This is a genomic window from Streptomyces sp. NPDC058371 (assembly GCF_042723265.1).
In the GTDB taxonomy this organism is placed as follows: domain Bacteria; phylum Actinomycetota; class Actinomycetes; order Streptomycetales; family Streptomycetaceae; genus Streptomyces.
This window is the reverse complement of the sequence record NZ_JBHXJC010000007.1, coordinates 174,106-285,837: the sequence shown is the minus strand read 5'-3', so window position 1 is coordinate 285,837 and position 111,732 is coordinate 174,106. Positions and strand designations below refer to the sequence as shown.

Sequence of the window (111,732 nt, the reverse complement as noted above, 5' to 3'; positions counted from 1 at the left end):
CGGCAGTCGCTCGCCGACTGCTTGCCGTCCACCGTCAGCTTCAGCCACCGTTCGACCTGCCGCTGGTGCGGCCCGGTCCGCTGGGTGCAGGCCACGGCCTTGCCTGCGGCCGCGTCGCCGAGCGGTACGTACTCGACGAGGACGGCGGCCCCGGGCGCCACGTCCCTGGGCTCGACCGCGTCCTCCTCGGCGGTGGGCGTGTAGACCTTCGGCGCGAGCATCTGATCGGGTGTGTCCACCTGCCACGGCTGCTGCGGCCCCGGCGCGACGCCCGGAACCAGCTCACTACCGGGTCCGGGCGCGGGCGGTCCCGGCTCGGCCAGGGCACTTCCCACGGGCAGTACGACCACCAACGCGAGCAGCAGCGCACCGCCCCGGACCGTCATACGTGTGCTGATCATGTGACCAGCGATACGCACCGCGGGCGCGGGACGGCGGGTGCCGCGCGGAAGGACCGCGCCTTTTAGCCCGTCCGGCGTGGGGAGAGGCCCCCCGCCGCCTCAGTCCCGCACGTCCCGCCAGGCGTCCGGAATGGCGTCGGCGACATCGTGGGCCCCCATCGGCGCCCCGTCCGCGGCGAACCGGCCCGCGAGCCCGTGGAGATACGCCCCCACGCTTCCCGCGTCCAGCGCCGAAAGGCCCGCCGCGAGGAGCGATCCGGTGAGCCCGGACAGCACGTCCCCGCTCCCGGCGGTGGCCAGCCAGGACGTGCCCGTCGAGTTCACCCGTACCGCCCCGCCCCCGGGGTCGGCGACCACCGTCGTCGACCCCTTGAGCAGCACCGTCGCTCCGTAGAGCGCCGCGAGTTCGCGCACCGACGTCAACCGGGCCCGCTCGACCTCCTCGCGGGCGACGCCGAGCAGGGCGGCGGCCTCGCCGGCGTGCGGGGTCATCAGCGTCGGCGCCGTACGCCGTCGTACGAGATCCCGGTCCGCGAAGCGCAGTCCGTCCGCATCCACCAGGACGGGGACGTCCGCTTCGAGGACCTCGGCGACCATGGCCGCGTCCTCCCCGGCGCCGGGTCCGACGACCCATGCCTGGACGCGGCCCGCCTGCCGGGGTCCCTTGTCCGACACGAGCGTCTCGGGGAACCGGGCGATCACCGCGTTCCCCGCGGGCCCGACGTACCGCACCGCACCCGCGCCGCCTCGCAGCGCACCGGACACGGCGAGCACGGCGGCGCCCGGATAGCGCGCCGACCCGGCCGCGATGCCCACCACGCCCCGCCGGTACTTGTCGCTCTCCGCCCCCGGCACGGGCAGGCGTGCCGCGACGTCAGCGTGCTGCAGCGCCTCCAGCGCGGCCTCCTCCGGCAGATCGAGCCCGATGTCGACGAGGCGTACGGAACCGGCGTACTCGCGCGCCGGATCGATCAGCAGGCCCGGCTTGTGCGTCCCGAAGGTCACCGTCAGATCGGCGCGGACGGCCGCGCCCGTGACCTCGCCGGTGTCGGCCTCGACACCGCTCGGCAGGTCCACGGCGACGACCGCGGCCCGTGACTCCTCGGCCAGGGCGGCCAGCCGTGCGGCATCCGGCCGCAGTCCGCCCTTGCCGCCGATGCCGACGATGCCGTCGACGATCAGGCCGGCCCGCCGGATCAGGGGTTCGGCGGCGTCGGGTGCGGCCTGGGTGCCGCCCGCGCGCAGCAGGGCGGTGAGGCCCCCGGCATGGGTCCGTTCGGGGGCCAGCAGCACCGCGGTGACACCGGCACCGCGCCGGGCCAGCCGCGCCCCCGCGTACAGGGCGTCCCCGCCGTTGTCCCCGCTGCCGACCAGCAGCACGACCCGGCTGGCGTACACCCGCCCCAGCAACTGCGCGCAGGCCGCGGCCAGTCCGGCAGCCGCGCGCTGCATCAAAGCTCCCTCCGGGAGCCGCGCCATCAGCTCCCGCTCAGCCGTCCTTACGGTCTCCACGCTGTACGCAGTTCGCATGCCGTCGAGTCTCCCCCGGAAGCCCTCGTGGCCGCACGCGGGCCGGTCGTTCCGCTGTCATCCCTCCGCGACCACCACCGCCGAGGCCACCCCCGCGTCATGGCTCAGGGAGACATGCCAGGAGCGGACGCCCAGCTCGGCCGCCCGGGCGGCCACCGTCCCCTTCACCCGCAGCCGCGGCTGCCCGCTGTCCTCGACGAAGACCTCCGCGTCGGTCCAGTGCAGCCCCGCCGGGGCGCCCAACGCCTTGGCCAGCGCCTCCTTCGCGGCGAACCGCGCGGCCAACGACGCGACGCCCCGGCGCTCACCGCTCGGCAGCAGCAACTCGCTCTCCACGAACAGCCGTTGGGCCATCCCGGGCGTGCGCTCCAAGGAGGCCGCGAACCGATCGATCTCGGCCACGTCGATACCAACCCCGATGATGCTCATGCGGAGCACCTTAGGGGCATGTGGGTACGGCCTACTGGTGCGTCGACCCCGCGGCCGGCCGGGAGGTGCAGTCGAACGGATAACCGCTGTCCGTAGACTTGTTGGAACAGTAAGTGACGTGAGATGCCGATGTGACGGGGTGCCGCCTGATGTCCACACCTTCGCCGTCGCCTTCCGCGACACCGTCGGCCCCGACGGGCGGAGGAACCCTGCCGGCCCCGCCGTCCGGTTCGCCGTCGTCCGGCTCAACCCCGGCCCCTGCGCCTTCCCCGGGCTCGCTCACGGATCCCCAGGGCAAGGACATCTCGCGCCAGGACCCGGGTTCGGAACGCCAGCAGCGCTCCAACGAGCTGGTCGCGATGAAGCCCGCCCCGCCGGGCAACTCCGTCGGCTTCGACGTCCAGCCCTAGCACGTGTACTACGCGTCCTACACGCTGCGGAACGCCCAGTACGACTTCGCCGACCGGGCCAGGAGCCTCGTCGACACCCTCGACGGCTACGAGCACGCGGCAGGCTGCGGAACGGGTCCGGAGACCTTCGCGAAGACGTACGCCGAAGTCGCCGGCCTGTTCCTGGAGGTGTGGGACGCGGCAACGGGCGGCGTCGGCGGCGCCGCCGTAGGCCTCACCGTCACCGCGAACAACTACGCCGAGGCAGAACACGCGACCAATGTCCTGACACCGGCCGTGGTGAAGAAGAATCCGCCCGCCGTCCTCAAGAAGGCCGGCGCGGGCGGCCCGGTCGCCGAACTCGGCTGGGGCAACGCTCCCGCCGAAGACGGCTGGGGCAACGCGATCATCGACGACGTCTCCGGCGTGGTGAGCACGGTCGGCGACCACATCCTGCGCCCGATCCTCAACCACGCGCTGCGGCATGGAAAGGTCGCCGACATCACGCCCGGCGGGGACGACGTCGACCTGCCGAAGATCGCGCAGGCCTGGCGCCGGGCGGCCACAGACGCCAAGAAGTCCGCGGACACCTTCGACGACGCCATCGCCTACATCACCAACTCCGCGCCGGGACACGACGAGTGGCAGAACGCGATGAAGCAGTTCTGCTCGGCCATCTGGGGCACCACGGCCTGGGGCAAGGAACACCACACCTACAAATGGGCCCACAAGGACGGCCAACAGCCCGCGCTGGACGTCCTGCAGGACACCGCTCGCGACATCGCGAGGGCATGCGACGCGGTCAGCGCGGAAGTGACCAAGGTCAGATCCACCATCACCGCCGTCTACAAGGACGCGGCCAAGAAGACCTTCGAAGTACAAGGCGTGCTGGACGCCCTCAAGAAGGTCGCCGAACTCCCCGAACTAGCCGTGGAGTTCATCGCCAACATCGACACGGGCCGCCTCAACCACACCGTCGACTCGTACAACCGCGAGATACACGGCTACGCCGACGACTTGGCCAAGCTCAAGGGCGCGCTGGAAGAGGCCAAACGCAGTGTGCCCACCTACGCCGCCGAAGAGGCACGCGCGGAGGCATTCGGCTCGCGATCGCTCAACGAGTTCAAAAGAGAGCACCGATTCACCGTCCCGGGGCTCGATCCGGACAATATGTACTTTCCGTTGGATTTGGCAAGCCAGGAAGGAATGTTCAACAGTCACGTCATCGACAAGCACGTCGGCCTCACGGACGATCAGCTGAGGACGCGTTTACGTGACCAGAGCAACGCGCCAGCCGCGTCTGCATTCCATAGCCTCGCCTCTGCCCAGAAATTCACCACCGCAACAATAGAGGATATCGATAACGCGGATCGAATTGACGCGTGGACCAAGAGCGTCGAAAATAAGATCAAGAACAACCCAAATTACGATCCGAACAGGTCAGAGCTCCAGCCTCCGCTCTATAAAGAATTCCCAGGGCAGTCTGCCGGGCACAGCGTCTCGCGTGACGACTATGATAATGACGGCATGCAGGCCAAGGCGACAGATATGAGCTGGGTCCAGGTCCGCCTGATCTACAAGGTGGGCTTGGAGCCTCCCTTCATCATTCTCACAGCCATGCCCCACAAGGCGCCCTAGGACAGGTGGTAAACGTGCGCCCATTCCCCCCGTCGTTGCTCTCGGACGGCCCTGCAGTGCGACTTTTGGAAATCGCTGTCGTAGCTCAAGAGTCCAAAGGAGAGCTGTCCCTGGACGATGAAATCCAGCGATACATCCGAGCCGTCACCGGGGATTGGCTCGCGCACTGGAACTGCTCCGTTTATGCGGCCACCGGAATCCTGGAAATTATCGCTGATCACATCGAGTGCACTCCTGGACTGGAGTCGTTTCCGTCTCACTTCCAAGACAAAGTCAAGCGGGCATCCGGCGACATGGACCCGGCGGAGTATCTGCGCATGCTCGCCGAGATCACTCGAGTCCTCGACCGGCAGCCGGCACCCGAGTACTGGGAACTCCCCATGGGCAGTCGGGAATTCCTGCGGACGTTCCCGTATCTGTTTGGATTCGATGGGATCCTCATGGACGAGGGAGGTCAAGACTTCGCTGCTGCCGTGCGTGCCGCCGTAACGAGCGAGCACCCCTATTGCCACGAACGTGCCGCCGCATACACCACGGAAGCGCAGCGAGCACTCGTCCTCTTTCCGGGTCCGGATGCGCTCAAGGAGCGACTCTCATGGGCCAGCCGCAGCCATCTTCAGGAACTCATCGACACCGTCAACGAGCACATGCAGCGAGAGCACGGATGACCACGTAACCGACTCGCTCCGCCACCTGCCCCACCGCTGAATCAACCAGTTGCACCTGGCGGCAGCTCCCGCCGGCCTTCGCTGCCTCCCGGCAGGCGGTGCACCAACGGGTTACGGACTGATCCAAGGCCCAGGCAGACGACCGCTCCCTGGTTTGCCGCCGGCCGGACCGGTCGGATAGGCAACCTGCATGCTAAGCGGCCGCAAGGCAGGGCCAGGCACGAGGACGACATCCCGGTCCTGCAGACCGAGCTCTACGACGACGTGGTCAGCCACTCACGCGCCCAAGGCAGCCCATGGCGGCCGATCACGCCCGGCTCGAAGGACTCGCCGCTCGTGGTGGACGACAAGGAGCAGGGTCACGTCCCGTTCTCCGTGGTGGAACTGGCGGGCGGTTCCCTGGTCGGCACCGCCGTGCTGTGGGGCATCGACAACCACAACCGGTCCGCGCACATCGGGCTGGGCCTGCTGCAGTCCGCCCGCGGCAAGGGCTACGGCACCGACGTGGTCGCGGTGCTGTGCCACTACGGTTTCGTCGTACGTGGCCTGCAGCGCGTGCAGATCGAGACGCCGGCGGACAACACCGCGATGCTGCGCTCCGCCGAGCGCAACGGCTTCGTCCGCGAGGGCGTACTGCGCTCCTCGGCCTGGGTGATGGGCGAGTTCCTGGACGTGGTGCTGCTCGGGCTCCTCGTCCAGAACTGGAAGCCGGACGCGAAGAGCTAGCCCGCCGCCCGGGCGAGTTCGCACCACACGTACTTGCCGCGGCTGCCGAACCTGGACAGCGGCTGCCACCCCCACAGGTCCGAGCACGCGCGGACCAGCGCGAGCCCCCGCCCCTCCTCCGCCTCGCCGAGCTGCTCCAGCACCCTCGGTGGTTCGGGCGGCTGCGGGTCCGCGTCCCACGCCCCGATCCGCAGCACCCCCGCCGACCAGCGCACCCGCAGTGCGGCCGGCCCCTTGGTATGGCGTACGGCGTTGGCGACCAGCTCCGCCGCGAGGAGCTCCGCGGTGTCGACGAGTCCGATCAGTCCGTGCATGGTCAGGATCAGGCGGAGGGTACGGCGGCAGACGGTGACGGCGCGGAGATCGTTCGGGATGTAGAGGGAGTACTCCCAGGAGGCGTCGGGTTCGTTTTCGGACATGCGTCAACTCCGTTCGGCAAGAGGGGAGTTGCGGATGGCGGGCGGTGACATTGCCGCAACCGTCATGGCAGGACGGGGCGGTGCGCTTCCGGTAACCCCGGGTTCCGCAGAGTGTGCGTCGCGTCACTGACGGTAGACCTAACATCTAATCCGGAGCAAGCCGATCGCGTAATCTGCCCTCGAACGAGCCACACCGGCAGGGCAGTTGAACGAGGAGCAATCGATGGTTCTGAGGCGCGAACCCACAGCACGTCAGATGCGCCTGGCGATCGAACTGCGCAGGCTCCGCGACGCGGCAGGACTCGCCGCCCGCGAGTCAGCCGCGCTGCTCGGAGTGAGCCACGTCCAGATCAGCCACATCGAATCCGGTCTCACGGGCGTGAGTGAGGAACGACTGCGCCGCCTTGCGGCCAACTACGCCTGCTCGGACCACGAATTGATCGATGCCCTGGCCGCCATGGCGATCGACCGGACCAAAGGCTGGTGGGAGGAGTACCGGGGACTGCTGCCCACTGCGTTTCTGGACATCGCAGAGCTGGAACATCACGCCACGTTCCGCCGTGATGTCGAGTTCCTGTTCATTCCCGGCCTGCTTCAGACTGACGACTACGCCCGCGCCGCCTTCTCGTCCAGGATCCCTGAACTCCCCCAAGGCGACCTGGAGTTGCGGGTCCGTCACCGCATGCACCGCAAGGTAATCCTCAAGGAGACCGCGCCCACCCCTTACGAGGCCGTCATCCACGAGGCAGCACTGCGCATCAGGGTCGGCGACCGCGCCACCTCCCGCGCCCAACTCGCCCGTGTCCTCGAACTCTCCGAGGCGGACCACATCACGGTGCGCGTCATCCCCTTCGACCTGGACGACTTCGGCGGAACGTGGAGCACCATGATGTTGGCGGGCGGTCGCGTACCCAAGCTGGACACCGCCGTTCGCGACGCACCTCACGGGACGGCATTCGTCGATTCCGAGGCCCAACTCGGCGTCTTTCGAACACTCTTCCGTAGAGTAGAAGCCGCGTCTCTCGACCCCGAGCGTTCGCGTGACTTCATCCACAGGCTGGCCAAGGAAGCGTGAGGCACACGGTGACCACCCCCGACAACTGGCGGAAGTCGTCCTACTCCGGCGGCGGCGACGGCAACAACTGCGTGGAGATCGCGAACTCCACCACCCACATAGCCATCCGCGACTCCAAGACCCCGACCGCCGCACCCCTCACCTTCCCAACCGGCGCCTTCACCACCTTCCTCAGCGCCCTGAAGAACTACTCCACCGTCACCGACTTCGCCAGGTTCCGCGGCTGATCCACCTCGTTGCCGCGGGCGGTGGCCAGCTCGCAGGCGAAGACCTGTAGCGGGACGGTGGTGACCAGCGGCTGGAGCAGCGTCGGCGTCACCGGGACGCGGATCAGATGGTCCGCGTACGGCACGACCGTCTCGTCCCCCTCCTCCGCGATCACGATCGTGCGAGCGCCCCGCGCCCGGATCTCCTGGATGTTGGAGACGATCTTGTCGTGCAGGACCGAGCGGCCGCGCGGTGAGGGGACGACCACGACGACCGGCAGGTCCTGCTCGATCAGCGCGATCGGCCCGTGCTTCAACTCGCCCGCCGCGAAGCCCTCGGCGTGCATGTACGCCAGTTCCTTGAGCTTCAGGGCGCCTTCGAGGGCCACCGGATAGCCCACGTGCCGCCCCAGGAACAGCACCGTGTTCTTGTCGGCGAGGGAGCGCGCCAGCTCCCGTACCGGCTCCATGGTCTCCAGGACCCGCTCGACCGAACCGGAGATCTCCGCCAGGTCCCGGATGACCGCCTGGATCTCGTCGCCCCACTTGGTGCCGCGCACCTGGCCGAGGTAGAGCGCCACCAGATAACAGGCGACGAGCTGCGTGAGGAACGCCTTCGTGGACGCGACGGCGACCTCGGGCCCCGCGTGCGTGTAGAGCACCGCGTCCGACTCGCGCGGAATCGTCGACCCGTTCGTGTTGCAGATCGCCAGCACCTTGGAGCCCTGCTCACGGGCGTGCCGCAGCGCCATCAGCGTGTCCATGGTCTCGCCGGACTGCGAGATGGCGATGACCAGGGTCTGCTGGTCCAGGATCGGATCGCGGTAGCGGAACTCGCTGGCCAGCTCCACCTCGCACGGCACCCGCGTCCAGTGCTCGATGGCGTACTTGGCGATCAACCCGGCGTGGAACGCCGTACCGCAGGCCACGATGACGACCTTGTCGACCTCGCGAAGGACCGCCGTAGGGATCCGCACCTCGTCCAGGGTCAGGAAACCCGCCGCGTCGATGCGGCCCAGCAGGGTGTCGGCGACCGCCTTGGGCTGCTCGGCGATCTCCTTCAGCATGAAGTAGTCGTAGCCGTCCTTCTCGGCCGCCGAGAGGTCCCAGTCGACGTGGTACGACCGGACGTCGGCGGGCCGGCCGTCGAAGCCGGTGACCGTCACGCCGTTCCGGCGCAGCTCGACCACCTGGTCCTGGCCCAGCTCGATCGCCGACCGCGTGTGGGCGATGAACGCGGCGACGTCCGAAGCGAGGAAGGCCTCGCCCTCCCCCACGCCCACCACGAGCGGCGAGTTCCGCCGCGCCCCCACGACCACGTCGGGCTCGTCCGCGTGCACGGCGACCAGCGTGAACGCGCCGTCGAGCCGGCGGCAGACCAGCCGCATCGACTCCGCCAGGTCCGCGCACGAGGAGAACTCCTCGGCGAGCAGATGCGCGACCACCTCGGTGTCGGTCTCCGAGGTCAGCTCGTGCCCGCGCTCGGCCAGTTCGGCGCGCAGCGCGGCGAAGTTCTCGATGATCCCGTTGTGGACGACGGCGACGCGGCCCGCGTTGTCCAGATGGGGGTGCGCGTTCTCGTCCGTGGGGCCGCCGTGGGTGGCCCAGCGGGTGTGTCCGATCCCCGTCGATCCGGTCGGCAGGGGCCGGTCGACGAGCTCCTTCTCCAGGTTGACCAGCTTCCCGGCCTTCTTCGCGGCGGCCAGGCCACCGTCCGCGAGCACCGCGACACCGGCCGAGTCGTACCCCCGGTACTCCAGCCGCTTCAGTCCGGCGACGACCACATCGAGTGCCGACTGCGACCCCACGTATCCCACGATTCCGCACATGGCGGCAGCCTAAGGGCAGCCACTCGCCCCACCCCGGCACTCCGTGCCCGATATCGGAAATTCCGCCAGGGCCCGGTACGACCACCCCCACGCGCAGCTCCGGGCCGTCCCGAGCCGGGGGCACCCGCGGGTCACTCCCCCGGAGTCACTCCCCGCGCTCGATCCGCTCGATCGCCTCCTGGACCATCCCGAGGTACTCGACCTCCTCGCAGCGCGGCTTGCTGCCCAGCTCGTACAGGGCGAGACAGTCGTCGAGGTCCTCGCCCACGTCCTCGTCCGGCAGGTCGGCGGCCAGCTCGCTGCACACCCGTGCGGCCAGGTCCGAGTGCGTGGGCGGATGCGCGGGTGCGGGTCGACGGCGTACGAAGTCACGGATGTGCATGGCGGTCGCCACTCCCAACCCCCCAGTGTTCCGGGACGCGGCTCGCTTCCCGGATGGCGGGAACGTATCCCTGTCCGCTGTGCCGGTCCAGGGATTCGGCCAGGTCTCACCCGGCCGTGCGTGACGGACCCCACCCGCCATCCCGTTCAAATCCCCGTAACAATGGACTGTGATCTCTCCGGTCTCCTCGTTGCCGCGGAGCGCCCACCGGTCCAGGCCGGAGGCGACTCCCTACGTCGACCTCACCCGTGCCGAGTGGAGCGCCCTGCGCGAAAAGACGCCGCTCCCGCTGAACGCCGAGGAGGTCGAGAAGCTGCGCGGTCTGGGCGATGTCATCGACCTCGACGAGGTGCGGGACATCTATCTGCCGCTGTCCAGACTGCTGAACCTGTACGTGGGTGCCACGGACGGGCTCAGAGGCGCCCTGAACACCTTCCTCGGCGAGAAGGGCTCCCAGGCGGGCACCCCGTTCGTCATAGGCGTCGCCGGCTCCGTGGCCGTAGGCAAGTCCACCGTGGCCCGGCTCCTCCAGGCCCTGCTCTCCCGCTGGCCGGAGCATCCGCGGGTCGAGCTGGTCACCACGGACGGCTTCCTGCTGCCCACCAAGGAGCTGGAGGCCCGCGGCCTGATGTCGCGGAAGGGTTTCCCCGAGTCCTACGACCGGCGCGCCCTGACCCGCTTCGTCGCGGACATCAAGGCCGGCAAGGACGAGGTGACGGCCCCCGTCTACTCGCACCTCATCTACGACATCGTCCCCGGCCAGAAGCTGACCGTGCGCCGCCCCGACATCCTGATCGTCGAGGGCCTGAACGTGCTCCAGCCCGCCCTGCCCGGCAAGGACGGCCGCACCCGCGTCGGTCTCGCCGACTACTTCGACTTCAGCGTGTACGTGGACGCCCGCGCCGAGGACATCGAGGCCTGGTACCTCAACCGCTTCCGCAAGCTGCGCGCGACCGCCTTCCAGAACCCGTCCTCGTACTTCCTCAAGTACACCCAGGTCTCAGAGGAGGAGGCCCTGGACTACGCCCGCAGCACCTGGCGGACCATCAACAAGGTCAACCTGCTGGAGAACGTGGCCCCGACGCGCGGCCGCGCGACCCTCGTCGTCCGCAAGGGCCCGGACCACAAGGTGCAGCGCCTTAGCCTGCGCAAGCTGTAATCCGGCCCGGCTACGCTGCCGCCATGCTGCATCTGCGCCTGATCACACCGGCCGAACGCACGGAGGAAGTGGTACGTCTCGTCGAGTCGACGGTCGGCACCGCCCACCTCGTGGTGCTCCCGGGCGCCGCCCGCAACCCCGCCGGGGACGTCGTGATGTGCGACGTCGCACGGGAGGCCGGCGACGAACTCATCGGCGCGCTGCGGAAGTTGGACCTGGACAAGACCGGCTCGATCGCGGTCGAGAACATCGACCTGTCGCTGTCGAAGCGCGCCGACAAGGCGGAGGACGAGGCACCGGGCGAGGGCGCGGACGCGGTGCTGTGGGAGCACCTGGCGGACGCGACGCACGAGGAGTCCACGCTCACCGTCACCTACGTCGCGTTCCTCGCCGTCGCGACGATGCTCGCGGCCTGCGGTGTGATGCTCGACAACGCGATCCTGATCGTGGGAGCCATGGCCGTGGGACCGGAGTTCGGACCGCTGGCCGGCATCTCCACGGCCCTGGTGCGACGCGCCCCGCACCTGGTGTGGCGGTCGCTGTGGGCGCTGCTCGCCGGGTTCGCGATCGCCATGGTGCTGACCGCGGGCTTCAGTTGGCTGCTGGACGCCTTCGGGCTCTTCGAGAAGTCGATGGTGGAGGCGGCCCGGCCCAACACCGCCTTCATCTGGAAGCCGGACTGGATGTCCTTCGTGGTGGCGTTCCTGGCCGGCATCGCGGGGACCCTGTCCCTCACCTCGGCCAAGTCGGGCGCGCTCATCGGCGTCGCGATCTCGGTCACCACGGTCCCGGCGGCCGCCAACGCGGCGGTCGCCTTCAGCTACACGGACTTCTCCCAGACCTGGGGCTCCACCTGGCAGCTGCTCGCCAACCTCGGCGGCATCGTGCTCGCCGGCACGCTCACGCTGCTCACCCAGAAGTGGTTCTGGGCGAGGCAGCGCGCACGCACCGTCCCGCAACTCGGTTAACCGAGCGCGGACTTCACCGCATCGGCCAACCGCCCGGCCACCGACCGCGCGTGGTCGATGTCGGCGGCCTCGACCATGACCCGGACCAGCGGCTCGGTGCCGGACGAACGGAGCAGCACCCGGCCGGTGGCGCCGAGTTCACGCTCGGCGTCGGCGACGGCCGTGGCCAGCTCGGCGGAGGTCTTCACCCGCGACCTGTCGACGTCCGGCACATTGATGAGCACCTGCGGCAGCCGCTCCATGACGGACGCGAGGTCCTGGAGCGTACGACCGCTCTGGGCGATGCGGGCGGCCAGCAGCAGACCGGTCAGCGTGCCGTCACCGGTGGTCGCGTGGTCGAGGATGATGACGTGCCCCGACTGCTCGCCGCCGAGGGCGTAGTCGTGCTCCTTCATCTCCTCCAGGACGTAACGGTCACCGACCGCCGTCTGCACCAGGGAGACACCCTCGCGCTCCATGGCGAGCTTGAAGCCCAGGTTGGACATCACCGTCGCCACCACGGTGTCCGAGCGCAGCGCGGAACGCTCCCGCATCGCCAGCGCCAGTACGGCCAGGATCTGGTCGCCGTCCACCTCCGCACCGGCGTGGTCCACGGCCAGGCAGCGGTCGGCGTCACCGTCGTGCGCGATGCCGAGGTCGGCGCCGTGCTCGATGACGGCGGACTTCAGGAGGTCCAGATGGGTCGAGCCGCAGCCGTCGTTGATGTTGAGCCCGTCCGGGTCCGCACCGATCGTGATGATCTCGGCACCGGCCCGCGTGAAGGCCTCCGGCGACACCCGGGCAGCCGCGCCGTGCGCCTCGTCGAGGACGACCTTCAGCCCCTCAAGACGGTTCGGGAGCACGTTGATGAGGTGGGCGACGTACTGGTCGAAGCCCGGCTCGTAGTCACGGACCCGGCCGACGCCGGCACCGGTCGGACGGTCCCAGGGAGCGCCGGTGCGGTGCTCCTCGTAGACGGACTCGATCCGGTCCTCCAGCTCGTCGGCGAGCTTGTGACCGCCGCGCGCGAAGAACTTGACGCCGTTGTCGGGCATGGCGTTGTGGCTGGCCGACAGCATCACGCCGAGGTCGGCGCCGAGCACGCCGGTGAGATACGCCACCGCGGGGGTGGGCAGCACACCGACCCGCAGGACGTCCACGCCCGCGCTGGCCAGTCCCGCGACCACGGCGGCCTCCAGGAACTCCCCGGACGCGCGCGGGTCCCGCCCGACGATCGCCACCGGCCGGTGGCCCTCGAACGTGCCCGCCTCGGCCAGTACGTGTGCCGCCGCGACGGAGAGACCGAGAGCCAATTCGGCCGTCAGATCCGCATTGGCAACACCACGCACGCCGTCCGTGCCGAAGAGTCGTCCCACTTGCTGTCCTCCGAACTGTCGGAAATCCCGAGAAACCGTCCGAGCCATTTCGCAAAACCCTCGACCCTGACGAGTGTCCGGAAGCGGCTGAGGCTTCGATAAGCATCCGAGCATGCAAGCCGTTGAAGGCCTTATGCCGTTATACGCCCACGGCTGTGATAAACGAACGCCCCGGCGGCACACAGCGTGCCGCCGGGGCGTTCGGAGTACAGCAGCAGCGCGAGATTAGCGCTTGCTGTACTGCGGGGCCTTACGGGCCTTCTTGAGACCGGCCTTCTTGCGCTCGACCGCACGGTCGTCGCGCTTGAGGAAGCCGGCCTTCTTCAGGGCGCCGCGGTTGTTGTCCACGTCCGCCTCGTTCAGGGCGCGGGCCACGCCGAGGCGCAGGGCGCCGGCCTGACCGGAGACGCCGCCACCCGAGATACGGGCGACCACGTCGTAGCGGTTGTCGAGCTCGAGCACCTTGAAGGGCTCGTTGACTTCCTGCTGGTGCACCTTGTTCGGGAAGTAGTCCTCGAGCGTACGCCCGTTGATCTTCCACTTGCCGGAGCCCGGGACGATCCGGACGCGGGCGATGGCGTTCTTGCGACGGCCCAGGCCGGCGGCCGGCTGCGGGTCGCCGAAGCGGGACGCCGTGGACTCCGAGGTGTACTCGCCCTCGACGGGCGCGTCGGACTCGGTGGTGTAGCTCTCGATGTCGACAACCTCGGTCTCTTCGACCGGCTGCTCAACGGTGGTCTCGGCCACGATTCTCCTCAGATTCTTTTTCGTCTTAGGGGGTGGCCGGAACTACTGCGCGACCTGGGTGATCTCGAACGGCACCGGCTGCTGCGCAGCGTGCGGGTGCTGGTCGCCCGAGTAGACCTTCAGCTTCGAGAGCACCTGACGGCCCAGGGTGTTCTTGGGGATCATGCCCTTGATGGCCTTCTCGACGGCCTTCTCGGGGTTCTTCGCCAGCAGCTCGTCGTAACGGACGGAGCGCAGACCACCCGGGTAACCGGAGTGGCGGTACGCCAGCTTCTGGGTCTTCTTGTTGCCGGAGAGGTGCACCTTGTCGGCGTTGATGATGATGACGAAGTCACCAGCGTCGACGTGGGGGGCGTAGATCGGCTTGTGCTTGCCCCGCAGAATGTTCGCGGCAGTGGTCGCCAGACGGCCCAGGACGACATCCTGGGCGTCGATGACGTACCACTGGCGAGTAATGTCGCCGGGCTTGGGGCTGTACGTACGCACGGTCGTAGCCTTCGCTTCTTCAGTGAGTGGGTCCTGACATGGCCACCACGGACGATGTACGACAGCCCTGGCGGACCTCGGTGACGCAACCGAGTCCTGCCGCTGGTCATCGGCCCGGTGGACCGGTGTAAGGGCCCCTCACGTGAGAATGAGCAAGCCAATACACATAACGAAGGGCAAGCGTACCCGTGCTTCCCCGGACGGGTCAAAACGCACGCGTGCCACCCACCTGGCGGCTACCGCTGCGGCCCCTGCTGTGAGCAGTCGCCGGAAGCGGCTCGGGCCGGGCGGCCACCGAGACGGCCAGCACCAGTAGACACAGCGTAAGGCAGTCCCGGAACGCACGCCGGGTCTCCGGCTCCAGGAAGGGCCAGGTGAGGCCGGGGATCTGCGGCACCAGCGCCAGCCAGAACCAGGGCCGCCGGGCGACCGCTCCCGGACACAGCGCCCCCGCGAGCAGCAGCGGCACCACCACGACCAGGTAGTGGTCGTACGACGGCCGCGAGACCAGGAACGCCGAGAGCATCAGCAGCGCGGCGGTCTCGACGATCCGCAGCGGCCCGGGATCCGCACACCGCCACCGCCGGTACGCACACCACGTCCCCCACGCGGCACCGGTCAGTGCCAGCGCGGCGGCCGGCCCCGCCGGTACCCCGAGCCGCGGCAGCACCGCCCCCGGCGACGCCTCGTAGAGCCGTACGAAATCGTCCTGGCCGCGCAGCAGGAAGGGCAGCGTCCGGGTGCAGAAGCCCGCGGGATCCGGCATCAGCAGCGCCGCCCCGCCGGAGGCCACCGCCGGCACCAGGACGACCGCCCCGAGCGCCCGCCACCGCCCGGCGAAGACGAACAGCAGCGCCACCGGTGCGAGCAGCGGTTTCAGCGCCACCGCGGCACCGATCACGGCACCCGCCGCGCCCCACCGCCCCCGCACCGCGCACAGCAGCGCGAGGGGCAGCGCCAGCACGGCGGTCGCGGTCCAGTTGCCGAGCCGCACCAGATGCCCGAAGGGCGCGAAGCCCACGGCGAGGACGATCAGCCCGAGCACGGCGAAGCGGCTGCGCCACCACACCCCGTGGATCCGCAGCGCGCAGGCCCAGCCGGCGACCAGCAGTGCGGTCACCATCAGCGGCACGAGCACGCGCAGCGCGTACGAGGGCAGCAGCGCCTGCGGCACCGCGGCGAGCACGGCGCTCGGAAGATAGAGGAAGTGCGGGTCGGCGTACGGCGAGCCACCGTCCAGCCAGGTCCGGGCGGCGCGTACGACGATCGCGTTGTCCATCCCGCCGTCCGCGGTCCGGCGGGCGACGTTCACCACGGAGGCACCGAGCACCACGGCGGACACCGCCCACCCGTGCCAGGACGCCCTACGTACCAACCACCCGGAGATGTCACTTTTGCCCGTGTGCATTCAGATCACGCTAGGGGCTCAAGTGCCTGCTGATGCGGAACGGCACCCCCCGCAGCCCGTCTAAGATGCGCCCCATGAGCTATGGGCAGGGGGAGCCCCCGTGGGATCCCTGGAAATCGGGTTCCCAGCAATCGCAGTGGGGCAACCAGACACCGGACTGGGCGGCACTCGCCGAGGCTTCCGAGTCGCGCAACAAACGCCGCAGGCTGCTGCTGATCGGCGGCGGCGCCCTGGCCACGGTCGCCGTGGGAGCAGCCGTCGCCGTGGCCGTCGTCTCGGCGAACGGGGACAACCAGGCCTCCAACACGCCCAGCAACCTGCCCGCCACCGCCGACATCCCGAGCGGCACCGCGGAGCCGGCCCCCTCGTTCGAGCCGACCACGGCCCCTCCCCCGCTGGATCCGAAGGACTTCATATCCAGCGTGAAGAAGGACACAGCGCCGCTCAGCGCGGACATCCTCTTCCCGGGTTCGCAGCTGACGATGGGCGAGCGGGTCTACCGCAAGGGGCCGACGGCCTCCACCACCAACTGCGCGTCCGCCGCGCAGGGCACGCTCCCCGCCGTCCTCACCAAGAACGACTGCACCCGGTTCCTGCGCGTGACCTACTCCAAGGACGGCATCGCGGTGACGGTCGGTGTCGCGGTCTTCGACACCGAGGTCCAGGCGACCAAGGCCAAGGCGGAAGCGGACAAGAAGAGCATCATCACCTCGCTGTCCGGCTCCGGCGTCGCCGCCTTCTGCCGTACGGCGATCTGCCGCTCGACGACCAACTCCTACGGCCGCTACGCCTACTTCACGCTCGCCGGGTTCAGCAACGGCAAGGACGTGACGGAGAAGGACGCCAAGGTCTTCACGACCGGTGACGACCTCGCCGAGTTCACCTTCCGCCAGATCCGCCGCCGCGGTGAGGCACAGGCCTCGGCGGCAGCCGCCCAGTAGCCCGCAGCCGGGAGGTCAGCAGCAGCCCGGCCGGGCTCCCGGCAGCGTCCGCCTGTTCCGCGCCTCCTTGTTGCGCGCGGCCAGCAGCTCGTCGGCGGGATAGCCGACCTCCTCCAGCGTCAGCCCGTGCGGCCGTACGACATGCACGGCCGAGTCGCGTACGCCGGCGGCGAGCACCTTGCCCGGCCACTCGGGCCCCCGGTGCGCGTCCCCCACGAACAGCAGCGCCCCGATCAGCGAGCGCACCATGTTGTGGCAGAAGGCGTCGGCCCGGACGGTCGCCGTGATGACCCCGTCGTCCCCGCGCACGAGGCTCAGCTGCTGGAGCGTACGAATGGTGGTCGCGCCCTCCCGCTTCTTGCAGTAGGCGGCGAAGTCGTGCTCTCCGACGAGCCGTTCGGCGGCCTCGTTCATGGCGTCGACGTCCAACGGCCAGTCGTGCCACAGGACATGGCCCCGCAGCAGCGGATCGACGCCCCCGGGGTTGTCCGTGACGCGATAGGCATACCGCCGCCAGATCGCCGAGAAACGGGCGTTGAAGCCGCTCGGCGCCTCGGTCAGGGACCACACCCGCACATCCTTGGGCAGCCGCCCCGCGAGCCGCTTCAGCAGCTTCTCGCGGTGCTCCGCCCACAGCTCCCCGGGCAGATCGACATGGGCCACCTGCCCCCGGGCATGCACCCCGGCATCGGTCCGCCCGGCCACGGTCAGCTCGTACGTCGTCTCCCCGGAACGCGTCACCGTCCGCAGGGCGTCCTCGATCTCCCCCTGCACGGTCCGGCGCCCCGCGGCCTGCTTGGCCCACCCGGAGAACTCGGTCCCGTCGTACGACAGGTCGAGCCGCACCCGGACGAACCCGGGCTCCACTTCGTCACTCACCCACAGATCCTTTCCAGAAACGCGAGAACGGGCCCGCCCCCGAAGGGACGGGCCCGCTCACAGCAAGGCAGAGCCTCAGGCGTCCTTGGACTCGTCCTCGGCCTCGGCCGGCTTCGCGTCCTCGACGACCTCGTCGGACTTGGCCTCGACGGCCTCGTCCTTCTTGACGGAGTCTTCCTTGACGGCACGCTTGGTCGCCGCCTCGGCCTCACCGGTGGCCTCCTGGGCCACGGTCAGGGCCTCCACCAGCTCGATGACAGCCATGGGCGCGTTGTCGCCACGACGGTTACCGATCTTGGTGATACGGGTGTAGCCACCCGGGCGGTTCTCGTAGCGCGGGCCGATCTCGGTGAAGAGCGTGTGCACGATGCTCTTGTCCGTGATCACCGCGAGCACCTGACGGCGGTTGTGAAGGTCACCCTTCTTCGCCTTGGTGACCAGACGCTCCGCGTACGGGCGCAGGCGACGGGCCTTCGCCTCGGTGGTGGTGATGCGGCCGTGCTCGAAGAGCGACTTCGCGAGGTTCGCGAGGAGCAGCTTCTCGTGCGCGGCGCTGCCGCCCAGACGGGCACCCTTGGTGGGCTTCGGCATGGTGTCTCTCCTAGCTGTCTGCCCCGGCCGTATCAGGTACCAGGGTCAGTATCCGAGCAGGCGGTTACCTGTCAGAGATCCAGACCCCCGAAGGGGCCTGGAAGGGGCGCGGGGCGGAGTCAACATGCGACTCCGTCGCGTGGGCGCGATCAAGCACAACGCACCCGCACCCGAAAACGGAGCGTCGGGCCCGAGCTCTTAGTACTGCTCGGTCTCGACGAAGCCCGCGTCCGCGTCGTCGTCGGCGCCAAAGGCGTCGGCAGCGGCGGTCGGGTCGAATCCGGGCGGGCTGTCCTTGAGGGCCAGGCCCATGCCGGCCAGCTTCGCCTTGACCTCGTCGATGGACTTCGCACCGAAGTTACGAATGTCGAGGAGGTCGGCCTCGGAGCGGGCGACGAGCTCACCCACGGAGTGGATGCCCTCACGCTTGAGGCAGTTGTACGACCGAACGGTGAGCTCGAGCTCCTCGATCGGCAGGGCGAGATCAGCGGCGAGGGCGGCGTCCGTGGGGGACGGGCCCATGTCGATGCCCTCGGCGTCGATGTTGAGCTCGCGCGCCAGACCGAACAGCTCGACCAGGGTCTTACCGGCCGACGCCATGGCGTCACGCGGACGCATGGCCTGCTTCGTCTCGACGTCGACAATCAGCTTGTCGAAGTCGGTGCGCTGCTCGACACGGGTCGCCTCGACCTTGTACGTGACCTTCAGCACCGGCGAGTAGATCGAGTCGACCGGAATACGCCCGATCTCCTGACCCACCTGCTTGTTCTGCACGGCGGAGACGTAGCCGCGACCGCGCTCGACGGTCAGCTCCATCTCCAGCTTGCCCTTGCCGTTGAGCGTGGCGAGGACGAGGTCGGGGTTGTGCACCTCGACACCGGCCGGGGGCGCGATGTCGGCGGCGGTGACCAGACCCGGGCCCTGCTTGCGCAGGTACATCACGACCGGCTCGTCGTGCTCCGAGGAGACGACCAGCTGCTTGATGTTGAGGATCAGGTCGGTGACGTCCTCCTTGACGCCCGGCACGGTGGTGAACTCGTGCAGAACGCCGTCGATCCGGATGCTGGTGACAGCCGCACCAGGGATCGAGGAGAGGAGAGTACGACGCAGGGAGTTGCCGAGGGTGTAACCGAAGCCCGGCTCCAGCGGCTCGATCACGAACCGGGAACGGAACTCGTCGACGACCTCTTCGGTCAGCGACGGGCGCTGAGCAATAAGCATGAAGGAGTCCTTCAGTCATGGGCACCCACTATTTGATGCCCTTGATCACTACAAGGGTACGGGCGGCATGGCCCCGAAAGGCCATACCGCCCGAAACCTAAGACAACCGTGCGTCAGACGCGGCGGCGCTTGGGCGGACGGCAGCCGTTGTGCGGGGTGGGGGTGACGTCCTGGATGGAGCCGACCTCGAGGCCAGTGGCCTGGAGGGAGCGGATCGCGGTCTCGCGACCGGAGCCCGGGCCCTTGACGAAGACGTCGACCTTGCGCATGCCGTGCTCCTGCGCGCGACGGGCAGCCGACTCGGCAGCCATCTGCGCGGCGAACGGCGTGGACTTGCGCGAGCCCTTGAAGCCGACGTGGCCGGCGGAGGCCCAGGAGATCACGTTGCCGGTCGGGTCCGTGATGGACACGATCGTGTTGTTGAACGTGCTCTTGATGTGCGCGTGGCCGTGAGCGACGTTCTTCTTTTCCTTGCGGCGCACCTTCTTGGCAGCGCCCTGACGACCCTTGGGGGGCATCTATAACTCCTACGGGGAGGTGGTCGGTCCTACAGCGAAGACCGCTGGTTCGCGGTGGTCCGGGGCGGGCCCGGATTTCCGCAGCGTCCGCTGAGGACTACTTCTTGCCCGGCTTCTTCTTACCGGCGATGGCGCGACGCGGGCCCTTGCGGGTACGAGCGTTCGTGCTGGTGCGCTGACCGTGAACGGGCAGGCCACGACGGTGACGCAGACCCTGGTAGCAGCCGATCTCGACCTTGCGGCGGATGTCGGCCTGCACCTCGCGACGGAGGTCACCCTCGGTCTTGAAGTTGGCGTCCACGTACTCGCGGATCTTGACCAGCTCTTCTTCGGAGAGGTCACGAACGCGGGTGTTCGGGTTGACGCCGGTGTCAGCCAGCGTCTTCTGCGAGAGGGTCCGGCCGATGCCGAACACGTAGGTGAGGGCAACCTCCACGCGCTTTTCGCGCGGGATGTCAACACCGGAAACGCGTGCCATTCAATGGCTCCAGTTGTCGTTCGGAGGTCTTCCGCAGAACCGGATCCCGCCCGCCGTCGTCTTCTGTCTTGCGAAGATTCGGTACGAACCGGGTCCCCGGCCTCCGACCGGGGGTGTCAGGCCTGATGAGACTCAGCCCTGGGCTCTGCGTATGAACATGTACTGCTTGCGTCGCGCGAAGTATCTGCGGATGCAGAAGGTGGTCGTGCGTCAGCCCTGGCGCTGCTTGTGGCGCGGGTTTTCGCAAATGACCATGACCCGGCCGTGACGGCGGATCACCCTGCACTTGTCGCAGATCTTCTTGACGCTCGGCTTGACCTTCATTGGTGAGGTTCTCCGGGTCAGTGCCACCACCCCGCGAGCGCGGGGCACAGGCAAGATCTACTTGTACCGGTAGACGATCCGGCCACGGGTCAGGTCGTACGGAGACAACTCCACCACGACCCGGTCGTCAGGGAGGATACGGATGTAGTGCATACGCATCTTGCCGCTGATGTGTGCCAGGACCTGGTGGCCGTTCTGGAGCTCGACCTTGAACATGGCGTTCGGAAGAGACTCGACGACAGTGCCCTCGATCTCGATGGCACCTTGCTTCTTGGCCACGCTTCGCCCTTCGAATCGACTACCTTGATCGACTCCGTACGAGCGCATGCAGGCATGCGGGTGCACCAGAGCCGACGAGTCAGTCTACGTCAGCGCACCCGGAAAGACGAATCGAGGAAGTTTGCCCCACAGGGAAGATCCTTAAGCAAGAGGATCGGGCGCAGCCGTGATGCCGTACTCGGCGAGCTTCGCCTTGCCGCCGTCCGGAGCCGTCAGAACCAGGGGTCCGTCCTCGGTCAGCGCGACCGAGTGCTCCCAGTGGGACGACCAGGTGCCGTCGGTGGTGATGACGGTCCAGTCGTCGGAGAGCACCTCCGTCGCCGGGGTGCCGAGGGAAACCATCGGCTCGATGGCGAGGCAGAAGCCGGGGACGAGCTTGGGGCCCTTGCCGCGGCGGCGCTCGACGTAGTTCAGCAGGTGCGGGTCCATGTGCATCTCGGTGCCGATGCCGTGACCGCCGTAGTCCTCGACGATGCCGTACTTGCCGCCGCCGGGCTTGGGCTGGCGGCGGATGTACGTCTCGATGGCGCGGGAGACGTCGACCAGGCGGTTGCCCACCTTCATGGCCGCGATGCCCGCCCACATCGACTCCTCGGTCACCCGGGAGAGCTCGATCAGCTCCGGAGCGTGACCGGAGCCCACGAACGCGGTGTACGCGGCGTCGCCGTGCCAGCCGTCGACGATGGCGCCGGCGTCGATGGAGATGATGTCGCCGTCCTTGAGGACGGTCTTCTCGTCCGGGATGCCGTGCACGACGACCTCGTTGGCCGAGGTGCAGATCGTCGCGGGGAAGCCGCCGTAGCCGAGGAAGTTCGACTTGGCGCCGTGCTCGTCGAGCACCTTGCGCGCCACCTCGTCGAGGTCCTTCGTGGTGGCGCCGGGCACCGCGGCCTCACGCGTGGCCGCATGGATGGCGGCGACGACCAGGCCCGCCTCACGCATCTTGGCGATCTGCTCGGGGGTCTTGATCTGCACCATGGGGGCCTGCGCTCTCCGTCTTCTCCGTGAATCAACCGGCTACCTGCACAACACTACGGCCGCGACGCCCCTCAAGGGCACCGCGGCCGGAGCAGCGTTCACTACTACTTGCTGGCCACCAGGCGCTTGAGCGCCTCCATGGCCCGTACGGTGACGTCCTCCACCTTGCCGAGCGCGGAGATCGTGACGACCAGGTTCTGGGCCCGGTAGTAGTCGATGATCGGCTCGGTCTGGGTGTGGTAGACCTCGAGGCGCTTGCGGACGGTCTCCTCGGAGTCGTCGTCGCGCTGGTACAGCTCGCCGCCGCAGACGTCACAGACGCCGTCCTTGACCGGCTTCTTGTACTCCACGTGGAAGACGTGGCTCGAGTCCTTGCGGCAGACCCGGCGGCCGGCGATGCGCTTGACCACCTCGTCCTCGGGGACCTCCAGATCGAGGACCGCGTCCAGCTTCATACCCTCGGCCTTGAGCATCTCGTCCAGCGCCTGGGCCTGCGACACATTCCGCGGGAAACCGTCCAGCAGGAAGCCGTTCTCGGCGTCCGGCTGCTCCATGCGGTCCTTCGCCATCGCGATGGTGACCTCGTCCGGGACGAGGTTGCCCGCGTCCATGTACGACTTCGCCAGCTTGCCGAGCTCCGTCTGCTGGCTGATGTTGGCGCGGAAGAGGTCGCCCGTGGAGATGTGCGGGATCGACAGGTTCTTGGCGAGGAACGCGGCTTGCGTTCCCTTACCGGCACCCGGCGGCCCGACGAGGACGATTCGCATCAGCGGAGGAACCCTTCGTAATTACGCTGCTGAAGCTGACTCTCGATCTGCTTCACCGTCTCGAGACCGACACCCACGATGATCAGGATGCTGGTGCCACCGAACGGGAAGTTCTGGCTTGCCCCGAAGCCAACCAACGCCATCGTCGGTACGAGAGCGATCAGGCCCAGATACAGCGAACCCGGCCAGGTGATCCGGTTGAGTACGTAGCTCAGGTACTCAGCGGTCGGCCTGCCAGCCCGGATGCCCGGGATGAAGCCACCATACTTCTTCATGTTGTCGGCGACTTCCTCGGGGTTGAACGAGATCGCCACGTAGAAGAACGCGAAGAAAACGATCAGAAGGAAGTACGTGGTGATGTAAATCGGGTGGTCGCCCTTGGTCAGGTTCTGCGTCACCCAGGTCTTCCAACCCGGGTTGCCGCTGGAGAACTGCGCGACCAGCGCCGGGATGTAGAGCAGCGACGACGCGAAGATGACGGGAATCACACCCGCCTGGTTCACCTTCAACGGAATGTAGGTGGACGTGCCGCCGTAGGACCGGCGGCCGATCATGCGCTTCGCGTACTGGACCGGAATGCGGCGCTGAGCCTGCTCGACGAAGACCACCAGGCCGACCATGACCAGGCCGACCGCGATGACGGTGAAGAACTCGATCCAGCCGTCGGCCAGCGTGCCCTGCTTCTTGATGGCCCACAGCGCGGACGGGAACGTCGCGGCGATCGAGATGAACATCAGGATCGACATGCCGTTGCCGATACCGCGGTCGGTGACGAGCTCACCGAGCCACATGACGATGGCCGTGCCGGCGGTCATGGTGATGACCATGGTGATGGTCGTGAAGATCGCCTTGTCCGGCACGATGCTCTGTCCGACGGTGCAGCCGCTGAAGAGCGCGCCACTGCGGGCGGTCGCGACGAGACCGGTGCCCTGCAGGATGGCGAGGGCGACCGTCAGATAACGGGTGTACTGCGTGATCTTCGACGTGCCGGCCTGACCCTCCTTCTTGAGGGCTTCCAGACGCGGGATCACCACGGTCAGAAGCTGCAGAATGATGCTCGCGGTGATGTACGGCATGATGCCGAGAGCGAAGATCGTGATCTGCAGCAGCGCGCCACCGCTGAACATGTTGACCAGACCGAACAGACCCTGGTTGCCCGAGGCCTCGTCCACACACCTCTGGACGGCCGTGTAGTTGACGCCCGGGATCGGGATGTGGGTGCCGACCCGGTACACCACGATGATGGCGAGTGTGAAGAGCAGTTTCTTGCGCAGGTCGGGCGTCCTGAACGCCCGGGCGAACGCGGTGAGCACGGTGCCTCCTGCGACCCCCGCGCAACTGCGTCAGAGGTGACGGTCTTGAGGTTCGACGAATGAATGGGGTCAACTTCCGCCCGGCAACGCGCCGCACGCAAGCTGGCAGTGCAGGCCACCTTACCGGCGAGACCGCCCCCCTTGGAACGACCAACCGGGGATGCCCCTTTTGTGGGGCATCCCCGGTTGGGATCGCTCAAGTCATCGAGACGCCTGACTGGATCAGACGAGCTCGGTGACGGTACCGCCGGCGGCGGTGATCTTCTCCTTGGCGGAGCCGGAGACGGCGTCGACCGACACCTGCAGCGCCACGGAGATTTCGCCCTGGCCGAGGACCTTGACGAGGCTGTTCTTGCGAACGGCACCCTTGGCGACGAGCCCCTCGACGGTGACCTCGCCACCCTCCGGGTACAGCGACGCCAGCTTGTCGAGGTTCACGACCTGGAACTCGGTCTTGAACGGGTTCTTGAAGCCCTTGAGCTTCGGGAGACGCATGTGGAGGGGCATCTGGCCACCCTCGAAGCGCTCCGGAACCTGGTAACGGGCCTTCGTGCCCTTGGTACCACGACCAGCCGTCTTACCCTTCGACGCCTCACCACGACCCACTCGGGTCTTGGCGGTCTTGGCGCCCGGGGCGGGACGGAGGTTGTGGATCTTGAGCGGGTTGTTCTCCGCCATGATCAGTCGACCTCCTCGACCGTCACGAGGTGACGGACATGGCGAACCATGCCGCGGAACTCGGGGCGGTCCTCCTTGACGACCACATCGTTGATCCGCTTGAGGCCAAGCGAACGAAGGGTGTCACGGTGGTTCTGCTTGCTGCCGATGTACGACTTCGTCTGCGTGATCTTGAGCTGAGCCATGATTACGCACCCGCTCCCGCACGTGCACGCAGCAGAGCCGCGGGGGCGACGTCCTCGAGGGGCAGACCACGGCGAGCCGCGATCTCCTCGGGACGCTGCAGGCCCTTGAGGGCCGCCACGGTCGCGTGCACGATGTTGATCGCGTTGGACGAGCCGAGCGACTTCGACAGGATGTCGTGAACGCCGGCGCACTCGAGCACAGCACGCACCGGGCCACCGGCGATAACGCCGGTACCGGGGGAAGCAGGCTTGAGCAGGACGACGCCCGCGGCCTTCTCGCCCGTGATCGGGTGCGGGATGGTGCCCTGGATACGGGGGACCTTGAAGAAGTGCTTCTTGGCCTCTTCAACACCCTTGGCGATCGCGGCCGGCACCTCCTTGGCCTTGCCGTAACCGACACCGACGGTGCCGTCACCATCGCCCACTACGACAAGCGCAGTGAAGCTGAAGCGACGACCACCCTTCACAACCTTGGCGACGCGGTTGATCGCGACTACGCGCTCAACGTACGCGGTCTTCTCGGCGGCAGCAGCGCCGCCGTCACGGCCCTTCCGGTCCCGCCGCTCGCCGCCACCGGCACCGCTTCCGCGGCGCTGGGGTCCAGCCATTGGATTACCTCTCTCTTTTTCCGCTAGCTACGCAGCGACCGAAGTCGCTAGCGCGACGGGCGACTCAGAACTTGAGTCCGGCTTCGCGGGCGGCGTCCGCCAGAGCGGCAATGCGCCCGGCGTACTGGTTACCACCACGGTCGAACACGACAGCCTCGACGCCCGCGGCCTTGGCGCGCTCGGCGACCAGGGCGCCGACCTTGCCGGCCTGCGCGGACTTCTCGCCCTCGCCGCGGATCGACGTGTCCAGGGTCGACGCCGACGCCAGGGTGTGACCCTTAACGTCGTCGATGACCTGGGCCACGATGTGGCGGTTCGAACGCGTCACGACCAGGCGCGGACGCTCAGCCGTACCCGAGATGTGCTTACGGATCCGGATGTGACGACGCTTGATGGCAGCACGCTTGTAAGCGTCGCCCTTAGCAATCTTGACACCGTATGCCATGGCTTACTTACCCGCCTTTCCGACCTTGCGCCGGACGACTTCGCCCTCGTACTTGACGCCCTTGGCCTTGTACGGGTCGGGCTTGCGCAGCTTGCGGATGTTGGCCGCAACCTCGCCGACCTTCTGCTTGTCGATTCCCTCGACCGAGAAGTGCGTCGGGTTCTCGACCTTGAACGAGATGCCCTCGGGCGCCTCGACCGTGATCGAGTGGCTGTAGCCGAGCGAGAACTCCAGGTTGGAGCCCTTCGCCAGGACGCGGTAACCGACACCGCTGATTTCGAGCTTCTTCACGTAACCCGTGGTCACGCCGGTGATCATGTTCGCCACCAGCGTGCGGGACAGGCCATGGAGGGCCTTGTTCTGACGCTCGTCGTTCGGGCGGGTGACATTGAGAATGCCGTCCTCGCCCTTAGCGATCTCGATCGGCGCCGCAATGGTGTGGGAGAGAGCGCCCTTGGGGCCCTTCACCTGGACCGTACGGCCGTCGATGGTGACGTCCACGCCGGCGGGAACCGTGATGGGGAGCTTGCCAATACGCGACATAGCTGTTTCCTCCGTTCCCTTCCGCTACCAGACGTAGGCGAGAACTTCTCCGCCTACGCCCTTCTTGCCGGCCTGCTTGTCGGTGAGGAGACCGTGCGACGTGGAGATGATTGCCACGCCGAGGCCACCGAGCACCTTGGGCAGGGAGGTGGACTTCGCGTAAACCCGGAGACCGGGCTTGGAGATCCGCTTGATGCCCGCGATGGAGCGCTCACGGTTCGGGCCGAACTTCAGCTCGAGGACGAGGTTCTTGCCGACCTCGGCGTCCTCGACCTTCCAGCCCGTGATGAAGCCCTCCTGCTGGAGGATCTCCGCGATGTGCGACTTGATCTTGCTGTGTGGCATCCCCACGGAGTCGTGGTACGCCGAGTTCGCGTTACGCAGACGCGTAAGCATGTCTGCGATCGGATCAGTCATGGTCATGAATTGGCCTTCGGCCTCTCTCGCCGGGGTTTCCAGTGCGCCATCCCTCTCCCCACTCAGTGGCGGGACGGGTGCGGTGCGGGGACCTACGGCGTAGTAAGTCGTACGGGCGGCAGACGCCCAACCCTCCTAGCCTAAGCCATGGAGAGCGGGGCCCCTGCCAGACCCTTTACTTACCGAGAGCTTCGGGGAATCCCAACTAGGGGATTACCAGGAGCTCTTGGTCACGCCCGGCAGCTCGCCACGGTGAGCCATCTCACGAAGGCAGACGCGGCACAGGCCGAACTTGCGGTACACGGAGTGCGGGCGGCCGCAGCGCTGGCAACGGGTGTAGCCACGCACACCGAACTTGGGCTTACGAGCAGCCTTGGCAATCAGAGCCTTCTTCGCCATCTCGCTTACGCCTCCTTGAAGGGGAAGCCGAGGTGACGGAGAAGGGCACGGCCCTCAGCGTCGTTGGTCGCCGTGGTGACCACGGTGATGTCCATACCCCGGACGCGGTCGATCTTGTCCTGGTCGATCTCGTGGAACATGACCTGCTCCGTGAGACCGAAGGTGTAGTTGCCACGGCCGTCGAACTGCTTGGGGGACAGACCGCGGAAGTCGCGGATGCGCGGCAGCGCGAGCGACAGGGTGCGGTCCAGGAACTCCCACATGCGGTCGCCACGGAGCGTGACGTGGGCGCCGATCGGCTGGCCCTCACGCAGCTTGAACTGCGCGATGGACTTGCGGGCCTTGGTGATGGCCGGCTTCTGACCGGTGATCGTGGTCAGGTCACGGACGGCACCGTCCATGAGCTTCGAGTCACGGGCGGCGTCGCCGACACCCATGTTGACCACGATCTTGACGAGACCGGGGGTCTGCATGACGTTCTCGTACGAGAACTCTTCCTGCAGCTTGGCCGCGATCTCCTCGCGGTACTTCGTCTTGAGACGCGGAGTGGTGGTGGTAGCCATCAGATGTCCTCACCCGTCCGCTTGGCAACGCGGATCTTGTTGCCCTCGTCGTCGAAGCGGAAACCGACGCGCGTGACGACCTTGTTGCCGTCCTTCTCCACGACGAGCTGAACGTTGCTCACGTGAATGGGGGCTTCGGTGGTCACGATGCCGCCGGCCTGCGAACCGCGAGCGGTGGGGCCGGCCTTCGTGTGCTTCTTGACCCGGTTGACACCCTCGACCAGGACGCGCTCGTCGCGCGGGTAAGCGGCAATGACCTTGCCCTGCTTGCCCTTGTCCTTGCCGGTGATGACCTGAACCGTGTCACCCTTCTTGATCTTCATGCTTACAGCACCTCCGGCGCGAGCGAGATGATCTTCATGAACTTCTTCTCGCGCAGCTCACGGCCGACAGGGCCGAAGATACGGGTGCCGCGAGGGTCGCCGTCGTTCTTCAGAATGACGGCGGCGTTCTCGTCGAAGCGGATGTACGAGCCGTCGGGACGGCGGCGCTCCTTGACGGTGCGAACGATGACCGCCTTGACGACGTCACCCTTCTTCACGTTGCCACCGGGGATCGCGTCCTTCACGGTGGCGACGATGACGTCACCGATGCCCGCGTAGCGGCGACCGGAGCCACCGAGCACACGGATGCAAAGGATTTCCTTCGCACCAGTGTTGTCGGCGACACGCAGTCGCGACTCCTGCTGGATCACGTCTATCTCCTGATTGTCTGCCGGTTCCCGGAGCGGGGGCGCTTGTTACGGCGTCCCCGCCCCGAGCCTGGCGGAACGAACCTGAGGGAAACCCCTCAGGCTGTGTCTTTGGAATCCCCTTGCGGGGATTTCCTTACTTGGCCTTCTCGAGAATCTCGACGACGCGCCAGCGCTTCGTCGCGGACAGCGGCCGGGTCTCCATCAGGAGGACACGGTCGCCGACGCCCGCAGCGTTCTGCTCGTCGTGGGCCTTGAGCTTGTTCGTACGGCGGATGACCTTGCCGTACAGCGCGTGCTTGACGCGGTCCTCGACAGCGACGACGACGGTCTTGTCCATCTTGTCGCTGACGACAAGACCCTCGCGGGTCTTGCGGAAACCGCGCTGCTCGTTGGTCTCAGTCACGTTGCTCTCGCTCATCAGGCGCTCTCCACCGTCTCGATGCCCAGCTCGCGCTCACGCATCAGGGTGTAGATCCGCGCGATGTCCTTTCGGACGGCCTTGAGCCGTCCGTGGTTCTCGAGCTGACCGGTCGCCGCCTGGAAGCGGAGGTTGAACAGCTCTTCCTTGGCTTCGCGAAGCTTCGCAAGAAGCTCCTCGTCGCCCAGTTCGCGCAGCTCGGACGCCTTGGTACCGGCCGACATCACGCTTCACCTGCCTCGCGCCGCACAATGCGGCACTTCATCGGAAGCTTGTGAGCAGCGCGGGTAAGCGCCTCACGCGCAATCTTCTCGTTCGGGTAGGACAGCTCGAACATCACCCGACCCGGGTGAACGTTCGCGACCCACCACTCGGGGGAACCCTTACCGGAACCCATGCGGGTCTCGGCGGGCTTCTTCGTGAGCGGGCGGTCCGGATAAATGTTGATCCAGACCTTGCCGCCACGCTTGATGTGGCGGGTCATCGCGATACGAGCCGCCTCGATCTGGCGGTTGGTCACGTACGCCGGCGTGAGGGCCTGAATGCCGTACTCGCCGAACGCAACCGTCGTACCACCCTTGGCCTGACCGCGGCGCTTGGGGTGGTGCTGCTTGCGGTGCTTGACCCTACGGGGGATCAGCATTTCGGTCAGGCCTCCGTTCCGGTGCTCTCAGCCGGAGCGGCAGCGGCGGGAGCGTCGGCCTTGGGGGCCTCGGCAGCCGGCGCGGACTGCTGCTGCGGCTTGCGGCCGCGGCCGCCACGCTCGCCACCACGGCCACCACGGGCCGGGCGGTCGTTGCCACCACCACGGGCCGGGCGGTTACCCGCACGGGCCGCGGCGTTCTCGGCGCGAACCTCGGCGATGTTCTTGACGTCGCCCTTGTAGATCCAGACCTTCACACCGATACGGCCGAAGGTCGTCTTGGCCTCGAAGAAGCCGTAGTCGACGTTCGCACGGAGCGTGTGCAGGGGCACGCGGCCCTCGCGGTAGAACTCCGAGCGGGACATCTCGGCGCCGCCGAGACGGCCACCGCACTGGATCTTGATGCCCTTGGCGCCGGCCTTCATCGTGCCCTGCATGCTCTTACGCATGGCGCGACGGAAGGAGACGCGGGACGACAGCTGCTCGGCAACGGCCTGGGCAACCAGCTGAGCATCGGTCTCGGGGCTCTTGACCTCGAGGATGTTCAGCTGGACCTGCTTGCCCGTGAGCTTCTCGAGGTCGCCGCGGATGCGGTCGGCCTCGGCGCCACGGCGGCCGATGACGATGCCCGGACGCGCGGTGTGGATGTCCACCCGCACGCGGTCACGGGTGCGCTCGATCTCAACCTTCGAGATGCCGGCGCGCTCCATGCCGGACGTCATCATCCGACGGATGGCGACGTCTTCCTTGACGTAGTCCTTGTACAGCTTGTCGGCGTACCAACGGGACTTGAAGTCCGTGGTAATGCCGAGCCGGAACCCATGCGGGTTAACCTTCTGGCCCATTACCGGGTTCCTTCCTTGCTGCTGACGACCACGGTGATGTGGCTGGTCCGCTTGCGGATCCGGTAGGCACGGCCCTGGGCACGCGGCCGGAACCGCTTCAGGGTCGGACCCTCGTCGACGTACGCCTCAGAGATGACGAGGCTGCCGGCGTCGGTGTGGTCGTAGTTGTGCGCGGCGTTGGCGATGGCGCTGTCAAGCACCTTGCCAACCGGCACGCTCGCGGCCTGCGGGGCGAAACGCAGGACCGCCTGAGCCTCCGTGGCATCCATGCCACGGATAAGGTCCACCACGCGGCGGGCCTTCATGGGCGTAACGCGGATGTACCGCGCCTGGGCCCTGGCTTCCATGGTTGTCCTTCCAGTGTCTGTCATGGTCATTCCACCCCGCGTTAGCGGCGCTTCGACTTCCGGTCGTCCTTGACGTGACCCCGGAAGGTGCGCGTCGGCGAGAACTCGCCGAGCTTGTGGCCGACCATCGACTCGGTGACAAACACCGGAATGTGGGTCTTGCCGTTGTGCACCGCGATCGTGTGGCCGAGCATGGCCGGGATGATCATCGAGCGACGGGACCAGGTCTTGATGACGTTCTTGGAACCGGCTTCGTTCTGGGCGTCCACCTTCTTGATCAGGTGGTCGTCGACGAAGGGCCCCTTCTTGAGACTGCGCGGCATCTAAACCCGCTCCTAGCGCTTCTTGTTCGTCTTGCGGCGGCGGACGATGTACTTGTTCGAAGCCTTCTTCGGCGAACGAGTACGACCCTCCTTCTGACCCCACGGCGAGACCGGGTGACGACCACCGGAGGTCTTGCCTTCACCACCACCGTGCGGGTGGTCAACCGGGTTCATCGCCACACCGCGAACGGTCGGGCGGACACCGAGCCAGCGCTTACGGCCGGCCTTGCCCCAGTTGATGTTCGACTGCTCGGCGTTGCCGACCTCGCCGACGGTGGCGCGGCAGCGCACGTCGACCAGGCGGATCTCTCCGGACGGCATGCGGAGGTGAGCCATCTGGCCCTCCTTCGCGAGCAGCTGCACGGAGGCACCGGCGGAGCGGGCGAACTTGGCACCGCCACCGGGACGGAGCTCGATCGCGTGGATCGTGGTACCGACCGGGATGTTGCGGAGCGCCAGGTTGTTGCCCGGCTTGATGTCGGCCCCAGGACCGTTCTCGACGCGGTCACCCTGCGACAGGTTGCGGGGGGCGAGGATGTAGCGCTTCTCGCCGTCCGCGTAGTGCAGCAGCGCGATGCGCGCGGTGCGGTTGGGGTCGTATTCGATGTGCGCGACCTTCGCCGGCACGCCGTCCTTGTCGTGACGACGGAAGTCGATCACTCGGTAGGCGCGCTTGTGTCCGCCACCCTGGTGGCGAACGGTCACACGACCGGCGTTGTTACGGCCGCCCTTGCTGTGCAGCGGGCGGACCAGCGACTTCTCCGGCGTGGACCGCGTGACCTCGACGAAGTCGGCGACGCTGGAGCCACGACGGCCCGGCGTAGTCGGCTTGTACTTGCGGATTCCCATTTCTCAGTCCTCGTCCGATATTCGGACCAGGGCGCTCCGTTAGGAGGCCTGGCCGAAGATGTCGATACGGTCGCCCTCAGCGAGGGTCACGATCGCGCGCTTGCTGTCAGCACGCTTGCCGAAGCCCGTCTTGGTGCGCTTGCGCTTGCCCTGACGGTTGATCGTGTTGACCCCGGTGACCTTGACCGAGAAGACCGCCTGGACGGCCTGCTTGATCTGGGTCTTGTTGGCCCGCGGGTCCACGACGAAGGTGTACTTGCCCTCGTCGAGCAGCGCGTAGCTCTTCTCCGAGACGACCGGCTTGAGGAGCACGTCACGGGGATCCGTGAAGGACTTGCTCAGCGGGGTCTCGACGGTGTTCTTGCCCTCGGCCTCGTGGCGCTTCGCCTTGGCGACGCGCGCGGCCTTGGCGGCCTTGGCGGCCTTGGGCGCAATGCTCGGGTGACGCGTAGCCATCAGGCTTCGCTCCCTTCGGTGTCAGCAGCCGACGACTGCGGCGCGCCAGACACGAAGGACTCGAAAGCGGCCTGGGTGAAGACCACGTCGTCCGAGACGAGAACGTCGTACGTGTTCAGCTGGCCCGGCTCCAGGATGTGGACCTGGGGCAGGTTGCGCGCGGAAAGCAGCGCGGCCTCGTCCGAGCGCTCGATGACCAGGAGCACGTTCTTGCGCTCGCTGACCTTGCCGAGGAAGCTCTTCGCGGCCTTGGTGGAGATGGTCTCGCCCTCGATCACGCCGGTGATGACGTGGATGCGAGCGTTGCGGGCCCGGTCGGTGAGGGCGTGGCGCAGGGCCGCGGCCTTCATCTTCTTCGGGGTCCGCTGCGAGTAGTCACGCGGCGTGGGGCCGTGGACGACGCCACCGCCGGCGAACTGCGGCGCACGGGTCGAACCCTGGCGCGCGCGGCCGGTGCCCTTCTGGCGGTAAGGCTTCTTACCGCCACCGCGGACCTCGCCACGACGCTTGACCTTGTGCGTGCCCTGACGGGCGGCGGCCAGCTGTGCGACGACGACCTGGTGAAGCAGCGGAATGCTGATCTTCTCCACGTCGAAGATCTCGGCCGGGAGCTCTACGGTCCCGGCGTTGTCGCCGGAGGGCGACAGAATGTCAATGGTGCTCATAGTCCTCAGGCCCCCTTGGCCGCGGTGCGGACCAGGACGAGGCCGCCGTTCGGACCAGGAACCGCGCCCTTGATAAGGAGCAGGCCCTTCTCCGCGTCAACGGCGTGAACGGTCAGGTTCTGGGTGGTGACCCGCTCGTTGCCCATACGACCCGCCATGCGGAGGCCCTTGAACACACGGCCCGGGGTGGCACAGCCACCGATGGAGCCGGGAGAGCGGTGCTTGCGCTGGGTGCCGTGACCGGCGCCGAGTCCCTTGAAGTTGTGACGCTTCATGACACCGGCGAAGCCCTTGCCCTTGCTCGTGCCGGTCACGTCCACCTTGACGCCGGACTCGAAGGTCTCGGCGGTGATCTCCTGGCCGAGGGTGTACTCGCTGGCGTCAGCGGTACGGATCTCGACGAGGTGGCGGCGGGGGGTGACGTCGGCCTTGGCGAAGTGACCCTTGAGGGGCTTGTTCACCTTGCGAGGGTCGATCTCGCCGAAGGCGATCTGGACCGACTCGTAGCCGTCGGAGTCATTCGTACGGACCTGGGTCACGACGTTCGGGCCGGCCTTGACGACGGTGACCGGAACAACACGGTTGTTCTCGTCCCACACCTGCGTCATGCCGAGCTTCTCGCCCAGGATGCCCTTGATCTGCTTAGCCATTCTCAGATCACCGATCCCTAGAGCTTGATCTCGATGTCGACACCGGCCGGGAGGTCGAGTCGCATCAGAGAGTCAACGGTCTTGGGCGTGGGGTCGAGGATGTCGATCAGGCGCTTGTGCGTGCGCATCTCGAAGTGCTCGCGCGAGTCCTTGTACTTGTGCGGCGACTTGATGACGCAGTACACGTTCTTCTCGGTAGGCAGCGGCACCGGGCCCGCGACCGACGCACCAGTACGCGTCACCGTCTCGACGATCTTCTTCGCCGAGGAATCGATGACCTCGTGGTCGTAGGCCTTGAGCCGGATGCGGATCTTCTGTCCCGCCATGGCTACTCAGTAGTCCTTTGTCTAGTGAAACGCTCTGGAACCCGGGGGTTCGCGTCCTGTCCTCCGACCCACGCGGTCGGGTGTGTCGCGCTCCTGCCGCACAGATATCCGTTACGGATTTCCCTGCGAGGGACGCGGCTCGCCCGAAAGCAACCGCTGGACCGGGGGCTGAACACCCACCGGGCGCCTGGCCTGCACCCCGCTGACACTTCCCGAAAGATTCCCGTACGTCCGCTCCAGCGCTGCCTTACGGCAGTTGGGGCGACGAGTACTGTGGGACTCGCTTCCGGTCCTCCCGACGGGAGGCGCGCAGCATCGGCGCTCGACCGAGCAACTCCGACAGTCTGCCATACGGCGCACGGGCCTGGCCAATCGAGCCGAGGATCGTACCCCGCGAGTGACGCAGGTCAAACCCTGGACGCCCGCGAGTCCCGGTAGAGGTCGCCCTGATCGGCCTTGCCGGATCGAGCAGGACGCATTCTCGCGATGAGTGGACGTACGCGCACACTACGTAACGCTTACCGGTGCTGAGCGCCGGACGGCCTGTGGACAAACGATCCACGCGGAGCGGGCTCCGGACCTGGCGAACGGATCGGTCGGCGAGATCGCGATTCCGCCGACCTCACAGTTTGCCGGTGATGACTCCGCGCCAGGTCCACCCCGCGCCCAGGACGGCGTCCTGCAGCGGGTTCTTGAGCTCAGAGCTGTCGAAGCTGAACGTCTCGCTCGCTTCGAGGCCGCCGTCGTTGCCCTCGCCGAGCGTCCATCGCTTTGAGACCGTCTGCACCTGGCCGCGTTGAGCCTCGGCCGAGACGGACAGCCTGGGGATGCCGCCGACCCATGTGACCTCGTATTGCTGGTCGAGGGAACGGACTTCGTTCTTCTCCGGGACCAGGCGCATACGGACCTGGAACACCCGACTCACCTGGGTGCGGGCGAAGAAGGTCCGCCAGGCCGGCTCCAGCATCCGCCACTCCGCCACCAGGTCGGCACCCTCCGCACGGCCGTCCCGAATGACGTATGGGACGTCGGGGCGGTTGAGGCCGAGCAGAGCCACGTGGACCTCAGCGGCAGATCGGGGGGCGACACCGTCGGCCGGGCGCTTGGTTCCGGTCAGCTTGTCGAAGAGTCCCATGGAATCAACCTATGAGGCGGCGGATTCCCCCTGAAAGATCGGCTCATTCCGCGCAACGTGCTACGAACCTGCGGCGTGCGCCCGGGCGGACCGTGCGCACGAAGTCCCATAAGTCCTCCGGGACGGCGGGCTGTTGGGCATACTGGATTACTGGAGCCGAACGTCTCGCACATTCCCCAATACCGCAAGGGAGTCCCCTGATGGCGACCAAGACCGAAGCAGTGGCGGCCGCCACCAAATTCTTGAAGACTATCGCTTATCCAGACAGGGTGGATTCTGTGGTGATCCTCCCGGAAACGGGAATTGAATTCAGCTACGGCTGGACCATTCGCTTCGATTTCAAGGAGCACATCGAATCAAAGGACCCCGCTGAGGCCCCGTTCAGCTCCGTTGTCGTCGTGCCGCACGATGGCACCACTGCCCACTTCGCTCCGACGTTCCCGGCGACGACGGAATACATGGCCCTCCAGGCCTCAGGCAACTGGCCGCCCGAGAAGGGGCACTGAGATGCCCACGGCCCGGCTCACGGCATGCCGGACGATGCCGGGCCGTCCAGCGGCCCGGATACCCCTGTACGCCCATGCTCGCGGCATCATTCGCGCTGCCGCGCCTCACGCCGAGGGCAGCTGCCGGGGCACTACGGGATCGTTCTGACAGCCAAAGGCCTTCGCCACCACGCCGGCGGAATGCAGCAGGTACTTCAGGTGGACCCGCGTTCCAGTGTCGCCAGTGGGGGTGTCTTTCATCCTTCCCTCGATCGGCACGCCGTTCTCCTACCCCTTTGACGCGCCAGGCACCTGGCACTTTATGTAGACGTAGTACGTGGCGACTCCACGCTCGCCTTCCTCTTTGACCAGTTTCACATCCGAATTGACGGGTGTCACGGTCCGAGGGTCCGAAATATCGGACTCCTCATCAAAAGGGAAGGCGAAAGGGATGATGGATGCGCCGTAAGAGATCGACATTACCCCTCTGGGCGTATCCTCCGCCGCCTTCACCACCCCGCACATACTGGAGCTCGCGAACGTGGGCACTTCCTTACTCTTGGGATCCCATCCCCTTGCATTTTCATAGAACTGACTCTTGGCGCTTTTCAAGTCGCCTGCCTCAAGCAGTCCCGTCTCTTGCTTACTGGCACGTTTGACCCATTTGACGCCATCCGCACCGAGAAGCTCACTACAGATTTCCTGCGGCTTACTTGTGGCTTCGTCACCCGAACTGCACGCCGCCAACGAGACGACCAAGGACATCAGCACCGGGACCGCAACAGCATTTCCCCTACGCATCCTCACCAGCCTCGCCCATCGTCAGTATCACTCTGACTTCCTCCGGCTATGTACACAGAATGCGCCTCGCGGGTCAGCCCTCTTACTTGATGCGGCGTCAACACGGCAGGCTGCGTGGACTGAAGACACTTCGCGCTGGCCCACGAGTAGTCGCGGTCTTTGTGTGCGGCGCCGCTAGTACGCCCCGGCGCTGTACAGCACTTGGGCCGCGACGCCCAGGACGAGGATGAATGCCCCGACGTACCTACCTTGTACGTGCAGGTCGGAGCATGGAGCTGATCTGCGTCCTGCTCTCATTCTGTCGAGGGCCGTTCCGACGGCATCAGCGTTACCAGTTCCGGCCACGGCGAGTCCCCGCCGCTGCGAAGGTCGCGGGGCTAGACGACACGTACGGGACCCCGTGGGCGGCGTTCATGTCGCCGGAGTCGCCTCTTGCGGCACGCTGAACTTCGCCGGCAGACCGGCGTCGTCCTTGCAGCCCAGCTCCTTGGCCATCGCGAGGGAAACTGCGTGCAGGACGTTGAGGTTCTTTGCGCGCAAGGTTTCGTCTTTGCTTTCCACCGCCAGAGGGTTCGTCAGTTCCCCTTCGATCAACACAGGCTTTCCCGTCGAACCGAACTTGCTGTTGGAGCACTTCATGATGAGAGACGCCGTCAGCGGCCTAGAGAAGGCCAGTTCGCCCATCTTGTACTGGGTGAATTTCGGCGAGAGATCCGCGGAGATGGGAACCGTTTCACGAAGGTGGAAAGACAGCTTGACTCCCCTGTCGGCCTTGGGAGCGTTGACCCAGCACAGGTCGTAATCCGCCGCTGTGGCGGAGTCATCGGCCCCGTTTTCGTGATAGCCGGAGACGAGTTGCTCGGCTGCTTCACCCAGGTTCTTCGGGTCCGGTTCGGCAATGTCGCCGAGGCGCGTCAGGTTCTGCCACTCCCAGTCGTACGTACGGCTTCCCAGCACATCAAGGAGTGCTTCGCGGGTACCTGTCGTCAGATTCGCGCCGCATAGCGTTGTCGGGGCCGACGCCTCTTGTGACTTCCCGCTCTGCTCATTGCTGTCGCAGGCGGCGAGAGAGACGGCCAGGGCAGCAACGGCCACCGCGGTGGCGGCCAGCTGCCGCACAGGCTTGTTGCTCAGCATGGTCATACTCCTGATTTGGGGCAGCGCCTCGATCTACGCCGGGGGCGGTGGGCTGTTGCAGGGCCTTGGTCAGGGCGAGGCAGGCTTGTCGTCGCCGGCCGTGAGCCCGTTGTCCAGCTCGGGCGGCGCCGTGAACGTGGTCGGCAGGTCAGCGTCGTTCTCACAACCGAGTTGCTTGACGAGGGCGAGCGACACCGCATGCAGGACGGTGAGGTTCTCCTCGCGCGTCTTGTCGGTGTTGCTGAGGGAGGACGGGATGGTTGAGGAGCTCACCGCGAATCAGCACCTCCTCCTGCCCGCTCTCCTGGAACTCGCTGCTTGAACACTCCAGATAGAGCACGGCGTTGAGCGCCTTGCCGGCGCCGGTACCCCCAGCTTGTATTCGGTAAAGGACGAAGCAGGATGCGATAGCGCCTCCTCCTCGAGCGAGAAGGCAACAGACGTTGATGTGGCCTCGGCCGACGGTGCGAACGCCCGGCAGAGCTCGTGGTCGTTGGAGAAGTCGTTCGTCTCGGAATGCACCACGAGATCACTCGCGGTGTGCTGAGCCCCTTGCTCGGGCCCCAGCGTCTTGAAGTCCTTGACCCTGACCAGATCCTGCACGGAACTCCGCGCCGCGTCGGACAACGCGGCTCCACACAGTGTCTTCGCAGCCTGCGTATCATCGGCGGCCGCATCCGCCGCCGTCCCGCTGTCACACGCTGTGAGTGCGGCCCCCATCAGACAGGCGGTGAGCGCCGTCAATGCGAGCCGGTTCATGAACATTCCTGCCTATCCTGTTCGGCCTTCGCTCAACGTGCAGCGAGCGTCGAAGCGCCGATGAGTCGTTTCGATGCAAGTCATGGCATCGAAAGCGACGGGGACTTGGGAGGGGCCCTCAGAGGCTTGCCCGCCCCTGCCGGGGTTGCGGCCGGTCCGGGGCGCCGGACCCAGCCGCAAATGCCCCCTGTCAGCTTGCCGCTGGCGAAGCTGTGTCGTCGGCCTGGATGTCGAACTTGATCTGGTCGTCATCGACAGAGGTCACCTTGACCGCCAACCCCAAGGTGCTGCCGTCGTCCGCTGTGAGCGTGCAACGGGTGGTGGTGCCGACCTTCCCGACGAGATCCTCGGGGCAGGCGACGTCCGGCTTCGGCTGACCCGTCGTGGCGGCGAGCTCTGTCGCGACTTCGGTGGCCAGCTTGTCCGAAGACAGCTTCGGCTCGGATTTCCCCACGCTGACGGAGGCCGAACAGCCGACGAGCAGCACACCGGCGGCCACGGCCGAGAGACTCCAAAGCGATGCGGACGAACGGCCTGTGGTCACGCGGGATCCATTCTCGGTGATCGGTGCTCAAGGAAGACGCCGGAAGCATACTGGGCAGGGCTGCTCGTGGTTCCTGAGGTCTTTTCGCCAACCTGCCGGACCGGGTTGCGGCGGCTACCCCGCGCACTTGTCGCCTTCGTGCGCATCAGCATGCCGTGCGGCGAGTCAGTTCCCGCCGGCCTCACAGCTGACCGAAGACCACCCCGCTCCAGGTCCAGCCCGACTCGAGGGCGGCGCTCCGCAGCGGGTTGCGCAGCTCCGCGCCATCGAAGCGGAAAGTCTCCGTCGCTGCGAGGCGGCCGCTGTTCCCCCGTTCGATCGTCCAGTGGCGGGAGACGGTTCGGTCCGGTCCGCGCGAGTGCTCCGACGAAATCGCAAGCCTCGGCGGATTCCCGACTCGGGTGACCTCCCACTGCTCCTCAAGGGCACGCACCTCATGGCCCTCCGGGACCAGGCGCATCCGGATCCGCACAGCACGCGTCAACTGAGACTCGATGAACAGCGTCTGCCACACGGGCTCCGCTATCCGCCACTCAGCCACCAGATCAGCGCCATCCGCAGCCCCGTCGCGGATGACGAACGGCACGTCTGACCGGTTGAGGCCGAGCATGGCGTTCCGAACTTGCTCGGCAGAGCCCGTCACGACACCGTCGTCGGGGCGCTTGGTTCCGGTCAGTTTGTCGAAGAGTCCCATTCCGTCAGCCTAGGAGTCACGCGCTCTGAGTGTGCGTACACAACTGGGGTGAGCAGGTCTCCTGACACCTCGGGCGTCGGGCGCGGATGGAATAGGGCCATGACGCACAACGATGTGCCGCGACTCACCGCCAACCCCACCGGGGACCGGATAGTGCTGAGGACGAACGGCGTGTGGTCATGCGGGATTCATTCCGGGTGATCGGTGATCGGTGCTCCAGGAAGAGGAGACACGGCCTCACCTAAGGCTGGGATGCCAGCTGCACGTCGGTGCAGCCGCGCTGCTGCGCCTCGTGGTCAGCGAACGCCTTCACCGCGGATGTAGCGAATTTGCCGGAATAGTGAGGGACCGGATAGGTGTCGGTGTCCCCGTCAAAGAGGCGGTAGAGCACGAACACGGCAGACTGCGTGGACTCGGAACACTTCGCGGTGGCCCAGGCGTAGTCATCGTCCCTCTGGGTGGCACCGTAGCCCCCCTTGAGATGACGACCCTCGCTTGCAAGGAAGTCCTTGGCCGCGGCGCCGTAGTAGGCGTAAAGGCCGTATCCGGGCTTCTTGTCCGGTGTGGCGAGATAGCAGTTCACCTGCGGGGCCTGCGCGTCCGCGGGATATTCCATGGCCTCGGGCGTACCGCTCTTCGCCGCCGTCGGAGCAAGCTCACGAAGCGCGGCGCAGGAACCCTGCGCCTGCGTCAGTGGTTTGGCCGATTCGGGCTTACCAAGAGTGGGGGCGGACACCTGGGTCACCGGCTTTCCGGCCTTCGCCCGACACCCGTACTTGGCAGCTGCTTTCTGCGCTGTCTCCGTCATCACTCGACCCAGCCCGGTGAGCGCCGTGCCGTTGTCCGATGCATAGAGATCGCCGTACGCGACGAGAGCCTTGCTTCTCTGGTTCTGGCAATCGAGGGCGACCATGACCTGCCAGGTCTCGTCGTGCCTGAGAATGCCCGGCCAGCCGCTGCCGAGCGGTGCCGCCTGCCCCGTGGTGCCGTCGTAGTCCTGGTTGTACCAAGCGAGAGTGCCGGAGGGGGGCGTTGCGCTGCTCCACCGCAGCTTCAACTCCAGGGAGCCGCTCTGCGGTCCGGAATCGCCGCCCTGCACACGGCAGGCGGTCAGATAGTCATGGGCGTCCACTTGACTGGCGCGCAGACGGGACGTGTGCAGCGCCGACTCGAGCCCGCCCTGTGCCAGGGTGCCGTCGCAGGCCCGGTCCAATGAGCGGTCGTTCTGCCACGCGTCGTAAGCCCCGCTGCTGTACAGCACTTGGGCCACGACGCCCAGGACGAGGACGAATGCCCCCACGTACCAACCTGTGCGTATACGTCGGAGCCTGGAGTTGATCTGCATCCTGCTCATTCTGTCGAGGGCCGTTCCCCACGGCGTCAGCGGTCGCTTCTATGGGTGTCGAGCGGGTGGGCCTCCATCGACAGAGGCCGCATTGGCTGTTCAGCCCAAGGTGCTGCCGTGGTCCGCGGTGAGCGTGTACGGGGTGGTGGTACCGGTCTTTCCGATGAGGTCCTCGAGACGGACAACATCCAGCGTCGGCTGACCCGTTGGCGTGGTGAGCTCTTTCGCGACTTCGGTGGCCGGCTGGTCCGAAGACAGCTTCGGCTCGGTTTTCCCCACGCTGACCGAAGCAGCACGCCGGCGGCCGAGAGACTCCAGCGCTCTGCGGACGAGGGCCCGTGATCACGGCGGGATCCGCTCGGGGAGATCGTGATCTTGAAGAAGACGCCGGAAGCCTAATCAGCAGGGCTGGTGGCACTTCCAGAGGTCCCCTCGGCGTAATGGGCGGTGAGGGCGGACATGGACCCGTCGCACTCACCACATGCCGGAGACCACTCCGCGCCAGGCCCAGCAAGCAAACGCGCCCCGGACGGTGTCCTGCAGGGGCCCTTCAGGCCGAAGCCATCAAACCTGAATGTCTCGATCGCTTTCCGTCCCGTCGTGCCCGACAAGGCCCGGCCAAGCAGTGCCCAGCGTGGCCGTCTGCACCGTGGCCCCCCATAGCCTCGTACCGAACGAGGCTACCGGCAGCTGGAACTGATCCGCATCGCGCTGAGCCTGGTCGACTCACGTCCCGCTGGGTGGGTTCGAGGAAACCGGCCTGCCCAAGGACCAGAAGTCAGACCGAACGTTGGGGCGAGGGATCGCCTTCCCGTAGTAACTGGTCCCATTTACTTCCGTCGACGGCGCGGTTACCTGCGCCTCCTTGACACAGGCGGTTTGAACGTCGAGAAAGAACTGCCCCTTGCCTCCAACCACCAGGCTCATCCGCAGAAGGCCGTCTCGTGTCTCAGCGAACACTTCGGGAAATTCTTTGTTCGAGTTGACATCGGTGATTTTATGCCCGGCCTCCTTCCAATAACGTTCAATGACCCCCAAGAGCGCCCCACGCCGCGCCTCTGAAACTTCCGTCATTACGACGGCACGGCGCGTGACATCTCCATAACCACTCGCCCCATTAGAGCCGTCGCACGCACCGTGATCCGAAGTGTCGTGGGTCCACTCAAGTGGTGGCTTCACCGCCGAGAGGGTCCGGTAGATCAAATCATCAGCTTTGCCCGCCGCTTCCCGCATGTCCAACTTCGTGTCCCCCTTAAAATTCTCCGAACCATCGTCCGAGCTACAACCCGCGATGAAGACGATGGCGAGCACCGCGCCAATTGCTCGCATGGGAGGTTTATTCATCTGGGTTCTTCCGTCATGACTGCATCTGACCGTCCAGCGACGATCCTAGCAATATTTTCAGCCGCGGAAGGATTCCGCTCGGAATCAAAATACCCAGAGTGTGCTGGGGTTGCTCCCTCTCCTGACAGGACTGGAAGCGGGCCATCACCCGATTCGATCCGCGTGGCACCAAATTCTTTACTTACCGGGTCTCTACCAAAATAATTTTCGCCGTCGTCGAAGTTGACAAAGGCAGGTACCGGGCCAAGGAGGCTTGTCGCTGGCGGCAGCCAAGAAACCGGATCGTTCCCCGCCGATGCCGCAAACACGTGGCCCCTCCCAACGTTTAGTTCGTCCGCAGTCTGTGCACCTGTCCCCGGACTCCCAAGCAGAACGATGTCATCAGCGCCGGGAATTCCATCACCCGACCGGGCCGCCGTCCCCACCAAAAGAGAGCCATAGGAGTGCCCAATGGCAGTGATGTGAGGATCCTCATTCTCATTCGTGGCCTCGATTCCTGCCATGAATTCCCGATAAGCCGGTGCCCCTTTTTCTGCATCACTAGTAGATCCTACCTCCATTATTCCTGGAGCGTCGTAGCCCAGCCAGACAATGGAAGCAGACGAATGATCATACTTGTAGGCGCCTTTTGCCGTTTGAAATGCTCGACGGACGGTGTCATCGGCAAAATCTGCGTCAAGTGCGGTACCAAGGCCTGGAACATAAGACGACACATTCCTTGAGGTATCAGGGTTCCCATAACTGACGATCGCTCGCCCATTTCCCTCACTTCCCACACCCAGCAAGAGCATGGGAGGGTTACTGGGTTCGTCGAGTTTCTTTTGGATCCCCATCAATCCTTCGAGTTGGCCTCGGGATCGATCATTGTCCTCTCCTTTAAGGTCTGCGATGAGGAATTTCAGACTCTCGCGATTCGCCTCGTCGCGAGTCGCTGCAGGTACTCCATCCAGATTCCCAATCACTCCTGGAAACGCAGCGATATATTCTTCGCGCTGCCTCTCAGTGAGCTGATCCCACCATCTCTTGCGACCACCAGGAGATTCATCGAACGGGATATGACTTTTGAGGTATGGGAGGGCATTCAACCCCACGGTATCGACGTCGGACGCCACATCCGCCCACGTCTTGGTATCGACGATCAGGCCAGGGCCTGATTTCAGCTTCCTCAGAGAACCACTATAGCGGGCATCTATCTCTTGCGCCGATAGCAGTGCGTGAGAAATTCGGTCAGCAATATCCTTGGCTTTCGAGTAATGCGGGTTGGGACTCTTGAGCTGCCGTCCATCCTCGCCCAGTCCTGGTTGATACAGCCCCTTCTCGCCGGAAGAGGGGCCGGGGTTGCTCGAATCGAAGTGACCGTTCTGACCGTAGGCTGTCCCGCCAGGGACATCTTCGCTCGTGCCCTCAAGCTTTCCGCCGGCCGGATAATCGATGCTGCCGTTCTCGTTGACCGTGTAGCCGAGGGCCGCAGCGTCATTCAACGCCTCGTGCAGGCTCTTTCGCGGAGCAGCCAGTTCTGTCGCCAAACCGTCGACCGTACCTCGGATGAGCCCACACTCAGTCTTGATGTAGTGATAGTTTTCACTCAGGCGCTTGAGCCGTTTGACTGCCGCCCTCGCCGACTCGCTTTCCTGCGTCTTGGCGATCCCACCATTCATTTCTCCGTCGACCCGCTCGCGTGCGGAGTCGGCATGTCGCGACGCAGCGCCCCACGCCTCGGCAGCATCGGACAACTCGGACAGCTTCAAGTCCCTGAGCTGCTGCCAGGTAATCGTGGAGACCACGGCTAGTCGCCCCTCCTCGTACCAGCCACCTTCACCGAGTCAGCCTCGGCTCCCACCTTGACGTCCACTTCACCCAGATCCCTGGCCACCTGACGCAACTTGGGTTCCAACGCAGTGCACTCATCTGCTACGGCACCAAGACGCTTTTCCCATGACGCGAGTACGGATTTCAGTGCGCCGAGGCTAGCGAGCCCCTCAACTGCGCTCCCCACTCCGTCGTGGGCTGTGCTCAGACGCGCCTTCGACTTGCATGTGCTGGTCTGGAGATCGTCCGCGGTTCCAGCAGCGCGAGTCCACGGTCCACCCGAGTGCTTAAGGGTCCCAGCACCACGGCCTGCGCCAGTAGACCTCGTGCCGGAACTTCCGAGGTCTGCGGGTAACTGGTTGAGCTGCATCGCTGTTGCGTGCCTCTCAACCACGGCGGACTTGAGCTGCTCCCATTCCTCCCACGCCATGCGCGGACCCCTCCCCGTGTCTCGTCGTATACCGACGAGCTGAATATGCAACAGCACTCTCTGCGGTGATCGAAAATCACTGTAGCGTCGCTTTGACGGGCTTCTCATCCGTGCTAATGACCAGCACCGCTGAGTATCTGTACTCATACGCGCGGGTCGCGGCTCCCTGGATCGTGGCCTCCGTGGGGCGTAACGAGGAGGGCCGCCAGAAGGCGTAGGCATCGGCACCTAGGAGGCGGAACGGCTGCGCTTGCGGACGACAACTGCCCCCGCAACTCCTGCCAACAGCAAAGCGGCGCCTACGCTCAGCGCAGTGCGCAAGATGCTGTTTCCGCCGCCCTTGGCGGAAGCCTCAGCCGCGGAGTCTCCACCCTTCACGGGAGCGATAGTGCGTCTGGTTGCCTGCGAGCTCGCAGACGGCGACGTCGAGGCCGCGGCCGCCAGATCCGGGAGTGGGTACTCGTCGCTCGGCCCCGGAGGGCCGGGGTCTTGCAAAGCGATCCGCGGGCGCACGATCCCGTACCCGATCGAGTCATTGCGCTTCGCGCCGTCCGTCGGTCCGCCGATCGTGTTCAGCATGACGCGCAGAACCTGGTTGTTGGTCCAGGTCGGGTGCTTGGACCAGATCAGGGCTGCGCTGGCGGAGGCGAGGGCGGTGGCGTCGCTGGTGCCGCTGGTCTTGCAGAGGCCTGTCGTGCCCCCGCAGGCGTGGACCATGTCTTCACCGGGAGCGGAGACGTCCACCTGTGGGCCGTATTGGGACCAGGGGGCCCGTCGAAGGTTCTTGCCCACCGCTGCCACGCCGACGACACCAGGTGTCGCCGCCGGGTAGTCGACGTGGCGGGTCTTGTCGGCGTCATTGCCCACCGCCGCGAAGACCAACGAGCCCTTTTCGAGGGCGTACTTGACCGCCTCGGTCAACTGCGGAGTGGCCATGCCGCCACTCATGGAGACGTTGATGACCTGGGCTCCGGAGTCAGCCGCGTAGCGGATGGCTTTGCTGAAATACGAAGGCACGGCGAAAGGGCTTACGTCGTCCACGTCGGGCATCCGGACAGGCAGAATGTCCGCCCCGCGTGCAAGCCCGAACGCGCCGTCTCCGCCTCCGTACGCGCCCGTACCGGCGATAAGCCCTGCCATCCCCGTGCCGTGGCCGTCGTAGTCGGTGTGCTCGTCGCCGGCACGGCTTGAGGGCGCGAAGTCTTTCCCTTCGAGCACCCGGCCCTTCAGGTCAGGATTGTCCGGATCGACTCCGGTGTCGATCACGGCGACGGTGATTCCCTTGCCCGTGCTGGTCCGCCACATCTCGTCGGCGTGCATGGCGTCCAGATACCACTGCTGGGAGCGGGTGGAGTCCGCATGAGTCTGAGTGGCCGTCCCTCCCACCAGCAGGAGGCCGATGGCAGCTGAGGCCCCGGCTCGGAAAGCTGTGTGCCGGTTTGAACCGGCGGGCATGCGCATCCCTCTGTTCTCCCTTGGCCTCAGTCGGCGATGGGCGGTTCGCCGGGGTGGCCGGCCCGCTTCTTCTGTTGACCCTGCCGGAGATTGCCGGGGCGCCCTCCCGTAGAAGCGCCACGAACGCCGGCCCGTGTCCCGGCCGTGCTGGGAGTACCGCCGGAGACACCTCCTCGCGTCGGTGCAGACGGTACGGGCGCACCAGGACCTGTCGGCGGGCGGCCCGTCTGTTGCGGTGTGCCCCCGACGATTCCGGTCGCGGGCGTGGGAACCGAGCGCCCAGCGCTCGAACGGCTCGGAGGGGCGGCCGACCTCCCGCCCTGTCCAGTGGACGGCGCTCGGCCAGTCGAGCCACGACTACCTTCCTGTCCGCCACCGACAACCGTCGCTCCAGACGTCCGTCCTGTCGCCCTGCCGTTGGTTGGCGTTGCAGTCGGACGTCCACCGGCGATTCCCGAATTGGCCGGAACTCCCCGACCGGACACCTGGCCTTGGCCCGGGACAGTGCGGCCGGAGGCCGTATCCGAACCGGAGATGCTCCGGCTCGGCATACGGCTGGTCCCGGGAACCTCACGACCGCGAGCAGAGCCGACAGGCTGCTGGGCCAGGGAGCCGGGGGTGCGACCGCCGATTGCAGCCCGGCCCTGTCCACCGGCAACAGGAGGCATGCGTGAGCCACCATCTGGCATCGGGGGAACCATCCCCCTCGCGACCGGAGGAGTTCCTGTGTCCGGGCGTGGTGTCGGCGGCTCGCCGCCAGTGCCACCCGTGGACGGCTGCCGGACCTCGGGGAGGGCCGTCACCGTGTCGATGCCGACATGGACGACAGGCTTGGTCTCCCGCGACCGCGGATCATCGGACGGCATTCCGCCGCTTGTGGCGGACTCCTCCTTGGACCGCATTGAGGGGGCGCCATTGACCGGCGTCTCCTCCCGGCCACCGGCGCTACCAAAAGCGACAGTTCCACCGCTTGTTCCACCAGAAGCAGAAGCCTGTGGGCGTGCCAGGTCAGTCCCCTTCTCGCTGACATCGCGGGGAACAATCGCAGCCGGCGGCGGCGGAAATCGAGGCCTCTCCAACCCCGCCATCTGCGCGGCCGACAGCTGATACGCCTGGCCCAGTTTCGTCATCTCCGCGGCTGCCTCCTGGCGCACCCTCTCTGCGTTGGCCTTCAGGGCGGCGAGCTCGCTCGTGGACTTGGCGCTGATCGTCGCCGCGTCCGGATCGTTGTGCGCGGACTTCGCGGCGGCCAGGTTCGCCTGTGCGCCGGCGGCGTCCCGGGGGATCGCGGCCTGCGCCTGGGCGATCGCGTCGGAGGCGCGGCCGAGCCACGTCGCAGAGTCCTCGCTGAAGTCGCCCAGGCGCAGCGTGGAGTTGGCCAGATCCGCGCTCCACGTGCGGAACGCGTCCGCGCCCTCGCCCTTCCACTCCACCCACTGCGGGCGGATCTTGAGCTCCTCCGCGATCTTGCGGATCTCCCTGGCGGCGGCCACGAGCCGGTCCGCGGCCGCCTGCACCGTGCCGGAGTTCGCCTGGTCGAGCCACTGGAGCATCTGCTCGTGGCTCATGCCGTCGAACGAGGTCGCCCCGCCCTTTCCTCCGCCACCCATCAGAGCGTTCCTCCCGCGTCACCGTCCACCGACGGCTGGTCCGGCTTGGCCTCACTGCCGTCGTGGTGCCGTTTCGGGAGCTGGGGATCGTAACTGCCGCCGTAGTGCTCGGTGGTCTCCGCGCTGATCGCCGTCATACGGTCGCGGACGTCCACGTCGATGTTCCCGTAGCCCTTGTGCGAGGCCAGCACCGCGATGTTCATGCCCTCCATCGAGTCGGAGAGCAACTTGGACAGGCTCTCCAGCTCCGCGATCACCGTCTCGTACGCGCCGAACAGCCCCGACGCTTCCCCCCACGCGTCGTGGCCGCCGCCGAACTCCGTACGGGCCAGCGGCTCTTGACCCACCTCGTGCGAACCGGCTGCCGAACCCTTGAGGTCACGGATCAGGTCGTCGACCCGCTTGCGGAACGCCGTGAACGACGACAACTCGGTGACCAGGTCCCCGACCGCCTCGCGGGCCGCGTCGAACACGCCCGTCACCCACGACGGCCCCGAAGACGCCCCACCCTCACTCGGCAACACAACCCGCTCCCCCGTACGGCCCCAGCAACTCAAGTCCCGACAACAACTCTAACTACCAGCAGTGACAGTCCATATACGCCCCGAGCCGGGTGACCGGATCCAGCCCCAGCTTCTCCGGTCGAGTCGGGCAACGCATGAGCGCTCGTACTCAGACGTGGTGCGGAGGCGGCTCAAGTGACCGAGCGATGCGGAAGAGGCGAGAGAGTCCGGGCCCGGACACCACGTCCGGGTGAACGTCACATGTCCGTGCATGGAACCTCGATCCCCCGACGACCCTCTCCTCAAGTGATCGGCCGACAGACCGGCAGATCAGCCGACTGATCGACCGGCCAACTGATCGACAGCGAACACGCAGAACACAGATCACAGAACACAGCACAGCAGCGCTCCACCGCTGCGGGCAGCGGACGGAGTACGGCGCGTGCGATTCGGATTCGTGCGGAGCGGACGACGAATAGCGGATGGCACCAACGGCGCCTCCCCTCGGAGTCACACACCGGGTGACCGACAGCCTCGCCCACAGGGTGACCTGCGGAGCCACGCCCAGAACGGTCAGCAGGCTCACGCCCACAGTGGCCCGCAGGCTCACGCCCACAGTGGCCACCAAGCTCACGCCCAGAACGACCCGCAGAATCCCGCGCGGAGCGACCCGCTGAGCCCCACGCCGAACGACCCGCGGAGTCCCGCGCCAAACGACCCGCAGAGCCCCACCCCGAGCGACCACCCACACGACCCCCCAACCTCCCCCCGCCGCCGCACCCTCCTCCTAGGCGGCTCCCTCGCTGCCGTCGCCGTGGCCGCGGCCGCCACTGCCGCGACCACCCTGGGACGGGGCTCGGCGCCCCGTCCGCCCACCGCGCTCCCCTCCCCCGCCTCCGGGAAACCGGCGGCCCAGGGGCATCAGGCGCTGCTGCTCCAGGTCCTCGCGCACCCCGACGACGACCTGTACTTCATGAACCCGGACACCCAGCACGCCGTCACCGCCGGCGTTCCTCTGGTCTGTGTCTACGTCACGGCGGGCGAGGCCGACGGCGTCAACAGGGTGCCAGGGCAGCCGCTTCCGCCCGCCGACAAGGCCGGGTACTCCTCGGCCCGCCACCAGGGCCTGCGGCAGAGTTACGCCGCCCAGCTCGGGCTGCCCGTCTTCACCCAGTGGCGTACGTCCGTCGCGACACTGGCGGGCGGGCACCTCGCCGAGGTGAACACGCTGGAGCACGAGGGCCGTAGCGTCGAGCTCGTCCACCTCAACCTGGCCATGCACACGCCCTTCGGGCGCATGGGGGTGCCCGCGCTGTGGCGGGAGCGGAGTACGGCGCTGAGCACCGTCGTCAGCGACGGGTCACCGCTGCGCACGGCACAGACGTACGACTACGACGGCCTGCTCGGCGTCCTGGTCGGCCTCTTCGAGCGGTACCGGCCGACGCTCGTCCATACGCTCGACCCCGATCCGGACATCCAGGACAGCGACCGGCTGACGCGGATCCGCGACAGCGAGCAGCCCGGTTACTCGGACCACGCAGACCACACCGCGGTCGCGTCCTTCACCTGGGCGGCGCTGGCCCGTTGGGCCGAGCTGACCCCGGGCAGCCCGCCGCCCTTCACCACCGTCGCCTTCCGCGGCTACTACAACCACCACTGGCCGGACAACCTCCCGCCCGCTCTGCTGCACGAGAAGGCCGCCCACCTCGTCCCGTACGGCGGTGCCCGCGACTGGCGATGCGGCAATGCCGCCGGCTGCGGCGACTACAACGTCGGCGGCGACCGCCCCCTCACCAACCGCAAGGGCTGGGTCCGCTCGACGCACTACCGCTATCCGGGCCCCCGGCTCGCCCTGACCGAGGGACCCGACGGCCGGCTCACCGCGTACGGGGTGATCGGTATGCGGGCGGTGCGCTGGCGCGAGACGAGCGGGTCCTTCGGCGACCCGGTGGACCTGGGCGGTGGCCCCCTGGCACCGGTCCTTGGCGCGGCCACGCTCGACGACGGCCGACAGCTGCTGTTCGGCCTGCGCCTGGCGTCGGTGACGGGCCGGGGCGGAGCGAACCTGCGCGAGATCGTGCTCCTCGAACAGCTCGCCCCCGACGGGGAGTTCCGCGCCTGGAGCGGCCTCGGCAACCCCGAACGGGACCCCGTACGCGGCCGCCGCACCGGCGTTCCCGTCGCGGTAACGGCCCGCGACGGCCGCGTCCACCTCTTCGTCCGCAACGCCGGTCAAGGGATCAGCACGCGCGTACGCGACCTGGACGGCAGCTGGTCCCCCTGGCGCGACCTGGCCGGTGGCCCCGTCCAGGACGGCCTGACAGCCACGGTCGCCACCGTCGGCACGGACAGCACGGGCACGAACAGCACAGACGGAGCAGAGGGCACCGAGGGCACCGACGGCACCGACGGCACCGACGGAGAAATCCACGTCTACGCCGCCGGCCGCGACACCGTCCATCACTGGACCGCGGACGGGCCCCGGCCCTCCACGGGCTTGCCGGTTCCCGCCGACGCCATAGCCGTGGCGGGCGACCGGTTCTACTACCGCCCTCCCGCCTCGACGAGCCTGATCGCCACCATCGGCCCCGCCGTGTCCTTCCCCGGCTACGGGCCCGTGGCCGCCGACGGGCCCTACCTGCTGGGCCGCGACCTCCACGGCTCGCTCCAGCTCCTGCACGACGGCCGGCTCACCCGCGCCGCCGCCGGCCAGGCCACGCTGGACGGCCCGGCCCTCCGCTCCACGCGTCGCGGTCCCGCGGCCGCGGGCCTCTCCACCGACGCCCGACCGTGGCTCTGGCGCCCCCACCTGCCCCGCGGGACCGACAGCTCCGACGGATCCACCGCACGCAAGGTCTGAGCCACAAGCGTCCCCCCGGACCTGCACCGAGATCCGCGGGACGCCCCAACCCCGGCACACCGGACGGGCCGCGCACCGCCACACCGGCACCCCGGGCGGGCCGCGCACCGCGGCACAGCAAAAGGGCCCGTACGACCGAAGTCGTACGGGCCCTTTCAGGAGCTCTCGAAGGAGCTACCAGGCGTTCAAGCCAACAAGAACTACTTGTTGATCTTGGTGACCTGGCCGGCGCCCACGGTCCGGCCACCCTCACGGATGGCGAACTTCAGGCCCTCCTCCATGGCGACGGGCTGGATGAGGTCAACCGTCATCTCAGTGTTGTCGCCCGGCATGACCATCTCCGTGCCCTCGGGGAGGGTCACAACACCGGTCACGTCAGTCGTACGGAAGTAGAACTGCGGACGGTAGTTGTTGAAGAACGGCGTGTGGCGGCCGCCCTCGTCCTTGGACAGGATGTACGCCTGCGCCTCGAACGAGGTGTGCGGGGTGACCGAGCCGGGCTTGATGATGACCTGGCCGCGCTCGACGTCCTCGCGCTTGATGCCACGAAGCAGCAGACCGACGTTCTCACCGGCCTGGCCCTCGTCGAGCAGCTTGCGGAACATCTCGATGCCGGTGACCGTGGTGGTGGTCTTCTCGGTCTTGATGCCGACGATGTCGACGGTCTCGTTGACCTTGAGGATGCCACGCTCGATACGACCGGTGACGACGGTGCCACGACCGGTGATCGTGAAGACGTCCTCGATCGGCATCAGGAACGGCTTGTCGACGTCACGCTCGGGCTGCGGGATGTTCTCGTCGACGGCCTTCATCAGGTCGAGGACGGACTGGCCCCACTCCTTGTCGCCCTCAAGGGCCTTGAGCGCCGAGACCTTGACGACCGGAAGGTCGTCGCCCGGGAACTCGTACTCGGAGAGGAGCTCACGAACCTCGAGCTCGACGAGCTCCAGGATCTCCTCGTCGTCCACCATGTCAGCCTTGTTCAGGGCGACGACGATGTAGGGAACACCGACCTGGCGGGCCAGGAGCACGTGCTCCTTGGTCTGCGGCATCGGGCCGTCGGTGGCGGCGACCACGAGGATGGCGCCGTCCATCTGCGCCGCACCCGTGATCATGTTCTTGATGTAGTCCGCGTGACCGGGGCAGTCGACGTGGGCGTAGTGACGCGTCTCGGTCTGGTACTCGACGTGCGCGATGGAGATGGTGATACCGCGCTGGCGCTCCTCAGGAGCCTTGTCGATCTGGTCGAAGGCCGAGGCCTCGTTCAGGTCCGGGTACGCGTCGTGCAGCACCTTGGTAATGGCGGCCGTGAGGGTCGTCTTACCGTGGTCAATGTGACCGATGGTGCCGATGTTGACGTGCGGCTTAGTCCGCTCGAACTTTGCCTTCGCCACTGGGTCCTCCTGCGGAGTGGTTCTGGTACGCCTTACTCATCGGCGCCAGGTGATCTTTGCTGGGATGCCGCCCGCCGGGGTCTGCCCTCCCGGGTGAGCCCCGGCGGTCGGTGTCAAGCCTAAAGCGTGCAAACGGTGTGTGTTACTCGCCCTTGGCCTTCGCGATGATCTCCTCGGCGACGTTCCGGGGAACCTCGGCGTAGGAGTCGAACTGCATCGAGTAGCTTGCGCGACCCGAGGTCTTGCTGCGGAGGTCGCCGACGTAGCCGAACATCTCCGAGAGGGGCACGAGGCCCTTCACGACGCGGGCGCCGCTGCGCTCCTCCATGGCCTGGATCTGGCCACGGCGGGAGTTGAGGTCGCCGATGACATCGCCCATCGACTCCTCGGGCGTGGTGACCTCGACGGCCATCATCGGCTCGAGCAGCACGGGGCTGGCCTTGCGCGCGGCCTCCTTGAAGGCCTGCGAACCGGCGATCTTGAACGCGAGCTCGGAGGAGTCGACCTCGTGGTAGGCACCGTCGAGAAGCGTGACGCGGACGCCCGTCATCTCGTAGCCCGCGAGGATGCCGAACTGCATGGCCTCCTGCGCACCGGCGTCCACCGACGGGATGTACTCCCGCGGGATACGGCCACCGGTGACCTTGTTCACGAACTCGTACGCCGGACCATCGGTCTCGGTGATGGGCTCGATCGCGATCTGCACCTTGGCGAACTGACCGGTACCACCGGTCTGCTTCTTGTGGGTGTAGTCCACGCGCTCAACGGTCTTGCGGATCGTCTCACGGTAAGCGACCTGCGGCTTACCGACGTTGGCCTCGACCTTGAACTCACGGCGCATACGGTCGACCAGCACCTCGAGGTGCAGCTCGCCCATACCACCGATGATGGTCTGGCCGGTCTCCTCGTCCGAGTGAACCTGGAAGGAGGGGTCCTCCTCCGCGAGACGCTGGATGGCTACACCCAGCTTCTCCTGGTCACCCTTGGACTTGGGCTCGATGGCGACCTGAATGACCGGCGCCGGGAAGTCCATGGACTCCAGGATCACCGGGTTCTTGTCATCGGCCAGCGTCTCACCGGTGGTGGTCTGCTTCAGGCCCATGACGGCGACGATGTCGCCGGCGCCCACCGACGCGATCTCCTCACGCTTGTTCGCGTGCATGCGGTAGATCTTGCCGATGCGCTCCTTCTTGCCCTTGACGGAGTTCAGCACGGCAGTGCCGGTCTCCAGGCGGCCCGAGTAGACCCGGACGAAGGTGAGCTTGCCCAGGTGCGGGTCGCTCATGATCTTGAACGCGAGGGCGGCCAGCGGCTCGTCCTCCGACGGCTTGCGCTTGACGACCAGCTCGGGGTCCTTCACGTCGTGGCCTTCGATGGCCTCGACGTCGAGCGGGGTCGGCAGGTAGCGCACGACCGCGTCGAGCAGGGGCTGAACGCCCTTGTTCTTGAACGCGGTGCCACAGAACACCGGGGTGACCGTGACGCCGTCGCCCTTGCCGGACGCGATGGTGATGCGACGGATCGCGGCGTACAGCTGCTCCTCGGTGGGCTCCTGGCCCTCCAGGAACAGCTCCATGATCTCGTCGTCGTTCTCCGCGACGGTCTCGACCAGCTTGCCGCGGTACTCCTCGGCAGCCTCGGCGTGCGTGGCGGGGATGTCGACGACGTCGTACATCTCGCCCTTCGCCGCCTCGGCGGACCACACGAGCGCCTTCATGCGGACCAGGTCCACAACGCCCTTGAAGTCCATCTCGGCACCGATCGGCAGCTGCATGATGATCGGAACGGCGCCAAGCCGGTCCTTGATCATGTCCACACAGCGGTGGAACTCGGCGCCGGTACGGTCCAGCTTGTTCACGAAGCAGATGCGCGGCACGCCGTAACGGTCGGCCTGACGCCACACCGTCTCGGACTGCGGCTCGACACCGGCGACACCGTCGAACACCGTGACGGCACCGTCGAGGACGCGCAGCGAGCGCTCCACCTCGACCGTGAAGTCCACGTGGCCCGGGGTGTCGATGATGTTGATCGTGTAGTCGTTGTCCTCGAGCGGCCAGTGACAGGTGGTGGCAGCAGAGGTGATCGTGATGCCACGCTCCTGCTCCTGCTCCATCCAGTCCATGGTGGCAGCGCCGTCGTGGACTTCACCGATCTTGTAGCTGACGCCGGTGTAGAAGAGGATCCGCTCAGTGGTGGTCGTCTTGCCCGCGTCGATGTGGGCCATGATCCCGATGTTGCGGACCTTGGCCAGGTCAAGTGAAGTGGTAGCCATAAGGCTTCGGTCTTCTCTCGGTCTCGATGGGGTCTGCGACTACCAGCGGTAGTGCGCGAAGGCCTTGTTGGACTCGGCCATCTTGTGGGTGTCCTCGCGCTTCTTCACAGCGGCACCGAGGCCGTTGGAGGCGTCGAGAAGCTCGTTGAGCAGACGCTCGGTCATGGTCTTCTCGCGACGGGCGCGGGAGTAACCGACGAGCCAGCGCAGCGCGAGCGTGCTGGCACGACCGGGCTTGACCTCGATCGGAACCTGGTACGTCGCACCACCGACACGGCGGGACTTGACCTCGAGGGTCGGCTTGATGTTCTCGAGAGCGCGCTTCAGCGTGATGACCGGGTCGTTGCCGGTCTTCTCGCGCAGGCCCTCCATGGCGCCGTAGACGATGCGCTCGGCGGTGGAGCGCTTGCCGTTCAGCAGCACCTTGTTGATGAGGGAGGTCACCAGAGGGGAACCGTAGACCGGGTCGATGATGACCGGGCGCTTCGGGGCGGGGCCCTTACGAGGCATTTCTACTTCTCCTTCTTGGCGCCGTAGCGGCTGCGGGCCTGCTTGCGGTTCTTGACACCCTGGGTGTCCAGGGAACCTCGGATGATCTTGTAGCGAACACCCGGCAGGTCCTTCACACGGCCACCACGCACGAGCACGATGGAGTGCTCCTGCAGGTTGTGTCCCTCACCCGGAATGTAAGCGGTGACCTCGATCCCGCTGGTCAGACGCACACGCGCGACCTTACGCAGGGCCGAGTTCGGCTTCTTCGGGGTGGTCGTGAACACACGCGTGCAGACGCCGCGACGCTGGGGCGAACCCTCGAGTGCGGGCGTCTTGTTCTTCTCGACCTTGTCCTGCCGGCCCTTCCGGACCAGCTGCTGGATCGTAGGCACTACTTCTCCGGTTTCTGTGTGCCGAATGGTGAAGCTAACCTGGAACATCGCCGACCCACGCGGTCGGGTGTGTCGAATACTGCAGACTCCCGCCGCGAGGCGAAAAGGGCGCAGATTACGGTGGCCGCTTACGACTCCCCTTGCGGTTTGAAGGCACGCACGGGAGCCAGGGCACACCCCAGGCACAAGGTCTGAGCGTACCTACCGCATCCACTCCGGTCAAAACAAATGCCTGCGCAGGGGACACGCCGGTCGCGCTGCCGCTCTCCCGAGCCCTTGCTGTGTATGGGATACGGCCGCCCGCGCCCCGTTTTCAGACTCTTTGACGACGTATCCGCCCCGCGCCTGCGCCGGCCCCCGCCCGCCGCACCCCTCTGAGCGCCCCTGAAGGCGCGCTGGACGCCCGGGCAGCCCTTCCCGGCAGCCCAGGGAGCCGCGGGGCCTCTCCGCGGCTCCTGTCTCGTGCCGCGCCTCTGCACGCCGTCGCGTCGAGCCTGTGCACCCTCGTGCCGAGCCCCGGGCACGCCGAAGGGCGGCCACCCCGTGCGGAACGGAGTGGCCGCCCTTCAGCAGACGTACGCCTTACTGGTTGTACGGACCGTAGTCGTAGTCCTCCAGCGGGACGGCCTGGCCGGAGCCCGTGCCGAACGGCGAGTAGTCGATGTCGTCGTAGCCGACGGCCGAGTACATCGCGGCCTTGGCTTCCTCGGTCGGCTCGACCCGGATGTTGCGGTAGCGGGACAGGCCCGTACCGGCCGGGATGAGCTTACCGATGATGACGTTCTCCTTGAGGCCGATCAGGGAGTCGGACTTGGCGTTGATCGCCGCGTCCGTCAGAACCCTGGTCGTCTCCTGGAAGGACGCCGCCGACAGCCACGACTCGGTGGCGAGCGAGGCCTTGGTGATACCCATCAGCTGCGGACGGCCGGAGGCCGGGTGGCCGCCTTCCTGGACCACACGACGGTTCTCGGTCTCGAACTTGCCACGCTCGACGAGCTCGCCCGGCAGCAGCTCCGCGTCGCCGGACTCGATGATCGTCACTCGGCGCAGCATCTGCCGGATGATGATCTCGATGTGCTTGTCGTGGATCGACACACCCTGCGAGTTGTAGACCTTCTGGACCTCGCCGACCAGGTGGACCTGGACCGCGCGCTGACCGAGGATCCGCAGCACGTCGTGCGGGTTGGTGGCACCCACGGTGAGCTTCTGGCCCACCCCGACGTGGTCGCCCTCGCCCACCAGCAGACGGGCACGCTTCGAGATCGGGAACGCCGTCTCGTCGCTGCCGTCGTCGGGGGTGATGACGATCTTCTTGGTCTTCTCGGTCTCCTCGATACGGACACGACCGTCCGCCTCGGAGATCGGGGCGACACCCTTCGGCGTACGAGCCTCGAAGAGCTCGACGACACGGGGCAGACCCTGGGTGATGTCGTCACCGGCCACACCACCGGTGTGGAAGGTACGCATCGTCAGCTGCGTGCCGGGCTCACCGATGGACTGGGCGGCGATGATGCCGACCGCCTCACCGATGTCGACCAGCTTGCCGGTGGCCAGCGAGCGGCCGTAGCACATGGCGCAGGTACCGACGGCGGACTCACAGGTCAGGACCGAGCGGGTCTTGACCTCCTCGATGCCGTGCTTGACGAGCTCGTCGATGAGGACGTCGCCCAGGTCGGTGTTGGCCGGGGCCAGCACCACACCGTCGACGACGATGTCCTCGGCCAGCGCACGTGCGTACACGCTGGTCTCGACGTTCTCCGACAGGCGCAGGACGCCGTCCGCACCGCGCTCGGCGATGGCCAGGCGCAGGCCGCGGTCGGTGCCGCAGTCCTCCTCGCGAATGATGACGTCCTGGGAGACGTCGACCAGACGACGGGTGAGGTAACCCGAGTCGGCGGTACGCAGGGCGGTGTCCGCCAGACCCTTACGGGCACCGTGCGTGGAGATGAAGTACTCCAGCACGGACAGGCCTTCACGGAAGGACGCCTTGATGGGACGAGGGATCGTCTCGTTCTTGGCGTTCGACACCAGACCACGCATACCGGCGATCTGACGCATCTGCATCATGTTTCCTCGGGCACCCGAGTCAACCATCATGAAGATGGGGTTCGTCTTCGGGAAGTTCGCGTTCATCGCCTCGGCAACCTCGTTGGTCGCCTTGGTCCAGATCGCGATGAGCTCCTGCGTGCGCTCGTCCTTGGTGATCAGACCGCGCTCGTACTGCTTCTGGACCTTCTCGTCCTGCGCCTCGTAACCCTTGACGATCTCCTTCTTCGCCTCGGGAACGACGATGTCGGAGATGGCCACGGTGACGCCGGAGCGGGTCGCCCAGTAGAAGCCGGCCGCCTTCAGGTTGTCGAGCGTCGCCGCCACGATGACCTTGGGGTAGCGCTCGGCGAGGTCGTTGACGATCTCGGAGAGCTGCTTCTTGCCGACCTCGTAGTCGACGAACGGGTAGTCCTCGGGCAGCAGCTCGTTGAAGAGAGCGCGGCCCAGGGTCGTACGGAGACGGAAGGTGTCACCCTGCTGCCACTCCGGCTCGCCCTCCTCGCGCTCCGGCGGGGTCCAGCCGCGCGGCGGGATGGTGCCCACCGGGAAGCGGATGTCCACGCGGGACTGCAGCGAGAGCTCGCCGGCGTCGAACGCCATGATCGCCTCGGCGACGGACGCGAAGGAGCGGTCCTCGCCCTTGACGTTGCGCAGCGCGCCGTCCGTGGTCAGGAAGAACAGACCGAGGACCATGTCCTGGGTCGGCATCGTGACCGGGCGGCCGTCGGCCGGCTTGAGGATGTTGTTCGAGGACAGCATCAGGATGCGGGCCTCGGCCTGCGCCTCCGCGGAGAGCGGCAGGTGCACGGCCATCTGGTCACCGTCGAAGTCCGCGTTGAACGCGGTGCAGACGAGCGGGTGGATCTGGATGGCCTTGCCCTCGACGAGCTGCGGCTCGAAGGCCTGGATGCCGAGGCGGTGCAGCGTCGGCGCACGGTTCAGCAGAACCGGGTGCTCGGCGATGACCTCTTCCAGGACGTCGTACACGACCGTGCGGCCTCGCTCGACCATGCGCTTGGCGCTCTTGATGTTCTGCGCGTGGTTGAGGTCCACGAGCCGCTTCATCACGAACGGCTTGAAGAGCTCCAGCGCCATGGCCTTGGGCAGACCGCACTGGTGCAGCTTCAGCTGCGGGCCGACGACGATGACGGAACGCGCCGAGTAGTCGACTCGCTTGCCGAGCAGGTTCTGACGGAAGCGGCCCTGCTTGCCCTTGAGCATGTCGGACAGCGACTTCAGCGGACGGTTGCCGGGGCCCGTGACCGGGCGACCACGACGGCCGTTGTCGAAGAGCGCGTCGACGGCCTCCTGAAGCATGCGCTTCTCGTTGTTCACGATGATCTCGGGGGCACCGAGGTCAAGGAGTCGCTTCAGGCGGTTGTTGCGGTTGATCACGCGGCGGTACAGGTCGTTCAGGTCGGAGGTCGCGAAGCGGCCACCGTCCAGCTGCACCATCGGACGCAGGTCCGGCGGGATGACCGGCACGCAGTCGAGCACCATGCCCTTGGGGCTGTTGCTCGTCTGCAGGAACGCGGAGACGACCTTGAGGCGCTTGAGCGCACGGGTCTTCTTCTGGCCCTTGCCGGTGCGGATGATCTCGCGGAGGCGCTCGGCCTCCTCGTCCAGGTCGAAGGACTCCAGGCGCTTCTGCAGCGCCGCGGCACCCATCGAACCGTCGAAGTACGTGCCGAAGCGGTCACGCAGCTCGCGGTAGAGGAGCTCGTCGCCCTCCAGGTCCTGAACCTTGAGGTTCTTGAAGCGGGTCCACACCTCGTCGAGACGGTCGATCTCGCGCTGCGCACGGTCGCGCAGCTGCTTCATCTCCCGCTCGGCACCTTCGCGCACCTTGCGGCGTACGTCGGCCTTGGCGCCCTCGGCCTCGAGCTCGGCCAGGTCGGTCTCGAGCTTCTTGGCGCGGGTCTCCAGGTCGGAGTCGCGACGGTTCTCGACCTGCTGACGCTCGACGGAGACGTGCGCCTCCAGCGAGGGCAGGTCGCGGGTGCGGCGCTCCTCGTCGACGTACGTGATCATGTACGCCGCGAAGTAGATGACCTTCTCGAGGTCCTTCGGGGCGAGGTCGAGCAGGTAGCCGAGGCGCGACGGGACGCCCTTGAAGTACCAGATGTGGGTGACGGGAGCGGCAAGCTCGATGTGACCCATCCGCTCACGACGCACCTTGGCGCGAGTGACCTCGACGCCGCAGCGCTCACAGATGATGCCCTTGAAGCGGACGCGCTTGTACTTGCCGCAGTAGCACTCCCAGTCCCGGGTCGGACCGAAGATCTTCTCGCAGAAGAGTCCGTCCTTTTCGGGCTTGAGGGTGCGGTAGTTGATGGTCTCGGGCTTCTTGACCTCGCCGTGGCTCCACTGACGGATGTCGTCAGCAGTAGCCAGACCGATCCGGAGCTCGTCGAAGAAGTTGACGTCGAGCACTATGCGTCAATCCCTCTCAGGGTTGTAAGTCATGGGGTCTGATACGGGGGTCCTGGGGCCGGAGGCCTTCATGACGAAGGCCTCCGGACTCCCGTCAGACCTCTTCGACGCTGCTCGGCTCGCGCCGGGACAGGTCGATGCCAAGCTCCTCCGCCGCGCGGAAGACGTCCTCGTCGGTGTCGCGCATCTCGATGGACATGCCGTCCGAGGACAGCACCTCCACGTTGAGGCACAGGGACTGCATCTCCTTGATGAGCACCTTGAAGGACTCGGGGATGCCGGGCTCGGGGATGTTCTCGCCCTTGACGATGGCCTCGTAGACCTTCACGCGGCCGGTCACGTCGTCGGACTTGATGGTCAGCAGCTCCTGGAGGGCGTAAGCGGCGCCATAAGCCTCAAGCGCCCACACCTCCATCTCACCGAAGCGCTGGCCACCGAACTGGGCCTTACCACCCAGCGGCTGCTGGGTGATCATCGAGTACGGACCGGTCGAACGGGCGTGGAGCTTGTCGTCGACCAGGTGGTGCAGCTTGAGGATGTACATGTAGCCGACCGAGATCGGCTCCGGGAACGGCTCGCCGGAGCGGCCGTCGAACATCCTCGCCTTACCGGTCGGGAGCACCATGCGGTCGCCGTCGCGGTTCGGAATCGTGTGCTGGAGCAGGCCCGCGAGCTCGTCCTCACGCGCACCGTCGAAGACGGGGGTGGCGACGTTGGTTCCCGGAGCGACCTGGTCGGCACCGATGGCCTGCAGGCGCTGCGCCCAGTCCTCGCCGAGCCCGGAGACGTCCCAGCCGCGGCTGGCGAGCCAGCCGAGGTGGATCTCCAGGACCTGTCCCGGGTTCATTCGGGACGGGACACCCAGCGGGTTCAGGATGATGTCGACCGGGGTGCCGTCCTCCAGGAACGGCATGTCCTCGATCGGCAGGATCTTCGAGATGACGCCCTTGTTGCCGTGCCGGCCGGCGAGCTTGTCACCGTCCGTGATCTTGCGCTTCTGCGCCACGTAGACACGAACCAGCTGGTTCACGCCCGGCGGCAGCTCGTCGCCCTCTTCACGGTCGAAGACGCGGACGCCGATGACCTTGCCGATCTCGCCGTGCGGCACCTTCAGCGAGGTGTCGCGCACTTCGCGCGCCTTCTCACCGAAGATCGCACGGAGCAGGCGCTCCTCGGGGGTCAGCTCGGTCTCGCCCTTGGGCGTGACCTTGCCGACGAGGATGTCGCCGGCGACGACCTCGGCACCGATCCGGATGATGCCGCGCTCGTCGAGGTCCGCGAGGACCTCCTCGGAGACGTTCGGGATGTCCCGGGTGATCTCCTCGGGGCCGAGCTTGGTGTCACGGGCGTCGACCTCGTGCTCCTCGATGTGGATCGAGGAGAGGACGTCGTCCTGTACGAGGCGCTGCGACAGGATGATCGCGTCCTCGTAGTTGTGACCCTCCCACGGCATGAACGCCACGAGCAGGTTCTTGCCCAGCGCCATCTCGCCGTTCTCGGTCGCCGGACCGTCGGCCAGAACCTGGCCGGCGATGATCCGGGCGCCCTCGTCCACGACAACCTTCTGGTTGACGGACGTGCCCTGGTTCGAGCGGGAGAACTTCGCGAGGCGGTACGTGGTGTACGTGCCGTCGTCGTTGGCGGTGGTGATGTAGTCCGCGGAGACCTCCTGGACCACACCGTCCTTCTCCGACTTCAGGACGTCACCGGCATCGACCGCGCAGCGGTACTCCATGCCGGTGCCGACCAGCGGCGCCTCGGACTTGATGAGCGGCACGGCCTGACGCATCATGTTCGCGCCCATCAGGGCACGGTTGGCGTCGTCGTGCTCGAGGAACGGGATCATGGCGGTCGCGACCGACACCATCTGGCGCGGCGAGACGTCCATGTAGTCGACGTCGTCACCCGGGATGTAGTCGATCTCTCCGCCACGACGGCGGACCAGAACGCGGGACTCCTCGAAACGCATGTCCTCGGAGAGGATGGCGTTCGCCTGGGCGATGACGAATCGGTCCTCTTCGTCGGCCGTCAGGTAGTCGACGTCGTCGGTGACGACGCCTTCGACGACCTTGCGGTACGGCGTCTCGACGAAGCCGAACGCGTTGACCCGGCCGTAGGAGGCGAGCGAGCCGATCAGGCCGATGTTCGGGCCTTCGGGGGTCTCGATCGGACACATGCGGCCGTAGTGCGAGGGGTGCACGTCACGGACCTCGAAGCCGGCCCGCTCACGCGACAGACCACCGGGACCCAGCGCCGAGAGACGACGCTTGTGCGTCAGACCCGACAGCGGGTTGTTCTGGTCCATGAACTGCGAGAGCTGGCTGGTGCCGAAGAACTCCTTGATGGAGGCGACGACCGGCCGGATGTTGATCAGGGTCTGCGGCGTGATCGCCTCGACGTCCTGAGTCGTCATGCGCTCGCGGACGACGCGCTCCATACGAGCCAGACCCGTGCGGACCTGGTTCTGGATGAGCTCGCCGACGTTGCGCAGACGACGGTTGCCGAAGTGGTCGATGTCGTCGGTCTCGACGACGATCGAGGTCCCGTTGTCGCCAACGGTCTCGGTCTCACCGGCGTGCAGCTTCACCAGGTACTTGATCGTCGAGATGATGTCCTCGACGGTCAGCACGCCGGCGTTCAGCGGGGCCTCGCCGCCCAGCTTCTTGTTGACCTTGTACCGGCCGACCTTGGCGAGGTCGTAGCGCTTCGGGTTGAAGTAGAGGTTCTCGAGCAGCGTCTGCGCGGCCTCACGGGTCGGGGGCTCACCCGGACGCAGCTTGCGGTAGATGTCGAGGAGCGCGTCGTCCTGGCCCTGGGTGTGGTCCTTCTCCAGGGTGGCGCGCATGGACTCGTACTCGCCGAACTCCTCGAGGATCTGCTCGGTCGTCCAACCGAGAGCCTTCAGGAGAACGGTGACGGACTGCTTGCGCTTGCGGTCGATGCGGACACCGACCATGTCGCGCTTGTCGATCTCCATCTCGAGCCAGGCACCCCGGGACGGGATCACCTTGGACGAGAAGATGTCCTTGTCGGACGTCTTGTCGATGTTGGAGTCGAAGTAGACACCCGGCGAACGGACCAGCTGCGACACGACGACACGCTCGGTGCCGTTGATGACGAAGGTGCCCTTGTTGGTCATGAGCGGGAAGTCGCCCATGAAGACCGTCTGGGACTTGATCTCGCCGGTCTCGTTGTTGGTGAACTCGGCGGTGACGAAGAGCGGCGCGGAGTACGTGAAATCGCGCTCCTTGCACTCGTCGATGGAGTTCTTAGGAGGCTCGAAACGGTGGTCGCGGAAGGTCAGCGACATCGACCCGGAGAAGTCCTCGATCGGGGAGATCTCCTCGAAGATCTCCTCCAGACCGGACTTGGTGGGGACGTCCTGACCTGAGTCCAGAGCCGCCTCGACACGAGCCTTCCACGCGGCGTTGCCGAGCAGCCAGTCGAAGCTCTCGGTCTGCAGCGCAAGAAGGTTCGGAACCTCGAGGGGCTCCTTGATCTTTGCAAAGGAAATGCGCAGCGGGGCGGTGCTGGCGCCGTTGTTCGTATTCGCGGTCGAGGCAGTGCGCGAGGCGGCCAAGAGGGGGTCCTTCCGAGGGCTCGGACTCACTACGCGCGTACCGGTCCCCAGCAGGTGCACAGAGATGGTCCCTGGCTGACAGGGCCGAAGAGGCCAGGTCAGAGATGGTTCGATCATCGGTGCTCAAGCGAGGGCATGCCCCTGGTGACGGGCAGGAGGCAGCTAACAGGCAGCGCAAAGGGTCAGTGTAGCCACTAGGCCCACTGATGTCCAGTCCCGGTTTTTTGAGACCCTCGTTGTTCTCAACACCTGCGGTAAGCCACGCCCTCAATGCACATCGATACTGCCCTCTTCGCCACCGATCCATGCCTCGGATCCGGATCGTTGTGACGACGCGTCCTGAGAATTGCGCGCTCCGTGCGGTTCGTCAAGGCCCCCCATGCCCCAACTAGGTGCTGCCATCGTCACGTGCAGCTCGTCCCCAGGGGCCGCCGGAGGCACAACGAAGATCACCATACTCGTCACGACCGGCTCCGCAAGGCAGCCGCCTCGCGGACCCCCTGAACGCCGAAGAGCGACCACCCAACTGGGTGATCGCTCTTCAGTGCGTCAGCGTTACAGCCCTATGCGAGCGGCCGTATCGGCTTGCGTGAGTCCGCCTGGGACTCGTCGCCACGCCATGCGGCCGTAGCCGCAAGTCGGGACTACTTGACCTCGACGGAGGCGCCGGCGCCCTTGAGGGACTCGGCAGCCTTCTCGGCGGCCTCCTTGGCGACCTTCTCGAGGACCGGCTTCGGAGCGCCGTCGACGAGGTCCTTGGCCTCCTTCAGACCCAGCGAGGTCAGCTCACGCACGACCTTGATGACCTGGATCTTCTTCTCGCCGGCACCCGTGAGGATGACGTCGAACTCGTCCTGCTCCTCAGCGGCCTCGACGGCGGCGGCGGGGCCGGCCGGGGCAGCGGCGACCGCGGCGGCGGCGGTGACGTCGAACTTCTCCTCGAAGGCCTTCACGAACTCGGAGAGCTCGATGAGGGTGAGGGTCTCGAACTGCTCGAGCAGCTCTTCCTGGGACAGCTTCGCCATGATGGCGTCCTTCCACTAATTCGGCAGGTGCCGGTATGTACTGGTGAGGCGGGCGTACGTTCGGCCCGCTACGACCGTCGCCTCAGGCGGCGGTCATTGTGCGAGCCGAATTACTCGGCACCGCCCTGCTCGGCCTTCTTGGCACGAAGCGCCTCCGCGGTGCGGACGAACTTCGAGGGAAGCGCCTGGAAGAGCGTGGCAGCCTGGGACTGCTTGCCCTTGAAGGCACCCGCCAGCTTGGCGAGCAGAACCTCGCGGGACTCGAGGTCCGCAAGCTTCTTGATCTCGTCGGCGGACAGCGCCTTGCCGTCAAGGACACCGCCCTTGATGACGAGGTTCGGGTTGTCCTTGGCGAAGTCACGAAGACCCTTCGCGGACACCACCGGGTCACCGGTGATGAAGGCGACCGCCGTCGGACCGTTGAACAGGTCGTCGAGCGTGTTGATCCCGGCCTCGTTGGCCGCAATCTTGGTCAGCGTGTTCTTCACCACGGCGTACTGGGTGTCTTCACCGAGCGAACGACGCAGCGTCTTGAGCTGCGCCACGGTGAGACCCCGGTACTCGGTCAGCACAGCGGCGTTCGAGCTACGGAACTGGTCCGCGAGCTCGGCTACCGCGGCAGCCTTGTCGGGCCTTGCCATAAGCGTGGCCTCCTTCCGGGTGATGAGGACCGCTCAGAAGGGGCTGGGCAAAACGAAACGCCCCGGCGCAGGCGCACGGGGCGTAGCTCTACCGATTTTCGCGAGCGAATTCCGGGAGCACATCCACGTTCACCTACGCGGGTCGTCCGCAGTTTCAGCGGATCCTTCGGCCACCGCGCCCTCTTGCAAGCGCACGGCAACGACCAGCGGTCTTTGGCTTCTGTGGAAGAGTACGTGACCGGATCGCTCTCGAGCAAATCCGCCCGGAAGCCACCCTCCGGAGCGCGCAAACGCCCCGGTCCGGGGCTCAGCCCTGCTCGGAGTCGCGCAGCGACTCGGCCAGGTCGACCGTGTCGCCGGCGGGCGGGGCCTCAACCGTCACCGGCTTGTTCAGGTCGAGGAACGTGATGGTCATGTCCAGCGGGCCCTTGTCGGCGGCGGCCCGCATGCGGAACTTCTTGGCGTGGTCGTCCCCGTCGATCCACATGTCCATCGTGAGCTTGTCGACGCCCATGTCCTCGTACTGCTTGAGGCTCTTCTCGCGGGTCTCCCGGGTGGTCCTGTCCTCTTTCTTGAGGCTCGCGCGGAACTCGTCGAGGGTGACCGTCCCCTTGTAGTGGGTGGTCTCGACGCCGCCGACCTTCACGGTGCCGACCTTCTTCACGTCCTTGGAGCCGGTGAGGAAGGTGGACTCCTGAGCGGGGTTCTGCTGGACCTGGTCCTGCATCTTGGAGGCGTCGACGCCTCCGCTGCCGCCGTCCTTCCCCGAGATGTCGAACTTGATCCAGTGCTTGCCGTCCATCTCCTTGGCGGCCTCCTCGCCCCCGCCCATGTACAGCGCCCCGTCGACCATGCGGAGCTCGACCTGCCCGCTGTCGGCACCCGCGTCGAGCGCCGTCATCTTCATGCTCATGGCGATCGGCTTCAGGCTCATCGACGCCTCGGCCTCGATACGGCCCTGCTCCGGGATCTTCCCCGCCATCCGGTAGCGCAGGGACGTGATGTCCTCGGCGTTGTTCGCGGCCTTCGCCACGGCGGCCGCGGGCGTCATCCGCGGCGACCCGTCCGCGGTGCCGCCCTTGGAACACGCGACCGCACCCCCTGCCAGGGCCAGGGCGGCCAGTGCCGCGCCCGTCGCTCTGCGGCGCCCGGCGCCACGCACAGATATCTCCACGATTCCCCCCAAGGAACATATGGTCGATTCACAGCAAGAGCGCGATCCTAACGCAGTGGAACTCACGGGTCTTGTGAGTTTCAAGTGGGCTGTGAGGCACTGGAGTTCGGCGTGGCCGGAACGTTCGCGCCGGCCGGAGCACACGGGCGCACCCGGCTCCACGGGCCTCAGGACGTCTTCGTGTTCACGAGGTCCGCGAAGTCGACCGTGTCCGCGGCGGGCGGCGGCTCGGGTATGCGGACCCGCGTGCCGTAGTCCTTGTAGTACGCCGTGGTGACCGAGGTGCCACCGGTCACCTCGCCGCGCTCGGACCGCTCCACCAGCAGGCCCCGGGCATCGACCCAGATGTCGACGCGCTCCTTGGTGATACCGGCCTGTTTCAGCCATTGCGTCAGCTCGGCGAGCTCGGTGTCGGTGAGGCCCGGGCGTGAGGTGCCCAGCCGGGCGACGTCCACCGTGCCCGAGTAGTGCGTGGTGCGGACGCCGCGGACCGTCGCCGTACCCACCTCGCGGGTGTCGGGGGCGGCCAGCAGGAGCTCGACCGACTGGGCCGGGGTGAAGCTCGCCGAGGCTTCGTAGTCGTACTTGATCCAGTGCCTGCCGTGCCCGGAGACGGCGGCGAACTTGTCGCTCATCTTCGCGTAGTAGGCGTCGGCGACGAAGCGGGCCGGCGTGGAGACATTGCCCAGCTCGCGCATCGTCTTGGCCCAGCTGCCGCCGGTGTAGGTGATGGTCAGGGTGCCGGAGAGGCCGTCGGCCCAGCCGATGGCTCCCGTCGATCGCGTCGCCACCGTGTCCCCCATGGACATGGTGCAGTCGACCCGGGCCGAGCCCGCCTTCTCGGTTTTCTCGCGGACCCCGCTCAGCGCCTTGGTGACTCGTGTGGCCGCCGCCGCGCCGCGAGCGTCGTCCGTGGTCCCGGCGCCGCCCCCGGGCGCCCCGGACGGGCCGCAGGCCGCCAGTCCCCCGGCCACCGCGCCGACGACGGCCAGCGACAGCCACGCGCGCCGCATCACGGTGCTGATCATGTCCCCCCACCCCTGAGTGATGACTCTGAGCTGCACGCTAGCGCAGGCCACTGACACAGGCGGCGGGAAAACGGACGGGCCCCGCACCTCGAGAGGTGCGGGGCCCGTCCTGGGTTCGCGTGCGCGACGCGGCTACCGAGGTGAGCGGAGGGCTCAGACGGCGGCCGGGTCCTCCTCGACGAGGAGGTTGCGGGTGCGGTTCGGGTCGATCGGAACGCCGGGGCCGATCGTGGTGCTGATCGCGGCCTTCTTGATGTAGCGACCCTTGGCGGCCGACGGCTTCAGACGAAGGATCTCGTCCAGCGCGGCGCCGTAGTTCTCCACCAGCTGGGTGTCGTCGAAGGACGCCTTGCCGATGATGAAGTGCAGGTTCGAGTGCTTGTCGACGCGGAACTCGATCTTGCCGCCCTTGATCTCGGTCACGGCCTTGGCCACGTCCGGGGTCACGGTGCCGGTCTTCGGGTTCGGCATCAGACCACGCGGGCCGAGGACACGGCCCAGGCGGCCGACCTTGCCCATGAGGTCCGGGGTGGCGACGACGGCGTCGAAGTCCAGACGGCCCTTCGCCACCTCGTCGATGAGCTCGTCGGAGCCGACGATGTCGGCGCCCGCGGCGGTCGCGGCCTCGGCACGGTCACCGGTCGCGAAGACCAGGACCCGGGCGGTCTTACCGGTGCCGTGCGGGAGGTTCACGGTGCCACGGACCATCTGGTCGGCCTTGCGCGGGTCGACACCCAGACGGAAGGCGACCTCGACGGTGCCGTCGAACTTGGACGTGGAGGTCTCCTTGGCGAGACGGACGGCCTCGAGCGGGGCGTAGAGCTTGTCCCGGTCGATCTTCGCGTCCGCAGCGCGGAGAGACTTGCTGCGCTTGCTCACTACTGCTCCTGTGTGTTCTGAGGAGTCGTGGTACGGGCCGAGCAGGCCCCACCACGGTTCAAGGCGTACGAGGTGGGCTTCAGCCCTCGACCGTGATGCCCATGGAACGGGCGGTGCCGGCGATGATCTTCGCGGCGGCGTCCAGGTCGTTGGCGTTCAGGTCGGGCATCTTGGTGGTGGCGATCTCGCGGACCTGCGCCTGGGTGATCTTGGCGACCTTGGTCTTGTGCGGCTCGCCGGAGCCCTTCTCCACACCCGCGGCCTTGAGGATCATCTTCGCGGCCGGCGGGGTCTTCGTGATGAAGGTGAACGAGCGGTCTTCGTAGACCGTGATCTCCACCGGGATGACCCAACCGCGCTGCGACTCGGTCGCGGCGTTGTAGGCCTTGCAGAACTCCATGATGTTGACGCCGTGCTGGCCCAGCGCGGGACCGACCGGCGGAGCCGGGTTGGCCGCGCCGGCCTGGATCTGGAGCTTGATAAGCCCCGTGACCTTCTTCTTCTTGGGAGGCATGTGCTCTCTCCGGGTCCTAGTGAGAGTTTTCAGCCGTCCAGTCCGGATCATCCGGATGGAGGCATACCGCACAACGATAACGGGTATCCATGCGCGGCCAAAAACCGAGCAGGTCAGACGGGCTGCGAGAGCCTGTCTGACCTGTTCGGAGGCATGTGGTCCAGAAGGGCCCCGGGAGGCTAGTTCTTCTGGATCTGGTCGAAGGAAAGCTCGACCGGGGTCTCGCGGCCGAAGATCTCGACGAGACCCTTGACCTTCTTCGAGTCGGCGTTGATCTCGTTGATGGTCGCCTGCAGCGTCGCGAACGGGCCGTCGGTGACCGTGACCGAGTCGCCGACCTCGAAGTCCAGTACCTGGACCTCGACCTTGCGCTGCGGAGCGGGCTTGCCCTCGGCCTCGGCGGCCTCGCGGGCGGCCTTCTCCTCGGCCTCCGGGGCGAGCATCTTGACGATCTCGTCCAGCGTCAGCGGGTACGGGTCGTAGGCGTTGCCCACGAAGCCGGTGACACCAGGCGTGTTGCGAACGACACCCCAGGACTCGTTCGTCAGGTCCATGCGGACCAGGACGTAGCCCGGGAGCTTGTTCTGCTTGATGGTCTTGCGCTCGCCGTTCTTGATCTGCGCGACCTCTTCCTGCGGCACCTCGGCCGCGAAGATGAAGTCCTCGACGTTCAGCGAGACGGCGCGCTGCTCAAGGTTGGTCTTCACGCGGTTCTCGTAACCGGCGTACGTGTGGATGACGTACCACTCGCCGGGGAGAGTGCGGAGTTCCTCGCGCAGGGCGGTGACGGGGTCGACGGGCTCGGCCTCTTCTTCGACCTCGGCCTCGGTCTCGTCCTCGGCTTCGGTGTCGTCCTCAGCCGCGGCTTCGGTCTCGTCCTCGACCGCGACGGCGTCCTCGGAGGCCGGCTCGTCCTCGACGTCTCCGCCGGACTCGTCCTCACCGGACTCGTCCTCGACGTGCAGGGCCGCCTCTTCGGTCGGCTCACCGGCAGCGGCGTCGGCAGCCTCGACCTCGTCCTCGACGTCCGCGCCCTCGACGATGTCGAGTTCGTCGTCAACGGACTCGACCGACTCGGTGGCGTCGTTCAGGTTCGGGTCAGACACGGTGGCTGCTTCTTCCTGGATACATGGGGGTGGAACATGCGAAAGGGGCGCCGAGTACGGCGCCCTTCGCTTCTGGCTCAGCCGAAAACGTACTTGGCGGCGTGGTTGAGCCCATAGTCAATCACGGTCACCAGGCCGATCATGATGATGACGAAGACAATCACCACGGTCGTGTAGGTCGTCAGCTGGTTGCGAGTCGGCCAGACGACTTTGCGGAGTTCCGCGACGATCTGGCGGTAGAAGAGGGCAAGGCGCTTCAGCGGGCCCTTCTTGGCACGCTTGCCGCCCTTGCGGGTCTTCTTGGACTCCGGCGCCTCATCCTGGGCATCAGGCATGTCGATGGAGCCCACGGCGTCCGTCACTCGTCCTCACCTGATTCCGGGTCGTGGCCGTGCCGCGCCCGGTTGAGCCGCACGGCGGTGCAAAGCAGTACGTACATGCGCACACATTTCCTGGCGAAGGATTGTGTAGCAGGGCCGGAGGGACTTGAACCCCCAACCGCTGGTTTTGGAGACCAGTGCTCTACCAATTGAGCTACGACCCTTTGGTTCACCCCAACGTACCGCATCCGCCCGGATGCTCGGTGTGCACCGGATGAGTGCGGCCCGTGAAGGCCAACGAGGTGAGAGTGTACGTGCTCCGCGGCCGGTCGTCGAACAGAAAGCGTCCGTACGGGCTTTGTCCGCCGAAGATCGACCGGCGTGCCGTCCGGATCCGGACGGTTGTTCAGCAGGTGTTCAGTCTGTGAAACCCGCGTGCCGGGGGAGTTTCCAGTCTGAAACGATGGGGTCCATGAGCGCTGCAACCCCTCCCACCGAGCGCCGGGTCTCCGCCCGAGTCGGCGCGATCTCCGAGTCCGCCACTCTCGCCGTGGACGCCAAGGCCAAGGCCCTCAAGGCCGCGGGACGTCCGGTGATCGGCTTCGGCGCCGGTGAGCCCGACTTCCCGACCCCGGACTACATCGTGCAGGCCGCCATCGAGGCCTGCTCGAACCCTAAGTACCACCGCTACACGCCGGCCGGTGGTCTGCCCGAGCTGAAGGCCGCGATCGCCGCGAAGACACTGCGCGACTCCGGCTACGAGGTGGACGCCTCGCAGGTCCTGGTGACCAACGGCGGCAAGCAGGCGATCTACGAGGCCTTCGCCGCGATCCTCGACCCGGGCGACGAGGTGATCGTTCCGGCGCCGTACTGGACCACGTACCCGGAGTCGATCCGTCTCGCCGGCGGTGTCCCGGTCGACGTGGTCGCCGACGAGACCACCGGCTACCGGGTCACCGTCGAGCAGCTCGAGGCGGCTCGCACGGAGAACACCAAGGTCGTCCTGTTCGTCTCGCCCTCCAACCCGACCGGCGCGGTCTACACCGAGGCCGAGACCGAGGCCATCGGCCGCTGGGCCGTCGAGCACGGCCTGTGGGTGCTGACCGACGAGATCTACGAGCACCTGGTGTACGGCGACGCCGTCTCCGTCTCGCTGCCGGCCGTGCTGCCCGAGCTGCGCGACAAGTGCATCGTCGTCAACGGCGTGGCCAAGACGTACGCCATGACGGGCTGGCGCGTGGGCTGGATCATCGGCCCGAAGGACGTCGTCAAGGCCGCGACCAACCTCCAGTCGCACGCCACGTCGAACGTCTCCAACGTGGCCCAGGTCGCCGCGCTCGCCGCCGTCTCCGGCAGCCTGGAGGCCGTTGCCACGATGCGCGAGGCCTTCGACCGCCGCCGCAAGACGATCGTGCGCATGCTGAACGAGATCGATGGCGTGCTCTGCCCGGAGCCCGAGGGCGCCTTCTACGCGTACCCCTCGGTGAAGGCCCTGCTCGGCAAGGAGATCCGCGGCAAGCGCCCGCAGGACACGGTCGAGCTGGCCGCGCTCATCCTGGAGGAGGCCGAGGTCGCGGTGGTCCCGGGCGAGGCCTTCGGCACGCCGGGCTATCTCCGGCTGTCGTACGCCCTGGGTGACGAGGACCTGATCGAGGGTGTCTCGCGGCTCCAGAAGCTGCTGGCCGAAGCGCGCGACTGACCTTTTCGGACACCCCACGGGTGCACGTTTTCGTACGCCCCTGGGGTGCTGTTTCCGTTTTCGTGCTCCACGCGTGCGTGCGGGAGGGCACCGCCTCAGGTGAGGCGGTGCCCTCCCGCTTCTTCGTTCGAGCAAGACCACGATCAGGGAAAGCGCTACCGGCACCACATTCCCGTACGGCAGGATCCTGGGATGGAGCGTGTACGTGATGTCTCTGAGCTGCCGAAGGCCCATCTGCACCTGCACTTCACCGGGTCGATGCGGCACACCACCCTGCTGGACCTGGCCGACAAGCACGGGATCCATCTGCCCGACGCGCTGACCGGCGCGGAGCCGCCGAAGCTGCGGGCGACGGACGAGCGGGGCTGGTTCCGGTTCCAGCGGCTGTACGACGCCGCCCGGTCGTGCCTCAGGGATCCCGAGGACATTCAGCGCCTGGTGCGCGAGGCTGCCGAGGAGGATCTCAAGGACGGCTCGGGGTGGCTGGAGATCCAGGTCGACCCGACCTCGTACGCACCTCGGCTGGGCGGTCTGATCCCGGCGCTGGAGGTCATCCTGGACGCGGTGGACACGACCTCGCGCGAGACCGGCCTCGGCATGCGGGTCCTCGTGGCGGCGAACCGCATGAAACATCCGCTGGACGCCCGCACGCTGGCCCGGCTGGCCGTGCGGTACGCGGACCGGGGCATCGTCGGCTTCGGGCTCTCCAACGACGAACGCCGGGGCATGGCAAGGGACTTCGACCGGGCCTTCGCCATCGCGCGCGAGGGCGGCCTGCTGGCCGCGCCGCACGGCGGTGAGCTCGCCGGACCCTCGTCCGTCCGCGACTGCCTGGACGATCTGCACGCCTCGCGGATCGGGCACGGGGTGCGGGCGGCCGATGACCCGCGGCTGATGAAGCGGCTGGCGGACCGGGGGGTGACCTGCGAGGTCTGCCCGGCTTCCAATGTCGCCCTGGGCGTCTACGAGAAGCCCGAGGACGTCCCCCTGAGGACTCTGTTCGAGGCCGGGGTCCCGCTGGCGCTCGGCGCGGACGACCCGCTACTGTTCGGCTCACGGCTGGCCGCTCAGTACGAGATCGCGCGCCGCCACCACGGCTTCACGGATGCCGAACTGGCCGAGCTGGCACGGCAGTCCATCCGGGGGTCGGCCGCCCCGGAGGACGTGCGCACGAAGCTGCTGTCCGGCGTCGACGACTGGCTCGGCGGGCCCGCCTCTTGAAGCAGCGGAAGCAGGCCGAAAAGAGCCCCCCGACAGACCTGCTACAGACCTGCTAGAGGTTGACGCCCACCGTCACCGGCTCGTTGACCAACGTGATTCCGAAGGCCTCGCGGACTCCGGCCACCACCTCGCGGGCCAGCGCGAGGAGGTCCTCGGTGGTGGCCTCGCCCCGGTTGGTGAGGGCAAGCGTGTGCTTGGTGGAGATCCGGGCCGGCCCACTGCCGTAGCCCTTGGTGAAGCCCGACTTGTCGATCAGCCAGGCCGCGGAGGTCTTGGTGTGGCTGTCGCCCGCCGGGTACGCGGGCGGCACCACGTCGGCGCCGAGCCGCTCCTGCACGCGCGCGTGGAACGCGACGAACTCCTCGTCGGTGAGGATCGGGTTGGTGAAGAACGACCCTGCCGACCAGGTGTCGTGGTCCTCGGGGTCGAGGACCATGCCCTTGCCGGAGCGCAGCTCGAGCACCGTCTCGCGGGCGGCGGCGAGGGGCACGCGGTCGCCGGGTTCGACACCGAGGACACGCGCCGTCTCGGCGTACTTGACCGGCGCGCTCAGTCCCGCGGCGTCCTCCAGCTCGAAGCGGACGCGCAGCACGACATAGCGCTCGGGGTCGGCCTTGAAGCGGCTGTGGCGGTACGAGAAGGCGCAGTCGACGTTGGCCAGCGTGACCGTGTCGCGGGTCCCCCGGTCGTAGGCGACCACTTCGGTGATGGTCGACGACACTTCCTGGCCGTACGCGCCCACGTTCTGGATGGGGGTGGCGCCCGCCGAGCCGGGGATACCGGCGAGGCACTCGACACCGGCGAGCCCGGCCTCGACCGTACGGGCGACCGCGTCGGTCCACACCTCGCCGGCCGCCAGCTCCAGCTTCGTACCGTCGAGTGCGAAGCCGCTCGTCGCGATGCGCAGGGCGGTTCCGGCGAAGCCCTTGTCGCCGATGACCAGGTTCGATCCGCCGCCGATGAGCAGCAGTGGCGTACCGCTGTCGTCTGCCTCGCGGACGGCGGCGATCACCTCGGCGTCGGTGGTCGCGGTGATCAGCCGGGTGGCGGGACCGCCGAGGCGGAAGGTGGTCAGCGGGGCGAGCGGAGCGTCGTGGAGTTCCTGCACGGGCTCAAGAGTACGAGAAGGGGCCGGAGCGCCCGGCCACCGGTGTGCCACGAGCACGGGAAACGGCCCCGCCCGGGGGCGGGGCCGTTCCGATGCCGTATGCGGGGTGGGTCGTGGGTGGTGGGTCTGCGCGGGCGCTGCCCTCAGCGGCCGGCCGTCTCCAGGACCGGCGCCTCGGCGGAGGCGTCCGCGTCGGTCTCGATGCGGACGGCGCGGCGCGCGCTCGGGATGACCAGGGCCGCGATCGCCGCCACGGCCACCACCGAGGCGCCCACCCACAGCGCGGGCCGCAGACCGTCCACGAAGGTCTGCGCGGACTCGTAGCCGCCCTGGGCGGAGAAGATCGAGCCCATCACCGCGATACCGAGCGCACCGCCGACCTCGCGCAGCGCGTTGTTGGCGCCGGAGGCGATGCCCTGCTCCTTCGGGCGGACGCTGGACATGACCAGGTTGGCCGCGGGGGCGAAGAACAGGGCCATCCCGATGCCGCTGACGATCAGGCCCGGCAGCTGCCCGGCGTACGAGACGTCGGTCGTCACCACTGAGGCGAGGTAGGCCAGACCGGCGGCCTGCAGGAAGAGGCCGGCGGCGACGACCGGACGGCCGCCGATGCGGTCGGAGAGGTAGCCGGCGATCGGCGCGACGAGCATCGGCATACCCGTCCAGGGCAGCATCCGCAGCCCCGCCTCAGTGGGCGAGTAGCCGAGGACGCCCTGCATGTACTGGCTGAGCAGGAAGATCGAGCCGAACATCCCGAGGAACATCAGCAGGCTCGCGGCATTGATCCCGGCGAAGGCCCGGGAGCGGAAGAGCCGCATCGGCAGCATCGGGTTCTTGGCGCGGCTGCCGTGGATGACGAACCCGGTGAGCAGCGCGCTGCCCATGAGGAGGCCGGTCAGGACGATCGGGCTGGTCCAGCCGTCGGCGGGCCCGCGGACCAGTCCGTACACGATCCCGAAGAGGCCGCCGCTGGCGAGCAGGGTGCCGGGGATGTCGAGCGGAGCGTCGGAGCCGTACGACTCGGAGAGGCGCAGCCGGGCCAGCGGCAGCAGGGCGAGACCCAGCGGAACGTTCAGCCAGAAGATCCAGTGCCAGGACACGTGTTCGGTGAGGCTGCCGCCGATGAGCGGCCCGGATGCCACGGCGAGACCGTTCACAGCCCCCCAGATCCCGTACGCCATCCCTCGCTTGGCCACCGGAACCGCGGCCGTCAGCAGGGTCAGCGTCAGCGGCATCATGATGGCCGCGCCGGCTCCCTGGACCGCGCGGGCCGCGATCAGGGAGTCGATGCCGGGCGCCATGGCCGCGGCGGCTGAAGCGCCGGTGAAGACGGTGAGGCCGACGAGGAAGAGCCGGCGCCGCCCGAACCGGTCGCCCAGTGCCGCGCCGAACATCAGCAGCACGGCGAAGGTGAGCGTGTACGCGCTCACGGTCCACTCCAGGTCGTCCATCGCTCCCCCGAGGTCCTTGCGGATCGACGGCAGGGCGGTGGTGACGACCAGGTTGTCGAGGGCCGCCATGAATCCGGCGACGCTGGTGATGACGAGGGCCCAGGCGGCTCCCCCGCGACGTGCTGTCTGCTGTGACATCGCTCCCCCAGTGGGTGGTTCACACTGACGATTAGTTATTACTTACTAACTTCGCCGGGCAGGAAAAGGCGAACAGCTCCGCCTTCCTCCCCGCCTACTTCTCCAGCCGGGCCTCGAGCTTCCCGTCGATCCGCGCCGACGGGTACAGCCCTTCCCAGACCCGGTGGTCGGGCGGAAAGCCCATGGCCACCAGGCAGTTGACGAGCATTCCGTACGCCATGAAGGTCGTGGTTTCCTTGACGTCGGCACCGAGCGGCAGATGGACGGTGTCCCACAGGCGCGCCCAGCCGGCCCGTACCGCCTCACCGAGTTCGTGATCGCCGGCCTGCTCGGCCGCCGCCACCGCGACGTACATCTGCATCTGCATCAGCAGCCGTTCGGGATGCTCCGCGATGACCCGCGTGTACGCGTTCGCCATGGAGTGCAGGGCCTCCTCGCCCTCCAGCCCCTCGGACGACTCCGCGAAGGTGCGCCGCGTGTCCTCCATGCAGCGCTCGGCCGCCGCGAGGAAGATCGCCTTCTTGCCCGGGAAGAGCCGGAAGAGATACGGCTGCGAGACACCCACGCGCTTGGCGATCGTCTCGGTGGAGGTGCCGTGATAGCCGCCGCGGGCGAACTCGCTCATCGCCGCACGGATGACGCTCTCGCGCCTCTCTTCTGCGCTCATCCTGACCATGTGAGTAAGTTAGTACTCAATCACTAACTACGTCAAGCCCGCTGCGGGGCGGCGGAATGCAGGGAGCCGGGGACTACGGGCACGGGGCGCCGCCCTGCTGCCCGTACGGGTAAGGGGCAGTGACAGTGGGGCCGCCGCGCCGTACAGGTGAGCGGATCCGCAATGGGCCGTCGCACCGCGCGGGTAAGGGGCGCCCGCGATGGACCCTAGCCCCGTACAGATAAGGGGTACCCGCAATGGACCGTAGCCCCGTACAGGTAAGGGGCGCCCGCAATAGCCGGCGCCCCTTACTCAATGCTGCTGATCGTCGCCGTCAGGCCAGCCGTACGACCGCCCGGGACATGCCCAGGACCTTCTGGCCCGCGCTCGTCGCGATGAGATCGACGCGGACGGTGTTGTCGTCGAGCTTGGCCGCGACCTTGCCGCTGACCTCGATGACCGCCCCCTTGTCGTCGTTCGGGACGACGACGGGCTTGGTGAAGCGCACGCCGTACTCGACGACCGCGCCCGGGTCGCCGGCCCAGTCGGTGACGACACGGACGGCTTCGGCCATGGTGAACATGCCGTGCGCGATGACGTCGGGGAGACCGACCTCGACCGCGAACTTCTCGTTCCAGTGGATCGGGTTGAAGTCCCCGGAGGCGCCCGCGTACTGCACGAGCGTGGCCCGGGTCACGGGGAAGGTCCCGGGCGGCAGTTCGGTGCCGACCTCGACGTCCGCGTAAGAGATCTTCGCCGTCATGTCAGCCCTCCGCCGCCGCGCGCGCCACGAGCTTGGTGACGGCCGTGACGACGTGCTCGCCGGCCTCGTCGTGAACCTCACCACGGATGTCCAGGATGTCGTTGCCCGCCAGGGACTTGATCGAATCGATGGTCGAGGTGACCGTGAGCCGGTCACCCGCGCGCACCGGCCGGGTGTAGGCGAACTTCTGGTCGCCGTGCACCACACGGTTGTAGTCGAGGCCCAGCTGCGGGTCCTGGACGACCTGTCCTGCCGCCTTGTACGTGATCGTGAACACGAAGGTCGGCGGGGCGATCACATCGGGGTGCCCGAGCGCCTTGGCGGCCTCCGGGTCCATGTACGCCGGGTTGGTGTCCCCCACGGCCTCGGCGAACTCGCGGATCTTCTCCCGGCCGACCTCGTAGGGGTCGGAGGGCGGGTAGGACCGCCCCACGAAGGACTGGTCGAGCGCCATGGGCTCGGCACCTCCTGGTTCTCTCACCTGGGACAACGAAGTACTGGAAGAACGACGCGAGGCCGCCCCCCGCAAAGGGGACGGCCTCGTGTACGAGCCTGAAACTATCGCGTTTCGCGGTGCGCGGTGTGCGCATTGCAACGCGGGCAGTGCTTCTTCATCTCCAGTCGGTCCGGGTCGTTACGCCGGTTCTTCTTGGTGATGTAGTTCCGCTCCTTGCACTCCACGCAGGCCAGCGTGATCTTCGGGCGGACGTCGGTGGCAGCCACAGGAGTGCTCCTTGACGAACGGATGGGACGATGAACGCATAAAAGAGTAGCCGATCGAAGGACCGACCCCACAATCGGCTACTGTCAGTAGCGGTGACCGGACTTGAACCGGTGACACAGCGATTATGAGCCGCTTGCTCTACCGACTGAGCTACACCGCTGAGATGTGATCAGTTCCCGCCTAGCGACGGGAACCTCCCACACCAGAGCCCCAATACGGAATCGAACCGTAGACCTTCTCCTTACCATGGAGACGCTCTACCGACTGAGCTATTGGGGCGAGCGATGAAGACATTACACGGTCGGCCGCCGATCGCCCAAATCCGTTTCGCGGCACCTGCCCCGGGGTGTTCCCAGGCGTCCCCCGGACGTTGTCCGGGACCCATACGCCCCACGAACCACAGCTGTGAACCACTGCACTTCGGGGCCCGAGAACCGCTCCCCTGTGTGGCATCGACACCCGCGCGTGGCATCGATCCAGCCCTCCCGGCCGCACCGGAATGTCGGCGCACGACGACGGTCGCGAGCCGCCCGGACCACACCGGTACGACTATTCCGCTCCTCCCGGACGTGAGGCGGTCACGACCCTAGGCTCGACTCACTCTGCGTGATCGAGCGTCCCGCCGCGCGGAGCCCCGAGCCACAGGAGCGCGATGCCCGACAGTCAGCCGCGACAGCCCCACTCCTCGTCGGGACACGCCGACGCTGCCGCCCTTCTGCTGTGCGGGGCACGGCTCACCGACGGCCGGACCGTGGACGTGCGGCTGGGCGGCGGACGTATCGAAGCCGTGGGCACCGCCGGGAGTCTGGCACCGAGCGCGGCCGGCAACCCGGCCCCCGGCACGCGCGTGGACCTCACCGGCTATCTCCTCCTGCCGGCTCCCGCCGAACCGCACGCCCACGGCGACACCGCGTTCTCGGCGGAGGGCGACGGGCCGGCCTCGTACGAGCCCGAGGAGGTCCAGCGCCGGACGACGGAGGCGGCGCTGCTCCAACTCGGCCACGGAGCCACGGCACTGCGCTCGCACGTACGCGTCGGCGATGTGCAGGGCCTCGGCGCACTGGCGGCGGTCCTCCAGGCACGGCGGGCGCTGCGCGGGCTCGCCGAACTGTCGACGGTGGCGATGCCCCGGCTGCTGACCGGCGTCGCCGGTGCCGACGGGCTCGCGATGCTGCGGGACGCGCTGAAGATGGGCGCCTCCGTGGTGGGCGGCTGTCCCGACGCCGATCCCGACCCGACGGGGTACGTGGAGGCTGTTCTGGAGATCGCCTCCGAGCACGGCTGCCCGGTCGACCTGCACACGGACGCCGACGATCCGGCCCGGCTGGCCCGGCTCGCGGCGATGGCGGGCGGGTTGCGACCCGGCGTCACTCTCGGCCCCTGCGGCGGCCTGGGGCGCCTGCCGGCCGACGCGGCCTCCCGTGCGGCGGACCAGCTCGCGGCGGCCGGCGTGAGCGTGGTGTGCCTCCCACAGGGCGGCTGCGGAAGCGCCGACCGGCGCGGGACCGCTCCGGTACGGCTGCTGCGGTCCGCCGGGGTCCCGGTCGCGGCGGGCAGCGGAGCGCTGCGTGACGTGTCGAACCCGGTGGGCCGCGGTGACCCGCTGGAGGCGGCGTACCTGCTTGCCTCGCGGTACGCGCTGCGGCCGGAGGACGCCTACGACGCGGTGAGTTCCGCGGCCCGGGCCGCCCTCGGTCTCTCCGAGGTGCGCGTCGAGGCCGGTTTCCCGGCCGAACTCCTCGCCGTACGCGGCGACCGTCTCGCCGGCGCGCTGTCGCTCGCGTACAGCCGGATCGTCGTACACAGAGGGCGCGTTGTGGCACGGACGAGCGCGGTGCGGGAGTACTGCAACTCGGCGGCCGCGGCCGCGCTGGACCTGCCGCGCCAGGGACGGGGAGCGCCTTCGTGAACGGCCCGCCAGGAGGCGCGAGTTGATCGCGTTGCGGCCGAAGTCGGTCTCCACGCGCGCGTGGGGTGCGCTCAGCGCGTCGGCCGACGGGTCGTTTCGCGTGGGCGGCCGCGGCGTCCGTCGGGGAGGGCAGGTCGGCGGTGACCGCTGGGCACCGGGGCCGCGGCTGTTCTCGGTGACGGCCCGGGGTCGCCGTTCCCGGTGACGGCTCAGGAGGCGCGCGAGTTGTCCACAGGGTTGCGGGGCGAAGGAGGCCGTCCGGGCGTACGGTCGGAACCATGCGCATTGTCATTGCTGGAGGTCATGGTCAGATCGCGCTGCGGCTCGAGCGGCTGCTCGCCGGGCGCGGTAACGAGGTCGCGGGGATCATCCGCCGCGCGGAACAGAGCGACGACCTGCGCGAAGCAGGCGCGGAACCGATCGTGTGCGATCTGGAGACGGCGTCCCTGGACGAGGTCGCCGGCCATCTGGAGGGCGCAGACGCGGCCGTCTTCGCGGCGGGCGCGGGCCCGGGCAGCAGCGTGTCCCGCAAGGACACCGTGGACCGGGCCGCCGCGGTCCTGTTCGCCGACGCGGCGGAACAGGCGGGCGTACGGCGTTACATCGTCGTGTCGTCCATGGGCGCGGACCCGGCCCACCGCGGCGACGGGATCTTCGACGCGTATCTGCGCGCCAAGGGCGAGGCGGACGAATACGTGAGCGGCCGTACGGCGCTGGACTGGACAATCCTGCGCCCCGGTTCCCTCACGGACGACCCCGGCACGGGACTCGTCCGTCTGGAGGCCTCCACGGGCCGCGGCTCGATCCCGCGGGACGACGTCGCAGCGGTTCTGGCGGAGTTGGTGGAGACGCCGGCGACGGCGGGCCTGACCCTTGAGTTGATCAGCGGCTCGACGCCGGTCTCGGTGGCAGTGAAGTCGGTGGCGGGGAACTGAGAGAGCCGGCCGCGGTGACGACAGGCGTACCCGCCGCGCAGGAGGCCCTGCTGCGCCGCATGTACGAGGTCTTCAGCACCGACGAGCGCGACGAGTTCCTGGAGATCTGCCTGTCCTCGGACGTGGACTGGCCGAACGTCCTCGACGGCGTCCGCCTCCACGGCCGCGACGAGGTACACGCCTACTGGACGCGGCAGTTCGCGTCCGGCCACCCGCTCGTACGCCTGGAGGGGCTGCGCCTCGACGAGGACGGCGAGCGGGTGGCGGCCACCGTCCGACCGGGCCTGCGGGACGAGGCGGGCGAGCACTGGGCACCGGAGACCCTGGAGCACGTGTACCGCTTCGCCGCGGACGGCCTGGTGAACCGGATGGACGTACGCCTGCCCTGACCGCGGTCAGAACAGCGGGAGCTGCCCCGGGAACTCGGGCACGACATAGCCGTCGAGGGCGGGCTGGGCGGCTGCGCCGAGCTCTGCGTGTCTGCGCGACCCAGGGCACGACACCAGCTCGCCGCTCCCCCGCGCCCCACGCGGGTCGTGCCGCGCGAACCGCCCCGCGACCACAGCGATCTCGCGACGGCACTCGGGGCAGTTCCTGCGACGCGACGACATGAATCCAAGTGTGCCCGGTGATCACCGAAACTCAACGAGGACGGCCGCCGAGTCCGGAACCTCGCGCGAGCGCATGACAAAGGGCCCGTGACCTGCGTAGAGGGCAGGTCACGGGCCCTTTGTTCCCGTGTGGCGGCGCCAGGATTCGAACCTGGGAAGGCTAAGCCGGCAGATTTACAGTCTGCTCCCTTTGGCCGCTCGGGCACACCGCCGGGGTTTGCTGCCGTGAGGACCGCTTGAGGCGGTGCTCCGTGGCAACGACGTAAACGATACCTGATGCCCGGGGGTGCTCCGCCACCCGATTGATCAGCCCTCGGCGGGTAGGGGGTGGCTAGGCTTATGCGGGTGCGGCCCCAGCCCGATGCCGGGCTCGACGGCCGCCCCCTGCATCCCCATGCACCCCGATCCGCACCCCGATACAAGGAGCCACAGGACATGGCCGACTCCAGTTTCGACATCGTCTCGAAGGTCGAGCGGCAGGAGGTCGACAACGCCCTCAACCAGGCCGCCAAGGAGATCTCGCAGCGCTACGACTTCAAGAACGTGGGCGCCTCCATCTCCTGGTCCGGCGAGAAGATCCTGATGGAGGCGAACTCCGAGGAGCGGGTCAAGGCCATCCTCGATGTGTTCGAGACCAAGCTGATCAAGCGCGGGATCTCGCTGAAGGCGCTGGACGCCGGCGAGCCCCAGCTCTCCGGCAAGGAGTACAAGATCTTCGCGTCCATCGAGGAAGGCATCTCCCAGGAGAACGCCAAGAAGGTGGCGAAGATCATTCGCGATGAAGGTCCGAAGGGCGTGAAGGCGCAGGTCCAGGGCGACGAGCTGCGCGTCAGCTCGAAGAGCCGTGACGACCTGCAGGCCGTCCAGGCGCTGGTCAAGGGCAAGGACCTCGACTTCGCGCTGCAGTTCGTGAACTACCGGTAGTCCGCCAACCGCGGTCGACGGTTGGTTCGTTGCAGGTACGAGGAGGGCGGGCACCCTGGGTGCCCGCCCTCCTCGTCTGCCGGCTGCTGCTGTGGGTTCGCGCTCAGCGGCGCGAGTCGCCGAACAGGATGCGGTAGACGATCAACAGGACGAGCGAGCCGCCGATCGCGGCGGCCCAGGTGGCACCGTCGTAGAACTGCTTGCTGATCGGGTGGTCCAGCCAGCGGGCCGATATCCAGCCACCGATGAAGGCGCCCGCGACCCCGATGAGGGTCGTACCGATGAACCCGCCCGGGTCGCGTCCCGGCAGCAGGAACTTGGCGATGGCTCCGGCCAACAGCCCCAGAATGATCCAGCTGATGATGGTCATGCCGTGAACCTGCCTCTCCGTACTGTGCCTGCGCTGTACTCCTGCTCCGGCCAGTCTGTGTTCATGCGCGCAAGCCGCTGGTCGCGCTGGTGTTGGTGTCTTGTTGCCGGGGAGGACGTCTCCTCGGCGCCGGTCGGTTGCACTGATCAGTAGGGTGCGGCCCATGACACAGTCCGGTTCGGGACAGCACGGACAGCACGGGTCCGGTGAAGGGCAGGCGGCCGCCCCGCAGGGCGCTGGTGCGCGAGAGGCCGGGCGCACCGACGTGGACGCGCGCGACGCTGTGGAGCTGCGGCGGACGCTCGGGGTCGGCGACGCGGTCGTCATCGGGCTCGGCTCGATGGTCGGTGCCGGGATCTTCGCGGCCCTGGGTCCCGCGGCGCGGGCGGCCGGATCCGGAGTGCTGCTCGGGCTCGCCGTCGCCGCCGTGGTCGCCTACTGCAACGCGATGTCCTCGGCCCGCTTGGCAGCCCTGTATCCCGCCTCGGGCGGCACTTATGTCTACGGGCGCGAGCGGCTCGGGGCCTTCTGGGGATACCTGGCGGGCTGGTCGTTCGTCGTCGGGAAGACGGCCTCCTGTGCGGCGATGGCACTCACCGTGGGCGCCTATGTCTGGCCGGGTCAGGCGCATGCGGTGGCGGTCGGGGCCGTGGTCGCCCTGACCGTCGTGAACTACGGCGGCGTCCAGAAGTCGGCCTGGCTGACCCGGGTGATCGTGGCGGTGGTCCTCGCGGTCCTCGCTTCCGTGGTGGTCGTGTGTCTGAGCCCCGGCGCCTCGGACACCGGGCGGCTGGGCATCGGGCTCTCCCATGGCGTGGGCGGGGTGCTTCAGGCGGCCGGTCTGCTGTTCTTCGCGTTCGCCGGGTACGCGCGGATCGCGACCCTGGGTGAAGAGGTACGGGATCCCGCCCGCACCATCCCGCGCGCGATCCCATTGGCCCTCGGTATCGCACTGGTCGTGTACGCGGCCGTGGCCGTGGCGGTTCTCTCCGTGCTCGGTGCCGAGGGTCTCGGGCAGGCCTCGGCGCCACTGACCGATGCCGTACGGGCGGCGGGTGTCCCCGGGCTCGTGCCGGTGGTGCGAGTGGGCGCGGCCGTGGCCGCACTCGGCTCACTCCTGGCTCTGATCCTGGGTGTCTCCAGGACAACCCTGGCGATGGCGCGTGACCGGCATCTGCCGGGTGCCCTGGCCGCTGTGCACCCGCGCTTCCAGGTGCCCCATCGGGCGGAGCTGGCCGTGGGTCTGGTGGTCGCGGTGCTGGCCGCGACGGTGGATGTGCGGGGTGCCATCGGTTTCTCCTCCTTCGGGGTGCTGGCGTACTACGCGGTGGCCAACGCGTCCGCCTGGACGCTCCGTTCCGCTCCGGTCTCCCGGGTCCTGCCGGCCGTGGGGCTCATCGGGTGCGTGACTCTGGCGTTCGCGTTGCCGGGGGTGTCGGTGGTCGTGGGCGCGGCCGTACTGGCGGTGGGTGCGGCGGCGTACGGCATTCGGCAATGGGCGGCTTCGCGGTAGGCGAGCCTCGGAGTCCGAAGAACCGGGCGTGGGAACCGGGCCCAGGGACCTGGCGGGGGATCTGAACCTGGCCCGGGGAGTGGAGACCAGGCTTCAGGTTGCGGTTGGCAGGGCGCGAGCGACGAGTCGCCGAATACGGCAGCCGGCCGCGCCCCGTCGGCTACTGGGCCGCCGTAGCCGTGCGTATGCGGAAGTCGGGCCACGGGGTCATGTCCGCCCCGTCGTTGGACTCCTCGTACCAGCCGGTGCCGTCCAGCCACGTACGGAGCCAGTCGGCGAGACGGGGCGCGTCCACGAACCAGGCGGAGTCGGCGGTGTCGGCGTTCGGCTCGAAGAGCAGGACGGTGCCGTCCGGGCTGCGGCAGTCCACACAGGCGTACATTCCGCAGCCCCAGTGGGATATCGGCAGGACGCCCTCGGGCCAGGGCCAGTCGGGATCCTTGCGGCCGCTCTCGTGGTGCGACACATACTGCGGGACGACGGCCGGTTCGCCGGACGGGGGGCTGTCGAGCAGCGGCAACAGACCGTACTCCGGGCCGAATCCACCGTCTCCTATCCGCAGATAGAGCGCGGCGAGCAGCGGTGGCAGGGGAAAGCCCAGGGTCGCCTCGGCGCGGGCGATCACCGACGTGTCCACCGGCTCGGGGAGCGAAGGCCAGCCCCACGGGCGGGTGTTGCGGGCTGCCTGGGCAACCCGTGCCAGCAACTGCTCGATCTCGGTCATGGATTCATGATGCAGCGCGGCTCCGACAATCGGGCGGCCTGTGGACAACGGCTGCCGACGGCCTCAGCGGCCTGTGGAAAACCCTCGGGCGAGACGGACGTCGACGGTCGTCCCGGCGAAGAAGGCGAGCAGTTCCTCGAAGGTCGAAGGGCGGGAACCCGTGTGCGGGGTGACGCCGAGGCAGGTGCGGGCGACCTCGGCGTCGTGCCAGACCAGGGTGAACCGTCCCTCGGCTCCCCAGCCTCCGCGAAGGCATTCGGTCAGGGTGGCGAGGTCCTGGCCGAAGTATCCGCCGGGCCCGTTGACGGCTTCGCCGAGTGCGCAGAAGAAGCCGGGCTCGTCGGTGATGTGGCGGCCGTCGAGGTGATGCGTGGCGCCGGGCGGTGCGTCCGGACCGTCGTAGGTGCGGTTCGCCTGGGCTGTACGGAGCCAGAACCCCCGGGCTTCGGCGCCGCATCGCGCCCAGAGGTTGGGTTCCGTCGGGCGTCCTTCCCACCACAGGTCCCAGACCTCGGGGGCCGCCGTCGGGGGCCGTTCCGACCAGGGTTCGAGGGTGAGGTCGATCAGGCCGCGGCCGCGGGCGGAGGGGATCCAGGCGGTGAGTTCGCCCTCGACGGCGGGCTGGACGGCCCGGCCTCGGGCATCGAGGCGCAGCAGCGTGGCATGCCCCAGATCTTCCTCACCCGTGTCCAGTGCGGCGCGCAGGGCTCCTCTTGGCGAGCAGCCGAGCAACCGCAGCGGGGGTTCCGTCAGGTCGGACGGCTCCGCCCGCACATGCGCCATGTCCTTGCAGCCGCCGAGGTGTTCGCCGGTCGCGCCGCGGATGCGGTAGCCCGGGGAGTGCGGTGGGCGCTGCGGATGGTCGGACAGGTTGTGGACGGACTCGGACGCCTCGATGGTGACATCCCGCAGTGACAGGTCACGTGCGCAAGGAAGGTCCCCGAGGACGCGTACGTCCTCCAGGAACCAGTCGCCGGACTGCCGACCCCACTTGTCGAGGATCTCCAGGCCGAGGCGGCCGAGGGGCGCGGAGCCGTCGCTGCGCGCCCTGGTGAGGGCGATGCACAGTCCGCCCTCGGGCTCGCAGCCCAGCAGGGCGTAGGTCCCGCGCGCGGGAGGGGGCGGGTCCGCGCAGAGGTCCTCGGTGTCCGTGCACAGGGCCCAGGTGTCGGGGTGCTCCAGGGCGTCGTTGAATGCGGCTTCCCGGGCGTACGCCACCAGGGCGTACTTCGGCGGCCGCACCCCGACGGCCTCAGCGCGTCGCGAACGGCTCGTCCGTGGGCACGATTTCGCGTCCCAGGGGGAGCAATGAGACCGGGATGAGCTTGAAGTTGGCGATGCCGAAGGGGATGCCGATGATCGTGATGCACAGGGCGATGCCGGTCACGATGTGCGCGATGGCGAGCCACCAGCCCGCGAGCACCAGCCACAGCACGTTGCCCACGCAGGAGGGCGCGCCCGCGTCGCGGCGCTCGACCGTCGTATAGCCGAACGGCCACAGGGCGTAGATGCCGATGCGGAACGCGGCGATGCCGAACGGGATGCCGATGATGGTGACGCACAGCAGCACGCCCGCGAGCAGATACCCGAGGAACAGCCAGAAGCCGCTCAGGACGAGCCAGATGACGTTCAGGATTGTCTTCACTGGGGGCGACCTGCCATCTTTTCGAGCCGGGCGATGCGCTCCGCCATGGGCGGATGCGTGGAGAACATCTTCGACAGTCCCTGACCCGGGCGGAAGGGGTTCGCGATCATCATGTGGCTCGCCGTCTCGATGCGGCGCTCCGGGGGCAGCGGCAGCTGCTTGGTGCCGATGTCGAGCTTGCGCAGGGCGCTGGCGAGGGCGAGCGGGTCGCCGGTGAGCTGGGCGCCGGACGCGTCCGCCTCGTACTCCCTGGAGCGGCTGATCGCGAGCTGGATCAGGGACGCGGCGAGGGGACCCAGGATCATCACCAACAGCATGCCCAGGAGGCCCGGTCCGTCGTCGTCGTTCGAACGGCCGATCGGGATCAGCCAGGCGAAGTTGACCAGGAACATGATCACGGAGGCGAGGGCGCCGGCGACGGACGAGATCAGGATGTCGCGGTTGTAGACATGGCTGAGTTCGTGGCCGATGACGCCGCGCAGCTCGCGCTCGTCCAGCAGGCGGAGGATGCCTTCGGTGCAGCACACCGCCGCGTTGCGAGGGTTGCGGCCCGTCGCGAACGCGTTCGGCGCCTCGGTCGGTGAGATGTACAGGCGCGGCATGGGCTGACGGGCCTGGGTCGAGAGATCACGGACCATGCGGTACAGGGCCGGGGCCTCGAATTCGCTCACCGGGCGGGCGCGCATCGCGCGTAGCGCCAGCTTGTCACTGTTCCAGTACGCGTACGCGTTCGTACCGATCGCGATCACGAGGGCGATGATCAGGCCCGTACGCCCGAAGAAGCTGCCGATGACGATGATGAGTGCGGACAGTCCCCCGAGGAGTACGGCGGTCCTGAGCCCGTTGTGCCGGCGGTGCACGGTACGCCCTCCTAGTGGTGCGGCAGGGGGACCCTTGTCTGCTGCTGCGCTGCGTCCACTCTTCAGTGGACCCTCCCGTACTGGTCAACGCCAGGCGGAGAGCACTAGTTCCCTTGTGCGCGCGGCGCCGGGCGTGCGCCGTCCGGGTGATGGCGGACGGCCGTCACGCGCGCGTGCGGGCCGTTTCAGGCGGACGCGGTCAGAAGAGTCCGGTGGCCGAGAAGCGCAGGACCAGTTGGGGTGCCCCGGAGAGGGCGATGCCCAGAACCGCCGTCAGGGCGATCGCCGCCGTGAGCGGAGCCGGGACCCGGTGGGTGCCGGGCTCACCCTCGGGGGCGCGGAAGAGCAGGGTCGTCCACTGGAGGTAGTAGAAGAGCGCAATCACGACGTTGACGGCCATGACGACGGACAGCCAGCCGAGCCCCGCGTCGACGGCCGCCGAGAAGACCGTGACCTTGGCGAAGAGGCCGATGATGCCCGGTGGGAGCCCCGCCAGGCAGAGCAGGAAGAAGCCGAGGAACAGCGCGGAGAGGGGGCTCGCCGCGTACAGGCCCCGGTAGTCGCTGATGCGGTTCAGGGGGCTCGTACGGGCCACGAGGGCGGCCACGGCGAAGGCGCCGAGGTTCACCACGGCGTACATCAGGGCGTACGCGACGGTGGAGCCGATGGCCTTCTCGGCGTCCTTGGAGTAGGCGGCGGACGCGATCGGCACCAGGAGGTAGCCGGCCTGGCCGACGGAGGACCAGGCGAGCAGCCGTACCGCGCTGTACGCGCGCGTGGACTGCTGGCGCAGGGCGCCGACGTTGCCGACGGTCATGGTGAGGGCGGCCAGCACGGCGAGAGCGGGGCCCCAGACGTCCGCGTACGACGGGAAGGCGACGACGGTGACGAGGATCAGCCCGGAGAAGCCGACCGCCTTGCCGACGACCGACAAGTAGGCGGCGATCGGCAGGGGCGCCCCTACGTAGGTGTCGGGCACCCAGAAGTGGAAGGGCACCGCGGCGGTCTTGAAGGCGAAGCCCACGAGCGTGAGGACGACGCCGGTCTGGGCGAGCGTGTGGAACTGCCCGTCGACGTGCTGGATCTTGTCCGCGATCTCCGTGAGGTACAGCGAGCCGGTCGTGGCGTACACGAAGCTGACGCCCATCAGGCTGACCGCGGTCGCGGTGACCGAGGACAGGAAGAACTTCAGGGCGGCTTCGGAGGACTTCCTGTCGCCGTGCTTGATGCCGACCAGGGCGAAGGCGGGCAGGGAGGCGACTTCCAGGGCGACGATGAGGGTCGCGAGGTCGCGGGAGGCGGGCAACAGGGCGGCGCCGGCTGCGGAGGAGAGCAGCAGGAACCAGTACTCCCCTTCGGGGAGTCCCCTGTCGGCGTCCTTGAGGGCCGTGACCGACAGCAGGGCCGCGAGGAGCGCTCCGCCGAGGACCAGGAACTGGATGACGAGTGTGAACCGGTCCGCCGTATAGCTGCAGACGTTCGGGTCGCCGGTCAGGCAGAAGGTGGCGCGGTCGCCGTCCACGAGGGGCAGCAGCATGAGTGCGGAGGCGGCGAGTCCCGCCACCGACACCCAGCCGAGCAGCGCCTTCCTGTCGTCGCCGACGAAGAGGTCGGCGACGAGCACGACGAGTCCGACCACCGCGGTGATGGTGGGCGGCGCGATCGCGAGCCAGTCGACGGACTGGACCAGGGAGCTCATCGGGTGCCTCCTGCGAGGAGCTGCTGCACGGCCGGATCGGTGAGGCCGAGCAGTGCCTTGGGCCAGAGCCCGGCGACGACGGTGAGGACGACGAGCGGGGTCCAGGCCGCGAACTCGTAGTTCTGGACGTCGGCGAGGCGCGGGGCCTCCTGCTGCGGCACGGCGCCCATGCAGACCCGCCGCACGACGACGAGCATGTACGCGGCGGTGAGCAGGGTGCCGAAGGCGGCGATCGCCATGAACGTCAGATACGCGGGGCGGCTGAGGTCGTCGGCGGGCTTGAACGCGCCGAACAGGGCCAGCATTTCGCCCCAGAACCCGGCGAGCCCCGGCAGTCCGAGCGAGGCGACCGCGCCGAAGGCGAGCAGGCCGCCGAGGCGCGGGGCCTTGCCGTAGAGGGCCGCGCCGGTCTCCTGCGCGAGGGTGTCGAGGTCGGTGCTGCCCGTACGGTCCTTGAGGGCGCCGACCAGGAAGAACAGCAGGCCGGTGATGAGGCCGTGGGCGATGTTGGCGAACAGCGCGCCGTTCACTCCGGTCGGGGTCATCGTCGAGATGCCGAGCAGGACGAAGCCCATGTGGCCGACGGAGGAGTACGCGATGAGGCGCTTGAGATCCCCCTTCGCGCCCTGCTTGGCGAGCGCGAGGCAGGCGAGGGATCCGTAGATGATGCCCACCACCGCGAGCGCCGCGAGGTAGGGCGCGAACGTGTGCATCCCATCCGGCGCGACAGGAAGGAGGATTCGGACGAAACCGTACGTACCCATCTTCAGCAGGACGCCGGCCAGCAGGACCGAGCCGACGGTGGGCGCGGCGGTGTGGGCATCCGGCAGCCAGCTGTGCAAAGGCCACATCGGCGTCTTGACCGCGAGCCCGATTCCGATCGCCAAAACGGCGATGACCTGCACGGATGTGGTCAGCCCACGGCCATTGTCAGTGGCGAGTGCCACCATGTCGAATGTGCCCGCCTTGATTCCGATCAGGAGCAGGCCCAGCAACATCACGACGGAACCGAGCAGTGTGTAAAGGATGAACTTCCAGGCAGCGGCCTGCCGTTGCGCACCGCCCCAGCAGGCGATGAGGAAGTACATCGGAATGAGCACCATCTCGAACGCAAGGAAGAACAGCAGCAGATCGAGGACGGCGAAGGTCGCGAGGGTGCCGGACTCGAGGACGAGCACCAGCGCGACGAAAGCCTTCGGGGTGGGGCCCGCGGGCATCTTGAAGTAGCTGTACAGCGCGCAGAGGAAGGTCAGCAGCGCGGTCAGGACGAGAAGGGGGAGGGAAATGCCGTCGATGCCGAGGTGGATGCGCACGTCGAGTGCGGGAATCCAGTTGATGTCCGTCGTGGCCTGCATCTTTGACGGATGGTCGTGGTCGAAGCCGAGCGCGAGGACGATCGCGGCGATGAGCACCGCGCCGGTGACGACCACCCCGTGCCGCAGCACGGCCTGGTCGGGCGACTTCCCCTTCAGCCCGGGCGGAGCCGGCAGAAGAGCCAGTGCGGCGCCGATGAGCGGGCCGACGACGATGAATGCCAGAAGGATCTGCATCACGGATTCGCTGATATCGATCACGCCTGCTCACGCTCCCGTGGCGACGAGGAGAACGGCGACCGTCAGGACGACGGTGCCGGCGAGCAGCGCGCTCACATAGGTCTGCACATTGCCGGTCTGGGCGCGCCGCACGGCCGAGCCGAGCCAGCGCGGCAGGGCGCCCGCACCCCGTACGTAGGTGTCGACGACCTCGCGGTCGAGGAACCGGACGAGTGTGGCGCCGGCCTGGACCGGGCGGACGAACAGCGCCGAGTACACGGCGTCCAGGTGGAAGCCGACGGCCGCGTGGCGGTGCAGCGGGCCGAGCAGCAGCCGTCCGGGATCCGCCGGGTCGGCCGCGTAGGCCACGTCACCGAAGACCGGCGCGTGGGCCGCGATGGCCTCGGCCTCGACCTGACCCGCGTCGGCATCGGGGTGGGCCACGACCGCACCGAGTGGGACGCGGGCCGCGAGTGACGTGGTGTGCCGCCAGGCGCCGTAGGTGACGATTCCGCCGACCAGGGCGAGCCCTGTACCGAGGACGGAGGTGGTGAGGACCGGAGTCAGGTCGCGCCCGTCGAACCAGTCGGGCAGCGGGCCGTAGAGCAGACCGAAGACGAGTGACGGGACGGCCAGGACCCACAGGACGACGGTCATGGTGAGGGGCTGCCTGCCGTGGTCGGGGGCGTCGGCTCCATGGCCGCGGAAGGCGAGCAGCCAGAGGCGGGTCGCGTACGCGGCGGTGAGCACGGCCGTGACCAGGCCGGCGACGAGGACGATCCAGCCCGCGGTACCGGGCGCGTGCTCGGTGTGGCCGGTGGCGACGTGCTCGGCGGCGCCGAGTACGGCTTCCTTGGAGAAGAAGCCGCTGAAGGGCGGGATCGCGGTGAGTGCGAGAAGCGCCACGGTCATCGTCCAGTAGGCGTCGGGGACGCGGGCGCGCAGGTCCTTCATCCGGGACATGACGGCCAGCGAGTTGGTGCCGGAGGCGTGGATGATCACGCCCGCGGCGAGGAACAGCAGCGCCTTGAAGGCGCCGTGCGACAGGAGGTGGAAGACGGCGGCACCACGGTCGCCGACGGCGAGGGCGCCGGTCATGTAGCCGAGCTGGCCGATCGTCGAGTACGCGAGGACGCGCTTGATGTCGTCCTGGGCGAGCGCGGCGAGCGCGGAGCCGGCCATCGTGACCGCGGCCATGACGGCGAGCACGACCATGGCGGCCGACGAGGCCTGGAAGACGGGGAGGAGCCGGGCGATGAAGTAGACACCAGCGGCGACCATCGTCGCGGCGTGGATCAGCGCGGAGACGGGTGTGGGGCCCGCCATCGCGTCGGGCAGCCAGGTGTGCAGCGGGAACTGCGCCGACTTGCCCGCCACGCCGGCGAGGAGCAGCAGGGCGATCAGCGTCGGATGGTGCAGTCCGCCGCTCGCGACGGTGCCGAGGACCGTGGTGATGCGGAAGGACCCGGCGTCGGTGGCGAGCGCGAACAGGCCGATGAGGAAGGGGACATCGCCGAGCTTGGTGACCAGGAAGGCCTTGATCGAGGCGGCGCGGGCCTCGGGGGTCTCCCAGTAGTGGCCGACCAGGAAGTACGAGCAGATGCCCATGATCTCCCAGCCGACCAGGAGCACGATCAGGTCGCCGGAGTAGACGACGAGCAGCATCGCGGAGGTGAAGAGGGAGACGAGAGCGGCGTACGAGGCATAGCGCGGGTCGTCGCGCAGGTAGCCCGTCGAGTAGATCTGCACGCAGGACGCCACCAGGGTGACCAGGACGGCGACGAGAGCGGCGAAGCCGTCGATGTGCAGGGCGAGTTCGATCGGGACCGAGCCGGTGGGTGTCAGCTCGGTGGCGGCGTCGATGGCCTGATCGCCGCCCTGGCGTACGGCGACGAGCACGGCGACGACGAGCGAGGTGAGGGTGGGGAGTACGCCGAGGGGGCGGACGTAGCCGGGGGCGGTGCGGCCCAGGAGGAGGCCGGCCGCGGCGCCCAGGAACGGAAGGAGGGGGACGAGGACGGCGAGGGTGGTCGTGGTCACGCGGTGGCCTCAGCCTTCTCGGCCGTGGTGGGCGCGGCGGGCCCTGGGCTGTCGCCGTCGGGGCCGCTGCCGGTCTCGGCGGTGTCGCGGAGCTTGTCGATGTCCGAGGTGCCGCGGTTGCGGTACACGGCGAGGACGATCGCCAGGCCGATGCCGATCTCGGCGGCGGCGATGGCGATGGTGAAGAGGGTCAGTGCCTGGCCGGAGTGGAGCGTGTCGCGGGCGGCCTTGGAGAGCCAGATGTCGAAGGCGACGAGGTTCAGGTTGACGGCGTTGAGCATCAGCTCGACGGACATCAGGACCAGGATCGCGTTGCGGCGCGCGAGGACTCCGTACAGGCCCGTGCAGAACAGGAGGGCGGAGAGCACGGCGGGATAGACGAGGTGCATCAGCGGGTCCCTTCCTTGGCCGGGGGCAGCTCGTCCGGTGCGGTCGGGCCGACGGCGGTGCGGCTCGGGGGCAGCTTGCCCGAGGGCGCGCCCGGCGTCGTACGGGCCGGTGCGGCCTTGTCCGCGGCCGTCTTGCGGGACAGCACGATCGCGCCGACGAGGGCGGCGAGGAGCAGGACCGAGAGGGCCTCGAAGGGGAGCACCCAGTTCTGGAAGAGGCTCTGGCCGGCCACGGCGGTGGAACCCGCGGCGGCGCCGTCCAGGTCGATCCAGGTCGACCGGAAGGCGTCGACGACGACCCACACCAGGGCGGCGGCCGCGGCTACGGCCACCGTCAGGGCGGCCCAGCGGTTGGCGGAGTCGGCGTCCGGGGAGCGGCCGATGGGAGCCCTGGTGAGCATCAGACCGAACAGCAGGAGGACGACGACGGAACCGACGTAGATGAGGACCTGCACCCAGGCGACGAACTCGGCGGTGAGCAGGAGGTATTCGACGGCGAGTCCGCCGAGCGCGACCACCAGCCACAGGGCGGCATGCACCAGCTGCTTGGTGGTGACGGTCACGATCGCGGCGCCGAAGGTGACGAGGCCTACGAGGAGGAAGGCGATCTCGACGCCGGTCGGGGAGAGGAAGCCGTGGTGGCCGGCGGCGGCGGTCGTGGCGCGCGCCGCGGCGGCCGTGGCTGCTGCGAGGCTCACGACTCACCCTCCTGCGGCTCGGTGGACTCGGGCTGCCCGGTGGGGCCGGGTTGTTCCGTGGATCCGGGCCGCTCCGTGGATCCGGGCTGCTCGGTGGATCCGGGCTGCTCGCTGGGCGCCGTTTGTGCGGCCGCTTGTTCGGCTTGTGCGGCCGCGTGTTCGGCGGCGAGCTTCTCGGCGGTCTTGCGGGCGGCGGCGATCTCCTTCGGTTCCTCGGCGCCGGGGTCGAGGGCGGGCGGCGCGGGGACCGTCCACATCCACTCGCGGAGCTTGTCGCGCTCGTGGGTGAGTTCGCGGATGTCGGTCTCGGCGTACTCGAACTCCGGGGACCAGAACAGGGCGTCGAAGGGGCACACCTCGATGCAGATACCGCAGTACATGCAGAGGGAGAAGTCGATGGCGAAGCGGTCGAGGACGTTGCGGCTGCGCTCGCGGCCGCCCGCGGCGGCGGGCGGGACCGTCTCCTTGTGGGAGTCGATGTAGATGCACCAGTCCGGGCACTCGCGGGCGCACAGCATGCAGACCGTGCAGTTCTCCTCGAAGAGACCGATGACGCCGCGGGTGCGGGGCGGGAGGTCGGGCTGGACGTTCGGGTACTGCTCGGTGACGGTCTTCTTCGTCATCGTGCGCAGGGTGACGGCCAGGCCCTTGGCGAGGCCGGAGCCGGGAATGGGGGCCATTAGGAGATCACCACCTTGACGATGCCGGTGAGGGCGATCTGGGCGAGGGAGAGCGGGACGAGGAGGGTCCAGGAGAGTTTCTGGAGCTGGTCCTCGCGCAGCCGGGGGTAGGTGACGCGCAGCCAGATCACGACGAAGGCGAGGATCGCGGACTTCAGCAGGGTCCAGACCCAGCCGAGGCCGTCGGCACCCCAGGGGCCGTGCCAGCCGCCCAGGAAGAGGACGGTGGTCAGGCCGCACAGGACGACGATTCCGGCGTATTCGGCAAGCAGGAACAGAGCGAAGCGGAGGCCCGTGTACTCGGTGTACGCGCCGAAGATGATCTCGGAGTCGGCGACGGGCATGTCGAAGGGCGGGCGCTGGAGTTCGGCGAGTCCGGCCACGAAGAAGACGATCGCGCCGACGATCTGCCAGGGCAGCCACCACCACTCGAAGGCGTCGAGGATGCCCGGGAGGGAGACGGTGCCCGCTGCCATCGCGACCGAGGCGGCGGTGAGCAGCATCGGGAGTTCGTACGCGAGGAGTTGCGCCGCGGTACGCAGGCCGCCGAGGAGGGAGAACTTGTTGGCGGAGGCCCAGCCGGCCATCAGTGAGCCGAGGACGCCCACGCCCATCACGGCGAGGACGAAGAAGATGCCCGCGTCGACGACCTCGCCGACGGCGCCCTCGCCCGGGCCGATCGGGATGGCGAGAAGGACGAGGAGGTAAGGGAGGAGGGCGACGGCGGGGGCGAGCTGGAAGATACGGCGGTCCGCGCCCGCCGGCACGATGTCTTCCTTCTGTGCGAACTTCACGCCGTCCGCGACGAGTTGGGCCCAGCCGTGGAAGCCGCCCGCGTACATCGGGCCCAGGCGGCCCTGCATGTGGGCCATCACCTTGTGCTCGGTCTGACCCACGATCAGCGGGAAGGTCAGGAACACGACGAAGACGACGAGGAGTCGCAGGGCGACATCCAGAACGTCGTTCACTGCGTGCCTCCTGCGGGGTCGTCGGGGGTCGGTTCGGGGGCGGGCTTGGTCCGACGCTCGGGGCCGGGCCCGGACTCGGGTTTGGGCCCGCCCCCGGTCCCGGGCTCGCGTTCGGAGTCGGTCCTGGGCCGGGGTCCACCTTCGGAGTCGGCGCTGGGCCGGGGTCCACCTTCGGAGTCGGTCCTGGGCTGGGGCTTGGTCCCGGGTTCGGGCCCACGCTCCGGCTCCGGCTTGGTCCCAGGCTCCGGCTCCGGCTCCGGCTCGGACCCAGACTCCGGCTCGGACCCACGCTCAGGGTCGGGCTCGGACCCACGCTCGGGCTCGGGCTCGGGCCTGGCTCCAGGCCCGGGCCCACGCTCAGGGTCGGGCTCGGGCTCGGGCCTGGCTCCAGGCCCGGACCCACGCTCAGGACCGGACTCGGGCTTGGTCCCAGACCCCGGCTCAGCCCGAGTTTCCGGCTCGTCATAGGCCGGGCGGGCGTGGTGCCACGGGGCGTCCGAACTCTCCCGAGCTGACTCCGCCGCTGTGTCGTTCGCCTCGCGCGGCACGCCCGTACCGGCCTCCGCTCCTTGGCTCGCTGAGCCCTCGCTCGCACTGCGTGCCCGGCGCGGGGTGGCTGCCGTACCTGCCTCGGCGCCCTGGCTCGCTGAACCCTCGCTCGCGCTGGGTGCCCGGCGCGGGGTGGCCGCCGTACCCGCCTCCGCTCCCTGGCTCACCGACCCCTCGCTCGCGCTGGGTGCCCGGCGCGGGGTGGGCGCCGTAGCGCTGTCGGCTCCCTGGCTGACCGAACCCTCCTCCGCGCTGCGGGCGCGGCGAGGGGTGGTCGGGGGTGCCGCCGGTGGCTGGCTGGCGGAGCCCTCGCCGGCTGTGCGGGCGCGGCGGGCCGGACGGTCGCCCGCGGCGGCGCGGCCGGCGCCTCGGGCCGGGCGGGCCGGGGCGGGTGGGAGCTGGCCCTTGAGGGGGCCCCACTCGTTGGGGTCGGGGACGCCCGGCGGGAGCATCTGGCGGCGCTTCGGACCGCCGTGTTCCGACTCGCCGGGCTCCTTCGCACCGGGCCAGGCCTTCGCCACGCGGGCGGCGAGGACGAAGTCCTTGCGCAGGGGGTGGCCCTCGAAGCCGTCGGGCAGCAGCAGCGGGTCCAGGCCGGGGTGGCCCTCGAAGGTCACGCCGAACATTTCGTGGGTCTCGCGCTCGTGCCAGGCGGCGCCCGCGTAGACGTCGACGGCCGACGACAGGACGGGGGCGGAGTGCGGGACGGTCGTCCGGACGAGCAGGCGCCGTACCGGGGAGAGCGCCACGACGTGGGCCGAGACGTGGAAGCCCGTGCCCGGTTCGTCTACCGCGCTGAGCCAGTCGAAGTAGGTGCAGTGGAGGGCGTCGCGTGCCGTCGCAAGGGCGGCGGTCCAGGACGCCGGCGGTACGTCGACCGTGAGGACCTCGTACGACTCCTCGGCGGTGGCCTCCGGGCCGAAGAGTTCCTCGACGGGGGCGGGGAGCCAACCGGTGGTCATCGGCTGTCCCCCTCGGCCGGCGGCTGCTCCGGGGCGGGGGCCTCACCCACGACTGGCCCCTCACCCACAGCCGAACCCGAACCCGAACCCGATCCCGCAGCCGGACCCGCAGGCGAACCCGATCCCGAACCCGAACCCGACGCCGAACCCGACCCCACACCCGAACCCGGACCCGCAGCCGAACCCGACACCGGACCCGACCCCACACCCGAACCCGACACCGAGTCCGACACCGAACCCGAACCCGACCCCGGAGCCGGCGCCCCCGCCCCCAAAGCCGTCGCCCCCGGCACCGGCGGCCGCACCAGGTCGCTCTGGAGCGCGGCGACGGAGGGCCGGTCCGACCCGTAGCGCTCGCTCAGCGACTCGCGGGCGATCTTCTCCTGGAGCTTCAGGATCCCCTGGAGCAGGGCTTCCGGGCGGGGCGGGCAGCCCGGTACATAGACGTCGACCGGGATGATCTGGTCGACGCCCTTGGTCACGGAGTAGGAATCCCAGTACGGGCCGCCGCAGTTGGAGCAGGCGCCGAAGGAGATGACGTACTTGGGCTCGGGCATCTGCTCGTACAGGCGCTTCACGGCCGGGGCCATCTTGTCCGTGACCGTGCCGGAGACGACCATCAGGTCGGCCTGGCGCGGACCGGGCGCGAAGGGGATGACACCGAGGCGAATGAAGTCGTGCCGGGCCATCGACGCGGCGATGAACTCGATCGCGCAGCAGGCGAGACCGAAGTTGAAGACCCAGAGGCTGTAGCGGCGGCCCCAGTTGAGGACCACCTTCATCGGCTCGGGGGCCAGGCGGCTGAGCACGCCCAGCCGCTTCGGCTCGGGAAGCGGCACCGGCTGCCGGGCCGGCTCCGGGGTCACGTCCATGTGAGGACGCCCTTCTTGTATGCGTACAGCAGGCCCACGGTCAGGAAGCCGAGGAAGATGAACATCTCCACGAGCGTCGTCGCGCCGTAGCCGGCCCGGGCGAAGACGGTCGCCCACGGGAACAGGAAGATCGAGTCCACCGCGAAGATCACGTACAGAAACGCGTAGACGTAGTAGCGGACCTGGGTGTGGGCCCAGCCCTCGCCCACGGGGTCGACGCCGCACTCGTAGGTGAGCAGTTTCTCGGGCGTCGGGACGACGGGGCGCAGCAGGCGTCCGGCGCCGAAGGCGACGGCGACGAAGAGCACGCCGACCAGGGCGAGCAGTCCGACGACGGAATACGACTGGAAGTAGTCCACAGCGACCACGGCCCCGGTGGCCCCGGTGTCCACGGTCCCGGTCTGCGCGACAACGGTCGGTTCCGGCACGTCCGCCCCTCGCTCTCTGACCTCGTGGTCCTCAAGAACCTCGTCTTCGACGATCTGTACGCACGGGAGTCTAGGGCCTGCTAAAGAAACGGTAAGCAGCCCGTCACGCCTCGGCACGGGCGGGGGGGCCGGGCCGTACCGCACGACGACGAGCCGCGGGGGCCGGCCCGGCCTGCCTCGGGGAACGCGGCGGGTTCGGTTCCGGGAACCGCTCGGGGTGGGGTTTTCCCCAGGGGATCCGGGCGGCCCACCTCATGGCGCGGGAGCGCGCCGACGGGCACGCTGGCGGATATGACCGAACGCATGACGATCACTGGCCCTTCGGACGGGACGTCCGACAGCGAGCGGCTGCCGCCCGCGCGCCTCGCCCTGGACCGGCAGACCTGGAAGGAGATCGCGCATCTCCTCGCCAATCTGCCGGTCGCGATCATCGGCTTCGTGTACGTCGTGACGCTGATGGCCACGGGTGCCGGGCTCTCGGTGACGGTCATCGGGCTGCCGCTCCTGGCGGGCGGGCTGATGGGCGCGCGGCTGCTGGGCAAGGCCGAGCGGGCGCGGGCGCGCAAGCTGTTGGGCGTACGGATCGACGAGCCGAGTCCGCTGCCGGTGCGCAGGACCGGTTTCTTCGGCTGGCTCTGGTCGACGCTGAAGGACCCGGTGGGCTGGCGGACGACGCTGTACGAGTTCATCCGGCTGCCCTGGGGCATCGCGACGTTCACGATCACGTTGGTCTCCTTCTTCGTGCTGTGGCCGGTGCTGCCGTTCATCGCGCGCGGGCTGACGAACGCGGACCGGGCGATGGTGCGCGGGCTGCTGTCCCCCTCGGACGAGTTGGAGCGGCGCATCGCCGAGCTGGAGTCGGACCGCGGGGTGGTGGTCGACACGGCCGCGGCCGACCTGCGGCGCATCGAGCGGGATCTGCACGACGGGGCACAGGCCCGGCTGGTCAACCTCGCGATGGGCCTCGGCCTGGCCAAGGAGAAGCTGCTGGAGGGCCAGGCCGACGACACCGTCGCGGTGATGGTCGAGGAGGCGCACGGCGAGGTGAAGCTCGCGCTGCAGGAACTGCGTGACCTGGCCCGCGGCATCCACCCGGCGGTGCTGACGGACCGCGGTCTCGACGCCGCCCTGTCCGCGATCGCCTCCCGCTGCACGGTGCCGGTGAAGGTGACGGCCGATCTGGACACGCGGCCTGCGGCGGCCATCGAGGGCATCGCGTACTTCACCGTCTCCGAGCTGCTGCAGAACGTGAGCAAGCACAGTGGGGCGCGTTCGGCGTCGGTCGAGGTGTGGCGGACGGACCAGCGGCTGCTCATCCAGGTCTGGGACGACGGTCGCGGCGGGGCCGCTCTCGACGGCGGTACGGGGATGGCGGGCCTCGCGGACCGCCTGGGCGCGGTCGACGGACTGTTCGTCATCGACTCGCCGGTGGGCGGGCCGACCACGATCACGGCGGAACTGCCGTGGCGCGACCGGCAGCCCGGGGAGGAACGGCGGGGCCAGCGGTAGCCGCGACGGCCGCGCCCTCCGGAGCAGCCATCGCGAGGGCACGATCCCCCCAACTGCCGCCGCCCGCACCGGCTTTGGCGCGGCGGACGACCCCCTGCTGAACCGCACCCGCACCCGCACCCACGCCCGCCCGGGACCGAGGACCCAAACCGCACCCGCACCCGCACGACACCCAGGCCCCGAACCGCGCCCGGCGAAGCGGAGGTAGGGAAAACCCCCGGTCGAAGACGCCGATGGACTCCATGGTCCGCGGGGCGCCGGGCGCGCAGGGTGGAGATACGAGAGCCGACCTCCGGATGAGCAGAGCCGGACGAAGAGAAACGGACGACGCCGATGGCCACGGAGTACGGACAGGGGTACGGGCGGCAGACCGAGCCCGGATTCCACGGGGCGGGTGCCGGGGAGCGGCGGCACCGGCTGCCGGCCGCGCTGCGGGCGCCGATCGAGGCGCGCAGCTGGCGGGAGCTCGGCTATCTGATGCTGAGCCTGCCGATCAGCATCGTCACCTTCACCTACGCGGTCACCATGGTGTCGCTGGGCGCGGGCCTGCTGGTCACGTTCCTGGGGGTCCCGGTGCTCGCGGCGGCCCTGGCGGGGTGCCGGGGCTTCGGCACGCTGGAGCGGGCGCGGGCGCGGGGGCTGCTCGGCCTCGACGTCCCCGAGCCGGAGCCGCTGCGCCGGAAGGGCCACGGGGCGATGGCGTGGATGGGGGCGACGCTCAAGAGCGGCACGTCCTGGCGCCACCTGCTGTACGCGGTGCTGCAGCTGCCGTGGGCCGTCTTCGCCTTCTCGGTGGCGGTGACCTTCTGGGCGTACGGCTGGGCGATGCTGACGTATCCGCTGTGGTTCTGGCTCTTCCCGATGTACGGCGGGCAGGGCGGCATTCAGCTCTACGGCGACGAGGCGCACCGCATCTATCTCGACAACCCCTTCGAGATCGCGGTCACCGCGATGGTGGGGCTGCTGTTCACGATGGCCACGCCGTGGATCGTGCGGGCGCTGACGACGGTGGACCGGCTGATGGTGCACGGGCTGCTGGGTCCGTCGACGCTCGCGACCCGGGTGGTCGAGCTGGAGTCGGACCGCGGGGTGGTCGTGGACACGGCGGCCGCCGACCTGCGGCGTATCGAGCGGGATCTGCACGACGGTGCGCAGGCCCGGCTGGTCAACCTCGCGATGGGCCTCGGGCTGGCCAAGGAGAAGCTGTCGGAGGATCCGCAGGAGGCGGCGCGGATGGTGGACGAGGCGCACGGCGAGGTGAAGACGGCGCTTCAGGAGCTGCGGGATCTGGCGCGCGGGATCCACCCGGCGGTGCTGACGGACCGGGGCCTCGACGCCGCCCTGTCCGCGGTCGCGTCGCGCTGCACGGTGCCGGTGCAGGTGGAGGTGGATCTGCCGTCCCGGCCGGCGCCCGCGATCGAGGGGATCGCCTACTTCACGGTGTCGGAGCTGCTGCAGAACATCAGCAAGCACTCACGCGCGACACGCGCCACGGTCGATGTGTGGCGGGTCGAGAACCGGCTGATGCTTCAGGTCACGGACAACGGGATGGGCGGGGCCTCGGTGTCCGGCGGCTCCGGTCTCGCGGGGCTCGCGGAGCGGCTCGACGCGGTGGACGGGATCCTGGTGGTCGACTCCCCCACGGCCGGACCGACCCGCATCACGGCGGAACTGCCATGGCGGGGATGACACACCGGGCCACGCGCGGGTGACTCGTGAACTGCACGCCGTGAACTGCACGCCGTGAACCGCGGCTCGCGAACCGTGAACTGTGAGCTGCGATCTGTGAGCTGCGCTCCGGTGCTCCCCGGGAGACCCATACCGGGGAGCACCGGAATTTCAGGTGCCAATGGACGGCCCGCCCCCCGGGCTGCCCGCATGCGGTCCGTTTCGTCCGGATCGGCGGCCGGAACCGGGCGGCCTCGGACGCTGTTCCCGGGCCCATTCACGTCACCCGGGCGCGGCCGGCTCCCGATGCTGGAATGCTGGGGCCGGAGAACCGGCGCACGCCGGAACGGGGCTGTGGGGGGCCGAAGATCGTGGAGGACAGGGTGCGGGTGGTCATTGCCGAGGATTCAGTGCTGCTGAGAGAGGGCCTGACCCGGTTGCTGACCGACCGAGGACATGACGTCGTGGCCGGTGTCGGCGACGGCGAGGCACTGATCAAGACCATCACGGGGCTGGCGGGCCAGGGCGAGCTGCCGGACGTGGTCGTGGCCGACGTACGCATGCCGCCGACGCACACCGACGAGGGGGTCAGGGCCGCGGTGCAGCTGCGCAAGGCGCATCCCGGACTCGGTGTGCTGGTGCTGTCGCAGTACGTGGAGGAGCAGTACGCCACCGAACTGCTGGCCGGTTCCAGCCGTGGCGTCGGCTATCTGCTCAAGGACCGGGTGGCCGAGGTGCGCGAGTTCGTGGACGCCGTCGTGCGGGTGGCTCAGGGGGGTACCGCGCTGGACCCGGAAGTGGTGGCGCAGCTGCTCGGGCGCAGCCGCAAGCAGGACGTTCTCGCGGGGCTCACCCCGCGTGAGCGCGAGGTCCTCGGGCTGATGGCGGAGGGGCGGACGAACTCGGCGATCGCACGGCAGCTGGTGGTCAGTGACGGCGCCGTCGAGAAGCACGTCAGCAACATCTTCCTGAAGCTCGGGCTCTCCCCGAGCGACGGAGATCACCGGCGTGTTCTCGCGGTCCTCACCTACCTCAATTCGTGAGTACCTGACACTGTGTCAGTTGTCGAGTGCGCATCGAGGCTGCGGGTGTCCCGTTATCTGTGCGGACGCCCGCGCCACGCGTCGCGCACGAAACCGAAGGATGAACCGGGAGCGTCTTCCCGGAAAGCGCCGGGGGGCGAGCACATCATGGCGAATCAGCCCGTACAGCCTTCTCATATCGGCATCCATCATGCGAACGGCCGAAGGAAGGCGACCCTTACCGACGTAGGCTTGATCCTGGGGAGGTCGGCGGGACGCCCGCTCCCCGACAGCCGCCTCGAAGGAGGTCCAGTTCAGTGACCAGCCAGGTCAGCAGTCCAGCGGAACAGGCCGACGGAGCCGTCGTAGGAGAGCAGCGCAAACCGGCGGGCGCGAAGGACGTGAGGCGCCTCGACCGGGTGATCATCCGGTTCGCGGGGGACTCCGGTGACGGTATGCAGCTCACCGGTGACCGCTTCACCTCCGAGACGGCATCCTTCGGAAACGACCTCTCGACCCTGCCGAACTTCCCCGCCGAGATCCGCGCCCCCGCAGGCACGCTGCCGGGTGTCTCGTCGTTCCAGCTGCACTTCGCCGACCACGACATCCTCACGCCCGGGGACGCACCGAACGTGCTGGTCGCCATGAACCCGGCCGCGCTGAAGGCGAACATCGCCGACGTGCCGCGCGGCGCGGAGATCATCGTCAACACGGACGAGTTCACCAAACGGGCGATGGCCAAGGTCGGCTATGCCGCGAATCCGCTGGAGGACGGCTCCCTGGACGGCTACAGCGTCCACCCCGTCCCGCTGACGGCGCTCACCGTCGAGGCGCTCAAGGAGTTCGACCTCTCCCGCAAGGAGGCCGAGCGATCGAAGAACATGTTCGCGCTGGGCCTGCTGAGCTGGATGTACCACCGGCCGACCGAGGGCACCGAGAAGTTCCTCGCCGCCAAGTTCGCCAAAAAGCCGGACATCGCGGCCGCCAACCTCGCCGCGTTCCGGGCCGGCTGGAACTTCGGCGAGACGACCGAGGACTTCGCGGTCAGTTACGAGGTGGCCCCGGCCGCGCAGGCGTTCCCGCCGGGCACGTACCGGAACATCTCCGGGAACCTGGCGCTGTCGTACGGCCTGATCGCGGCGAGCCGCCAGGCCGATCTGCCGCTGTACCTCGGCTCGTACCCGATCACGCCGGCCTCCGACATCCTGCACGAGCTGAGCCGGCACAAGAACTTCGGCGTACGCACCTTCCAGGCCGAGGACGAGATCGCGGGCATCGGAGCAGCGCTCGGCGCGGCCTTCGGGGGCTCGCTGGGAGTGACGACCACGTCCGGCCCTGGTGTGGCGCTGAAGTCCGAGACGATCGGTCTTGCCGTCTCGCTCGAACTGCCGTTGCTGGTCATCGACATCCAGCGCGGCGGCCCGTCGACCGGTCTGCCCACCAAGACCGAACAGGCCGACCTGCTCCAGGCGATGTACGGCCGCAACGGCGAGGCCCCGGTCCCGATCGTGGCGCCGTGCACCCCCGGCGACTGCTTCGACGCCGCTCTCGAAGCGGCCCGTATCGCCCTCGCCTACCGCACCCCCGTCCTGCTGCTGTCCGACGGCTACCTCGCCAACGGCAGCGAGCCCTGGCGGATCCCGGACACCGACGAACTCCCGGACCTGCGCGTGCAGTTCACCCAGGGCCCCAACCACACCCTGGACGACGGCACCGAAGTCTTCTGGCCGTACAAACGCGACCCGGGGACCCTCGCCCGCCCGTGGGCCGTCCCCGGCACACCCGGCCTCGAACACCGCATCGGCGGCATCGAGAAGCAGGACGGGTCGGGCAACATCTCCTACGACCCCGCCAACCACGACTTCATGGTCCGCACCCGGCAGGCGAAGATCGACGGCATCGACGTCCCGGACATCGAAGCCGACGACCCCTCCGGAACCGCCAACACCCTTGTCCTGGGCTGGGGTTCCACCTACGGCCCCATCACCGCCGCCGTACGCCGGCTGCGCGCCGCCGGCGAATCCATCGCCCAGGCCCATCTGCGCCATCTCAACCCCTTCCCACGGAATCTGGGGGCCGTGCTGGGGCGTTACGACAAGGTGGTGATCCCCGAGATGAACCTCGGTCAGCTCGCCACGCTCATCCGTGCGAAATACCTGGTGGACGCCCACTCGTACAACCAGGTCAACGGAATGCCGTTCAAGGCGGAGCAGCTCGCCACGGCTCTCAAGGAGGCCATCGATGGCTGAGACGACCACGGAAGGCGCGGGCACGATCGAGGCGCTTTCCCTCGTGCCCAAGGCCGAGGCCAGACAGTCCATGAAGGACTTCAAGTCCGATCAGGAAGTGCGCTGGTGCCCCGGCTGCGGTGACTACGCGATCCTCGCGGCGGTGCAGGGCTTCATGCCCGAGCTGGGTCTCGCGAAGGAGAACATCGTCTTCGTCTCGGGCATCGGCTGCTCGTCCCGCTTCCCGTACTACATGAACACGTACGGGATGCACTCCATCCACGGCCGCGCCCCCGCCATCGCCACCGGACTGGCGTCCTCCCGGCGGGACTTGAGCGTGTGGGTGGTGACCGGGGACGGCGACGCGCTGTCCATCGGCGGCAACCACCTCATCCACGCGCTGCGCCGGAACGTGAACCTCAAGATCCTGCTCTTCAACAACCGGATCTACGGGCTGACCAAGGGGCAGTACTCGCCCACCTCCGAGGTCGGCAAGATCACCAAGTCGACGCCGATGGGTTCACTCGACGCGCCCTTCAACCCGGTCTCCCTGGCGATCGGCGCCGAGGCGTCCTTCGTGGCGCGGACCGTCGACTCCGACCGCAAGCACCTGACCGAGGTGCTGCGCCAGGCCGCCGCCCACCCCGGCACGGCGCTGGTGGAGATCTACCAGAACTGCAACATCTTCAACGACGGCGCCTTCGAGGTCCTCAAGGACAAGCAGCAGGCCGAGGAAGCCGTCATCCGCCTGGAGCACGGCAAGCCGATCCGCTTCGGCACCGACAACGCCAAGGGCGTGGTCCGGGACCAGCTGACCGGCGACCTCCGAGTCGTCACCGTCACGCCCGAGAACGAGTCGCTGATCCTGGTCCACGACGCGCACTCCCCGTCGCCGACCACGGCGTTCGCGCTCTCCCGCCTGGCCGACCCGGACACGCTGCACCACACCCCGATCGGCGTCTTCCGGTCCGTGGACCGGGCGGTCTACGACACGCAGATGTCCGACCAGCTGGACGCGGCCATCGAGCAGAACGGCAAGGGCGACCTGTCGGCGCTGCTGGCCGGCGGGGACACCTGGACGGTCGTCGGCTGACGGCGTTCTGCCGTACGTCCCACGAGGCCCGGACCCTCAGGTCCGGGCCTTCTCGGCTGCCTGGGCGCGGGGCGGCCGGTCCTGCGTCCGGGACCTGTCGTAGGTCTCGCGGGCTTCGAGGACCGCGTCCATCCGGTGCTCGGTCCAGCCCGCCAGGGCGGCCACCTGCTCGGCGGCCTCGCGGCCCAGATCGGTGAGCGAGTAGTCGACGCGCGGGGGGATGACGGGATGCGCGTCCCGGTGCACGAGACCGTCGCGCTCCAGCGTCTGCAGGGTCTGGGTGAGCATCTTCTCGCTGACCCGGCCGATGGCGCGGCGCAGCTCGCTGAAGCGGTACGGACGCTCCTTCAGCGCGATCAGGACCAGGACGCCCCAGCGGCTGGTGACATGTTCGAGGACCAGGCGGTACGGGCACATCGCCTCGCCGTCCGCCTTCCAGTTACTTACGGCCATGCCAGTACCTTACTTCAAAGTGGGTACTTTCCATAAGTTAGTGCAGCTCCTAGGGTGAGTGTCGAACCCACCCCACAAGGAGTTGTTTCCGCATGAGCATCGTCGTCACCGGAGCCACCGGCCACCTCGGCCGGCTTGTCATCGACGGACTGCTGGAGAAGGTCCCGGCCGCCGACGTCGTGGCCGTCGTCCGCGACAAGGAGAAGGCCGCCGGCCTGGCCGCCCGCGGTGTCGAGCTGCGGGTGGCCGACTACAGCGCGCCCGAGACCCTCGAAGGCGTCTTCGCCGCGGGTGACAAGGCGCTGCTGATCTCCGGCAGCGAGGTCGGGCAGCGTGTCCCGCAGCACCGGGCCGTGATCGACGCCGCGAAGGAGGCGGGTGTCGCGCTGCTGGCGTACACCGGCATCCTGGGCGGTCCGGACGCCGACTTCCTGCTGGCCGCCGAGCACAAGGTGACCGAGCAGGCGATCCTCGACTCCGGACTGCCGTACACGTTCCTGCGCAACGGCTGGTACCACGAGAACTACACCGAGAACCTCGCCCCCGTCCTGGAGCACGGCGCCGTCGTGCAGAGCGCCGGTGCCGGCCGGGTCGCCTCGGCCGCGCGCGCCGACTACGCGGCCGCCGCCGTCGCCGTACTGACCGGCGAGGGGCACGAGAACAAGGTGTACGAGCTGAGCGGTGACATCGCGTGGAGCTTCGCGGAGTACGCGGCCGAGCTGAGCGGGCAGACCGGCAGGGAGATCGCGTACAACAACGTGCCCGCCGAGGTGCTCCGGGGCATTCTGACCGGCGCCGGACTGCCCGAGCCGTTCGCCGCCCTCCTGGTCGACGTGGACGACGCCATCGAGCGCGGGCTGCTCGACCGTACCGACGGCGATCTGGCCCGGCTGACCGGGCGCCCCACCACACCGCTCGCGGACGCGGTCACGGCGGCGCTCAAGACCACCTGACCGGAGCGAACGACCGGCCCGGGGCCGGATGCACCGCAGCGCCCCGACCCCTCGCCCCTCCCCGCCTGTCATGACCGTATGGCGATACGGGCATGACAGGCGGGGGCGCTCGGCGCTACCTTCGGGGAGGCTGCACGGAGGCAGCCGCGCGCAACAGGGAGGTGCCGGTGGCCGGGCAGTCGAAGGGCGAGCAGCGGACAGGCCTGCTGAACGGTTTCGCCGCGTACGGCATGTGGGGGCTCGTCCCCCTCTTCTGGCCCCTGCTGAAGCCCGCCGGGGCGATCGAGATCCTCGCCCACCGGATGGTGTGGTCACTGGCCGTGGTGGGGGTCGCGCTGGTGGTACTGCGGCGCTGGGCCTGGCTGGGCGAGTTGCTGCGGCAGCCGCGCAAACTGGCCCTGGTCACGGTCGCGGCGACGGTCATCACCGTCAACTGGGGCGTCTACATCTGGTCCGTGAACGCGGGCCACGTGGTGGAGGCCTCCCTCGGCTACTTCATCAATCCGCTGGTCACCATCGCGCTGGGCGTCCTGGTCCTCAAGGAACGGATGCGGCCGGCACAGTGGGCCGCGGTCGGCGTCGCGTTCGCCGCGGTGATCGTGCTCACCATCGGCTACGGACGTCCGCCGTGGATCTCGCTCTGCCTCGCCTTCTCCTTCGGGACGTACGGCCTGGTGAAGAAGAAGGTCAACCTCGGCGGCATCGAGTCACTGGCCGCGGAGACGGCGGTCCAGTTCCTGCCGGCGCTGGCCTATCTGCTGTGGCTCGGCGCGCACGGCGACGCGACGTTCGCCACGCAGGGCGCGGGACACGCGGCGCTGCTCGCGTCGACGGGCGTCGTGACCGCACTCCCCCTCGTCTGCTTCGGCGCGGCCGCCATCCGGGTCCCGCTCTCCACGCTGGGGCTGCTGCAGTACCTGGCCCCGGTCTTCCAGTTCCTGCTCGGCATCCTCTACTTCCACGAGGCCATGCCGCCCGCGCGCTGGGCCGGGTTCGCGCTGGTCTGGCTCGCGCTGTCGCTGCTCACCTTCGACGCACTGCGCACGGCACGCCGCTCGGCCCGCACGCTGAGGGCCGAGATCAACGCCCCCAGGAACACCATCACCACCGGCACGGTCAGCGCCGCGCGGAAGGCGGACAGCGTGGCGGCCGGCCCCGATCCCGTGGACGCCAAGCCGTAGACCGCGGTCACCGCCGAGATGCCGAGCGCGGAGCCGAACTGCGTGGACGTGTGCAGCAGACCGCCGGCGAGCCCCTGCTCGGACTCGACGACGCCGTCGGTCGCCGCGATCGTCAACGGCCCGTAGGCCAGGGCGAAGGCGGTGCCCGCGATGATCAGCGTCGGGAACATCGCGGCGTAGGACCAGTCGGCGCCGACCGGCAGGAAGAGCGCGTACGCCACCACGGCGAGGGCGAACCCGCCGAGGACGACGCGGGCGTTGCCGAACCGCTCCACCAGCCGCGGGGTGAGGGTGGGCGCCAGGACCGCGTCGCAGCCCATCACCAGCAGAGCGATCGCGGTCTGGAACGACGACCAGCCGCGCAGCTCCTGAAGGTAGAGCGTGACGACGAACTGGAAGCCGAAGAAGGCGCCCACGAAGAGCAGCGCGCCGAGGTCGGCCCGGACGACGGAGCCCGTACGGAGGATGCCCAGGCGTACCAGGGGCGCGGCACTGCGGCGTTCGACGGACACGAAAGCGGTGGCCAGCAGGCCGGCCGCGAGCACCGCCGCCGCGGTCAACGGCCAGCCGTGCAGGCCGTGTTCGAGCCGGATCACCGCGTAGGCGGCGACCAGCATCGCTCCGGCGGCCGTCACCGCGCCCAGGATGTCGAAGCCCGCGCCGCGGGGGGCCACCGGCACCCGCGGGGCCGGGATCAGCCGGACCGCCGCCGTCAGCAGGGCGCCCGCGAGCAGCACCGGCGCGAAGAACACCCAGCGCCAGCCGAGTTCGGTGAGCAGGCCGCCGATCACCAGACCGAGGGAGAAGCCGCCGGCCGCCGTGCCGGCGAAGACCAGCAGCGCCCTGTTGCGCTGCGGCCCTTCCGGGTACGAGGTGGTGATCAGGGAGAGCGCGGCCGGGGTCATGAACGCGGCGGAGACACCCGTGACGAAGCGGGCGACGAGCAGCATCCAGCCTTCGGTGGCGAAGCCGCCGAGCCCCGAGAAGGCGAGGAAGACGGTCAGCCAGATGAGGAACATCCGGCGCCGGCCCAGTAGATCCGCCGCGCGCCCGCCGAGCAGCGTGAAGCCGGCGTAACCGAGGACGTAGGCGCTCATCACCCAGGCCGCGGTGCCCGTGGACAGATCGAGATCGGCTCTGATGGTGGGGATCGCGACACCGAGCATGGCGACGTCGATGCCCTCCAGGAAGATCGTTCCGCACAGCACGAGCAGCAGGGCCCAGGCTCGCGCGGTCAGGGGGTCGGCCGTGCGGGTGCCCATGCTTGCGCCCATGGTGAACTCCGTTTCAGGGGAAGGCGGTTACGCGACTGAGGGTCGGTTCCCTCTTGTAACCGTCGCCAGCCTGCGGCACCATCGGCAGGCATGGAAGAAGGCACTTCAAAGTCACCGAGTAACTGCGAGAGCACCGTGGACTACGGCGACACGGACCCCTTCCAGTGGGACACCCGGGAGGACTGCGAAGTACGGCAGATCCTCGACCGGGTGGGCGACAAGTGGTCCCTGCTCGTCATCGCCCTGCTCGACCGGCGCCGGCTGCGCTTCACGGAGCTGCGGCGGGAGATCGACGGCATCAGCCAGCGGATGCTGACCGTCACCCTGCGGCAGCTGGAGCGCGACGGGCTGGTGGAGCGAACCGTGCACCCGGTGGTGCCGCCCCGCGTGGAGTACGAACTCACCCCGCTCGGCGCCACGTTGCACACCACCATCCGAACCCTGGTGACCTGGACCGAGGAGCACCGCGAGGAGATCGCGGCGGCACGGACGGCGTACGACGCACGGGAGTCTCCCGCTCCCGCGGAGGCGGGTGGGCGACCGGTGGACGCACGGGGGTGAGGGGGCGAGGGGGCGAGGGTGTGACCAGGGAACGTACCGGCGCCAGGGCGCGAGGGTGTGACCAGCGGACGCGCCGGGGCGAGGGGATGGCCGGTGGACGCAAGGGGATGAAGGGGTGACCGGTATACGAACTCCCCTGACCGAATACCGCTCTTGACGACGGGTCAGTCTCAGCTTCACCATCCAGGCACCCCATTCACTGTGGAGTCCCTCGGATGCCGCCATGAACCGCTCATGGGCACGCCGAGGGATCCCTATGGAATCCGGAGCCCCCCACCATGAAGCTCTCCATTCCTGGGCGCGCCAAGGCGACCGCGGTCGCCGCGGTCGCCACGCTGCTCGTCGGCGGATCCATAGCCGGGGCGGCCCCCGCCCCCGTGGCAGCGGCCGCCGCGCCCGATCTCCCCGTGGCCAACGTCAAGGCCCACCTCGCCCAGTTCCAGTCCATCGCCACCGCCAACGGCGGCAACCGCGCGCACGGCCGCACGGGCTACAAGGCCTCCCTCGACTACGTCAAGGCCAAGCTGGACGCGGCCGGATTCACCACGACCGTCCAGCAGTTCACGTCCGGTGGCCGCACCGGCTACAACCTGATCGCCGACTGGCCCGGCGGCGACACCGGCAAGGTCGTCATGGCCGGCTCGCACCTCGACAGCGTGACGGCGGGCCCCGGCATCAACGACAACGGCTCCGGTTCCGCGGCGGTCCTGGAGACCGCGCTCGCCGTGTCCCGCGCCAACTACAAGCCCACGAAGCACCTCCGGTTCGCCTGGTGGGGCGCGGAGGAACTGGGCATGGTGGGCTCGCGCTACTACGTCAACAGCCTCGCCACCACCGACCGTTCGCGGATCAGCGGCTATCTGAACTTCGACATGATCGGCTCGCCGAACCCCGGTTACTTCGTCTACGACGACGACCCGGCCATCGAGAAGACCTTCAAGACCTACTTCACGGGCATCGGCGTCCCCACGGAGATCGAGACCGAGGGCGACGGCCGCTCCGACCACGCCCCCTTCAAGAGCGCGGGCATTCCCGTCGGCGGTCTGTTCAGCGGCGCCGACTACATCAAGACGGCCGCGCAGGCGGCCAAGTGGGGCGGCACGGCGGGCAAGGCGTTCGACGCCTGCTACCACGCCGCCTGCGACAAGTCGACGAACATCAACGACACGGCGCTGGACCGGAACGGCGACGCGTTGGCGTATGCCGTCTGGGAACTGTCGGCCTAGCCAACCGCTGGACTTCGAGCGCGGCCGCGGGGGGGGGGGGGGGCGAGAAGGGGGAGGGGGTTGTTTGGGGGGGGGGGCCTTGGGGGGTTGGAAAGCCGGTTTGGGGGGTGTGTGGAGGGGGAGGGGCTG

At 68.1% G+C, this 111,732-nt stretch carries 117 protein-coding genes, 4 tRNA genes and 2 pseudogenes (1 of these 123 only partly in view); 27 read left to right on the top strand and 96 right to left on the bottom strand.

Annotated elements, in window-relative coordinates:
* The 3 genes from ACFWM2_RS22755 to ACFWM2_RS22745 form a co-directional block, all read right to left on the bottom strand.
* On the bottom strand, positions 1-401 hold the 5' portion of the coding sequence (locus ACFWM2_RS22755; RefSeq protein WP_383282711.1) for a L,D-transpeptidase family protein. Its footprint begins 493 nt before the window's first position; the window shows 401 of its 894 coding nt (coding positions 1-401); its start codon is at positions 399-401; its stop codon lies off the left edge, out of view.
* A gap of 99 nt (positions 402-500) precedes the next feature.
* Complete coding sequence (locus ACFWM2_RS22750) at positions 501-1,931, bottom strand: NAD(P)H-hydrate dehydratase (RefSeq protein WP_383282708.1); 1,431 nt, start codon at positions 1,929-1,931, stop codon at positions 501-503.
* Positions 1,932-1,988: 57 nt separating this feature from the next.
* Positions 1,989-2,360, bottom strand: a complete 372-nt coding sequence (locus ACFWM2_RS22745) for a holo-ACP synthase (protein WP_383282705.1) — start codon at positions 2,358-2,360, stop codon at positions 1,989-1,991.
* 149 nt (positions 2,361-2,509) lie between these two features.
* On the opposite strand from ACFWM2_RS22745, the gene ACFWM2_RS22740 reads away from it, so the two are divergent.
* The 4 genes from ACFWM2_RS22740 (at position 2,510) to ACFWM2_RS22725 (ending at position 5,781) form a co-directional block, all read left to right on the top strand.
* Positions 2,510-2,770 (top strand): hypothetical protein, encoded by a 261-nt coding sequence (locus ACFWM2_RS22740; RefSeq protein ID WP_383282702.1) that lies wholly within the window; start codon positions 2,510-2,512, stop codon positions 2,768-2,770.
* A 3-nt stretch (positions 2,771-2,773) separates the two neighbouring features.
* Positions 2,774-4,387 carry an RNase A-like domain-containing protein gene (locus ACFWM2_RS22735; protein ID WP_383282700.1) on the top strand — a complete coding sequence of 538 codons (1,614 nt, stop codon included), beginning with the start codon at positions 2,774-2,776 and terminating at the stop codon, positions 4,385-4,387.
* A gap of 65 nt (positions 4,388-4,452) precedes the next feature.
* On the top strand, positions 4,453-5,055 hold the full coding sequence (locus tag ACFWM2_RS22730) for a hypothetical protein (RefSeq protein WP_383282697.1): 603 nt from the start codon (positions 4,453-4,455) through the stop codon (positions 5,053-5,055).
* Between the two features lie 186 nt (positions 5,056-5,241).
* Positions 5,242-5,781, top strand: a complete 540-nt coding sequence (locus ACFWM2_RS22725) for a GNAT family N-acetyltransferase (protein ID WP_383282918.1) — start codon at positions 5,242-5,244, stop codon at positions 5,779-5,781.
* On the opposite strand, the gene ACFWM2_RS22720 is transcribed toward ACFWM2_RS22725, so the two are convergent.
* Positions 5,778-6,200: an ATP-binding protein gene (locus tag ACFWM2_RS22720; protein ID WP_383282694.1), complete on the bottom strand. Its 423-nt coding sequence runs from the start codon at positions 6,198-6,200 to the stop codon at positions 5,778-5,780. The genes ACFWM2_RS22725 and ACFWM2_RS22720 overlap by 4 nt on opposite strands.
* A 223-nt stretch (positions 6,201-6,423) precedes the next feature.
* Between ACFWM2_RS22720 and ACFWM2_RS22715 the strand changes: the two genes are divergently transcribed.
* A complete protein-coding gene (locus tag ACFWM2_RS22715) occupies positions 6,424-7,275 on the top strand; it encodes a helix-turn-helix domain-containing protein (RefSeq protein WP_383282916.1) in 852 nt (283 codons plus the stop codon).
* A gap of 8 nt (positions 7,276-7,283) precedes the next feature.
* Positions 7,284-7,502, top strand: coding sequence for a DUF397 domain-containing protein (locus tag ACFWM2_RS22710; protein ID WP_383282914.1), 219 nt, complete (start codon positions 7,284-7,286; stop codon positions 7,500-7,502).
* On the opposite strand, the gene glmS is transcribed toward ACFWM2_RS22710, so the two are convergent.
* Together glmS and ACFWM2_RS22700 are read right to left on the bottom strand one after the other, a co-directional pair.
* On the bottom strand, positions 7,463-9,310 hold the full coding sequence (gene glmS / locus ACFWM2_RS22705) for a glutamine--fructose-6-phosphate transaminase (isomerizing) (protein ID WP_383282691.1): 1,848 nt from the start codon (positions 9,308-9,310) through the stop codon (positions 7,463-7,465). The genes ACFWM2_RS22710 and glmS overlap by 40 nt on opposite strands.
* Positions 9,311-9,455: 145 nt before the next feature.
* On the bottom strand, positions 9,456-9,692 hold the full coding sequence (locus tag ACFWM2_RS22700) for a hypothetical protein (RefSeq protein WP_383282688.1): 237 nt from the start codon (positions 9,690-9,692) through the stop codon (positions 9,456-9,458).
* A gap of 169 nt (positions 9,693-9,861) precedes the next feature.
* Between ACFWM2_RS22700 and coaA the strand changes: the two genes are divergently transcribed.
* The gene (coaA, locus tag ACFWM2_RS22695; protein WP_383282685.1) at positions 9,862-10,851 is read left to right on the top strand and encodes a type I pantothenate kinase; all 990 of its coding nucleotides are present in this window, start codon (positions 9,862-9,864) and stop codon (positions 10,849-10,851) included.
* Positions 10,852-10,874: 23 nt separating this feature from the next.
* Positions 10,875-11,819, top strand: a complete 945-nt coding sequence (locus tag ACFWM2_RS22690) for a DUF389 domain-containing protein (protein ID WP_383282682.1) — start codon at positions 10,875-10,877, stop codon at positions 11,817-11,819.
* Here the strand turns inward: ACFWM2_RS22690 and glmM are convergent.
* The 4 genes from glmM to ACFWM2_RS22670 all read right to left on the bottom strand — a co-directional run bounded on the left by glmM (position 11,816) and on the right by ACFWM2_RS22670 (position 15,815).
* A complete protein-coding gene (gene glmM / locus ACFWM2_RS22685; protein WP_383282679.1) occupies positions 11,816-13,174 on the bottom strand; it encodes a phosphoglucosamine mutase in 1,359 nt (452 codons plus the stop codon). The genes ACFWM2_RS22690 and glmM overlap by 4 nt on opposite strands.
* 225 nt (positions 13,175-13,399) lie before the next feature.
* Positions 13,400-13,921 carry a 30S ribosomal protein S9 gene (rpsI, locus tag ACFWM2_RS22680; protein ID WP_383282676.1) on the bottom strand — a complete coding sequence of 174 codons (522 nt, stop codon included), beginning with the start codon at positions 13,919-13,921 and terminating at the stop codon, positions 13,400-13,402.
* 42 nt (positions 13,922-13,963) lie between these two features.
* Entirely contained in the window at positions 13,964-14,407 is a 444-nt protein-coding gene (gene rplM / locus ACFWM2_RS22675; protein WP_010986363.1) for a 50S ribosomal protein L13, read from the bottom strand.
* Positions 14,408-14,612: 205 nt separating this feature from the next.
* The gene (locus tag ACFWM2_RS22670; protein WP_383282673.1) at positions 14,613-15,815 is read right to left on the bottom strand and encodes a glycosyltransferase family 87 protein; all 1,203 of its coding nucleotides are present in this window, start codon (positions 15,813-15,815) and stop codon (positions 14,613-14,615) included.
* Between the two features lie 74 nt (positions 15,816-15,889).
* Here ACFWM2_RS22670 and ACFWM2_RS22665 point away from each other — a divergent pair, with 74 nt between their 5' ends.
* On the top strand, positions 15,890-16,756 hold the full coding sequence (locus ACFWM2_RS22665; RefSeq protein WP_383282670.1) for a hypothetical protein: 867 nt from the start codon (positions 15,890-15,892) through the stop codon (positions 16,754-16,756).
* Between the two features lie 15 nt (positions 16,757-16,771).
* On the opposite strand, the gene truA is transcribed toward ACFWM2_RS22665, so the two are convergent.
* The 32 genes from truA to ACFWM2_RS22505 form a co-directional block, all read right to left on the bottom strand.
* On the bottom strand, positions 16,772-17,635 hold the full coding sequence (truA, locus tag ACFWM2_RS22660) for a tRNA pseudouridine(38-40) synthase TruA (protein WP_383282668.1): 864 nt from the start codon (positions 17,633-17,635) through the stop codon (positions 16,772-16,774).
* 75 nt (positions 17,636-17,710) lie between these two features.
* Positions 17,711-18,226: a 50S ribosomal protein L17 gene (gene rplQ / locus ACFWM2_RS22655; protein ID WP_383282665.1), complete on the bottom strand. Its 516-nt coding sequence runs from the start codon at positions 18,224-18,226 to the stop codon at positions 17,711-17,713.
* A 198-nt stretch (positions 18,227-18,424) separates the two neighbouring features.
* Positions 18,425-19,447 carry a DNA-directed RNA polymerase subunit alpha gene (locus ACFWM2_RS22650; protein WP_003966937.1) on the bottom strand — a complete coding sequence of 341 codons (1,023 nt, stop codon included), beginning with the start codon at positions 19,445-19,447 and terminating at the stop codon, positions 18,425-18,427.
* Between the two features lie 113 nt (positions 19,448-19,560).
* Positions 19,561-19,965: a 30S ribosomal protein S11 gene (gene rpsK, locus ACFWM2_RS22645; protein WP_003948617.1), complete on the bottom strand. Its 405-nt coding sequence runs from the start codon at positions 19,963-19,965 to the stop codon at positions 19,561-19,563.
* Between the two features lie 97 nt (positions 19,966-20,062).
* Complete coding sequence (rpsM, locus tag ACFWM2_RS22640; RefSeq protein WP_383282662.1) at positions 20,063-20,443, bottom strand: 30S ribosomal protein S13; 381 nt, start codon at positions 20,441-20,443, stop codon at positions 20,063-20,065.
* Between the two features lie 210 nt (positions 20,444-20,653).
* Entirely contained in the window at positions 20,654-20,767 is a 114-nt protein-coding gene (gene rpmJ, locus ACFWM2_RS22635) for a 50S ribosomal protein L36 (RefSeq protein ID WP_003998809.1), read from the bottom strand.
* Between the two features lie 57 nt (positions 20,768-20,824).
* Complete coding sequence (gene infA, locus ACFWM2_RS22630) at positions 20,825-21,046, bottom strand: translation initiation factor IF-1 (RefSeq protein WP_003948620.1); 222 nt, start codon at positions 21,044-21,046, stop codon at positions 20,825-20,827.
* A gap of 141 nt (positions 21,047-21,187) precedes the next feature.
* Positions 21,188-22,024 (bottom strand): type I methionyl aminopeptidase, encoded by an 837-nt coding sequence (gene map, locus ACFWM2_RS22625; RefSeq protein WP_383282659.1) that lies wholly within the window; start codon positions 22,022-22,024, stop codon positions 21,188-21,190.
* Positions 22,025-22,128: 104 nt separating this feature from the next.
* Positions 22,129-22,791: an adenylate kinase gene (locus ACFWM2_RS22620; RefSeq protein ID WP_383282656.1), complete on the bottom strand. Its 663-nt coding sequence runs from the start codon at positions 22,789-22,791 to the stop codon at positions 22,129-22,131.
* Positions 22,791-24,104 (bottom strand): preprotein translocase subunit SecY, encoded by a 1,314-nt coding sequence (gene secY, locus ACFWM2_RS22615; RefSeq protein WP_383282653.1) that lies wholly within the window; start codon positions 24,102-24,104, stop codon positions 22,791-22,793. Before secY ends, ACFWM2_RS22620 begins: the two co-directional genes overlap by 1 nt.
* Positions 24,105-24,326: 222 nt before the next feature.
* Entirely contained in the window at positions 24,327-24,782 is a 456-nt protein-coding gene (gene rplO, locus ACFWM2_RS22610) for a 50S ribosomal protein L15 (protein ID WP_383282650.1), read from the bottom strand.
* 2 nt (positions 24,783-24,784) lie between these two features.
* Entirely contained in the window at positions 24,785-24,967 is a 183-nt protein-coding gene (gene rpmD, locus ACFWM2_RS22605; RefSeq protein WP_383282647.1) for a 50S ribosomal protein L30, read from the bottom strand.
* Positions 24,968-24,969: 2 nt separating this feature from the next.
* Entirely contained in the window at positions 24,970-25,575 is a 606-nt protein-coding gene (gene rpsE, locus ACFWM2_RS22600; protein WP_006376045.1) for a 30S ribosomal protein S5, read from the bottom strand.
* Between the two features lie 64 nt (positions 25,576-25,639).
* Entirely contained in the window at positions 25,640-26,020 is a 381-nt protein-coding gene (gene rplR, locus ACFWM2_RS22595) for a 50S ribosomal protein L18 (protein WP_383282643.1), read from the bottom strand.
* 3 nt (positions 26,021-26,023) lie between these two features.
* Positions 26,024-26,563, bottom strand: coding sequence for a 50S ribosomal protein L6 (rplF, locus tag ACFWM2_RS22590; RefSeq protein ID WP_383282640.1), 540 nt, complete (start codon positions 26,561-26,563; stop codon positions 26,024-26,026).
* 24 nt (positions 26,564-26,587) lie between these two features.
* Positions 26,588-26,986 carry a 30S ribosomal protein S8 gene (gene rpsH, locus ACFWM2_RS22585; RefSeq protein ID WP_383282637.1) on the bottom strand — a complete coding sequence of 133 codons (399 nt, stop codon included), beginning with the start codon at positions 26,984-26,986 and terminating at the stop codon, positions 26,588-26,590.
* Positions 26,987-27,193: 207 nt separating this feature from the next.
* Complete coding sequence (locus ACFWM2_RS22580) at positions 27,194-27,379, bottom strand: type Z 30S ribosomal protein S14 (RefSeq protein ID WP_003948630.1); 186 nt, start codon at positions 27,377-27,379, stop codon at positions 27,194-27,196.
* Positions 27,380-27,384: 5 nt separating this feature from the next.
* Positions 27,385-27,942, bottom strand: a complete 558-nt coding sequence (gene rplE, locus ACFWM2_RS22575; RefSeq protein ID WP_148010026.1) for a 50S ribosomal protein L5 — start codon at positions 27,940-27,942, stop codon at positions 27,385-27,387.
* Positions 27,942-28,265, bottom strand: coding sequence for a 50S ribosomal protein L24 (gene rplX / locus ACFWM2_RS22570; RefSeq protein ID WP_383282634.1), 324 nt, complete (start codon positions 28,263-28,265; stop codon positions 27,942-27,944). Before rplX ends, rplE begins: the two co-directional genes overlap by 1 nt.
* 2 nt (positions 28,266-28,267) lie before the next feature.
* Positions 28,268-28,636: a 50S ribosomal protein L14 gene (gene rplN, locus ACFWM2_RS22565; protein ID WP_003998823.1), complete on the bottom strand. Its 369-nt coding sequence runs from the start codon at positions 28,634-28,636 to the stop codon at positions 28,268-28,270.
* Positions 28,637-28,769: 133 nt separating this feature from the next.
* A complete protein-coding gene (gene rpsQ, locus ACFWM2_RS22560; protein ID WP_010986349.1) occupies positions 28,770-29,054 on the bottom strand; it encodes a 30S ribosomal protein S17 in 285 nt (94 codons plus the stop codon).
* Positions 29,054-29,278: a 50S ribosomal protein L29 gene (gene rpmC, locus ACFWM2_RS22555; RefSeq protein WP_003998824.1), complete on the bottom strand. Its 225-nt coding sequence runs from the start codon at positions 29,276-29,278 to the stop codon at positions 29,054-29,056. Before rpmC ends, rpsQ begins: the two co-directional genes overlap by 1 nt.
* Positions 29,278-29,697, bottom strand: a complete 420-nt coding sequence (gene rplP, locus ACFWM2_RS22550; RefSeq protein WP_033319640.1) for a 50S ribosomal protein L16 — start codon at positions 29,695-29,697, stop codon at positions 29,278-29,280. The genes rpmC and rplP overlap by 1 nt, the downstream gene beginning before the upstream one ends.
* A 5-nt stretch (positions 29,698-29,702) precedes the next feature.
* Positions 29,703-30,542 (bottom strand): 30S ribosomal protein S3, encoded by an 840-nt coding sequence (gene rpsC, locus ACFWM2_RS22545; RefSeq protein ID WP_383282630.1) that lies wholly within the window; start codon positions 30,540-30,542, stop codon positions 29,703-29,705.
* A complete protein-coding gene (rplV, locus tag ACFWM2_RS22540) occupies positions 30,542-30,889 on the bottom strand; it encodes a 50S ribosomal protein L22 (RefSeq protein ID WP_006604878.1) in 348 nt (115 codons plus the stop codon). The genes rpsC and rplV overlap by 1 nt, the downstream gene beginning before the upstream one ends.
* Before the next feature lie 41 nt (positions 30,890-30,930).
* Positions 30,931-31,212, bottom strand: coding sequence for a 30S ribosomal protein S19 (gene rpsS, locus ACFWM2_RS22535; protein WP_010986346.1), 282 nt, complete (start codon positions 31,210-31,212; stop codon positions 30,931-30,933).
* A 12-nt stretch (positions 31,213-31,224) separates the two neighbouring features.
* Positions 31,225-32,061 carry a 50S ribosomal protein L2 gene (gene rplB, locus ACFWM2_RS22530; protein WP_028805741.1) on the bottom strand — a complete coding sequence of 279 codons (837 nt, stop codon included), beginning with the start codon at positions 32,059-32,061 and terminating at the stop codon, positions 31,225-31,227.
* Positions 32,062-32,100: 39 nt separating this feature from the next.
* A complete protein-coding gene (rplW, locus tag ACFWM2_RS22525; protein WP_362904134.1) occupies positions 32,101-32,517 on the bottom strand; it encodes a 50S ribosomal protein L23 in 417 nt (138 codons plus the stop codon).
* Positions 32,517-33,182 carry a 50S ribosomal protein L4 gene (gene rplD, locus ACFWM2_RS22520; RefSeq protein WP_383282625.1) on the bottom strand — a complete coding sequence of 222 codons (666 nt, stop codon included), beginning with the start codon at positions 33,180-33,182 and terminating at the stop codon, positions 32,517-32,519. The genes rplW and rplD overlap by 1 nt, the downstream gene beginning before the upstream one ends.
* A gap of 5 nt (positions 33,183-33,187) precedes the next feature.
* Positions 33,188-33,832 carry a 50S ribosomal protein L3 gene (gene rplC, locus ACFWM2_RS22515; protein ID WP_151482635.1) on the bottom strand — a complete coding sequence of 215 codons (645 nt, stop codon included), beginning with the start codon at positions 33,830-33,832 and terminating at the stop codon, positions 33,188-33,190.
* A gap of 17 nt (positions 33,833-33,849) precedes the next feature.
* A complete protein-coding gene (rpsJ, locus tag ACFWM2_RS22510; protein ID WP_003948644.1) occupies positions 33,850-34,158 on the bottom strand; it encodes a 30S ribosomal protein S10 in 309 nt (102 codons plus the stop codon).
* Between the two features lie 622 nt (positions 34,159-34,780).
* On the bottom strand, positions 34,781-35,293 hold the full coding sequence (locus tag ACFWM2_RS22505; RefSeq protein WP_383282623.1) for a hypothetical protein: 513 nt from the start codon (positions 35,291-35,293) through the stop codon (positions 34,781-34,783).
* A 200-nt stretch (positions 35,294-35,493) separates the two neighbouring features.
* Between ACFWM2_RS22505 and ACFWM2_RS22500 the strand changes: the two genes are divergently transcribed.
* Entirely contained in the window at positions 35,494-35,799 is a 306-nt protein-coding gene (locus tag ACFWM2_RS22500; protein WP_383282620.1) for a YrhB domain-containing protein, read from the top strand.
* A 105-nt stretch (positions 35,800-35,904) separates the two neighbouring features.
* Here ACFWM2_RS22500 and ACFWM2_RS22495 read toward each other — a convergent pair whose 3' ends face one another.
* The 12 genes from ACFWM2_RS22495 to ACFWM2_RS22440 all read right to left on the bottom strand — a co-directional run bounded on the left by ACFWM2_RS22495 (position 35,905) and on the right by ACFWM2_RS22440 (position 48,179).
* Positions 35,905-36,057, bottom strand: a complete 153-nt coding sequence (locus ACFWM2_RS22495) for a hypothetical protein (RefSeq protein WP_383282617.1) — start codon at positions 36,055-36,057, stop codon at positions 35,905-35,907.
* Between the two features lie 9 nt (positions 36,058-36,066).
* Entirely contained in the window at positions 36,067-36,543 is a 477-nt protein-coding gene (locus ACFWM2_RS22490) for a hypothetical protein (protein WP_383282614.1), read from the bottom strand.
* A gap of 447 nt (positions 36,544-36,990) precedes the next feature.
* Positions 36,991-37,716: a hypothetical protein gene (locus ACFWM2_RS22485; protein WP_383282611.1), complete on the bottom strand. Its 726-nt coding sequence runs from the start codon at positions 37,714-37,716 to the stop codon at positions 36,991-36,993.
* A gap of 69 nt (positions 37,717-37,785) precedes the next feature.
* Positions 37,786-37,989, bottom strand: a complete 204-nt coding sequence (locus ACFWM2_RS22480; RefSeq protein WP_383282608.1) for a hypothetical protein — start codon at positions 37,987-37,989, stop codon at positions 37,786-37,788.
* A 6-nt stretch (positions 37,990-37,995) separates the two neighbouring features.
* Positions 37,996-38,475, bottom strand: a complete 480-nt coding sequence (locus tag ACFWM2_RS22475; protein WP_383282605.1) for a hypothetical protein — start codon at positions 38,473-38,475, stop codon at positions 37,996-37,998.
* Positions 38,476-38,665: 190 nt separating this feature from the next.
* Complete coding sequence (locus ACFWM2_RS22470) at positions 38,666-39,019, bottom strand: DUF4333 domain-containing protein (RefSeq protein ID WP_383282603.1); 354 nt, start codon at positions 39,017-39,019, stop codon at positions 38,666-38,668.
* Between the two features lie 181 nt (positions 39,020-39,200).
* Entirely contained in the window at positions 39,201-39,713 is a 513-nt protein-coding gene (locus tag ACFWM2_RS22465) for a hypothetical protein (protein ID WP_383282600.1), read from the bottom strand.
* Positions 39,714-39,954: 241 nt separating this feature from the next.
* Entirely contained in the window at positions 39,955-41,058 is a 1,104-nt protein-coding gene (locus ACFWM2_RS22460) for a hypothetical protein (protein ID WP_383282597.1), read from the bottom strand.
* A gap of 726 nt (positions 41,059-41,784) precedes the next feature.
* Complete coding sequence (locus ACFWM2_RS22455) at positions 41,785-42,402, bottom strand: hypothetical protein (protein ID WP_383282594.1); 618 nt, start codon at positions 42,400-42,402, stop codon at positions 41,785-41,787.
* Entirely contained in the window at positions 42,399-44,186 is a 1,788-nt protein-coding gene (locus ACFWM2_RS22450; RefSeq protein WP_383282591.1) for an alpha/beta hydrolase, read from the bottom strand. The genes ACFWM2_RS22455 and ACFWM2_RS22450 overlap by 4 nt, the downstream gene beginning before the upstream one ends.
* Before the next feature lie 683 nt (positions 44,187-44,869).
* Positions 44,870-45,961: a type VII secretion-associated serine protease mycosin gene (gene mycP / locus ACFWM2_RS22445; RefSeq protein WP_383282588.1), complete on the bottom strand. Its 1,092-nt coding sequence runs from the start codon at positions 45,959-45,961 to the stop codon at positions 44,870-44,872.
* 1,744 nt (positions 45,962-47,705) lie between these two features.
* Positions 47,706-48,179, bottom strand: coding sequence for a hypothetical protein (locus ACFWM2_RS22440; protein WP_383282586.1), 474 nt, complete (start codon positions 48,177-48,179; stop codon positions 47,706-47,708).
* 844 nt (positions 48,180-49,023) lie between these two features.
* Between ACFWM2_RS22440 and ACFWM2_RS22435 the strand changes: the two genes are divergently transcribed.
* A complete protein-coding gene (locus ACFWM2_RS22435) occupies positions 49,024-51,069 on the top strand; it encodes a PIG-L family deacetylase (protein ID WP_383282583.1) in 2,046 nt (681 codons plus the stop codon).
* A gap of 200 nt (positions 51,070-51,269) precedes the next feature.
* Here ACFWM2_RS22435 and tuf read toward each other — a convergent pair whose 3' ends face one another.
* The 15 genes from tuf to ACFWM2_RS22360 all read right to left on the bottom strand — a co-directional run bounded on the left by tuf (position 51,270) and on the right by ACFWM2_RS22360 (position 70,592).
* Positions 51,270-52,463: an elongation factor Tu gene (tuf, locus tag ACFWM2_RS22430; protein WP_383282580.1), complete on the bottom strand. Its 1,194-nt coding sequence runs from the start codon at positions 52,461-52,463 to the stop codon at positions 51,270-51,272.
* A 142-nt stretch (positions 52,464-52,605) separates the two neighbouring features.
* Positions 52,606-54,735, bottom strand: coding sequence for an elongation factor G (fusA, locus tag ACFWM2_RS22425; RefSeq protein ID WP_383282577.1), 2,130 nt, complete (start codon positions 54,733-54,735; stop codon positions 52,606-52,608).
* 39 nt (positions 54,736-54,774) lie between these two features.
* A complete protein-coding gene (gene rpsG, locus ACFWM2_RS22420; RefSeq protein ID WP_081218873.1) occupies positions 54,775-55,245 on the bottom strand; it encodes a 30S ribosomal protein S7 in 471 nt (156 codons plus the stop codon).
* Between the two features lie 2 nt (positions 55,246-55,247).
* Positions 55,248-55,619: a 30S ribosomal protein S12 gene (gene rpsL, locus ACFWM2_RS22415; RefSeq protein WP_003948652.1), complete on the bottom strand. Its 372-nt coding sequence runs from the start codon at positions 55,617-55,619 to the stop codon at positions 55,248-55,250.
* Between the two features lie 582 nt (positions 55,620-56,201).
* Positions 56,202-60,101 (bottom strand): DNA-directed RNA polymerase subunit beta', encoded by a 3,900-nt coding sequence (locus tag ACFWM2_RS22410; protein ID WP_383282574.1) that lies wholly within the window; start codon positions 60,099-60,101, stop codon positions 56,202-56,204.
* A 94-nt stretch (positions 60,102-60,195) separates the two neighbouring features.
* The gene (gene rpoB / locus ACFWM2_RS22405; protein ID WP_383282571.1) at positions 60,196-63,681 is read right to left on the bottom strand and encodes a DNA-directed RNA polymerase subunit beta; all 3,486 of its coding nucleotides are present in this window, start codon (positions 63,679-63,681) and stop codon (positions 60,196-60,198) included.
* Positions 63,682-64,325: 644 nt separating this feature from the next.
* Entirely contained in the window at positions 64,326-64,706 is a 381-nt protein-coding gene (rplL, locus tag ACFWM2_RS22400; RefSeq protein WP_383282568.1) for a 50S ribosomal protein L7/L12, read from the bottom strand.
* A 110-nt stretch (positions 64,707-64,816) separates the two neighbouring features.
* Positions 64,817-65,347, bottom strand: a complete 531-nt coding sequence (rplJ, locus tag ACFWM2_RS22395; RefSeq protein ID WP_383282565.1) for a 50S ribosomal protein L10 — start codon at positions 65,345-65,347, stop codon at positions 64,817-64,819.
* A gap of 307 nt (positions 65,348-65,654) precedes the next feature.
* Positions 65,655-66,521 (bottom strand): DUF1396 domain-containing protein, encoded by an 867-nt coding sequence (locus tag ACFWM2_RS22390; protein ID WP_383282562.1) that lies wholly within the window; start codon positions 66,519-66,521, stop codon positions 65,655-65,657.
* 167 nt (positions 66,522-66,688) lie between these two features.
* Positions 66,689-67,549, bottom strand: a complete 861-nt coding sequence (locus tag ACFWM2_RS22385) for a hypothetical protein (protein ID WP_383282559.1) — start codon at positions 67,547-67,549, stop codon at positions 66,689-66,691.
* Between the two features lie 153 nt (positions 67,550-67,702).
* Positions 67,703-68,428, bottom strand: a complete 726-nt coding sequence (gene rplA, locus ACFWM2_RS22380) for a 50S ribosomal protein L1 (protein WP_383282556.1) — start codon at positions 68,426-68,428, stop codon at positions 67,703-67,705.
* Positions 68,429-68,507: 79 nt separating this feature from the next.
* The gene (gene rplK / locus ACFWM2_RS22375) at positions 68,508-68,942 is read right to left on the bottom strand and encodes a 50S ribosomal protein L11 (protein ID WP_095748118.1); all 435 of its coding nucleotides are present in this window, start codon (positions 68,940-68,942) and stop codon (positions 68,508-68,510) included.
* A 179-nt stretch (positions 68,943-69,121) separates the two neighbouring features.
* On the bottom strand, positions 69,122-70,048 hold the full coding sequence (gene nusG, locus ACFWM2_RS22370; protein WP_383282552.1) for a transcription termination/antitermination protein NusG: 927 nt from the start codon (positions 70,046-70,048) through the stop codon (positions 69,122-69,124).
* Between the two features lie 77 nt (positions 70,049-70,125).
* Positions 70,126-70,410: a preprotein translocase subunit SecE gene (gene secE / locus ACFWM2_RS22365; protein ID WP_383282549.1), complete on the bottom strand. Its 285-nt coding sequence runs from the start codon at positions 70,408-70,410 to the stop codon at positions 70,126-70,128.
* Positions 70,411-70,519: 109 nt separating this feature from the next.
* Positions 70,520-70,592, bottom strand: a tRNA-Trp gene (locus tag ACFWM2_RS22360).
* A gap of 248 nt (positions 70,593-70,840) precedes the next feature.
* On the opposite strand from ACFWM2_RS22360, the gene ACFWM2_RS22355 reads away from it, so the two are divergent.
* A complete protein-coding gene (locus tag ACFWM2_RS22355) occupies positions 70,841-72,067 on the top strand; it encodes a pyridoxal phosphate-dependent aminotransferase (protein WP_383282546.1) in 1,227 nt (408 codons plus the stop codon).
* A 192-nt stretch (positions 72,068-72,259) separates the two neighbouring features.
* Positions 72,260-73,288, top strand: a complete 1,029-nt coding sequence (locus tag ACFWM2_RS22350) for an adenosine deaminase (protein ID WP_383282543.1) — start codon at positions 72,260-72,262, stop codon at positions 73,286-73,288.
* Between the two features lie 52 nt (positions 73,289-73,340).
* Here the strand turns inward: ACFWM2_RS22350 and ACFWM2_RS22345 are convergent, their stop codons facing one another.
* The 8 genes from ACFWM2_RS22345 to ACFWM2_RS22310 all read right to left on the bottom strand — a co-directional run bounded on the left by ACFWM2_RS22345 (position 73,341) and on the right by ACFWM2_RS22310 (position 78,406).
* Complete coding sequence (locus ACFWM2_RS22345) at positions 73,341-74,396, bottom strand: UDP-N-acetylmuramate dehydrogenase (protein WP_383282540.1); 1,056 nt, start codon at positions 74,394-74,396, stop codon at positions 73,341-73,343.
* Between the two features lie 143 nt (positions 74,397-74,539).
* The gene (locus ACFWM2_RS22340; RefSeq protein WP_383282537.1) at positions 74,540-75,985 is read right to left on the bottom strand and encodes an MFS transporter; all 1,446 of its coding nucleotides are present in this window, start codon (positions 75,983-75,985) and stop codon (positions 74,540-74,542) included.
* 94 nt (positions 75,986-76,079) lie between these two features.
* Complete coding sequence (locus ACFWM2_RS22335) at positions 76,080-76,661, bottom strand: TetR/AcrR family transcriptional regulator (RefSeq protein ID WP_383282534.1); 582 nt, start codon at positions 76,659-76,661, stop codon at positions 76,080-76,082.
* 313 nt (positions 76,662-76,974) lie between these two features.
* Positions 76,975-77,403, bottom strand: coding sequence for a MaoC family dehydratase (locus tag ACFWM2_RS22330; RefSeq protein WP_383282531.1), 429 nt, complete (start codon positions 77,401-77,403; stop codon positions 76,975-76,977).
* 1 nt (position 77,404) lies between these two features.
* Positions 77,405-77,857, bottom strand: a complete 453-nt coding sequence (locus ACFWM2_RS22325) for a MaoC family dehydratase N-terminal domain-containing protein (RefSeq protein ID WP_383282528.1) — start codon at positions 77,855-77,857, stop codon at positions 77,405-77,407.
* Between the two features lie 104 nt (positions 77,858-77,961).
* Positions 77,962-78,126 (bottom strand): 50S ribosomal protein L33, encoded by a 165-nt coding sequence (gene rpmG, locus ACFWM2_RS22320; protein WP_004571794.1) that lies wholly within the window; start codon positions 78,124-78,126, stop codon positions 77,962-77,964.
* Positions 78,127-78,214: 88 nt separating this feature from the next.
* Positions 78,215-78,287, bottom strand: a tRNA-Met gene (locus ACFWM2_RS22315).
* A gap of 46 nt (positions 78,288-78,333) precedes the next feature.
* Positions 78,334-78,406 (bottom strand) — tRNA-Thr (locus tag ACFWM2_RS22310).
* A gap of 373 nt (positions 78,407-78,779) precedes the next feature.
* On the opposite strand from ACFWM2_RS22310, the gene ACFWM2_RS22305 reads away from it, so the two are divergent.
* The 3 genes from ACFWM2_RS22305 to ACFWM2_RS22295 all read left to right on the top strand — a co-directional run bounded on the left by ACFWM2_RS22305 (position 78,780) and on the right by ACFWM2_RS22295 (position 81,360).
* A complete protein-coding gene (locus ACFWM2_RS22305) occupies positions 78,780-80,036 on the top strand; it encodes an amidohydrolase family protein (protein ID WP_383282525.1) in 1,257 nt (418 codons plus the stop codon).
* A 278-nt stretch (positions 80,037-80,314) separates the two neighbouring features.
* Positions 80,315-80,971, top strand: a complete 657-nt coding sequence (locus tag ACFWM2_RS22300; RefSeq protein WP_383282522.1) for an NAD(P)H-binding protein — start codon at positions 80,315-80,317, stop codon at positions 80,969-80,971.
* Between the two features lie 14 nt (positions 80,972-80,985).
* Positions 80,986-81,360: a nuclear transport factor 2 family protein gene (locus ACFWM2_RS22295; protein ID WP_383282519.1), complete on the top strand. Its 375-nt coding sequence runs from the start codon at positions 80,986-80,988 to the stop codon at positions 81,358-81,360.
* Positions 81,361-81,366: 6 nt separating this feature from the next.
* On the opposite strand, the gene ACFWM2_RS22290 is transcribed toward ACFWM2_RS22295, so the two are convergent.
* Together ACFWM2_RS22290 and ACFWM2_RS22285 are read right to left on the bottom strand one after the other, a co-directional pair.
* On the bottom strand, positions 81,367-81,582 hold the full coding sequence (locus ACFWM2_RS22290) for a hypothetical protein (protein ID WP_383282516.1): 216 nt from the start codon (positions 81,580-81,582) through the stop codon (positions 81,367-81,369).
* 130 nt (positions 81,583-81,712) lie between these two features.
* A tRNA-Tyr gene (locus ACFWM2_RS22285) sits at positions 81,713-81,794 on the bottom strand.
* A 223-nt stretch (positions 81,795-82,017) separates the two neighbouring features.
* Here ACFWM2_RS22285 and ACFWM2_RS22280 point away from each other — a divergent pair.
* Positions 82,018-82,506: a YajQ family cyclic di-GMP-binding protein gene (locus ACFWM2_RS22280; protein ID WP_383282513.1), complete on the top strand. Its 489-nt coding sequence runs from the start codon at positions 82,018-82,020 to the stop codon at positions 82,504-82,506.
* Positions 82,507-82,609: 103 nt separating this feature from the next.
* Here the strand turns inward: ACFWM2_RS22280 and ACFWM2_RS22275 are convergent, their stop codons facing one another.
* Positions 82,610-82,876: a GlsB/YeaQ/YmgE family stress response membrane protein gene (locus tag ACFWM2_RS22275; RefSeq protein WP_383282510.1), complete on the bottom strand. Its 267-nt coding sequence runs from the start codon at positions 82,874-82,876 to the stop codon at positions 82,610-82,612.
* Positions 82,877-83,039: 163 nt separating this feature from the next.
* Between ACFWM2_RS22275 and ACFWM2_RS22270 the strand changes: the two genes are divergently transcribed.
* Entirely contained in the window at positions 83,040-84,389 is a 1,350-nt protein-coding gene (locus ACFWM2_RS22270) for an APC family permease (protein ID WP_383282507.1), read from the top strand.
* Positions 84,390-84,549: 160 nt separating this feature from the next.
* Here the strand turns inward: ACFWM2_RS22270 and ACFWM2_RS22265 are convergent, their stop codons facing one another.
* The 14 genes and pseudogenes from ACFWM2_RS22265 to ACFWM2_RS22200 form a co-directional block, all read right to left on the bottom strand.
* Positions 84,550-85,113, bottom strand: a complete 564-nt coding sequence (locus ACFWM2_RS22265) for an SMI1/KNR4 family protein (protein WP_383282504.1) — start codon at positions 85,111-85,113, stop codon at positions 84,550-84,552.
* 63 nt (positions 85,114-85,176) lie between these two features.
* On the bottom strand, positions 85,177-86,355 hold the full coding sequence (locus tag ACFWM2_RS22260; protein WP_383282501.1) for a barstar family protein: 1,179 nt from the start codon (positions 86,353-86,355) through the stop codon (positions 85,177-85,179).
* Positions 86,356-86,365: 10 nt separating this feature from the next.
* Positions 86,366-86,758, bottom strand: a complete 393-nt coding sequence (locus ACFWM2_RS22255; RefSeq protein WP_383282498.1) for a YccF domain-containing protein — start codon at positions 86,756-86,758, stop codon at positions 86,366-86,368.
* A complete protein-coding gene (htpX, locus tag ACFWM2_RS22250; protein WP_383282495.1) occupies positions 86,755-87,618 on the bottom strand; it encodes a zinc metalloprotease HtpX in 864 nt (287 codons plus the stop codon). Before htpX ends, ACFWM2_RS22255 begins: the two co-directional genes overlap by 4 nt.
* 199 nt (positions 87,619-87,817) lie before the next feature.
* Positions 87,818-89,317, bottom strand: a complete 1,500-nt coding sequence (locus ACFWM2_RS22245; RefSeq protein WP_383282492.1) for an NADH-quinone oxidoreductase subunit N — start codon at positions 89,315-89,317, stop codon at positions 87,818-87,820.
* The gene (locus ACFWM2_RS22240; protein ID WP_383282489.1) at positions 89,314-90,891 is read right to left on the bottom strand and encodes an NADH-quinone oxidoreductase subunit M; all 1,578 of its coding nucleotides are present in this window, start codon (positions 90,889-90,891) and stop codon (positions 89,314-89,316) included. Before ACFWM2_RS22240 ends, ACFWM2_RS22245 begins: the two co-directional genes overlap by 4 nt.
* 6 nt (positions 90,892-90,897) lie before the next feature.
* Entirely contained in the window at positions 90,898-92,889 is a 1,992-nt protein-coding gene (locus ACFWM2_RS22235) for an NADH-quinone oxidoreductase subunit L (RefSeq protein ID WP_383282487.1), read from the bottom strand.
* Complete coding sequence (nuoK, locus tag ACFWM2_RS22230; RefSeq protein ID WP_383282484.1) at positions 92,886-93,278, bottom strand: NADH-quinone oxidoreductase subunit NuoK; 393 nt, start codon at positions 93,276-93,278, stop codon at positions 92,886-92,888. The genes ACFWM2_RS22235 and nuoK overlap by 4 nt, the downstream gene beginning before the upstream one ends.
* Positions 93,278-93,976: an NADH-quinone oxidoreductase subunit J gene (locus ACFWM2_RS22225; protein WP_383282481.1), complete on the bottom strand. Its 699-nt coding sequence runs from the start codon at positions 93,974-93,976 to the stop codon at positions 93,278-93,280. Before ACFWM2_RS22225 ends, nuoK begins: the two co-directional genes overlap by 1 nt.
* Positions 93,973-94,656, bottom strand: coding sequence for a NuoI/complex I 23 kDa subunit family protein (locus tag ACFWM2_RS22220; protein WP_383282478.1), 684 nt, complete (start codon positions 94,654-94,656; stop codon positions 93,973-93,975). Before ACFWM2_RS22220 ends, ACFWM2_RS22225 begins: the two co-directional genes overlap by 4 nt.
* Positions 94,656-95,624 carry an NADH-quinone oxidoreductase subunit H gene (locus tag ACFWM2_RS22215; RefSeq protein ID WP_383282475.1) on the bottom strand — a complete coding sequence of 323 codons (969 nt, stop codon included), beginning with the start codon at positions 95,622-95,624 and terminating at the stop codon, positions 94,656-94,658. The genes ACFWM2_RS22220 and ACFWM2_RS22215 overlap by 1 nt, the downstream gene beginning before the upstream one ends.
* Positions 95,621-97,135 (bottom strand): NADH-quinone oxidoreductase subunit C, encoded by a 1,515-nt coding sequence (locus tag ACFWM2_RS22210; protein ID WP_383282472.1) that lies wholly within the window; start codon positions 97,133-97,135, stop codon positions 95,621-95,623. Before ACFWM2_RS22210 ends, ACFWM2_RS22215 begins: the two co-directional genes overlap by 4 nt.
* Positions 97,136-97,368: 233 nt before the next feature.
* Positions 97,369-98,007, bottom strand: a pseudogene (locus ACFWM2_RS22205) (NADH-quinone oxidoreductase subunit B); the annotation flags it as partial.
* A complete protein-coding gene (locus ACFWM2_RS22200) occupies positions 97,998-98,435 on the bottom strand; it encodes an NADH-quinone oxidoreductase subunit A (protein ID WP_383282469.1) in 438 nt (145 codons plus the stop codon). The pseudogene ACFWM2_RS22205 and the gene ACFWM2_RS22200, both read right to left, overlap by 10 nt.
* A gap of 291 nt (positions 98,436-98,726) precedes the next feature.
* On the opposite strand from ACFWM2_RS22200, the gene ACFWM2_RS22195 reads away from it, so the two are divergent.
* The 5 genes from ACFWM2_RS22195 (at position 98,727) to ACFWM2_RS22175 (ending at position 105,955) form a co-directional block, all read left to right on the top strand.
* Positions 98,727-99,944, top strand: a complete 1,218-nt coding sequence (locus ACFWM2_RS22195; RefSeq protein ID WP_383282466.1) for a sensor histidine kinase — start codon at positions 98,727-98,729, stop codon at positions 99,942-99,944.
* A gap of 333 nt (positions 99,945-100,277) precedes the next feature.
* Complete coding sequence (locus ACFWM2_RS22190; RefSeq protein WP_383282463.1) at positions 100,278-101,633, top strand: sensor histidine kinase; 1,356 nt, start codon at positions 100,278-100,280, stop codon at positions 101,631-101,633.
* 362 nt (positions 101,634-101,995) lie between these two features.
* Entirely contained in the window at positions 101,996-102,655 is a 660-nt protein-coding gene (locus ACFWM2_RS22185; protein WP_383282460.1) for a LuxR C-terminal-related transcriptional regulator, read from the top strand.
* Positions 102,656-102,951: 296 nt separating this feature from the next.
* The gene (locus ACFWM2_RS22180; RefSeq protein WP_383282457.1) at positions 102,952-104,883 is read left to right on the top strand and encodes a 2-oxoacid:acceptor oxidoreductase subunit alpha; all 1,932 of its coding nucleotides are present in this window, start codon (positions 102,952-102,954) and stop codon (positions 104,881-104,883) included.
* Positions 104,876-105,955, top strand: coding sequence for a 2-oxoacid:ferredoxin oxidoreductase subunit beta (locus ACFWM2_RS22175; RefSeq protein WP_383282454.1), 1,080 nt, complete (start codon positions 104,876-104,878; stop codon positions 105,953-105,955). The genes ACFWM2_RS22180 and ACFWM2_RS22175 overlap by 8 nt, the downstream gene beginning before the upstream one ends.
* A 36-nt stretch (positions 105,956-105,991) precedes the next feature.
* Here the strand turns inward: ACFWM2_RS22175 and ACFWM2_RS22170 are convergent, their stop codons facing one another.
* Complete coding sequence (locus tag ACFWM2_RS22170; RefSeq protein ID WP_383282451.1) at positions 105,992-106,408, bottom strand: winged helix-turn-helix transcriptional regulator; 417 nt, start codon at positions 106,406-106,408, stop codon at positions 105,992-105,994.
* A 92-nt stretch (positions 106,409-106,500) separates the two neighbouring features.
* Between ACFWM2_RS22170 and ACFWM2_RS22165 the strand changes: the two genes are divergently transcribed.
* Positions 106,501-107,361 carry an SDR family oxidoreductase gene (locus tag ACFWM2_RS22165; RefSeq protein WP_383282448.1) on the top strand — a complete coding sequence of 287 codons (861 nt, stop codon included), beginning with the start codon at positions 106,501-106,503 and terminating at the stop codon, positions 107,359-107,361.
* Positions 107,362-107,528: 167 nt separating this feature from the next.
* Positions 107,529-108,542: an EamA family transporter RarD gene (rarD, locus tag ACFWM2_RS22160; protein ID WP_383282445.1), complete on the top strand. Its 1,014-nt coding sequence runs from the start codon at positions 107,529-107,531 to the stop codon at positions 108,540-108,542.
* A gap of 80 nt (positions 108,543-108,622) precedes the next feature.
* On the opposite strand, the pseudogene ACFWM2_RS22155 reads toward rarD, so the two are convergent.
* Positions 108,623-109,708, bottom strand: a pseudogene (locus ACFWM2_RS22155) (MFS transporter); the annotation flags it as partial.
* A gap of 198 nt (positions 109,709-109,906) precedes the next feature.
* Here ACFWM2_RS22155 and ACFWM2_RS22150 point away from each other — a divergent pair.
* Both ACFWM2_RS22150 and ACFWM2_RS22145 read left to right on the top strand, forming a co-directional pair.
* Complete coding sequence (locus tag ACFWM2_RS22150; RefSeq protein ID WP_383282442.1) at positions 109,907-110,377, top strand: winged helix-turn-helix transcriptional regulator; 471 nt, start codon at positions 109,907-109,909, stop codon at positions 110,375-110,377.
* A 278-nt stretch (positions 110,378-110,655) separates the two neighbouring features.
* Entirely contained in the window at positions 110,656-111,603 is a 948-nt protein-coding gene (locus tag ACFWM2_RS22145; protein ID WP_383282439.1) for a M28 family metallopeptidase, read from the top strand.
* The last annotated feature ends 129 nt before the right edge of the window (positions 111,604-111,732 follow it).

Excerpts from the sequence above, each read along its gene's own strand:
- rpsJ (WP_003948644.1), bottom strand. The coding sequence starts at position 34,158 with ATGGCGGGACAGAAGATCCGCATCCGGCTCAAGGCCTACGACCACGAG.
- ACFWM2_RS22475 (WP_383282605.1), bottom strand. The coding sequence starts at position 38,475 with ATGAACCGGCTCGCATTGACGGCGCTCACCGCCTGTCTGATGGGGGCC.
- rpsE (WP_006376045.1), bottom strand. The coding sequence starts at position 25,575 with ATGGCTGGACCCCAGCGCCGCGGAAGCGGTGCCGGTGGCGGCGAGCGG.
- ACFWM2_RS22715 (WP_383282916.1), top strand. The coding sequence starts at position 6,424 with ATGGTTCTGAGGCGCGAACCCACAGCACGTCAGATGCGCCTGGCGATC.
- rpmC (WP_003998824.1), bottom strand. The coding sequence starts at position 29,278 with ATGTCGGCCGGTACCAAGGCGTCCGAGCTGCGCGAACTGGGCGACGAG.
- ACFWM2_RS22170 (WP_383282451.1), bottom strand. The coding sequence starts at position 106,408 with ATGGCCGTAAGTAACTGGAAGGCGGACGGCGAGGCGATGTGCCCGTAC.
- ACFWM2_RS22505 (WP_383282623.1), bottom strand. The coding sequence starts at position 35,293 with ATGGGACTCTTCGACAAGCTGACCGGAACCAAGCGCCCGGCCGACGGT.
- nuoK (WP_383282484.1), bottom strand. The coding sequence starts at position 93,278 with ATGCACCTCGTCTATCCCGCCGTGCTCTCCGCCCTCCTGTTCTGCACG.
- ACFWM2_RS22500 (WP_383282620.1), top strand. The coding sequence starts at position 35,494 with ATGGCGACCAAGACCGAAGCAGTGGCGGCCGCCACCAAATTCTTGAAG.
- rpsS (WP_010986346.1), bottom strand. The coding sequence starts at position 31,212 with ATGCCGCGCAGTCTCAAGAAGGGGCCCTTCGTCGACGACCACCTGATC.
- rplC (WP_151482635.1), bottom strand. The coding sequence starts at position 33,832 with ATGGCTAAGCAGATCAAGGGCATCCTGGGCGAGAAGCTCGGCATGACG.
- ACFWM2_RS22720 (WP_383282694.1), bottom strand. The coding sequence starts at position 6,200 with ATGTCCGAAAACGAACCCGACGCCTCCTGGGAGTACTCCCTCTACATC.
- rplQ (WP_383282665.1), bottom strand. The coding sequence starts at position 18,226 with ATGCCGAAGCCCACCAAGGGTGCCCGTCTGGGCGGCAGCGCCGCGCAC.
- ACFWM2_RS22750 (WP_383282708.1), bottom strand. The coding sequence starts at position 1,931 with ATGCGAACTGCGTACAGCGTGGAGACCGTAAGGACGGCTGAGCGGGAG.
- ACFWM2_RS22275 (WP_383282510.1), bottom strand. The coding sequence starts at position 82,876 with ATGACCATCATCAGCTGGATCATTCTGGGGCTGTTGGCCGGAGCCATC.
- rplR (WP_383282643.1), bottom strand. The coding sequence starts at position 26,020 with ATGGCATACGGTGTCAAGATTGCTAAGGGCGACGCTTACAAGCGTGCT.
- ACFWM2_RS22620 (WP_383282656.1), bottom strand. The coding sequence starts at position 22,791 with ATGCGAATCGTCCTCGTCGGGCCGCCGGGTGCCGGTAAGGGAACGCAA.
- ACFWM2_RS22290 (WP_383282516.1), bottom strand. The coding sequence starts at position 81,582 with ATGTCGTCGCGTCGCAGGAACTGCCCCGAGTGCCGTCGCGAGATCGCT.
- ACFWM2_RS22280 (WP_383282513.1), top strand. The coding sequence starts at position 82,018 with ATGGCCGACTCCAGTTTCGACATCGTCTCGAAGGTCGAGCGGCAGGAG.
- ACFWM2_RS22690 (WP_383282682.1), top strand. The coding sequence starts at position 10,875 with ATGCTGCATCTGCGCCTGATCACACCGGCCGAACGCACGGAGGAAGTG.
- ACFWM2_RS22490 (WP_383282614.1), bottom strand. The coding sequence starts at position 36,543 with ATGTCCTTGGTCGTCTCGTTGGCGGCGTGCAGTTCGGGTGACGAAGCC.
- ACFWM2_RS22485 (WP_383282611.1), bottom strand. The coding sequence starts at position 37,716 with ATGCTGAGCAACAAGCCTGTGCGGCAGCTGGCCGCCACCGCGGTGGCC.
- rplD (WP_383282625.1), bottom strand. The coding sequence starts at position 33,182 with ATGAGCACCATTGACATTCTGTCGCCCTCCGGCGACAACGCCGGGACC.
- rplJ (WP_383282565.1), bottom strand. The coding sequence starts at position 65,347 with ATGGCAAGGCCCGACAAGGCTGCCGCGGTAGCCGAGCTCGCGGACCAG.
- rpmD (WP_383282647.1), bottom strand. The coding sequence starts at position 24,967 with ATGGCTCAGCTCAAGATCACGCAGACGAAGTCGTACATCGGCAGCAAG.
- rpmJ (WP_003998809.1), bottom strand. The coding sequence starts at position 20,767 with ATGAAGGTCAAGCCGAGCGTCAAGAAGATCTGCGACAAGTGCAGGGTG.
- glmS (WP_383282691.1), bottom strand. The coding sequence starts at position 9,310 with ATGTGCGGAATCGTGGGATACGTGGGGTCGCAGTCGGCACTCGATGTG.
- ACFWM2_RS22305 (WP_383282525.1), top strand. The coding sequence starts at position 78,780 with ATGCCCGACAGTCAGCCGCGACAGCCCCACTCCTCGTCGGGACACGCC.
- ACFWM2_RS22580 (WP_003948630.1), bottom strand. The coding sequence starts at position 27,379 with ATGGCGAAGAAGGCTCTGATTGCCAAGGCTGCTCGTAAGCCCAAGTTC.
- rplB (WP_028805741.1), bottom strand. The coding sequence starts at position 32,061 with ATGGGAATCCGCAAGTACAAGCCGACTACGCCGGGCCGTCGTGGCTCC.
- ACFWM2_RS22150 (WP_383282442.1), top strand. The coding sequence starts at position 109,907 with ATGGAAGAAGGCACTTCAAAGTCACCGAGTAACTGCGAGAGCACCGTG.
- rpsQ (WP_010986349.1), bottom strand. The coding sequence starts at position 29,054 with ATGAGCGAGAGCAACGTGACTGAGACCAACGAGCAGCGCGGTTTCCGC.
- ACFWM2_RS22270 (WP_383282507.1), top strand. The coding sequence starts at position 83,040 with ATGACACAGTCCGGTTCGGGACAGCACGGACAGCACGGGTCCGGTGAA.
- ACFWM2_RS22300 (WP_383282522.1), top strand. The coding sequence starts at position 80,315 with ATGCGCATTGTCATTGCTGGAGGTCATGGTCAGATCGCGCTGCGGCTC.
- ACFWM2_RS22220 (WP_383282478.1), bottom strand. The coding sequence starts at position 94,656 with ATGGCCCCCATTCCCGGCTCCGGCCTCGCCAAGGGCCTGGCCGTCACC.
- ACFWM2_RS22335 (WP_383282534.1), bottom strand. The coding sequence starts at position 76,661 with ATGGTCAGGATGAGCGCAGAAGAGAGGCGCGAGAGCGTCATCCGTGCG.
- ACFWM2_RS22385 (WP_383282559.1), bottom strand. The coding sequence starts at position 67,549 with ATGATCAGCACCGTGATGCGGCGCGCGTGGCTGTCGCTGGCCGTCGTC.
- ACFWM2_RS22325 (WP_383282528.1), bottom strand. The coding sequence starts at position 77,857 with ATGGCGCTCGACCAGTCCTTCGTGGGGCGGTCCTACCCGCCCTCCGAC.
- ACFWM2_RS22350 (WP_383282543.1), top strand. The coding sequence starts at position 72,260 with ATGGAGCGTGTACGTGATGTCTCTGAGCTGCCGAAGGCCCATCTGCAC.
- ACFWM2_RS22650 (WP_003966937.1), bottom strand. The coding sequence starts at position 19,447 with ATGCTTATTGCTCAGCGCCCGTCGCTGACCGAAGAGGTCGTCGACGAG.
- rpsM (WP_383282662.1), bottom strand. The coding sequence starts at position 20,443 with ATGGCACGCGTTTCCGGTGTTGACATCCCGCGCGAAAAGCGCGTGGAG.
- ACFWM2_RS22210 (WP_383282472.1), bottom strand. The coding sequence starts at position 97,135 with ATGACCACCGGTTGGCTCCCCGCCCCCGTCGAGGAACTCTTCGGCCCG.
- ACFWM2_RS22145 (WP_383282439.1), top strand. The coding sequence starts at position 110,656 with ATGAAGCTCTCCATTCCTGGGCGCGCCAAGGCGACCGCGGTCGCCGCG.
- rplP (WP_033319640.1), bottom strand. The coding sequence starts at position 29,697 with ATGCTGATCCCCCGTAGGGTCAAGCACCGCAAGCAGCACCACCCCAAG.
- ACFWM2_RS22665 (WP_383282670.1), top strand. The coding sequence starts at position 15,890 with ATGAGCTATGGGCAGGGGGAGCCCCCGTGGGATCCCTGGAAATCGGGT.
- rplO (WP_383282650.1), bottom strand. The coding sequence starts at position 24,782 with ATGGCGGAGAACAACCCGCTCAAGATCCACAACCTCCGTCCCGCCCCG.
- ACFWM2_RS22745 (WP_383282705.1), bottom strand. The coding sequence starts at position 2,360 with ATGAGCATCATCGGGGTTGGTATCGACGTGGCCGAGATCGATCGGTTC.
- ACFWM2_RS22740 (WP_383282702.1), top strand. The coding sequence starts at position 2,510 with ATGTCCACACCTTCGCCGTCGCCTTCCGCGACACCGTCGGCCCCGACG.
- rplV (WP_006604878.1), bottom strand. The coding sequence starts at position 30,889 with ATGGAAGCCAGGGCCCAGGCGCGGTACATCCGCGTTACGCCCATGAAG.
- ACFWM2_RS22330 (WP_383282531.1), bottom strand. The coding sequence starts at position 77,403 with ATGACGGCGAAGATCTCTTACGCGGACGTCGAGGTCGGCACCGAACTG.
- rpsC (WP_383282630.1), bottom strand. The coding sequence starts at position 30,542 with ATGGGCCAGAAGGTTAACCCGCATGGGTTCCGGCTCGGCATTACCACG.
- ACFWM2_RS22455 (WP_383282594.1), bottom strand. The coding sequence starts at position 42,402 with ATGAATAAACCTCCCATGCGAGCAATTGGCGCGGTGCTCGCCATCGTC.
- rpsK (WP_003948617.1), bottom strand. The coding sequence starts at position 19,965 with ATGCCCCCCAAGGGTCGTCAGGGCGCTGCCAAGAAGGTGCGCCGCAAG.
- rplK (WP_095748118.1), bottom strand. The coding sequence starts at position 68,942 with ATGCCTCCCAAGAAGAAGAAGGTCACGGGGCTTATCAAGCTCCAGATC.
- ACFWM2_RS22245 (WP_383282492.1), bottom strand. The coding sequence starts at position 89,317 with ATGAGCTCCCTGGTCCAGTCCGTCGACTGGCTCGCGATCGCGCCGCCC.
- rplX (WP_383282634.1), bottom strand. The coding sequence starts at position 28,265 with ATGAAGATCAAGAAGGGTGACACGGTTCAGGTCATCACCGGCAAGGAC.
- ACFWM2_RS22175 (WP_383282454.1), top strand. The coding sequence starts at position 104,876 with ATGGCTGAGACGACCACGGAAGGCGCGGGCACGATCGAGGCGCTTTCC.
- ACFWM2_RS22355 (WP_383282546.1), top strand. The coding sequence starts at position 70,841 with ATGAGCGCTGCAACCCCTCCCACCGAGCGCCGGGTCTCCGCCCGAGTC.
- ACFWM2_RS22465 (WP_383282600.1), bottom strand. The coding sequence starts at position 39,713 with ATGGGACTCTTCGACAAACTGACCGGAACCAAGCGCCCCGACGACGGT.
- rpsG (WP_081218873.1), bottom strand. The coding sequence starts at position 55,245 with ATGCCTCGTAAGGGCCCCGCCCCGAAGCGCCCGGTCATCATCGACCCG.
- rplL (WP_383282568.1), bottom strand. The coding sequence starts at position 64,706 with ATGGCGAAGCTGTCCCAGGAAGAGCTGCTCGAGCAGTTCGAGACCCTC.
- ACFWM2_RS22340 (WP_383282537.1), bottom strand. The coding sequence starts at position 75,985 with ATGTCACAGCAGACAGCACGTCGCGGGGGAGCCGCCTGGGCCCTCGTC.
- rplW (WP_362904134.1), bottom strand. The coding sequence starts at position 32,517 with ATGGCTACGCGTCACCCGAGCATTGCGCCCAAGGCCGCCAAGGCCGCC.
- ACFWM2_RS22670 (WP_383282673.1), bottom strand. The coding sequence starts at position 15,815 with ATGCACACGGGCAAAAGTGACATCTCCGGGTGGTTGGTACGTAGGGCG.
- ACFWM2_RS22700 (WP_383282688.1), bottom strand. The coding sequence starts at position 9,692 with ATGCACATCCGTGACTTCGTACGCCGTCGACCCGCACCCGCGCATCCG.
- ACFWM2_RS22195 (WP_383282466.1), top strand. The coding sequence starts at position 98,727 with ATGACCGAACGCATGACGATCACTGGCCCTTCGGACGGGACGTCCGAC.
- rplE (WP_148010026.1), bottom strand. The coding sequence starts at position 27,942 with ATGGCTACCACCACCACTCCGCGTCTCAAGACGAAGTACCGCGAGGAG.
- ACFWM2_RS22165 (WP_383282448.1), top strand. The coding sequence starts at position 106,501 with ATGAGCATCGTCGTCACCGGAGCCACCGGCCACCTCGGCCGGCTTGTC.
- ACFWM2_RS22265 (WP_383282504.1), bottom strand. The coding sequence starts at position 85,113 with ATGACCGAGATCGAGCAGTTGCTGGCACGGGTTGCCCAGGCAGCCCGC.
- mycP (WP_383282588.1), bottom strand. The coding sequence starts at position 45,961 with ATGCACGCCGACGAGATGTGGCGGACCAGCACGGGCAAGGGAATCACC.
- rpsH (WP_383282637.1), bottom strand. The coding sequence starts at position 26,986 with ATGACCATGACTGATCCGATCGCAGACATGCTTACGCGTCTGCGTAAC.
- map (WP_383282659.1), bottom strand. The coding sequence starts at position 22,024 with ATGGTGCAGATCAAGACCCCCGAGCAGATCGCCAAGATGCGTGAGGCG.
- rplF (WP_383282640.1), bottom strand. The coding sequence starts at position 26,563 with ATGTCGCGTATTGGCAAGCTCCCCATCACGGTTCCCGCCGGCGTGGAC.
- ACFWM2_RS22460 (WP_383282597.1), bottom strand. The coding sequence starts at position 41,058 with ATGCAGATCAACTCCAGGCTCCGACGTATACGCACAGGTTGGTACGTG.
- fusA (WP_383282577.1), bottom strand. The coding sequence starts at position 54,735 with ATGGCTACCACTTCACTTGACCTGGCCAAGGTCCGCAACATCGGGATC.
- ACFWM2_RS22190 (WP_383282463.1), top strand. The coding sequence starts at position 100,278 with ATGGCCACGGAGTACGGACAGGGGTACGGGCGGCAGACCGAGCCCGGA.